Annotated in this window: 104 protein-coding genes, 3 pseudogenes and 2 riboswitches (1 of these 109 running past the window's edge); of the genes and pseudogenes, 32 read left to right on the plus strand and 75 right to left on the minus strand. The window is 37.1% G+C overall.

The window, feature by feature from the left end; all coding sequences use genetic code 11:
- Nucleotides 1-88: IS3 family transposase (locus tag PZE06_RS02385; protein WP_275791627.1), on the plus strand; the 88-nt coding region annotated here is incomplete at its 5' end.
- A gap of 64 nt (nucleotides 89-152) precedes the next feature.
- Here the strand turns inward: PZE06_RS02385 and PZE06_RS02390 are convergent.
- From PZE06_RS02390 to PZE06_RS02410, 5 genes are all read right to left on the minus strand, one after another.
- Nucleotides 153-2171, minus strand: a complete 2019-nt coding sequence (locus tag PZE06_RS02390) for an ABC transporter ATP-binding protein (protein ID WP_150913926.1) — start codon at nucleotides 2169-2171, stop codon at nucleotides 153-155.
- A gap of 80 nt (nucleotides 2172-2251) precedes the next feature.
- A complete protein-coding gene (locus PZE06_RS02395) occupies nucleotides 2252-3274 on the minus strand; it encodes an asparaginase (RefSeq protein ID WP_150913928.1) in 1023 nt (340 codons plus the stop codon).
- Between the two features lie 22 nt (nucleotides 3275-3296).
- On the minus strand, nucleotides 3297-4235 hold the full coding sequence (locus tag PZE06_RS02400; protein WP_150913930.1) for an ABC transporter permease: 939 nt from the start codon (nucleotides 4233-4235) through the stop codon (nucleotides 3297-3299).
- Nucleotide 4236: 1 nt separating this feature from the next.
- Complete coding sequence (locus PZE06_RS02405) at nucleotides 4237-5175, minus strand: ABC transporter permease (RefSeq protein ID WP_191963131.1); 939 nt, start codon at nucleotides 5173-5175, stop codon at nucleotides 4237-4239.
- A 118-nt stretch (nucleotides 5176-5293) separates the two neighbouring features.
- A complete protein-coding gene (locus PZE06_RS02410) occupies nucleotides 5294-6952 on the minus strand; it encodes a peptide ABC transporter substrate-binding protein (RefSeq protein WP_150913932.1) in 1659 nt (552 codons plus the stop codon).
- 483 nt (nucleotides 6953-7435) lie between these two features.
- On the opposite strand from PZE06_RS02410, the gene pepV reads away from it, so the two are divergent.
- Complete coding sequence (pepV, locus tag PZE06_RS02415; protein WP_150913934.1) at nucleotides 7436-8833, plus strand: dipeptidase PepV; 1398 nt, start codon at nucleotides 7436-7438, stop codon at nucleotides 8831-8833.
- 93 nt (nucleotides 8834-8926) lie between these two features.
- Here pepV and PZE06_RS02420 read toward each other — a convergent pair whose 3' ends face one another.
- Entirely contained in the window at nucleotides 8927-10993 is a 2067-nt protein-coding gene (locus PZE06_RS02420; RefSeq protein WP_150913936.1) for a sigma 54-interacting transcriptional regulator, read from the minus strand.
- 482 nt (nucleotides 10994-11475) lie between these two features.
- Nucleotides 11476-13017 carry a malate dehydrogenase (quinone) gene (mqo, locus tag PZE06_RS02425; RefSeq protein WP_150913938.1) on the minus strand — a complete coding sequence of 514 codons (1542 nt, stop codon included), beginning with the start codon at nucleotides 13015-13017 and terminating at the stop codon, nucleotides 11476-11478.
- Nucleotides 13018-13543: 526 nt separating this feature from the next.
- Between mqo and ahpC the strand changes: the two genes are divergently transcribed.
- The 4 genes and pseudogenes from ahpC (at nucleotide 13544) to PZE06_RS02445 (ending at nucleotide 17980) form a co-directional block, all read left to right on the plus strand.
- On the plus strand, nucleotides 13544-14107 hold the full coding sequence (gene ahpC, locus PZE06_RS02430; protein ID WP_150913939.1) for an alkyl hydroperoxide reductase subunit C: 564 nt from the start codon (nucleotides 13544-13546) through the stop codon (nucleotides 14105-14107).
- Between the two features lie 12 nt (nucleotides 14108-14119).
- Nucleotides 14120-15651: pseudogene (gene ahpF, locus PZE06_RS02435) on the plus strand (alkyl hydroperoxide reductase subunit F).
- A 541-nt stretch (nucleotides 15652-16192) separates the two neighbouring features.
- Nucleotides 16193-17080, plus strand: coding sequence for a helix-turn-helix domain-containing protein (locus tag PZE06_RS02440; RefSeq protein WP_150913941.1), 888 nt, complete (start codon nucleotides 16193-16195; stop codon nucleotides 17078-17080).
- Nucleotides 17081-17110: 30 nt separating this feature from the next.
- On the plus strand, nucleotides 17111-17980 hold the full coding sequence (locus tag PZE06_RS02445) for a helix-turn-helix domain-containing protein (RefSeq protein ID WP_225310591.1): 870 nt from the start codon (nucleotides 17111-17113) through the stop codon (nucleotides 17978-17980).
- 121 nt (nucleotides 17981-18101) lie between these two features.
- Here PZE06_RS02445 and PZE06_RS02450 read toward each other — a convergent pair whose 3' ends face one another.
- Nucleotides 18102-20243, minus strand: a complete 2142-nt coding sequence (locus tag PZE06_RS02450; protein WP_150913945.1) for a tetratricopeptide repeat protein — start codon at nucleotides 20241-20243, stop codon at nucleotides 18102-18104.
- A gap of 402 nt (nucleotides 20244-20645) precedes the next feature.
- Between PZE06_RS02450 and PZE06_RS02455 the strand changes: the two genes are divergently transcribed.
- From PZE06_RS02455 to PZE06_RS02485, 7 genes and pseudogenes are all read left to right on the plus strand, one after another.
- Nucleotides 20646-21236 carry a cell wall hydrolase gene (locus PZE06_RS02455; RefSeq protein ID WP_150913947.1) on the plus strand — a complete coding sequence of 197 codons (591 nt, stop codon included), beginning with the start codon at nucleotides 20646-20648 and terminating at the stop codon, nucleotides 21234-21236.
- 90 nt (nucleotides 21237-21326) lie between these two features.
- The gene (locus PZE06_RS02460) at nucleotides 21327-22115 is read left to right on the plus strand and encodes a nucleotidyl cyclase domain-containing protein (protein ID WP_150913949.1); all 789 of its coding nucleotides are present in this window, start codon (nucleotides 21327-21329) and stop codon (nucleotides 22113-22115) included.
- A pseudogene (locus PZE06_RS02465) lies at nucleotides 22112-22984 on the plus strand (glycosyltransferase family 2 protein); the annotation flags it as partial. The gene PZE06_RS02460 and the pseudogene PZE06_RS02465, both read left to right, overlap by 4 nt.
- Before the next feature lie 52 nt (nucleotides 22985-23036).
- Nucleotides 23037-23933 carry a PucR family transcriptional regulator gene (locus PZE06_RS02470; protein WP_191963132.1) on the plus strand — a complete coding sequence of 299 codons (897 nt, stop codon included), beginning with the start codon at nucleotides 23037-23039 and terminating at the stop codon, nucleotides 23931-23933.
- Nucleotides 23934-24342: 409 nt separating this feature from the next.
- Nucleotides 24343-24723, plus strand: coding sequence for a spore coat protein (locus PZE06_RS02475; RefSeq protein ID WP_150913954.1), 381 nt, complete (start codon nucleotides 24343-24345; stop codon nucleotides 24721-24723).
- A 141-nt stretch (nucleotides 24724-24864) separates the two neighbouring features.
- Nucleotides 24865-24910: riboswitch (PreQ1 riboswitch) on the plus strand.
- A 59-nt stretch (nucleotides 24911-24969) separates the two neighbouring features.
- Complete coding sequence (queF, locus tag PZE06_RS02480; protein ID WP_150913957.1) at nucleotides 24970-25470, plus strand: preQ(1) synthase; 501 nt, start codon at nucleotides 24970-24972, stop codon at nucleotides 25468-25470.
- A gap of 350 nt (nucleotides 25471-25820) precedes the next feature.
- Nucleotides 25821-26804, plus strand: a complete 984-nt coding sequence (locus PZE06_RS02485) for a nuclease-related domain-containing protein (RefSeq protein WP_150913959.1) — start codon at nucleotides 25821-25823, stop codon at nucleotides 26802-26804.
- Between the two features lie 236 nt (nucleotides 26805-27040).
- Here PZE06_RS02485 and nspC read toward each other — a convergent pair whose 3' ends face one another.
- Both nspC and PZE06_RS02495 read right to left on the minus strand, forming a co-directional pair.
- The gene (gene nspC, locus PZE06_RS02490; RefSeq protein ID WP_150913961.1) at nucleotides 27041-28168 is read right to left on the minus strand and encodes a carboxynorspermidine decarboxylase; all 1128 of its coding nucleotides are present in this window, start codon (nucleotides 28166-28168) and stop codon (nucleotides 27041-27043) included.
- 1 nt (nucleotide 28169) lies between these two features.
- Nucleotides 28170-29405: a saccharopine dehydrogenase family protein gene (locus PZE06_RS02495; RefSeq protein WP_150913963.1), complete on the minus strand. Its 1236-nt coding sequence runs from the start codon at nucleotides 29403-29405 to the stop codon at nucleotides 28170-28172.
- Between the two features lie 772 nt (nucleotides 29406-30177).
- Between PZE06_RS02495 and PZE06_RS02500 the strand changes: the two genes are divergently transcribed.
- A complete protein-coding gene (locus PZE06_RS02500) occupies nucleotides 30178-30381 on the plus strand; it encodes a DUF3896 family protein (protein WP_225310584.1) in 204 nt (67 codons plus the stop codon).
- 87 nt (nucleotides 30382-30468) lie between these two features.
- On the opposite strand, the gene PZE06_RS02505 is transcribed toward PZE06_RS02500, so the two are convergent.
- The 5 genes from PZE06_RS02505 to PZE06_RS02525 form a co-directional block, all read right to left on the minus strand.
- Complete coding sequence (locus tag PZE06_RS02505; protein ID WP_150913965.1) at nucleotides 30469-31446, minus strand: NAD(P)H-dependent flavin oxidoreductase; 978 nt, start codon at nucleotides 31444-31446, stop codon at nucleotides 30469-30471.
- A 19-nt stretch (nucleotides 31447-31465) separates the two neighbouring features.
- Nucleotides 31466-32293, minus strand: a complete 828-nt coding sequence (locus PZE06_RS02510) for an MBL fold metallo-hydrolase (protein ID WP_150913967.1) — start codon at nucleotides 32291-32293, stop codon at nucleotides 31466-31468.
- A 547-nt stretch (nucleotides 32294-32840) separates the two neighbouring features.
- Entirely contained in the window at nucleotides 32841-33035 is a 195-nt protein-coding gene (locus tag PZE06_RS02515; RefSeq protein WP_150913969.1) for a hypothetical protein, read from the minus strand.
- 316 nt (nucleotides 33036-33351) lie between these two features.
- The gene (locus tag PZE06_RS02520; protein WP_191963133.1) at nucleotides 33352-33528 is read right to left on the minus strand and encodes a hypothetical protein; all 177 of its coding nucleotides are present in this window, start codon (nucleotides 33526-33528) and stop codon (nucleotides 33352-33354) included.
- A gap of 161 nt (nucleotides 33529-33689) precedes the next feature.
- Entirely contained in the window at nucleotides 33690-33950 is a 261-nt protein-coding gene (locus tag PZE06_RS02525) for a hypothetical protein (RefSeq protein ID WP_150913971.1), read from the minus strand.
- Nucleotides 33951-34017: 67 nt separating this feature from the next.
- A riboswitch (SAM riboswitch) is annotated at nucleotides 34018-34122 on the minus strand.
- Nucleotides 34123-34283: 161 nt separating this feature from the next.
- Here PZE06_RS02525 and PZE06_RS02530 point away from each other — a divergent pair.
- A complete protein-coding gene (locus tag PZE06_RS02530; protein WP_150913973.1) occupies nucleotides 34284-35315 on the plus strand; it encodes a M14 family metallopeptidase in 1032 nt (343 codons plus the stop codon).
- A gap of 15 nt (nucleotides 35316-35330) precedes the next feature.
- On the opposite strand, the gene fdhD is transcribed toward PZE06_RS02530, so the two are convergent.
- From fdhD to PZE06_RS02560, 6 genes are read right to left on the minus strand one after another with little or no spacing between them, the layout of a single operon-like run.
- Nucleotides 35331-36170, minus strand: a complete 840-nt coding sequence (fdhD, locus tag PZE06_RS02535; RefSeq protein ID WP_150913975.1) for a formate dehydrogenase accessory sulfurtransferase FdhD — start codon at nucleotides 36168-36170, stop codon at nucleotides 35331-35333.
- A gap of 24 nt (nucleotides 36171-36194) precedes the next feature.
- Complete coding sequence (locus PZE06_RS02540; protein WP_191963134.1) at nucleotides 36195-36338, minus strand: hypothetical protein; 144 nt, start codon at nucleotides 36336-36338, stop codon at nucleotides 36195-36197.
- 18 nt (nucleotides 36339-36356) lie between these two features.
- A complete protein-coding gene (locus tag PZE06_RS02545; protein ID WP_150913977.1) occupies nucleotides 36357-36566 on the minus strand; it encodes a heavy-metal-associated domain-containing protein in 210 nt (69 codons plus the stop codon).
- 11 nt (nucleotides 36567-36577) lie between these two features.
- The gene (locus PZE06_RS02550) at nucleotides 36578-37078 is read right to left on the minus strand and encodes a helical membrane plugin domain-containing protein (protein WP_150913979.1); all 501 of its coding nucleotides are present in this window, start codon (nucleotides 37076-37078) and stop codon (nucleotides 36578-36580) included.
- The gene (gene fdhF / locus PZE06_RS02555; protein ID WP_150913981.1) at nucleotides 37053-40028 is read right to left on the minus strand and encodes a formate dehydrogenase subunit alpha; all 2976 of its coding nucleotides are present in this window, start codon (nucleotides 40026-40028) and stop codon (nucleotides 37053-37055) included. Before fdhF ends, PZE06_RS02550 begins: the two co-directional genes overlap by 26 nt.
- Nucleotides 40029-40031: 3 nt before the next feature.
- Nucleotides 40032-40865 (minus strand): formate/nitrite transporter family protein, encoded by an 834-nt coding sequence (locus PZE06_RS02560; protein WP_150913983.1) that lies wholly within the window; start codon nucleotides 40863-40865, stop codon nucleotides 40032-40034.
- A 151-nt stretch (nucleotides 40866-41016) separates the two neighbouring features.
- On the opposite strand from PZE06_RS02560, the gene PZE06_RS02565 reads away from it, so the two are divergent.
- A complete protein-coding gene (locus PZE06_RS02565) occupies nucleotides 41017-41238 on the plus strand; it encodes a hypothetical protein (RefSeq protein WP_150913985.1) in 222 nt (73 codons plus the stop codon).
- A 118-nt stretch (nucleotides 41239-41356) separates the two neighbouring features.
- On the opposite strand, the gene PZE06_RS02570 is transcribed toward PZE06_RS02565, so the two are convergent.
- The 3 genes from PZE06_RS02570 to PZE06_RS02580 form a co-directional block, all read right to left on the minus strand.
- Nucleotides 41357-42517: a cysteine desulfurase family protein gene (locus tag PZE06_RS02570; RefSeq protein WP_150913987.1), complete on the minus strand. Its 1161-nt coding sequence runs from the start codon at nucleotides 42515-42517 to the stop codon at nucleotides 41357-41359.
- A gap of 99 nt (nucleotides 42518-42616) precedes the next feature.
- Nucleotides 42617-43840: an MFS transporter gene (locus PZE06_RS02575; protein WP_150913989.1), complete on the minus strand. Its 1224-nt coding sequence runs from the start codon at nucleotides 43838-43840 to the stop codon at nucleotides 42617-42619.
- Nucleotides 43841-44243: 403 nt separating this feature from the next.
- Nucleotides 44244-45293 (minus strand): C40 family peptidase, encoded by a 1050-nt coding sequence (locus PZE06_RS02580; protein ID WP_150913991.1) that lies wholly within the window; start codon nucleotides 45291-45293, stop codon nucleotides 44244-44246.
- A gap of 293 nt (nucleotides 45294-45586) precedes the next feature.
- Here PZE06_RS02580 and PZE06_RS02585 point away from each other — a divergent pair.
- Nucleotides 45587-45801 (plus strand): annotated as a pseudogene (locus PZE06_RS02585) (cytochrome ubiquinol oxidase subunit I); the annotation flags it as partial.
- 67 nt (nucleotides 45802-45868) lie between these two features.
- On the opposite strand, the gene PZE06_RS02590 reads toward PZE06_RS02585, so the two are convergent.
- The 4 genes from PZE06_RS02590 to PZE06_RS02605 all read right to left on the minus strand — a co-directional run bounded on the left by PZE06_RS02590 (nucleotide 45869) and on the right by PZE06_RS02605 (nucleotide 49727).
- Nucleotides 45869-47602: a S8 family peptidase gene (locus PZE06_RS02590; protein WP_150913993.1), complete on the minus strand. Its 1734-nt coding sequence runs from the start codon at nucleotides 47600-47602 to the stop codon at nucleotides 45869-45871.
- 231 nt (nucleotides 47603-47833) lie between these two features.
- Nucleotides 47834-48337 carry a methyl-accepting chemotaxis protein gene (locus tag PZE06_RS02595; protein ID WP_191963135.1) on the minus strand — a complete coding sequence of 168 codons (504 nt, stop codon included), beginning with the start codon at nucleotides 48335-48337 and terminating at the stop codon, nucleotides 47834-47836.
- Between the two features lie 68 nt (nucleotides 48338-48405).
- Nucleotides 48406-49128, minus strand: a complete 723-nt coding sequence (locus tag PZE06_RS02600; protein WP_150913997.1) for a protoglobin domain-containing protein — start codon at nucleotides 49126-49128, stop codon at nucleotides 48406-48408.
- A 431-nt stretch (nucleotides 49129-49559) separates the two neighbouring features.
- Nucleotides 49560-49727 carry a Spo0E family sporulation regulatory protein-aspartic acid phosphatase gene (locus PZE06_RS02605; protein ID WP_225310585.1) on the minus strand — a complete coding sequence of 56 codons (168 nt, stop codon included), beginning with the start codon at nucleotides 49725-49727 and terminating at the stop codon, nucleotides 49560-49562.
- A 206-nt stretch (nucleotides 49728-49933) separates the two neighbouring features.
- Between PZE06_RS02605 and PZE06_RS02610 the strand changes: the two genes are divergently transcribed.
- Nucleotides 49934-50179 (plus strand): hypothetical protein, encoded by a 246-nt coding sequence (locus PZE06_RS02610; protein ID WP_150914001.1) that lies wholly within the window; start codon nucleotides 49934-49936, stop codon nucleotides 50177-50179.
- Between the two features lie 56 nt (nucleotides 50180-50235).
- Here PZE06_RS02610 and PZE06_RS02615 read toward each other — a convergent pair whose 3' ends face one another.
- Nucleotides 50236-50766, minus strand: coding sequence for a CBO0543 family protein (locus tag PZE06_RS02615; RefSeq protein WP_150914003.1), 531 nt, complete (start codon nucleotides 50764-50766; stop codon nucleotides 50236-50238).
- 108 nt (nucleotides 50767-50874) lie between these two features.
- Nucleotides 50875-51213 (minus strand): DnaJ family domain-containing protein, encoded by a 339-nt coding sequence (locus PZE06_RS02620; RefSeq protein ID WP_150914005.1) that lies wholly within the window; start codon nucleotides 51211-51213, stop codon nucleotides 50875-50877.
- 105 nt (nucleotides 51214-51318) lie between these two features.
- Between PZE06_RS02620 and PZE06_RS02625 the strand changes: the two genes are divergently transcribed.
- Nucleotides 51319-51969: an HD domain-containing protein gene (locus PZE06_RS02625; protein WP_150914007.1), complete on the plus strand. Its 651-nt coding sequence runs from the start codon at nucleotides 51319-51321 to the stop codon at nucleotides 51967-51969.
- Nucleotides 51970-51988: 19 nt separating this feature from the next.
- On the opposite strand, the gene PZE06_RS02630 is transcribed toward PZE06_RS02625, so the two are convergent.
- The 6 genes from PZE06_RS02630 to PZE06_RS02655 all read right to left on the minus strand — a co-directional run bounded on the left by PZE06_RS02630 (nucleotide 51989) and on the right by PZE06_RS02655 (nucleotide 56891).
- Nucleotides 51989-52504 carry a YfiT family bacillithiol transferase gene (locus tag PZE06_RS02630; protein ID WP_150914009.1) on the minus strand — a complete coding sequence of 172 codons (516 nt, stop codon included), beginning with the start codon at nucleotides 52502-52504 and terminating at the stop codon, nucleotides 51989-51991.
- Between the two features lie 147 nt (nucleotides 52505-52651).
- The gene (locus tag PZE06_RS02635) at nucleotides 52652-52834 is read right to left on the minus strand and encodes a hypothetical protein (protein WP_150914011.1); all 183 of its coding nucleotides are present in this window, start codon (nucleotides 52832-52834) and stop codon (nucleotides 52652-52654) included.
- A gap of 361 nt (nucleotides 52835-53195) precedes the next feature.
- Nucleotides 53196-53561 (minus strand): VOC family protein, encoded by a 366-nt coding sequence (locus PZE06_RS02640; RefSeq protein WP_225310586.1) that lies wholly within the window; start codon nucleotides 53559-53561, stop codon nucleotides 53196-53198.
- Between the two features lie 19 nt (nucleotides 53562-53580).
- Nucleotides 53581-55197, minus strand: coding sequence for an ABC1 kinase family protein (locus PZE06_RS02645; protein WP_150914015.1), 1617 nt, complete (start codon nucleotides 55195-55197; stop codon nucleotides 53581-53583).
- A gap of 206 nt (nucleotides 55198-55403) precedes the next feature.
- Nucleotides 55404-56318: a phosphotransferase gene (locus tag PZE06_RS02650; RefSeq protein WP_150914017.1), complete on the minus strand. Its 915-nt coding sequence runs from the start codon at nucleotides 56316-56318 to the stop codon at nucleotides 55404-55406.
- A 108-nt stretch (nucleotides 56319-56426) separates the two neighbouring features.
- Nucleotides 56427-56891 (minus strand): CBO0543 family protein, encoded by a 465-nt coding sequence (locus PZE06_RS02655; RefSeq protein ID WP_225310587.1) that lies wholly within the window; start codon nucleotides 56889-56891, stop codon nucleotides 56427-56429.
- A gap of 366 nt (nucleotides 56892-57257) precedes the next feature.
- Between PZE06_RS02655 and PZE06_RS02660 the strand changes: the two genes are divergently transcribed.
- From PZE06_RS02660 to PZE06_RS02670, 3 genes are all read left to right on the plus strand, one after another.
- Nucleotides 57258-58022 carry a DUF2087 domain-containing protein gene (locus PZE06_RS02660; RefSeq protein WP_150914020.1) on the plus strand — a complete coding sequence of 255 codons (765 nt, stop codon included), beginning with the start codon at nucleotides 57258-57260 and terminating at the stop codon, nucleotides 58020-58022.
- Between the two features lie 97 nt (nucleotides 58023-58119).
- Entirely contained in the window at nucleotides 58120-58305 is a 186-nt protein-coding gene (locus PZE06_RS02665; RefSeq protein WP_150914022.1) for a hypothetical protein, read from the plus strand.
- 195 nt (nucleotides 58306-58500) lie between these two features.
- Nucleotides 58501-59322: an STAS domain-containing protein gene (locus PZE06_RS02670; RefSeq protein ID WP_150914024.1), complete on the plus strand. Its 822-nt coding sequence runs from the start codon at nucleotides 58501-58503 to the stop codon at nucleotides 59320-59322.
- A gap of 63 nt (nucleotides 59323-59385) precedes the next feature.
- Here the strand turns inward: PZE06_RS02670 and PZE06_RS02675 are convergent, their stop codons facing one another.
- From PZE06_RS02675 to PZE06_RS02685, 3 genes are all read right to left on the minus strand, one after another.
- Nucleotides 59386-59910, minus strand: coding sequence for a hypothetical protein (locus PZE06_RS02675; RefSeq protein WP_150914026.1), 525 nt, complete (start codon nucleotides 59908-59910; stop codon nucleotides 59386-59388).
- Nucleotides 59911-60433: 523 nt separating this feature from the next.
- The gene (locus PZE06_RS02680) at nucleotides 60434-61267 is read right to left on the minus strand and encodes a TIGR03943 family putative permease subunit (protein WP_150914028.1); all 834 of its coding nucleotides are present in this window, start codon (nucleotides 61265-61267) and stop codon (nucleotides 60434-60436) included.
- 15 nt (nucleotides 61268-61282) lie between these two features.
- Nucleotides 61283-62281 carry a permease gene (locus tag PZE06_RS02685; protein ID WP_191963136.1) on the minus strand — a complete coding sequence of 333 codons (999 nt, stop codon included), beginning with the start codon at nucleotides 62279-62281 and terminating at the stop codon, nucleotides 61283-61285.
- 208 nt (nucleotides 62282-62489) lie between these two features.
- Between PZE06_RS02685 and PZE06_RS02690 the strand changes: the two genes are divergently transcribed.
- Complete coding sequence (locus tag PZE06_RS02690; protein ID WP_150914032.1) at nucleotides 62490-63620, plus strand: metal ABC transporter solute-binding protein, Zn/Mn family; 1131 nt, start codon at nucleotides 62490-62492, stop codon at nucleotides 63618-63620.
- Between the two features lie 819 nt (nucleotides 63621-64439).
- On the opposite strand, the gene PZE06_RS02695 is transcribed toward PZE06_RS02690, so the two are convergent.
- From PZE06_RS02695 to PZE06_RS02725, 7 genes are all read right to left on the minus strand, one after another.
- Nucleotides 64440-64844, minus strand: coding sequence for a DUF4279 domain-containing protein (locus tag PZE06_RS02695; RefSeq protein WP_150914034.1), 405 nt, complete (start codon nucleotides 64842-64844; stop codon nucleotides 64440-64442).
- A 227-nt stretch (nucleotides 64845-65071) separates the two neighbouring features.
- The gene (pabB, locus tag PZE06_RS02700; RefSeq protein ID WP_150914036.1) at nucleotides 65072-66823 is read right to left on the minus strand and encodes an aminodeoxychorismate synthase component I; all 1752 of its coding nucleotides are present in this window, start codon (nucleotides 66821-66823) and stop codon (nucleotides 65072-65074) included.
- Nucleotides 66816-67394, minus strand: a complete 579-nt coding sequence (locus PZE06_RS02705) for an anthranilate synthase component II (protein ID WP_150914038.1) — start codon at nucleotides 67392-67394, stop codon at nucleotides 66816-66818. Before PZE06_RS02705 ends, pabB begins: the two co-directional genes overlap by 8 nt.
- 79 nt (nucleotides 67395-67473) lie before the next feature.
- Entirely contained in the window at nucleotides 67474-68355 is an 882-nt protein-coding gene (locus PZE06_RS02710; RefSeq protein WP_150914040.1) for an NAD-dependent epimerase/dehydratase family protein, read from the minus strand.
- A gap of 340 nt (nucleotides 68356-68695) precedes the next feature.
- Nucleotides 68696-69403 (minus strand): GDSL-type esterase/lipase family protein, encoded by a 708-nt coding sequence (locus tag PZE06_RS02715; protein ID WP_150914042.1) that lies wholly within the window; start codon nucleotides 69401-69403, stop codon nucleotides 68696-68698.
- A 61-nt stretch (nucleotides 69404-69464) separates the two neighbouring features.
- Entirely contained in the window at nucleotides 69465-70487 is a 1023-nt protein-coding gene (locus tag PZE06_RS02720; protein ID WP_150914044.1) for an acyltransferase family protein, read from the minus strand.
- Between the two features lie 311 nt (nucleotides 70488-70798).
- Nucleotides 70799-71584 (minus strand): SDR family oxidoreductase, encoded by a 786-nt coding sequence (locus PZE06_RS02725; protein ID WP_150914046.1) that lies wholly within the window; start codon nucleotides 71582-71584, stop codon nucleotides 70799-70801.
- A gap of 301 nt (nucleotides 71585-71885) precedes the next feature.
- Here PZE06_RS02725 and cyoE point away from each other — a divergent pair, with 301 nt between their 5' ends.
- A complete protein-coding gene (gene cyoE, locus PZE06_RS02730) occupies nucleotides 71886-72809 on the plus strand; it encodes a heme o synthase (protein WP_150914048.1) in 924 nt (307 codons plus the stop codon).
- 44 nt (nucleotides 72810-72853) lie between these two features.
- On the opposite strand, the gene PZE06_RS02735 is transcribed toward cyoE, so the two are convergent.
- From PZE06_RS02735 to PZE06_RS02760, 6 genes are all read right to left on the minus strand, one after another.
- Nucleotides 72854-73384: a DinB family protein gene (locus tag PZE06_RS02735; RefSeq protein ID WP_150914050.1), complete on the minus strand. Its 531-nt coding sequence runs from the start codon at nucleotides 73382-73384 to the stop codon at nucleotides 72854-72856.
- A 214-nt stretch (nucleotides 73385-73598) separates the two neighbouring features.
- The gene (locus tag PZE06_RS02740) at nucleotides 73599-74030 is read right to left on the minus strand and encodes a VOC family protein (protein ID WP_150914052.1); all 432 of its coding nucleotides are present in this window, start codon (nucleotides 74028-74030) and stop codon (nucleotides 73599-73601) included.
- A gap of 44 nt (nucleotides 74031-74074) precedes the next feature.
- Complete coding sequence (locus tag PZE06_RS02745; RefSeq protein WP_150914054.1) at nucleotides 74075-77458, minus strand: hypothetical protein; 3384 nt, start codon at nucleotides 77456-77458, stop codon at nucleotides 74075-74077.
- A 512-nt stretch (nucleotides 77459-77970) separates the two neighbouring features.
- Nucleotides 77971-80265 (minus strand): RNA polymerase recycling motor HelD, encoded by a 2295-nt coding sequence (gene helD, locus PZE06_RS02750; protein WP_150914056.1) that lies wholly within the window; start codon nucleotides 80263-80265, stop codon nucleotides 77971-77973.
- Nucleotides 80266-80443: 178 nt separating this feature from the next.
- The gene (locus PZE06_RS02755) at nucleotides 80444-80887 is read right to left on the minus strand and encodes an SRPBCC family protein (protein WP_150914058.1); all 444 of its coding nucleotides are present in this window, start codon (nucleotides 80885-80887) and stop codon (nucleotides 80444-80446) included.
- A gap of 87 nt (nucleotides 80888-80974) precedes the next feature.
- Entirely contained in the window at nucleotides 80975-81208 is a 234-nt protein-coding gene (locus tag PZE06_RS02760; RefSeq protein ID WP_150914060.1) for a group-specific protein, read from the minus strand.
- Between the two features lie 147 nt (nucleotides 81209-81355).
- Between PZE06_RS02760 and PZE06_RS02765 the strand changes: the two genes are divergently transcribed.
- Nucleotides 81356-82405, plus strand: coding sequence for a M42 family metallopeptidase (locus PZE06_RS02765; RefSeq protein ID WP_150914062.1), 1050 nt, complete (start codon nucleotides 81356-81358; stop codon nucleotides 82403-82405).
- Nucleotides 82406-82875: 470 nt separating this feature from the next.
- Here PZE06_RS02765 and PZE06_RS02770 read toward each other — a convergent pair whose 3' ends face one another.
- The 3 genes from PZE06_RS02770 to PZE06_RS02780 all read right to left on the minus strand — a co-directional run bounded on the left by PZE06_RS02770 (nucleotide 82876) and on the right by PZE06_RS02780 (nucleotide 85872).
- Nucleotides 82876-83802 (minus strand): dipeptidase, encoded by a 927-nt coding sequence (locus tag PZE06_RS02770; protein ID WP_150914064.1) that lies wholly within the window; start codon nucleotides 83800-83802, stop codon nucleotides 82876-82878.
- Nucleotides 83803-83807: 5 nt separating this feature from the next.
- Complete coding sequence (dat, locus tag PZE06_RS02775) at nucleotides 83808-84653, minus strand: D-amino-acid transaminase (protein ID WP_095308667.1); 846 nt, start codon at nucleotides 84651-84653, stop codon at nucleotides 83808-83810.
- 238 nt (nucleotides 84654-84891) lie between these two features.
- Entirely contained in the window at nucleotides 84892-85872 is a 981-nt protein-coding gene (locus PZE06_RS02780) for a Gfo/Idh/MocA family protein (protein WP_170943541.1), read from the minus strand.
- A gap of 128 nt (nucleotides 85873-86000) precedes the next feature.
- Here PZE06_RS02780 and PZE06_RS02785 point away from each other — a divergent pair, with 128 nt between their 5' ends.
- Genes PZE06_RS02785 through PZE06_RS02795 form a run of 3 tightly spaced genes read left to right on the plus strand, consistent with a single transcriptional unit; the run spans nucleotide 86001 to nucleotide 88662 of the window.
- Nucleotides 86001-86924, plus strand: a complete 924-nt coding sequence (locus PZE06_RS02785) for a glycosyltransferase family protein (RefSeq protein ID WP_095308663.1) — start codon at nucleotides 86001-86003, stop codon at nucleotides 86922-86924.
- Nucleotides 86925-86941: 17 nt separating this feature from the next.
- Nucleotides 86942-87610, plus strand: coding sequence for an N-acetyltransferase (locus PZE06_RS02790; protein WP_150914066.1), 669 nt, complete (start codon nucleotides 86942-86944; stop codon nucleotides 87608-87610).
- 23 nt (nucleotides 87611-87633) lie between these two features.
- Nucleotides 87634-88662: a D-glucuronyl C5-epimerase family protein gene (locus PZE06_RS02795; protein ID WP_191963137.1), complete on the plus strand. Its 1029-nt coding sequence runs from the start codon at nucleotides 87634-87636 to the stop codon at nucleotides 88660-88662.
- A gap of 36 nt (nucleotides 88663-88698) precedes the next feature.
- Here the strand turns inward: PZE06_RS02795 and wecB are convergent, their stop codons facing one another.
- Complete coding sequence (gene wecB, locus PZE06_RS02800) at nucleotides 88699-89775, minus strand: non-hydrolyzing UDP-N-acetylglucosamine 2-epimerase (RefSeq protein WP_150914071.1); 1077 nt, start codon at nucleotides 89773-89775, stop codon at nucleotides 88699-88701.
- A gap of 131 nt (nucleotides 89776-89906) precedes the next feature.
- Here wecB and PZE06_RS02805 point away from each other — a divergent pair, with 131 nt between their 5' ends.
- Nucleotides 89907-91124: a glycosyltransferase gene (locus PZE06_RS02805; protein WP_225310588.1), complete on the plus strand. Its 1218-nt coding sequence runs from the start codon at nucleotides 89907-89909 to the stop codon at nucleotides 91122-91124.
- A 53-nt stretch (nucleotides 91125-91177) separates the two neighbouring features.
- Here the strand turns inward: PZE06_RS02805 and PZE06_RS02810 are convergent, their stop codons facing one another.
- From PZE06_RS02810 to PZE06_RS02855, 10 genes are all read right to left on the minus strand, one after another.
- Nucleotides 91178-91390 carry a hypothetical protein gene (locus tag PZE06_RS02810; RefSeq protein WP_150914075.1) on the minus strand — a complete coding sequence of 71 codons (213 nt, stop codon included), beginning with the start codon at nucleotides 91388-91390 and terminating at the stop codon, nucleotides 91178-91180.
- Nucleotides 91391-91405: 15 nt separating this feature from the next.
- On the minus strand, nucleotides 91406-91744 hold the full coding sequence (locus PZE06_RS02815; RefSeq protein ID WP_150914077.1) for a DUF2642 domain-containing protein: 339 nt from the start codon (nucleotides 91742-91744) through the stop codon (nucleotides 91406-91408).
- Between the two features lie 147 nt (nucleotides 91745-91891).
- Nucleotides 91892-92986 (minus strand): DegT/DnrJ/EryC1/StrS family aminotransferase, encoded by a 1095-nt coding sequence (locus tag PZE06_RS02820; RefSeq protein WP_150914079.1) that lies wholly within the window; start codon nucleotides 92984-92986, stop codon nucleotides 91892-91894.
- Nucleotides 92987-92999: 13 nt separating this feature from the next.
- Nucleotides 93000-94298: a nucleotide sugar dehydrogenase gene (locus PZE06_RS02825; RefSeq protein WP_150914081.1), complete on the minus strand. Its 1299-nt coding sequence runs from the start codon at nucleotides 94296-94298 to the stop codon at nucleotides 93000-93002.
- A 101-nt stretch (nucleotides 94299-94399) separates the two neighbouring features.
- A complete protein-coding gene (locus PZE06_RS02830) occupies nucleotides 94400-95404 on the minus strand; it encodes a glycosyltransferase family 4 protein (protein WP_150914083.1) in 1005 nt (334 codons plus the stop codon).
- A 46-nt stretch (nucleotides 95405-95450) separates the two neighbouring features.
- Nucleotides 95451-96668 (minus strand): glycosyltransferase, encoded by a 1218-nt coding sequence (locus PZE06_RS02835; RefSeq protein WP_150914085.1) that lies wholly within the window; start codon nucleotides 96666-96668, stop codon nucleotides 95451-95453.
- A 507-nt stretch (nucleotides 96669-97175) separates the two neighbouring features.
- Nucleotides 97176-97487 (minus strand): hypothetical protein, encoded by a 312-nt coding sequence (locus PZE06_RS02840; protein WP_150914087.1) that lies wholly within the window; start codon nucleotides 97485-97487, stop codon nucleotides 97176-97178.
- 709 nt (nucleotides 97488-98196) lie between these two features.
- Nucleotides 98197-98808 carry a pyridoxamine 5'-phosphate oxidase family protein gene (locus tag PZE06_RS02845; protein ID WP_150914089.1) on the minus strand — a complete coding sequence of 204 codons (612 nt, stop codon included), beginning with the start codon at nucleotides 98806-98808 and terminating at the stop codon, nucleotides 98197-98199.
- Nucleotides 98809-98832: 24 nt separating this feature from the next.
- Nucleotides 98833-99447 (minus strand): pyridoxamine 5'-phosphate oxidase family protein, encoded by a 615-nt coding sequence (locus PZE06_RS02850; RefSeq protein ID WP_150914090.1) that lies wholly within the window; start codon nucleotides 99445-99447, stop codon nucleotides 98833-98835.
- A gap of 20 nt (nucleotides 99448-99467) precedes the next feature.
- Nucleotides 99468-99953, minus strand: a complete 486-nt coding sequence (locus PZE06_RS02855; protein WP_150914092.1) for a tetratricopeptide repeat protein — start codon at nucleotides 99951-99953, stop codon at nucleotides 99468-99470.
- A gap of 171 nt (nucleotides 99954-100124) precedes the next feature.
- Between PZE06_RS02855 and PZE06_RS02860 the strand changes: the two genes are divergently transcribed.
- Nucleotides 100125-100580, plus strand: a complete 456-nt coding sequence (locus PZE06_RS02860) for a small multi-drug export protein (protein ID WP_150914094.1) — start codon at nucleotides 100125-100127, stop codon at nucleotides 100578-100580.
- Nucleotides 100581-100668: 88 nt separating this feature from the next.
- Here PZE06_RS02860 and sdaAA read toward each other — a convergent pair whose 3' ends face one another.
- The gene (gene sdaAA, locus PZE06_RS02865) at nucleotides 100669-101556 is read right to left on the minus strand and encodes an L-serine ammonia-lyase, iron-sulfur-dependent, subunit alpha (RefSeq protein ID WP_150914218.1); all 888 of its coding nucleotides are present in this window, start codon (nucleotides 101554-101556) and stop codon (nucleotides 100669-100671) included.
- A gap of 25 nt (nucleotides 101557-101581) precedes the next feature.
- Nucleotides 101582-102244, minus strand: coding sequence for an L-serine ammonia-lyase, iron-sulfur-dependent subunit beta (gene sdaAB, locus PZE06_RS02870; RefSeq protein ID WP_150914096.1), 663 nt, complete (start codon nucleotides 102242-102244; stop codon nucleotides 101582-101584).
- A gap of 291 nt (nucleotides 102245-102535) precedes the next feature.
- Here sdaAB and PZE06_RS02875 point away from each other — a divergent pair, with 291 nt between their 5' ends.
- Nucleotides 102536-104194: a glutamine--tRNA ligase/YqeY domain fusion protein gene (locus PZE06_RS02875; RefSeq protein WP_150914098.1), complete on the plus strand. Its 1659-nt coding sequence runs from the start codon at nucleotides 102536-102538 to the stop codon at nucleotides 104192-104194.
- Between the two features lie 208 nt (nucleotides 104195-104402).
- On the opposite strand, the gene PZE06_RS02880 is transcribed toward PZE06_RS02875, so the two are convergent.
- The 3 genes from PZE06_RS02880 to selB all read right to left on the minus strand — a co-directional run bounded on the left by PZE06_RS02880 (nucleotide 104403) and on the right by selB (nucleotide 109274).
- Nucleotides 104403-105959: a fatty acid--CoA ligase gene (locus PZE06_RS02880; protein ID WP_095308629.1), complete on the minus strand. Its 1557-nt coding sequence runs from the start codon at nucleotides 105957-105959 to the stop codon at nucleotides 104403-104405.
- Between the two features lie 108 nt (nucleotides 105960-106067).
- Nucleotides 106068-107213, minus strand: a complete 1146-nt coding sequence (locus PZE06_RS02885; RefSeq protein ID WP_150914100.1) for an acyl-CoA dehydrogenase family protein — start codon at nucleotides 107211-107213, stop codon at nucleotides 106068-106070.
- A gap of 183 nt (nucleotides 107214-107396) precedes the next feature.
- Nucleotides 107397-109274, minus strand: coding sequence for a selenocysteine-specific translation elongation factor (selB, locus tag PZE06_RS02890; protein ID WP_150914102.1), 1878 nt, complete (start codon nucleotides 109272-109274; stop codon nucleotides 107397-107399).
- Between the two features lie 162 nt (nucleotides 109275-109436).
- Here selB and PZE06_RS02895 point away from each other — a divergent pair, with 162 nt between their 5' ends.
- Nucleotides 109437-109757 (plus strand): DUF3889 domain-containing protein, encoded by a 321-nt coding sequence (locus tag PZE06_RS02895; RefSeq protein ID WP_150914104.1) that lies wholly within the window; start codon nucleotides 109437-109439, stop codon nucleotides 109755-109757.
- Between the two features lie 141 nt (nucleotides 109758-109898).
- Here the strand turns inward: PZE06_RS02895 and PZE06_RS02900 are convergent, their stop codons facing one another.
- From PZE06_RS02900 to PZE06_RS02915, 4 genes are all read right to left on the minus strand, one after another.
- On the minus strand, nucleotides 109899-110408 hold the full coding sequence (locus PZE06_RS02900; protein WP_150914106.1) for a P-loop NTPase family protein: 510 nt from the start codon (nucleotides 110406-110408) through the stop codon (nucleotides 109899-109901).
- The gene (locus tag PZE06_RS02905; RefSeq protein ID WP_150914108.1) at nucleotides 110405-111115 is read right to left on the minus strand and encodes a YwaF family protein; all 711 of its coding nucleotides are present in this window, start codon (nucleotides 111113-111115) and stop codon (nucleotides 110405-110407) included. Before PZE06_RS02905 ends, PZE06_RS02900 begins: the two co-directional genes overlap by 4 nt.
- A 147-nt stretch (nucleotides 111116-111262) precedes the next feature.
- On the minus strand, nucleotides 111263-114400 hold the full coding sequence (locus PZE06_RS02910; protein WP_150914110.1) for an AAA family ATPase: 3138 nt from the start codon (nucleotides 114398-114400) through the stop codon (nucleotides 111263-111265).
- Nucleotides 114397-115343, minus strand: the 3' portion of a protein-coding gene (locus PZE06_RS02915) for an exonuclease SbcCD subunit D (protein ID WP_150914221.1). 202 nt of this gene lie beyond the right edge of the window; 947 of the gene's 1149 nt are visible here — the last part of the coding sequence; its start codon lies beyond the right edge, outside the window; it ends in the stop codon at nucleotides 114397-114399. Before PZE06_RS02915 ends, PZE06_RS02910 begins: the two co-directional genes overlap by 4 nt.

The following is a 115343-nucleotide window of genomic DNA, read 5'->3' on the forward strand; positions in this document are numbered from 1 at the left end:
TATGGTTTACTATAACAATTATCGATATCAGTGGAATCTAAAAAAGATGACCCCTATCCAATATAGGAATCACCTTCTAGTTGCTTAAGCTCTTTTCTATAGTGTCCTTGACATAGGTGCCAGTTTAACTTTTGAGCTTTCTTTTTTTAATGTTAATGAAGATGACAAGCGACCCAGTGTTTAGGTCGTACTTCCCTCCATTCCGGTGTTGAACTTGCGCAAATCTCAGTAGCATGAGGGCAGCGAGTCCGGAATCTACAGCCACTTGGTGGATTGCTTGGACTTGGTAAATCTCCTTCAAGGATTATCCGTTCTCTCGTCCTCTCTTTGTCCGGATCAGGAACTGGAACAGCAGATAATAGCGCTTGAGTATATGGGTGAAGCGGTTCTGCGTAAAGAGTATCAGATTCCGCCAATTCTACTAAATTGCCAAGGTACATAACGCCAACTCGATCGCTGATATGTTTAATCATAGATAAGTCATGGGCAATAAAAAGATACGTAAGACCGCGCTCCTTTTGTAATTTTTTCATTAAGTTAACTACCTGCGCTTGGATCGATACGTCCAATGCACTAATCGGTTCATCAGCGATAATAAAATCTGGTTCTACAGCTAATGCTCTAGCGATACCAATTCTTTGACGCTGCCCTCCTGAAAATTCATGAGGATAACGAGTAGAATGATCTTTATTTAACCCTACTGTCTCTAACAGTTCAAAAACTTTTTGTTTTCTTTCTTCCTTTGTTTTAACCAGATCATGAATATCGATTCCTTCAGCAATAATATCTGCCACAGTTTTTCTTGGATTTAGAGAGGCATATGGATCTTGAAAAATCATCTGAACTTTTCGATTAAACTCCTTCATGTCAGTTCTATCTTTTTTCCCAAAAACTGAGTTATTTTGAAAAAGAACATCACCTGCAGTTGCTTCATAAAGCCTCATAATAGTTCTTCCTAGTGTAGATTTTCCGCAGCCAGATTCCCCAACGAGTCCCAATGTTTCTCCTTTATAGATCGCAAACGAGACGTCATCGACAGCTTTTAAAATATCATTCTTGCCTATTTTAAAATACTTTTTTAACTGGCGAACTTCCACTAATGTTTCTTTTGCTGCACCAGAAGTGGTCGTTTTATTTATTAAATCTGGTGAGGCTGATGTAAGGCGTCTTCTATTTAATTGTGCTGGCTTTTCGATTTTAGGAGCCTTCTTGTGAAGCAGCCATGTTGCAGCATAATGCGTTTCAGTTAACTTAAACATAGGCGGTTCACGTAAATAATCGATTTTTAAAGCAAATTCATTTCTTTCAGCAAAGGCATCCCCTTTTGGTGGATTTATTAAATCTGGTGGAGTTCCGGGAATGGCAATCAACTCCTCCTTCGATTCCATATTCGGCATGGAACCTAATAATCCCCATGTATAAGCATGCTGCGGATTATAAAATACTTCTTCAACCGTTCCCGTTTCGACAATCTTGCCTGCATACATGACTGCCACACGATCGGCAATATTTGCAACAACACCGAGATCATGAGTAATAATAATAATCGCTGTATTCATTTTTTCTTGAATTTCTCTCATTAAATCAAGAATTTGTGCTTGAATAGTGACATCCAAAGCTGTTGTAGGTTCATCGGCAATCAACACCTTCGGATTTGATGCTAAAGCGATGGCAATCACAACCCGTTGTCTCATTCCTCCAGAGAACTGATGGGGATATTGCTTTACCCTTGCTTCAGCATTTGGAATCCCTACAAGCTTTAACAATTCAATTGCTCTATGAAAAGCCTGTTCTTTATTTAGTTTTTGATGTGTTATAACACTTTCCATGATTTGTTTCCCAATCGTCATAGTAGGGTTTAAAGCGGTCATTGGATCTTGAAAAATCATCGCAATTTCAGAACCTCTGATCTTTTCCATTTGTTTTTCTGTGTAATTGATAATATTTGCACCATCAAATAAGATCTCCCCCTCTTCAATAATCGCTGAATTGCTAGGGAAAAGTTTCATAATACTTTTAGAAGTGACCGATTTCCCTGAGCCAGACTCTCCAACGATCGCTAATGTTTCCCCTTTCTTTAAGAATAAATTTACCCCTCTAACAGCTTGAACTTTTCCAGCATACGTTTTAAATGAAACATGAAGATTATTGACTTCAAGTAATGTATCCAATTTAATTCACTTCCTTTGCACCACTTGCTCTTATTTTCTAATAAGAATGTCTTTACCGACGTTTAGCATTTAGCTAATTCTTATATAACTGCCTTTTGATTTTTTTCAAGCTTAAAATCTGCCTCAATCCGACCGATTTTCTCTTTACGAGCATTTAAAACAGGTGTTTCTCTATATTGATCCAGCTTTTGATACAATGGTTCGTCACCGATGCCTAATTGCTTCAGCACCTCCATTGCGGCAACGCTTGCTGCTCGGCCATTACCATCCTCAATTTTTATCGCAATCCCCAATCCGCTTTCTACATCTCCGATACATTGAATCCCCTCTGCTCCTGCCTTTGCTACTAATCTATTCTTAAAAACGTTCATCAAATCTGTATCAAATCTATTTGTTCCACCAACCATTTCAGGATGTAGCATCATAGCATTGCGAATTCTCTCTAAATGAGTGGCCGTGTCCGTGAATTCCCAAGTAAGTGGAGCAGCTAAACGAGCAAAACCTAATGCAATATTCCTTAAAGGAAGACGATGGACGGGTACGCCGCATCCATCTACACTTATACCAATTTCGCTTTTTCGAACACTGCATACGTGTTCTATTACATCTAGTATTCGCTGTTGATGAGGGTGAGTTAGCTCACGATAACTTTGAACTTCTTCCTTCATATGAACAACTGCGGTTAACATTCCTGAGTGCTTTCCTGAACAATTGCTATATAGCGGCGTTAATGTACCGCCATCACGAATTAATTTGTTATAGCTTTCAATATCCCGTGGAATATGGCTACCGCATTGAAGTGCTTCCTCTGTCAATTGAATTCTCTCTAAAATACTTGTAACTCTTTCTCTATGAAATTCTTCTCCGCTATGTGAAGCGCAAATTAGAGAAAGATCCTTTTCTTCAAATTGATATGCGTCAGCAGCTCCTGTTTCCACAACGGGGACAGCTTGAAATGGTTTCATTGATGAGCGTGGGAATACAACTCTGAATGGATCTCCATAAGAATAGACGATTTCTCCGTTTATATTTACAACTGCAACATGAATTGCATGAGTACTTTCTAAATATTTGCCCCGATAAACTTTGATTGAATGATTCATGATAATCCCTCTTTTATTATGTTTATTTTCTCATTTTCGGATCTAAAGCATCTCTTAATCCGTCTGCTAGAATATTAAAAGCCACCATAATAGCCACAATCACGATAGCTGGATAGAGCATTAAATAAAAATGATTTCGCATTCCTTGAAAGCCATCATTGATTAGTACACCCAATGACGCTAGTGGCTCCTGCAAACCAAGGCCAATAAAACTTAAAAAAGCCTCCATAAAAATCGCCGATGGTATCGTGAACATCATGTTAATAACAATTAACCCCATTGTATTAGGAATAAGATGATGAAGAATTAGGCGCCGATTTGAAGAGCCAAGTGATTTAGAAGCTAACACAAACTCTTGGTTTTTTAATTTAAAAATTTGCGCCCTGACTAACCTCGCCATATTAACCCAGCCTGTAATGACCATAGCAAGAGTAATCGTCAAAATTCCTGGCTTCATTAGCATAATCAACAATATAACAATGATGAGATTAGGAATTCCAACCAATATTTCGATGAAACGCTGAAGAATGTTGTCAACTTTTCCCCCTTTTAACGCTGAAATGGCTCCAATCGTTACCCCAATTAATAAATCAAGAAATGCTGCTAATACAGCAATATATAAAGAAATTCTTGTTCCTTCCCAAATCCTCGTCCATTGATCACGTCCAAATTTGTCCGTCCCTAACCAATGCTCTCCGCTTGGTGGCTGGTAAGCTGCCCCGTAATCTGTTTCGTAATATTTATACTCGTTCATGACAGGGCCGAAAATCGCTAGCAATAAAATGAGTAGCAACACTATTAAACTGCATAGAGCGCCCTTATTTTTCTTAAGGCGATTCCAGCTGTCTCGCAATGCTGACATGGGAGGACGCTGTATTTTCTCACTCTGTTCGACCTTTCTCCCTGCAATTTCAAATAAGTCGTCTGTTAATTCTTCTAACACCGGCTCTGTATTTTTCATTTCACTCACTCCTTTGCCCTGATATACGAATTCTTGGATCGATTATTCCGTACAAGAGATCAATAATAAGCATAGTAAGGACAAAAAAAGCGCTGTAGAAAAGAGTTAAGCCCATAATTGTTGTATAGTCATTTACTTTAATTGAATCAACGAACAAACTTCCGATTCCTGGAACGCTAAATATATTCTCAATCACTAGTGAGCCTGTTAATAAGCTCACGACAATCGGCCCTAAAATGGTCACTAAAGGAATAAGCACGTTTCTAATTCCATGTTTATAAATGACTTTAAATTGAGAAACACCTTTTGCCTTTGCTGTTAACATATAATCTTGTTGTAATACTTCTAGCATTTCGTTCCTCGTAAACCTTGCTATTAAAGCAATGACCATTAGAGATAACGTAATGGTTGGCATAATTGAACTGGAGTAGGATTCCCAGAAAGCAACTGGGAGAAGTCCTAATTTTAAACCAACATAGTATTGTAGGAGGGCTGCAAAAACGAAGTTTGGAATCGAAACACCCAATACAGCAACTAACATTGTGGAAAAATCCCACATGGTATTATGTCTAAATGCAGCGATAATTCCTAAAATGATTCCAATCGTAAATCCTAAGATGACGGCTTGAACACCTAGAAGTGCCGACGGACCAATCCTCCCGATAATAAGCGAACTTACATCCTGTCCCTTAAAATAATAGGATTCTCCAAGATCTCCTTGAAAAAGTGTTTTCATGTAAAGAAAATATTGCTGTGATACAGGTTTATCGAGTCCATATCTAGCGTAAAATTCCAGCCGTTGTTCGTCAGACAAAGTAGACAATTTTTCCTCATCGAAGGGAGAACCTGGCATTTGCTTCATTAAGAAAAAGGTCGCAGTTGCGATAATAAATAACGTAATAACAATATTGACAAGTCTCATAAATAAATATTTATTCACATTTAACACCTCCAGCTTCTGAGGAATTGGTCATATAGAAGATTATTAATGCTCCCCGCATAAGGAGCTTTATCCAGCAAGGAGAGAAGGCCAATTCTCTCCTTGCTTCAGACGATCGCTATTCTTTCGTAGCCCACTTTAAATCGGGTGAAGCTCCATATGGATGTGTGACAATCCCCTTTACATTTTGTTTCTGTAGGAAAGAGAGACCGTCAAAATAAAGCGGACCTACCGAACCATCTTCGAGAATTAATTTTTCGGCATCCAGCAAATACTGAATCCGCACTTTCTCATCCGCTTCAGTTTTTGCTGCATTGACTAACTCATCATATTGAGAATTAATAAAATTTCCACGGAAGTCAGTGTTAGAAGGGGCTTCCCACAAATCCAAGTATGTCATCGCATCGTTAAAGTCGGCTCCCCAACGGTTGACAGCCATTTGATAATCACCGGCTCTCATTGTGTCAAGACGACCACTGTAAGGCTGTGTAACAAGATTAATATCGACTCCTAAATTCTTTTTATATTCACTTTGCAGGAAGGTACCTGTATCTTTTGAGACCGTATCATCTGCCGTAAGTAATTCGATTTGAGGAGTTGACCCTAATTCTTCAACACCCTTTGCCCAATACTCTTTCGCCTTTTCAATATCAGGCTTAATAACATCTCCTTGAAGTTCTCTGAATGATTGGCCATCAACGCCTGCCATTTCAACTGCAACTAATCCATAGGCTGGTTCAGAACCATTATTTAAAATGACATCTGTTAAAATTTGCGGGTCGTATGCTAACTGAAGCGCTTTACGAATATTATCATTGTTGAAAGGTTCCTTAGCTTCATTAAACTGAATGAAATATGTTCTAAATTCAGTTTCAGTTTGAAACTCTGGACTATCTTTGTACGTATCGACATCAGCAGAAGCTAAGTAAACCTTATCTAAATCACCGGCTTCGTATAAATTTAAAGCAGTACTTGTTTCTTTAATCACTTTCATACTTACTTTTTCAATCGCAACATTATCTTTGTCCCAGTATTCAGGATTCTTTTCCATTTCAACACCTTGTGCTTGGTTATAAGAAGTTAACACGTATGGACCATTGTATAAAATCGCATCATACGTTAAGGCAAACTTATCCCCTTTTTCTTCAACAAACTTCTCATTTAATGGAAAATAAGTAACAAATGCTGTCAAATCTACAAAAAAAGGTGTCGGTTGAACAAGTTCAACAATTAGTGTTTTCTCATCAACTACTTCAATCGAAACGGAGTCAGCCTCTGCTTCACCTGCTGCATATGCAGCTCCGCCTTTAATATAATCCGTTAAAATTGTTGCATAAGAACCTGCGGTGTCTGGATGCATTGCTCGAAGCCAAGAATATTTGAAATCATTGGCTGTAATCGGTTCTCCATTACTCCACTTAATTCCTTCTTTTAACTTAAAGGTGTAAGTCAATCCATCCTCTGACTTTTCATAGCTTTCCGCCATTGCTGGTTGCGGTTCATTATTTTCATCTAAGCGATAAAGTCCTTCCATTACATTGTTTAATATGCCGAAAGAAATCCCATCTGTTGTTTTCACTTGATTTAAATCAGGGATGTCATTATCTAAGCTTAATCTTAAAGTATTATCTGCTGAACGAGCTCCATCGTCATTTGTCGTACCTTCATTTGTTTGCTCTGAAGGTTCTGTAGAACTCCCACTAAAATTACATCCGCTTAACAAAACAACCGCAATAAAAAAAATCAGAACCAACCTTCCACGCCATTTTCTTCTCATTATCTCAACCTCCGTGTATTTTTTGACAATTAATTCAATTGCAAGTATTGTGCCATTTTTACAAAAATATTATTTTTTTGTAAAAAACGAATTGGTTTACCCGACCGATTTAATTCAATCAAAAACGCTTGCAACATAACTTTTTAGAAAGATGAACTTTATTTTGATTACAAATATTTCACTGAACAACTGGTTTCCTTTATAAAAGTTAAAAAGTTAGAAAATTCTATAAACATCCTAATTATATGGGTGTCCTATTTACCCTATTAATCTTTAACAATATGCGTAATTGGTTAGAATTAAAGCCAAACCGATTTAAATAGCGACATTTTTCTCCTATTCATTTTTTTCGAGGGATTATCTTTCCAGCTTCCGAAGATTCCACAATTATTCGCTCGACAGCACAGTGGAAGCTAAAAATTCTGTTGCTTTCAAGTTTTGGTATATATCTTGCATGCCTTATTCATTGAAGGAGGGATCTTTTTGAACTGGAATAAAGAAGTTGAAGAAAATAAAGAGCTGCTACTTAATGATTTATCAAAACTATTATCTATTAAAAGCATTAAAGATATTTCATCAAAATCGGATGCAGCTCCGATGGGAGAAAATATTAAGAAGGCGTTAGATTTCATGCTGCGAACGGCAGAAAAGGATGGATTTAGAACGAAAAATATCGATGGCTACGTAGGGTATGCCGAGATCGGACCTGAAAATGCTCTCCATTATATTGCTGTCCTCTGCCATCTTGATGTCGTCCCTGCAACGGGAAATTGGACTTCAGATCCATTTTTACCGAGTGTTCGAGAAGGAAGGCTATTTGCAAGAGGTGCTATCGATGATAAAGGGCCAACTATGGCAGCTTATTATGCCCTGAAAATAATTAAAGACAGTCAGTTAGCATTAAAGCATCGTGTTAGAATTATTTTTGGTACTGATGAGGAAAGCGGAATGTCATGTATGAAGAAGTATGTGAAAGTCGAACCGCCTGCATTAACCGGATTTGCCCCAGATGCTGAGTTCCCTCTTATTCACGCAGAGAAAGGACAAATCAATGTCATTTTGCGATTAAAGGCCGCAGCTCAGCCAATTGGAAAATATCAATTATGTTCTTTTTATTCCGGAGAGAAGGGCAATATGGTTCCAGATCATGCAGAGGCAATTATTGAAGGAGAACATTTACGCCAAGTAGCAGACGCCTTTTCTCTATATTGCCGACTAGAAAAAATAGAATCTACTATTGAACAGACTGAACAAATCCTGCAATTAATTGTAAAAGGGAAGTCAGCTCATGGGATGGAACCTGACAAAGGAATTAACGCGGCTACAAAGCTTGCTGTTTTTTTAGCAAGATTCCTTCCGGAACAACCATTTATTCGCTTTGTTTCAGAGCGGCTTGCGGATGATCCACTTGGGGAAAAGCTTGGTATTGCTTTTTGTGATCGTATCACAGGAACGCTTACTGTCAATGCTGGAATCTTTCGTTACAAAGCGATGAATGAAGCTACCCTATCCTTAAACATTCGCTGTCCAGTAGAAACACCTTATTTACGAACAATCGAAGGAATTACTGAAGCCATTAAAGAATATGGGTTGGAGATTGAAGAAGTGCGAGAGAAAAAACCCCATTATGTCAGTGAGGATGAACCAGTTATAAAAATACTTCAGGAAGCATACGAACAGGAAACTGGTGAACAAGCTAAACTTCTTACTACCGGCGGAGCTACTTACGCACGATTTATCGACAATGGGGTTGCATATGGAGCTGTTTTTCCTGGAAAAGAAAATACTGCTCATCAAATTGATGAATATATTGAGATCAATGATTTGTTTAAAGCAACTACCATTTATGCGAAAGCAATCTATCAATTAGCTAATATATAAGAACGCACAAGCGAACTCCCCAAAACTAACTAATATCTGGGTAAGTTCGCTTGTTAGCGATAATTAGCTTGCTTCAATTTTTTAAGTACTTGTTTATAGATGCATTTCAAATCCCTCAAGAAACATTTTGCCCTTATCTGTTATTCGACTTCCACCTCGTCCTCTTTGTGTCAAAGTCAAGCCTTTTTCATGTAAAAGCTTCAAACGATAACGTAATTGCTGTTCTGAAAACGAATAGCCACGTTCTAATAAATAATTAAGCAAGGAAAAACGGCCTGCCGAAATCACATGAGCCTGATTTAAATATTGCAAAATCATGACTGTCTCTTGAAAAAAACCTTTTTCTAATAAATCTTCTTTTAATTTTTCTAACTCCTTTCTTGGTTCCTCAACTTGAACAATATCTACATCGTTGATTGGGAGATCCTCTTTATAAACTTTATCTCCACTTATATGTGCTACATATTCAACAACATTGCGAAGCTCGCGAACATTCCCTGGCCAATAATAATCTTCACAATACCTTAATGCTTCCTTCGTAAAAACAAACGGTTCCCTTCCAAGTTTTTCTTGAAATTCTTTTGAAAATAAATTAATTAAAAGCGAAATATCTTTCTTCCTCTCCCGAAGAGGTAAGAGTTTCAATGGCAAAACATTAAGTCGATAATAAAGATCTTCGCGAAATGTTCCTTCTTCGATCAAATTTTTTAAATTTTTATTGGTTGCGGCTATCACTCTCACATCAAGAGGAATAATGGTATCACCACCGACTCTCATAATCTGCCTTTCTTGCAGAACTCTTAACAAACGGTTTTGAATAACAGGTGCAGCATCTCCTATTTCATCTAAAAAAATACTGCCAAGATGCGCTTGCTCGAACAAGCCAATATGACCCCTTTTACGTGCTCCAGTAAAAGATCCCGGTTCATAACCAAATAATTCACTTTCCATTAAACTCTCAGAAATGGCAGCGAAATTGACGCCGACGAACGGCTCATACCTCCTTGGAGAAGCCTTATGGATAGCCTGTGCTAGCACCTCTTTTCCTGTGCCTGTTTCACCTAATATTAGAATCGTTGAATCGCTTTTCGCAAGTCTCCCGGCAACCTTTAACATCTCTAAGACAGGGAGACTTGCTGTTTTTATATCATCAAAGCGGTATCTTGCCATACTATTTTTCTGCTTTGCCTTAAACCTAAAATCATGTTCGATCTTTTGATAATCCTTCGCTTCGCGGAAAATAATAAGGGTTGAATAGACTTGATCATCAACCATGATTCTCTTTTTCCTCATATAAAAGGTAATATCGTTGATCTCGACAAAATTTTCTTGTCCAACAGAAAGATTCTTTATTGCCTGATAATAACAAGACGGGATTATATTAATATTTTGCTTTTGAACTTGTGAAGATAATTTTAAATAATCGATTGCCGCCTTATTTAAAACTTCAATTTCATTTTCATTGTTATAAACCAATACAGCATCATCGATATTTTGGACGATGCTGTCAAGACTGCGCTGAAGAATGGTTGAACGGAAAATTTCGTTACTTAATTCTTTAGAAAAATGGATAACGGATTGCATAAACCTCGCTGATAAATGTGCCTTCGCAGAAAAAGGTGAGATTTGAAAAAAATTAAATATTTCAATTAACGTTGATATATCAATTAATCTGCTTCCAATATTAATCGTTTTTGATACAGTTTCAGGGACAAATTGCGGTTCTCCTGGCGTGATGGCAATCGCAATACTTGACTCAGGGCGTTTTTGCGGATAATACGGGATTAGATCGAGCTCAATTCCCGTTTCTTCTAGGATGCTGATCGTTTCTTCGGCTGACTGTCTCAGATCACTTACTAAATAGGCTTGCGTCCCTTTAGGTATTTCGAGGATTTCTCGTAAATTCGCATAATTAATTGTTCTTGTTGTAATAATATACGGAGTATTTTCATCTAAGTAAGGTTTTACCATCGTATAGACAATTGAACTTGAAACTAGCACTAATGAATTTCTTTTAATAATGGAAGCTTCTAATTGTTCCACAGTTACTCCTTCAAATTCAAAATGCTCCATTAAACCAATTTCATTTAATTGATTTAAGAGAGTATGTAATGTGTTTTTCATATAAGAAACAACAAGTATCCTTTTCTTCTCTGCCAAACAAATCACCCCGATCTTAACCAAGCATTCACGAAAATATAAACAACAGACTTATAAACGAGAAAGTATATATTTGTATTATAAAATGATCGTTTCTATCGGTCTATCACACTTTTTTGTCACCTACCAGGGGTGTTCAAAGTTATTTTTCCACCTCCTTCGTTTGAAGCTGCTTACATTATTTCTCGACATTTCCACCCTGTCGCGATCCAGGTGAGCTAGCCACTTCAAAACAATAATGATTAATATTTTTCTTCGCGGATGTATCAAAGCAGCTTTTTTATCCCCCCAGATCATAAGAAGGTGTCTATTCAATAAACGGTATTGCCATTACTGGATATGTATATTGAAAGGAAGGCTCTATAAATTATTGGGGTTAACAAATTGTACCAGATGATTTCAGCAGCGAATTCAATCAATTAAAAAGACAGGAAATTTATTATCTATTTCCTGTCTCTACCCATTCAAACTGATGATGGCCATTACACTTCTTGCAATTGCCGTTCTTCAATTGTTACTTTTATTTCTTGCGTTCCCTTCTTTTCCAATAAGCCAAGCGTTGCGGATGTAGACGTGTGTATCGCTTGCAACAATGCCCGATCCTCCACAAGTGACTTTCCATATGATGGAATCATTTCTTTAATTTTTTCGTTCCATTTATCTTTATAATCAGGAAAGCATTTATCAATAACCTCGAGCATAACATGAACTGCTGTCGAAGCACCTGGTGAGGCACCTAGCAATGCCGCAATCGAACCGTCTTCGGCGTTGATCACTTCTGTTCCAAATTGCAAAGTTCCTTTACCGCCTGCCTCGGTATCCTTAATTACTTGTACTCGCTGGCCAGCAACGATTAAGTCCCAATCCTCTGATTTGGCAGTTGGGATGAATTCACGAAGTTCTTCCATTCGCTGTTCCTTTGATAACAGTACCTGTTGAATTAAATACTTCGTTAATGGGATTTCTTTTACCCCTGCTGCAAGCATGGTCAGCAAATTATGGGTTTTGATTGAGGTGATTAAATCCAACATTGAACCTGTTTTAAGAAATTTCGGCGAAAACCCTGCAAACGGCCCAAACAATAATGATTTTTTATTGTTAATGAACCGCGTATCAAGATGAGGAACAGACATCGGTGGCGCTCCTACCTTTGCTTTGCCATAAACCTTTGCATGATGCCTTTCAACTACTTCCGGATTATTACAAACCATAAATAATCCGCTTACAGGAAAACCGCCAATATGCTTTCCTTCAGGAATACCTGATTTTTGTAGTAGGTGAAGGCTGCCTCCCCCACCACCGATAAAGACAAACTTTGCTGTATGCCTTTCTATCATGCCGTTTTCTTCATTTTTTACTTTTAATTCCCATCTCCCATCATCCGTACGATTAATATCTTTAACACTATGATTATAGTTAATCTGTACATTTTGTTTCTTTAAATGTTGAAACAGCATCCGAGTTAAAGCCCCAAAGTTTACGTCCGTACCTGAATCAATTTTTGTTGCTGCTATTGGGATATTTAATTCGCGTTCTTCCATAATGAGCGGTATCCATTCTTTTAACTTTTTTGGATCGTTGGAAAATTCCATTCCTTGAAAAAACGGATGGTTTGATAGCGCTTCAAAACGTTTTTGTAAAAAAGAAACATTTTCTTCGCCTTGCACAAGGCTCATATGGGGCAGCGCCCGAATGAAATCTTGTGGATTTTTGATCATGCCTTTCTCAACAAGGTATGACCAAAACTGCATAGAAACTCGAAACTGTTCATTAATATTAATCGCTTTGCTAATATCAATGGTTCCATCTGGCTTTTCAACTGTGTAGTTTAATTCACAAAGTGCAGCATGACCAGTCCCAGCATTATTCCACTCGTTAGAACTTTCCTCTCCAGCAGATGCAAGCTTTTCAAACACTGTAATGTTCCAATCTGGTGCTAATTCTTTTAAAATCGTTCCGAGCGTAGCACTCATAATTCCAGCACCAATTAAGATAATCTCTGTTCTTGTTTCCCCGTAGCTCATGTTTATCGGACTCCTATAATTCGCAGAATGATAAGCACAGTACTTAGACTTACCTCGACTCTGGATTAATTATTATTTAATGATAGTTTATCAGAATTTTTGATAGATTAAAATATTTATTTACTATAAGTATAAGTAAAACCTTATAATACTTGATAATTCATAAAAATTGAAGCCTGAAATTAAAGCGTTTACATTTTTCGCTTTGAAATTTTACAATTGCTTAATAAAAAGTGAGGATCGATTTATTTGCCTAGAAAAATATCAATCATTAAAAGCAATTTTTCTTGCGGAAGTATGATTCCTAATGAAAAAGTCGATAATGTTGATGTCTCTCTACCTTACAAATATTGAACGCAACAATTAGTCGTTATTTAAGGTTTACCCTAAACGGACTTTGCGTTTACCAAACTGTTCAAAACAGCAGCTTGTCTTTAGAGCGACTATAGCCAAATATACATTATGTAATGTCTGGTTATAATTCCTTTTATTAAATTTCAATACCATATGAGGAGGAAAATGAAGGATGTCATTAATCGGAAAAGAAGTATTACCATTCACAGCCCAAGCGTATCATAACGGAGATTTTATCACCGTTAGTGAAGAAAATTTCAAAGGAAAATGGAGTGTTGTTTGTTTTTATCCAGCAGATTTCACATTTGTTTGCCCAACTGAGCTTGAAGATCTGCAAAATGAATATGCTACATTAAAGGAGCTTGGAGTTGAAGTATACTCTGTTTCTACAGATACTCATTTCACACATAAAGCTTGGCATGATCATTCAGAAGCGATCGGCAAAATCGAGTACATCATGATTGGGGATCCGTCACAAAAAATCTCACGTAACTTTGAAGTTTTAGATGAAGAAGCAGGACTTGCTCAACGCGGTACTTTCATTATCGACCCAGACGGCATTGTGCAAACAGTGGAAATTAATGCTGACGGCATTGGACGCGATGCAAGTACACTTGTGAACAAAATTAAAGCGGCGCAATATGTGCGCAACAACCCAGGCGAGGTTTGCCCGGCAAAATGGCAAGAAGGCGGAGAAACACTGAAGCCAAGTCTTGATCTCGTAGGGAAAATTTAAGGAGTAATCCCTATGTTATTAGAAGCAGAAATTAAAGCACAATTAGCCCACTATCTTCAGATGATGGAGGGTGACATTCTTCTTAAAGTGAGTGCTGGAGACGACCAAGTCTCCCGCGATATGCTTGCTTTAGTCGATGAAGTATCATCAATGTCTTCCCACATTAAAGTAGAAAAGGCAACTTTAAACAGAACACCTAGCTTCAGTGTGAATCGCATCGGGGAGGATACAGGCATTACATTTGCCGGAGTTCCCCTTGGACATGAATTCACTTCATTCGTTCTCGCTCTTCTTCAAGTAAGTGGACGTGCTCCAAAAGTCGATCCGAAAGTCATCGAGCAAGTGCAGAAGATTAAAGGGGAGTATTACTTTGAATCCTATATAAGCTTGACTTGCCATAACTGTCCTGATGTTGTTCAGGCTCTTAACGTGATGAGCATTCTCCATCCTGGGATCAGTCATACTATGATTGACGGTGCTGCTTTTAAAGAAGAAGTAGAGAAAAAAGATATTATGGCTGTACCTACGGTATTCCTTAATGGAGAACCGTTTGGGAGCGGGCGTATGACCCTTGAAGAAATCCTGGCTAAAATAGGCAGTGGTCCAGATGCTTCAGAACTTGCTGATAAGGAACCATACGATGTCCTTGTCGTTGGAGGCGGACCTGCTGGTGCTAGTGCGGCTGTCTATGCAGCACGCAAAGGGATTCGTACGGGGATGGTCGCTGAGCGTTTCGGCGGTCAAATTATGGATACACTCGGAATTGAAAACTTCATTAGCGTTAAGTACACAGAGGGTCCGAAGCTTGCAGCAAGCCTTGAGGAGCATGTAAAACAGTATGAGAATATTGATGTGATGAACCTCCAGCGTGCAAAGCGTTTAGAGAAAAAGGATTTAGTTGAGATTGAACTTGAAAATGGCGCCGTGTTAAAAGGGAAAACGGTGATTCTTTCAACAGGAGCGCGCTGGCGTAATGTGGGTGTCCCAGGCGAATTAGAGTTCAAAAATAAAGGGGTAGCCTACTGTCCTCACTGTGATGGTCCATTATTCGAAGGAAAACGTGTAGCCGTTATCGGTGGTGGGAATTCTGGAATTGAAGCGGCCATTGATTTGGCTGGCATTGTGAAGCATGTCACGTGATTGAATTTGCGCCAGAACTAAAAGCAGACTCCGTCCTTCAAGAACGTTTAAGCAGTTTAGCAAACGTAACGGTGATCAAGAACGCTCAAACGACTGAAATTACAGGTACTGACAAAGTAAATGGGATTTCGTATAAGGAGCGGGCAACAGAAGAAATTCACCATATTGAATTAGAAGGAGTCTTCGTTCAAATTGGTCTTGTTCCAAATACAGAATGGTTGGCTGATACCGTTGAACGTACACGTATGGGTGAAATTGTTGTAGATAAGCATGGTGCTACAAACATTCCTGGCGTCTTTGCAGCAGGAGACTGTACCGATAGTACTTATAAACAAATCATCATTTCCATGGGTTCAGGTGCAACAGCCGCTTTAGGTGCCTTTGATTATTTAATTCGTAACTAATAGGATGAAGAGGACTAATGTCTCCCTTGATATTAAAAAGACCCTGTCTTAACGACAGGGTCACTTATAGAATGCTGGGCCTATTATTAATAAACATCCTTCCATTCTGCGATATTTTCTTGATCAAACTTAAATGGATCTCCAAGCATGATTTGCGTTCCTTCTCAAATCTTCTACAACCTCAAGAGAACCAAGCTTCAGATGCTCGCCCTGATGAACTGAACCTAGATTTCCCTTCATTGCTGTTTACAAGCAGGAAAGTAAATGAATTGAAATGATGTCAAAAGAAATAAAAAATATAGCAACAAGTGTCTACATAGTCAAGATTTTTTTAAAAGTAATCGAGTATTTGTTAAATCCAGATGCAAGTTAATGCGTTCTATCCACCATATTACTTAACAGGACTTTAAATATAGTACATTCTGCACTATTCTCTCTTTTCTTTCATGATTCCCCTTCCATAACTAGTACTATTTTAATATACTATGTGTAACATGATATAATACTGGAGGTTTACTAAGCTTGTGAAAGGAGAGATACGATGGAGTTTTTACCTTTTGGAGAATCTCTGAGAAATATACGCAAAAGAGCCGGTTTTAGTCAAAAGGAACTAGCTTCTGGCATATGCTCTCAGGCCCAAATTAGTAAAATTGAAAAAAATCTTGAAATTCCTTCAGCACTGATTTTAAATGAAATTTCTAAAAAACTCGGTGTTGATATGAACTACTTTTTTGAAATCCAACAATCGCATACGATTGAATTTATAAAAGAGTTCAAAAGTAAAGTGTGGAATTTAAAAAGACAAAAAAAATACGCAGAGCTGCAAAAACTAATCTTAAAAACAAAAAAACATCCCCTTTTTCAAGATGGAGAAAATCTAAAATTTCTAATTTGGCATGAAGCGATCTGTCTTCATTACGTACAAAATAAATCCTCCGAAGCGGTTGACCTATTAAAAAAAGGACTCCAAATTAACCCTTACGAAAAAGAAGAATTTTTTAAAGAGATTGATATACAGATTATCAATAGCCTGGCCGTTTTACAAAAAGAATTAAAGATGTTTGAAGAATCAGAAGCTAATTTCCAAAAAGCTTCTGAACTTCTAAAGCAAATTCCGCAGTTAACGGATAATACAATTGAGTTAAGAAGATTGTTCGGGTTATCACAGCTATATACAGATACCGATAGGTTTGAGGAATCTCTCACTGCTTGTATAGCTGGAATTAAGCTTTGTAATGAATTAGAGACCCTTTATTTATTAGGGCATTTCCAATATCAATTGGGAGAAAACTATGCTAAGCTTGGCAAAATATCTGAAGCGAAGAAAGCTTTTAATAAAGCATGTCTGATTTTCCAACTCCAAGACAACCCGTTTTATGTTAAGCTAGTTAAAGAAAATGAAGCTGAACTAATAGGGGAAAATCATTAGTTTTTTGAAGTAAGAGGTGTAGATTTGAAAATGTTTAGTCTTGGTCAAGCAATACGGGAACTTAGACAAAAAATGGGATTAAGCCAAAAAGAGCTGGCTTCTGGTATCTGTAATCAAGCCCAGATTTCAAATATTGAAAAAAATAATTATATCCCATCGGCAATGCTGCTAAATCAAATCTCCACTAAGTTAGGCGTGGATATGAATTATTTTTTTGAAATGCAAGAATCCTACAAAATTGAGTATATTAGCAATAGTAAGAAATATATTCGTCAACTCGTACGAAATAGAGATTATGAAAATTTATATTTCACAGTCCTTTCTGAAAAAAAGCATCCATACTATCAAGAGAAAGATAACTTACAATTTATTTTGTGGCATGAAGCCATTTGCATTCATTATGTGAAAAAAAATTCAAAGTTAGCCTTTGAGATGTTGGATGAGGCTCTGCACATAACCAATAACAAACGCTACTATACAGAACAAGAAATCGAAATTCTTAACAGTATTGCCGTAATCAAACGAGAAACTGGTTTCTTTGAAGAGTCCGAACAACTGTTTCGGGAAGCGCTAAAAAAACTGCGTGAAGTTCCTAAATTAACCAATCATTCAATTGAGCTTAAACTGCTATTTGGGTTAGCCCAATTGCTTACTGATATTGAGAATTTTAAAGAGTCATTACACTATTGTGAAAAGGGAATAAAGATTTGCAATCAGGCTGAAATTTTATCCATATTAGGTGAGTTCCTTTATCAACGCGGGGAAAACCTTGCAAGATTAGGAAATTGCGAAGAAGCTCGAAAATCATTTGAGCAATCAATCCATATATTCGAAATTCAAAATAATACTTTATTATTAGATTGCGTTAAAGAAAATCAGGCTGCACTACTAGGGGAATAAAAGTACAAGATTTCCTCCGAGAATGCAAAGGAGCTTTCCCTCGTGCTAATCGAAAGGCAATGGTCAAAAAGGATAGACAAAAGAGGTAGTAACTCCTCCATGTCTATCCTTTTTATTAGGACTATTCACTTTTCACAAAGCTTCCCGTATTCATCCATTCGAATTGACGATGTCTAATCTGATACAAAATCATCGGATCATAAAATTTTTCCGGATTCGATTTGAAGGTTTGCAATTCCTTTTCATACAGTTCTTTATCTTTCTCTAACTGCTCAACCGTATTTTGTAAATCGTTGATTGGATTGCTAAAAAACATGGAAATATCACGATCTAAAGAACGCTCAAAAATATCAAGTTGCTGCAAAAATCTTTTTGTAATCAATTTTGTTACTTCAGTGAAATCTTCATGTTCAATATGTTTTTTGTACTGTCCTGCTAAAAATCCTTTATTTTGGGATAAACCACCTAATAGTTTCCCTGCACTCTTTAGTAAAAATTGGGTTGGGCTAAACCGTAAAAAGAAATTCTCTTTTTCATAAGAGATGAAACTAGTCATCCGTTCCATGTCACGCTTCCAATCATTAAGGACTTGAAAATCACATTCCATCTGCAATCGTTCTTCCCCTAATAATTGGTTCAACCCGTCTGACATCTCATCCAAAAATTTCTTGCTTTCAATAAATTCTAATTCCGATTTCTTTACCCATCCTTGAAACTTCTTCTGGAACAATGGCTGTACTGTTTCGTATAAATATTGCTGAACTCGATCATTCATGGCCTCATTGATCTCAACATGTATGTTTTTGAAATCACTATTTTCAGTCACCAAGTCAGAGCAACTCTTTAAAATTTCTGGGATCTTTGACTCAATACTTTCTTTAATATCCTCTTTATTAAGCGCAAATGATTTCTTAATAACCTTGTTCTTTGCAAATTTCAAATCATCTAGCTGATGGACTGCCCCGTTTAATTTTGAGAGGATTTCCTTATGCCAATTAATATTGGTTTGAAGCTGCTTCTTCTGCTCTTCTTTCTTTTCTAATAAAAGATCCAACAACTTTCTAATTAATTGTAACAATACTTCATAACGTCCCACTTCGTTAAATTCTTGCAAAAACAATTTAACATCATCATCATTTTTGATTTTGATTGTTTCTCCATCCCATTTAAGGAGTTCGGACATATTAATCGCTTCATCCTCACCCCAATTAATAATATCAAATAAAAGCTGTATACTCTCTTCCATAGACCTTATTGAAACAGGTTCACGACTTATGAAAGCTTCTGCATTTTCAACTAATCTCCTATCCAACGTTGTTGGAAAATAATCATTCCATGCTAAGATCCCGCCATTTACTAGCGGAGCATCTTCTATCTCAACAACTCTTGCCCAATTTTTAAATAAATCTGGGATAAGATTTTCGATATCTTTAATTAAAAACTTACCATTTATTAAAGTAAAGAATACCTCACGGAAGAGCTTCTTCGTTTCCTGCCAGCGCTCCTCTTCACCGACTTCCATTTCGTTAAACATTTCGTTCAAACTTTGCACCCAATTTAAAAGCTTACCATCTTCCTCGTTTCTCTTCCATAAAGAGGAAAGTAATTGTTCAAAATGCGCTTGGCTAAATTCCTTTAAAAGCATTAAGCTTTCTTTAAAATATTCAGGTGGTAATTCTTTTGTATGCCCTTCTACTACATAGGACTTTAAGACTGAAAACCACTGAACTGACTTTAATCTTTTTCCTTCTTGAACAGCTAACTCAACTGCACTTTTCCAATCTTGATTTTCCTCATAAAATCTTCGTGCTGTTTCCGTTACTTTCGGATAATCTGGATTAATCGAAACGACCCATTTTATAATATGATCGGCCTTCTCTAAATTACCAAGTTTTGTATATAAGGAAAATAAGCGCAAACCTATTTCGGAATTTAAGACAAGAGACTCTGTCACAATCGATGTATAAAGCTTTTCACCTTCTGAATAATAGCCTAATTGAACGTATGCATCCGCCATATTCTTTTTCGCCCATGAGTTCAATTCGTTATTCACATATTCCCATTTATAAATTGCAGCCTCAAAATCCTTATAATGATAATAAAGCTCACCTTGTGCATAGCGGATATTCGATAGGTCTGCCTCATCTTTGCTCTGCTCGTCGGCAAAAAGCTCACCTAAAACTTCCACTGGATTCTCATATTTATCTTCACTCAGAAATTGCTCAAAATATTGTCTGTTTTTTAACATTTCTTCTAAACTCATAGCATCCTCCGAAGAATGTATTTTTAAAGCGAAGTCGATTACCATCGACGTTTTTTTACTATTCCTTACTCTACCATGATAATTTAGCAAAGGACTATATGAGAAAAGTAACAATCTTACGCCCCGCTTCTTAAAAGACTATGGGACGATCTGCTCTGTCTACAAAAAGTTAATTGCCAAAAGTACTTAGCATGGTACAGCCTTTACGGTTCTGGAACTTTCTACCTCCACTTTATAAATATTGGCTCCTTTATGACTATATGTCGGGTCATTTGTCATATTTCTATTGAAAATGAAACTTTTTTTATCAAATTAAGAACAAATGTCACTACTTTGTTCTTAAAAAAGGAGGACAGATTATGTTAAGGTTATTCCATTGCAAAATAACAAGGAGGTAGCAGCATGAATTCAATTATAAAAAGACTAGTAACAACAAGTGTTGCTACTATCGTATTTTTAACAATACACAGTGGCATCACTTTTGCAGAAGAGCAAGATGAAAACAAATTAGATATATTAAGCGAGGGACAATTGGACAATCAAAATGATTTTCCCTTTTCAGCTATAGAAAACCCTGATAAACTAATTAATGAAGGGATATTAAAAGAGACACCCGGATATGAGATTTCATCAAAAGAAAAAGACTTGCTGGCTCGTTTAGTTGAAGCTGAAGCGAAGGGTGAATCGTTTGCAGGAAAGGTTGCTGTCGCTACAGTTGTACTAAATCGAGTCGATTCAAATCAATTTCCGAACAGCATTACGAATGTCATTTATGAAAAGGTTGGCAATGCTTATGCTTTTTCTCCTGTTCAGAATGGAGAAATTAATAAACAAGCATCAGAAGAAGCGACTCAAGCGGTTGAAGAAGCATTAAAGAGCCCAGACCGTTTAAATAATGCGATCTATTTTTACAATCCAGAAATTGCAACAGATGATTGGATTCGTTCACGTCAAATTGTCAAAAAGATTGATAACCATGTTTTCGCAATCTAAATAGGTTTAAAAAAGGCGGTTCATCGGAAAGTTCTGAATCGACTAAAATGCTTTACTTCCAGAGGTCATTTCAAAAAACGAGGGTTAATCATGCATAGACTTACTAATCAAATTTTTGTCTACTTAGGATTTCTTGCTTCCATATTTTTAGGGATCTTTTTTTTAGAAACTGTCCCATTTTTTATCACAATGTTGATTGTGATGGCTGTAATGGGCGTGATTACAATGCTTGTGCGCACGATGTATTCCTTTGCCATCCTGATTACTTTTATCCTCATTATTGCTTTTTACAATGTGGGAATTTCTTGGTTTATGCAGTGGGATATGAAACAACAGGGAGTTAATATTGGCACGCAATCGCTATTCTCATTCGCGGCCTTGATGGCCTGGATGAGTGGTTATGCGATCCAAAAAAACCAAGAAACACTGATTTCACTAAATACCGAACTGGCTTTATTAAGAAAGTATGAAGAATATACAGGATTGCTCACTTTTAATGAATTTATTGAGCAAGCACAGATTCTTTTTACTGGAATGAAGCGAAGAAAGGAACATGGCTTTCTCGTTTATATTGGTATTAAAGAGAACACTCCTTTTAAACAAAGAATTTTAAAAGAAAAATTAACATCTGTGCTGCTGACCTCTATTCGCACAAAATTTGATTTGGTGGGCCAGCTCACCCCTGTAAAACTAATCCTTTTTTTAAACAATACAACTGAAGACGGAGTTGAAATTGTTATAAATCGAATTAAAGAAAATCTCCAACAAGAAAACCTTGAAGATGGGGAATTCAGCTTTACTGTAGAGGCTGTTGCAGATTTATGGGAAGTGGTCATCCAGCGTATTCAATTACGACAAACTGAGGAGGATGCACCATGACCATAACATTGACGATCATTTCTATTTGTTTCTGGGTACTATTAGCGTATTATTCGCTCTTAACAATTGCAGGAGTTGTTTTTCGTAGACAAAAGAAAACCTATGCACAGCTAGATCACTATCCAAGTGTTGCCGTTCTGATTCCTGCACATAATGAAGGAGTCGTTATCGCTGATACCTTATTTGCAATGACCAAAATTCAGTATCCAGGAGAACTAAAAATTTATCTTCTTAATGATAATTCAAAGGATGATACTGGTGAAATTGCCGACTACTATGCATCCAAATATAATCATATTTATCATATTCATGTACCTCCGCAGACACCGAGTGGAAAATCGCGTGTTTTAAATTATGGTTTAGAAGTAACGCAATCGGATTATATTTGCGTTTACGATGCGGATAATCAGCCTGAGCCTAAAGCACTGCTCATGCTCGTTGAAGCAGCTGAGGGAACTGCACATGCTGTAGGGGCAGTCGGCTACGTAAAAAATATCAATGAAAAAGCCAATATGCTGACAAGAATGATTTCCTTGGAATTCTCCGTCTTTCAATTGACAATGCAAGCTGGACGCTGGAAATTATTTCGGCTCGGTTCGCTAACAGGAACGAATATGCTTGTCAAACGCTCAGCTCTCCTTGAAGCTGGAGGTTATGATCCGAAGGCCCTGGCGGAAGATGCAGACTTGACCCTCTCCCTTACCGAAAAAGGAGGGCTGCTTCCTATTGTTCCCGAAGCGAAAACATGGGAGCAGGAACCAGAAACAATTCGTGTATGGATTAAGCAACGGACGCGCTGGATGCAAGGGAATTTATATTTAATTGATAGCCCTTTTTCAATTCTTCATGGTTTTTCTCATAAACATCTCTTCTTCCCTATGATATGATAGAATTGACTAGTTTTATATGAGGAGAATATTCATGTTAAAAAAGCTGCACGATTTATATGCTCGATCGATCTTATCCTCTACTACTCCTGACTTCCATGAATATGAGCATTATTACTGGTTTCATTCTGATATTGAAAGCAACTGGTTAGGAATTCCGAAAAATGAGCTTGCTCATAGAGAATTATCAATCTTAAAAACGTTGTATCATCTATATGATCCTAGTTTACGCCCGACTCTACAGCAAAGCTGGTATGATTTTTTATTTTCAAACGGAGAAATCCCCTATCAAACAAGCAATGAGCCGATACGATTGATCCATTTTAAAATGAAGAAAATGGATTGGGAAAAGGAAGATCTAGAATCTACCTTAAAAAACTTTTTTATTTCAAATATTTCCATCGTTTGGATAGATGAACTTGAAGGAGTGATTCTTGAAAAGCAAGGAGATCATAGTTTAACGAAAAGCAACTTGAGCTCGCTGCTTTCAAATTTAGAATCTGATCTATTTATCCAAATGTCCATTTACGTTGGCAAACAACACGAGGTCGATACTGCTCTTCCTAGCCATTTCTTAAAAGAACGAAAATGGTTCAAAGAAGGACTTCATGCTCTCCCGTCTGAACGAATTTTCAATTTTGAAAAAGTTTTTCCTTTTATCTTAGTTGAGCAAATGTCTCAAGAGCTCAAACAAAATCTTTTAGCGAATTTCACCCTTATCCATGAAGAGCGTGAGCTTTTAAAAACGATTCGGATCTTTATCGAGTCCAGCTTTAACGTTTCCCTCACAGCCAAAAAAATGTACATTCATCGCAATACTCTCCAATATCGAATTGAACGCTTTACGGAAAAAACAGGGATAAACTTAAAAGACTATCATCAAGTCTCAACAGTCTATTTTGCTTGTTTGCTCTTTGATCTAGATGAATAAGAAGTAAACACCGCCACGTTGCTTCCTTTTTTTACGTGGCGTTTTTTTGTTGTTGGATGTATTTAGTAAGATATTTATGAACATTATTCTAATGCATACGACTTGGACGCCTTTAGCTTGTATATTTTGGGAAGCAGATAAATGAAGATATAACTTTTTCATCGTTTTCGCTTGTTTTTATTATGTCTAAGTATTTCCTCCTTAAGCAGGCGAAATTACTTTTAACCTATGAATTATGAGTCTTTAACTTGATGTAATTAAATTTATTCATTAAAAAATAGCAAACGAGGGCAACAGTTTCCTTCTTTGAAGCATGGCTTTTCCCTAAAAATAGGTGTTTGAATTAATACAAACTCGTCACTCCTTTCATATTGTATTAGTGAATCATTAAACGAAAGGGGAATAAATCATGCATTGTAAACAACCATCTCAAGTATTACCCGCGATTGTACACCCAACTAAATGTTGCACAACACATTCTTTTAATAACGTTGTACAACCGCATATTCATCCATCTCACACAACACACGTAAATCATACTAATATTCAGAACCAACACTATTTTCCTCATACTCAATCTGCAGTAAATCAAGTAACTTCTACAAACATGAATATGGGACCAGGACCTAGTGTTGCTGGGGCATTCTCGCCTGCTCCAGGGCCAATGCTCGGACAAGTAGCGGGTGCCTATTCACCAGGATCAGCCCCTGGTCAAGTAGCAGGTGCATTTGCTCCAAACATGCCTGCTCCTGGATCACCAGGATTCCGTAAACCAGGATTTGGGCGTTAAAATTTGCTAAACCACTCCCAATCTAGAAGACCTCACCAAAAATTGGTGGGGTCTTCTGATTAAAGAGATACTTACAAACCATTCAGACTTGAAGATTGACGTATGCTCAACAGTTTTATAATATATGAAGTGGAATCATGACCATAAGAGGTTCATAGCGTCACCCTCTATAAAAAACTATGGATACATGATACTTTCCATGTCCATAATGGACATGGTTTTATTTTTTATTAGGAGGATTTTATGATGTCAGGTCGAAATAAGGAACAAGGTTTAGATGACTTAACGTTACTCGGAAATCAGCATACAAACTATTCATTTAATTATGCACCAGAGGTTTTAGAATCAGTAGATAATCTTCATTCCGAACGGGATTATTTCGTGAAATTCAACTGTCCTGAATTCACAAGTCTATGCCCTATCACATCACAGCCAGATTTTGCAACGATGTATATAAGCTATATTCCAGATAAAAAAATTGTCGAGAGCAAATCGTTAAAGCTTTATTTATTTAGCTTCAGGAACCATGGAGATTTTCATGAAGACTGCGTCAACATCATCATGAATGATTTAATTAACTTACTTGATCCTCGCTATATTGAGGTTTGGGGAAAATTCACGCCTCGTGGAGGAATTTCCATTGATCCATGGTGCAACTATGGAAAGCCTGGAACGAAATATGAGGAAATGGCTAACTTCCGTTTAATGAACCACGATTTATATCCGGAGAAAATTGATAATCGTTAATTTGCGAATGAGGTCTTGATCTATAATCAAGGCCTTTTTTAATCATTGGCTTTGTTAAACAACATGGCTCTTTAAACGATTTTGGGCTCATTTCATATTCAGGCATCTTTCAGTTGGTAATTTTTTAAAATTGAATTTAGTGGTTCGTAATAACTTGATATGGCTCCTCTGACTTTTGAGCATCATGCCGTCCCTCCATTAGACCATATTAAGAAATACTTTCACATAGTTCTAAATCGACGCTTTCTTTTTGTTTCAACATATCGGTATTAATGAAGCCAAACCGACTGATTGCCAATTTTATTCAGCAAGGCTTTATGTTAAAATACGTTTAAAAAGGAGTGAGAAGATTGTATGTAAAAGAACTTTCAAAACCGGTTAAAATAAGCGTCCTTGAAGTATTGTTAAAGAGACTTGTTGATCATCACCCGAAACAATCAGAAATTGAAAGAGATTTGACACTACTTGTAGCTGGCTACAAAGGGGAAAAAGCTGTATCCTATTATTTAAATTTTCTTCCTAAAAAAGACTATTATATTTTTCACTCATTACGGCTTCCAAATAATGGTCATTATTTTCAAATGGATTATTTACTCCTCACAACCCGCTTCGCCCTCATCCTCGAATGCAAAAATTTTTTCGGTACTCTCTTTTTCGATCAATCTTTCCATCAGTTAATCCGTACAGTCAACGACAAAGAAGAAGGCTTTCATGATCCTCTTTCTCAAGTAAAATGGCATCAGCACCAGCTTCAAAATTTATTCCACACTTGGCGCTGTCCTCTTCCCATCGAGTATTTCGTCGTCATTGGCAACCCTTCAACTATTGTTAAAACGAACCCTCAAAATAGACATGCTCTTACCAAAGTTGTTCATGGGCATCGATTGTTAAATAACATCCAAGAGATCGAACGAAAATTTCAGAAAGAAGTATACGATGTTAAAAAAATACGCAAATTATCGAAATTACTGGTGAAGCAACATACTCCCGAGACTTTTGATCCCATACAAAAATATGGATTGACTTACGAAGACATTTTGACCGGAGTAAAATGTCCAGAATGCGGACAAGTTGGCATGATTTATAATCATGGAAGCTGGAAGTGCCAGCAGTGTCAAATAAAAAAGAAAGATGCCCATGCAGAATCGCTAAAAGATTACGCATTACTTATTAGCCCTACGATTACAAATCAGGAATTTAGGCGTTTTTTCCACGTTACATGTCCTGATGTAGCCAACTATTTGCTAAAGAAGCTTCAACTGTCCCATTCAGGAGGTACAAAAAATCGTGTGTACTATTTGAACGAAGGTGAATTCTGGAAAAATCAGAATTAATTCCGGAATTTTTCCACTTAATTCCGGAAAAAACAGAGGTAATTCCGGAAAAATGACAACAATTCCGGAACTGTACCCTATAATTCCGGAAATCATCAAAAAGGACCACTCACAAAAGTGGTCCTAACTAAGATAATAGAAGAATTAACACGAAAAAATAGAGAAAGGTGAATTTGAGTACCCTCAAATTCACCTTTCTCTTTATTAGAGGCTATTTGTGTCCCAGCCTCTTCCAATTATGTTAATCTCATTTTAAAATCTTCATATCCAAACTTGTGTAAAACATGGCAATCACCATTTTTATCACGAATGGCAATAGAAGGCAATGCCATTCCATTAAAGGTCGTATTTTTAACCATTGAATAAATAGCCATGTCACCGAAAACAAGTCGGTCTCCAGCTTTTAAGGGCTCATCGAATGAATAATCGCCAATATTATCTCCAGATAGACATGTTGGCCCTCCGAGACGGTATGTGTAGGCTTTCTCGCCTGCCTCACCAGAACCAAGAAGCGGCGGACGATAAGGCATTTCTAACACATCAGGCATATGGCAAGATGCAGATGTATCCACAATAGCAATATCCATCCCGTTTTTCATCGTATCTAGTACGGTTGTAATTAAAAATCCAGCATTTAGCGCGACTGCCTCGCCTGGTTCAAGATACACTTTCAAGCCGTACTTTTCCTGCATCCTTTTAATACAATCCTCCAGCAATGGAATATCATAGTCATCACGAGTAATATGATGGCCCCCACCGAAATTAATCCATTCGAGCTGTGAAAGCCAAGGGCCAAACTTTTCTTCAACTGCATCAAGAGTTGTAGCCAGATCATCAGAATTTTGCTGACAAAGAGTATGAAAATGGAAACCGGAAACCCCTTCCAATTGCTCTGGACGAAAATGCTCTATTGTCACACCAAATCGAGAGCCGATCGCACAAGGATTATAAATATCATGACCCACTTGAGTAGAACACTCTGGATTTATGCGAAGGCCAATCTTCTTTCCAGCCTTTAACACTCTATCACGGTATTTTTCTATCTGTGAAAACGAGTTGAAAATAATATGGTCACAATAAGAAATAATCTCGTCTATCTCATCTTCTCGATATGCTGGGGAGAAGACATGGTTCTCCTTTCCCATCTCTTCATATCCGAGCTTCGCTTCATACAACCCACTTGCTGCAGTTCCACTTAAATACTGTCCAATAAGCGGATACATAGAATACATGGAAAATGCCTTTTGCGCGAGAATAATCTTCGCTCCAGTCCTTTCCATGACTCCTTTTAAAATTTGCAGGTTTTTTTCTAAAAGGGCTTCATCCACTACATAACTTGGTGTCGGTAATTGTTCAAAACGCATACTATCTGACTAGCTCCGGTTCTTTTGCAGTTTCATCCGTATCAACAAGCACTGGGTTGAAATCCTCTTGCCATGGAAGTCCCCATTTGTTTAATGCTTCCATAAATGGATCAGGATCAAATTCCTCAATATTATAAACACCAGGTTTATTCCATTTTCCAGTCATGATCATCATTGCTCCAATCATTGCAGGCACTCCTGTTGTGTAAGAAACTGCTTGAGAACCCACCTCTGCGTAACATGCTTCATGATCACAAACATTATAAACGTAATAGGTTTTCTCTTTGCCATCTTTTTTACCACGGAAAATACAGCCAATATTTGTTTTCCCTTTTGTACGAGGTCCAAGGGAAGCTGGATCAGGCAGGACAGCTTTTAAAAATTGTAACGGGATGATTTGTTTTCCCTCGAATTCAATTGGTTCAATGGAAGTCATTCCCACATTTTCAAGAGCCTTTAAATGGGTCAAATAACTTTGCCCAAATGTCATGAAAAAGCGAATACGCTTAAGTCCTGGGACATTTTTTGCGAGAGATTCAAGCTCTTCATGATAAAGTAAATACATATCCTTTTCACCAATCTCAGGGAAATCATAAACGCGCTTTATTTCCATCGGCTTTGTTTCAATCCATTCACCTTTTTCCCAATATCTGCCATTAGCTGAAACCTCGCGAATATTGATTTCAGGATTGAAGTTTGTAGCAAATGGATAACCGTGGTCCCCTGCATTACAGTCAAGAATATCAATATACTCTATTTCATCGAAATGGTGCTTTAACGCATGTGCAGTGAATACACCCGTTACCCCTGGATCAAAGCCGCTCCCTAGCAAAGCTGTAATGCCAGCTTTTTCGAAACGCTCTTTATAATCCCATTGCCATTTGTATTCAAATTTTGCTGTATCTTCAGGCTCATAGTTTGCTGTATCTAAATAATGGGTTTTTGTTGCAAGACAAGCATCCATAATCGTCAAATCCTGGTAAGGTAATGCTAAATTCATCACGATATCCGGTTTCACTTCTTCAATCAGAGCAATAAGGTCTTCAACATTATTGGCATCAACCTGTGCAGTTGTAATCTTTGTTTTACCACCATCTAATTTTGCCTTTAAATCGTCGCATTTTGATTTTGTTCGGCTCGCAATACAGATTTCTTCGAATACCTCACTGTTTTGCACACATTTATGGATAGCAACTGATGCCACTCCACCACAACCGATAATAAGAGCTTTTCCCATTTTTTCATTCCCCTTTTCCATAAGATTTTTGCTCACGGCCAAAGAACAAATAAAAAAGCAAGTGAAAGAACGCAAAGGCTTGCGTATCACTTGCTTGAGATATAAACATAAATATTTAAAAGCTGATTAAAGACATGAAAATAGTATGTATTTAACTGATCATGAATGGAGAGCTTTTAAAATATTTAAATATATCAATAGGTTCAGAGTCTATATAGCAAATAATTACTTTTACCACTCTTATTGACCGTTTCACAAGTTGATATGCATCCGCACACTGGTTGTAAAGTAACCAACTTATAAAATTTGAGCTTTTAACTCAATCAATAAGGCAACTAAGTTGCCAATCGGCATTTGACCCGGCGAACCGATGCCTTAACTTTTTCGAATAGAAAAAGTGGTCAAAATTATCTGCTTGGAAAGACTCTAATATTGACTATCTGCTTTCCATTAATAATTCATTCACTATATTAACAACAATCATCTAAAAATGCTAGAAAAAAATTAAAAAATGTTGAAATTAAATCTCACAACACTTCTTTAAGCTCCCCATTATTACTTCGCCTGCCCAATCACATTTTATGAAGATGTACTAATCAAAGGACACCATCAATGACTCAGAAAATAACTGAAATTCTGGTCATCGTCTTAAATATTGACGAGTAAAAATGTTTCACAAATTGTTAATACTTATTGTGATTGCTATCGATAGAATATCTATATACTAGATATAGAAAGCGCTTACTTCGTACTATGTCTTAAAGGGGTGTTTATGGTGAACTATCAGGAAATCAAACAAACATTGGTAGAAAAGAAGCATCACCTAGAGGATAAATTAAAGGATCCAAATTTACTAAGCGAACAAAAAGTTGAAATTCAAAATGCGATTGATAATTATGACTATATCATTGAATTAACTGAAATGAACCACTATAAACGAGGGACCCTCATTGAAGGGACGAGCAATAACGAATAATAGCTTAACTCGAAAAGTCTATAAATAACCACAAGAGGATTTGGACCTTCTCTAAAACTTGAGAGCTTGCGCAAGCAAGCTCTCTTTTTATTGCGCAAAATGATGACTCGACTTCCATAACTTCTCTTTTGCCATAACATACTCATTATGCAACTTCTCTATGAATTGAGCAGCAGTCGAAATTTCTTTAACCGCTCCAATCCCTTGACCACTTCCCCAAATATCTTTCCATGCCTTTGTCTTCGCATCACCAGCAAAATTCATTTTCGAGGGATCACTTTCCGGCAATGCATCTGGGTCCAAACCTGCCGCGCGAATCGAAGGAGCCAAATAATTGCCATGGACTCCTGTAAAGAGATTGCTGTAAACAATATCATCTGAATTACAGTCAACAATTGCCTGCTTATATTCTTCCGCTGCCCTCGCTTCTTTTGTTGCAATAAACGGCGAACCAATATAGGCAAAATCTGCACCCATCGCTTGAGCAGCAAGGATAGCGCTTCCATTAGCGATTGAGCCGGCTAATGCGAGAGGTCCCTCATACCATTCCCGAATCTCTTGTACTAATGCAAATGGACTTTTACTTCCTGCATGGCCGCCAGCACCAGCAGCTACTGCGATTAACCCATCAGCGCCTTTATCAATGGCTTTCCGGGCAAAATGATTATTAATAACATCATGAAAAACGATCCCACCATAGCTATGTGCAGCAACATTCACCTCTTCTCTTGCCCCAAGCGATGTAATAATAATGGGAACTTTATACTTCACACAAAGCTCCATGTCCTGTTCAAGACGACTATTGGATTTGTGCACAATTTGATTAATCGCAAACGGAGCTGCAGGCTTCTCTGGATGCTTCACATTATAAGCAGCCAGTTCCTCAGTAATTTCTGCAAGCCATTCGTCTAATTGGGATGCAGGTCGTGCATTGAGGGCAGGCATTGCACCGACAATTCCCGCCTTACATTGTTCGATTACAAGTTTCGGATTACTAATAATAAAAAGAGGTGAACCGATGACCGGAATACGCAAATTTCGAAGAATCGATGGAATCATAGACATTTTTCTCCCTCCAAAATATTTACTCCCATTTTTCTAAAGCATTTTCTCGTAAAATAGAACGGATGATATGAATGGAATCCCATTCTCCTGAAGAAAAAAAGGTAATTGGATATTTCTTGCTAAATAGCTCCGCTTGTATCTCAAATTCTGTTAACCCTTGTTTTCGTAAAGCTAACGTTTTGCCCTGTAACTCTTGCAAATAATGAAGTTTCTTTGTCAGCGCCCTGCGCCCATCTTTGACAAAACCTGCATGGCAGCAAAACATTTCATCAAAATCATATGTCAATACCGTTTCAATAGATTGAATCATAAGGGGAATGTTTTCTTCACGTAAAACAAGTTTTGTTTTCACAGTCACATATAAATCACCCGAAAATAATTGACCTGTTTCCCGATTTAAAAAAGACAGATGATCGCTCGTATGGCCAGGAGTGGCAATCACATCCCAAGTTGCAGTCCGAGATGAAAAAGTTTTAGACAATGGATGTGCATCATAGGGCTTTCTTTTTCCCCAAAAAAACTTGCGATACTTAGGATAATCTGCTTTTTTTGCACATTGTTCAATCGTCATCTCATTTTGATAGATTGGAAGCTTAAATGTCCTTTGTAAATAGGCTGCACCCCCTGTATGATCCTCGTGATAATGTGTGATTACAACTTGTTCAAGAGTAGATTCAGCAAAAAAAGGGATAAATTCATTGAGTAAAACTTGCGCACCTGTATCAATAAGAACTCCATCTAGTTCAAAACAATAAACATTCAAATGAACATTATGAAAAGAAACAAGTCCTTCGATATAACGGACATTACTCTTCTCACCCTTAACGGACCGTTTTTTTACAAGCAAATAACCACCACACCTTCAACTGTACCTACATGTAAGATAACACAAAATGAATGACTATTCATTATAAATTTTCAATTTATTCAAAACACTTTAAATTATATCGATATGCATCAATTGATCATAATTGATTATAGTAAGGATGCTATTGTGAGGAGGCATAAAGAGCGTTGTCTTTCATGATCATCGCAGGTACAAACGATGAAAGCTTTCACTAAACTTCGATACACTAATATCCAACAACAGTTTCTAAGCAATAAAAAAAAGAGCATCTTCATAATGCTCTCAGAGTGAAGACAAAGCTCAAAAATATTAGACGGCAGTTACCTTCAGGCTGATTGAAAACGTTTGTCTTTCGAGGCGCGAAGCCTTGGGAAGAGCGGAGTTACCATAGAAGGTAATGAGCACTGGACAAGGTGAAGCAACAAAGAAAGCGAGCGTTTGTCAACAGCCTGAGAGCATCTTCATAATGCTCTTCTCATTTTGCCCAATAATGAAAGTTCTCACTTTATGGATGAATAATCTAATTCTTTCATTAGCCATACAGAAGCTAATCTTTAATAAGATGACCTATTTTTTCTTCGATGTATTGAGTCTCTAAAAAGTCAAGCTTTAAAGCTAGATCAAGATAGATTGGACTATTTGGGCCGCTTTTGTGATATAGTTCGTTCTTTTTGGAGCGAAGAACACTTATCTCTTTAAGTAATTCCGTATTTTCAAACGGAACTAAATTCTGCTCTTTCATCTAAACTACACCCCGCTGAAAATTTAAATGCTTGCTTTAATAAATAGAAAAAACTGTTAAAATTTCGTTTTCCTAACTATCAAAGCATCACTGATAGTAACACAGTCCAACTAGCATGTAAATAATCAACTAATGGGTCAAAAAACTGAAAATAATTTCGAAATACTATATTATCGTCTATGAAACCTTCATATATATAGAAATGATATAAAATGTCTCTCTACTCACCGCAAAATATTCGTTATATTATAATAGCATTTCGACAAAAAATAAAAAAATTGTCAAATTACTGAACATTAAGTTAGTTAAAGCTTTTCTATTTTAGATTAACAGGTGTGCAGACTGCATATAATGATTCTACTGATGTAGAAATCTCAACCTTAATAACTTTAAATCCACTACTATTCGGGCCACTATTCTCTCTCTTCATGATCATTTGCTTTTCTTTCATAACTCGTTCCTTCCCTTCACATATTAATAGTACAGAAAGCAAAATAAAGATGAACTCCTCCAATAGAGAAGAGTTACCTTATTTCACACCGAAGATATTATATGCGACGAGTCGAAAAAAGTGATTCAATTCAAAAAGATCAAAAAATCTGATCTAAATAATTTCCATCGCCGTTCAAAATTGTGAGGCCTTGTTTTTGTAGTTCATTCCATATTTTTCGATCTAATGCATATGGCTCTTTTTTTTTGCAAAACTTTAATTTCATTCTCAGAAAGTTCCAGTTCATAATCATTGATGCCATTTCTCGCAGTCCAAAGATAATTCTCCAATTTCATGATCATGACCTTATAAGAATCATCCCATTCCAGCAATTGACGCTCAATTGTTTTCGATACATGAATTAAAAAATCCTCCTCATTAAAATATTTTGCCATGTAGTTTCTTGCCGCCCCACTAATATTCATACAATCCATCTCCTTTTACGGTCACAAAAAAACTCCTTTTGCATTGGATACAAAAGGAGTTCCTACCGTTTTATCATCCAAAGCCATCTGCTTTGCTGGTTGGAGCACCTTGCATACATACAGGTTGCTGTGACGTCTTAGAGCCAGTTCTCTCGGTCACTCTTGATAACGATTCAATTACTCTTATTATAGACAGAATAATTCACGAATTTCAATTATTTCTTCATTTATTTTTGTTTGAAATATATTCAATTGCAATGAAATATTTCTGTTCGAAGCGCTTAATCAAAAATTGCTACATGAAAATGTCATGCTTAAAGCAGAATAAAGAATATGAATACATTCAAAAAGCTGCTGCAAATAGAATGGCTAGTGATCGTGATTATTTTGTTTATTCCAGCCACCCCTTCTTCCAGCCGCACCCATGACATTAACACGAAAACGGTCTATACGTATGAAGCATTAACTGAAGACTTAAATAAACTTTCGGAGCTCTACCCAGACATGGTTACTTACAAAGCACTTGTCACCACTACTTATGGAAGAAAAGTATGGGCAATTAAATTAGGACATGGCAAACGGAACATTTTAATACATGGTGCTCATCACGCCAGAGAATGGATGACCAGTGCTCTATTAATGAAAATGCTTCATACGTATTTAACAGCATACGAAAGTAATCAAAACATAGATGGTTTTAGTCCAAATATCTTGAATCAAGTATCGATCTGGTTTGTCCCTATGGTGAATCCTGACGGAGTAACGTTGCAACAATTCGGACTCCATGCCTTTCCTACCAATATTCACTGGAGTCTAATAGAAATGAATGAAGGCTCAATTCATTTTATTCGTTGGAAAGCAAATATTCACGGAATTGATCTAAACCGCCAATATCCTGCCAATTGGGAAAATTTAAAAGGAGTTAATAGGAGACCTAACTACCAATTTTACAAGGGTAGAAGACCATTAGAGGCAGATGAAGTAAAAGCACTGGTTGAATTTACCCGTAACATTAAACCAGAAATTGCCGTGTCTTATCATTCATCTGGAAATATGATTTTTTGGGGCTATCATCAATGGGGTCTAACCCATACAACTAACTTTACCGATGATTATTATACAATTGCTGAAAAAGTTGCTGAGATAACAAATTACGAATTAGAGGAGCCCGCTTTTCACCAACAGGGTGGCGGCTTTACCGATTGGTTTGTACAAGAATTTGAAAAACCTGCTTTTACAGTAGAAATCGGCTCTTTAATTGAAGACAGTAGCTTACCGCTTATTGCCTTCCCGTCAATTTGGGAGCGCAATAAAGCCATCGGCCTGTTTCTCGCTGAAAAAGCGCTGCAAAAAACCAAAGAATAGCAACAAAAAGAGCATTTAAATGCTCTTTTTGTTTGGAAAAAATTCCTCTTTGTCAATATAATTAGAAATTAATACTCTCTCTGGAAATGTATAAACATTCAAAGATTGCCCCCTAATAAAGCCAATCGTCGTAATGCCTAACTGCTCCGCTAGCTCTATAGCTAATTCGGTTGGTGCTGACTTGGAAAGAATGATTTCACATCCAATTTTCGCAACCTTTATCAAAATTTCAGAAGAAACTCTGCCACTGAAGACCAAAATTTTATCGCGAATGGTAAGCTTATTTTTCATGCAGTGGCCATAGATTTTATCTAAAGCATTATGGCGGCCAATATCCATTCTCGTTAAAATAAACCCGTTTTGATCACAAAGTGCCGCATTATGAACTCCACCTGTTTGCTGAAAAACTTTCGCAGATTCTTCCATTTTAGCCATAAGGTGAAACACTTTTTCAATTGATAACTTTACTTGAAACTTGTTTACTCTCTTACTTGTTAACGCATCATGAGCAAAAACGAAGCTTTTTCTGCTCGCCCCACAACAAGAATTAATATAGCGTTTATTTTGCAGTTTTTCATAAAAAGGGTTTATTCGTTTTGTTTTAACATGAGCATAGCCTTCATTTTCTTGAATCCACAATTCATCAATATCTTCAAATTTTTTAATTATACCTTCCGAAGCAAGATAACCGATCGTTAATTCCTCCAAATTTTCTGGTGAACAAACTAAAGTAGCCCATTCTTTTCCATTTATTTTTATTGTTAACGGGTACTCTGTTACGATCGCCTCATCCTTAACAATAATTCCTCCATTTTGAAAGCGCAGTGTCTTACGCATGGTTGCGGTCGGCTTCATATCATCGTCCTTTCGTTCACCACTTTATTCCATTGGTTCATATAAATGAAATTTTCGATCCTGTTGACAAGCCTCGCAAACATGCAGATAACCTATTTCTATTTTGTCACTATCCTTTTCAGTAGGATTCCAAACTTCTTCCGTTCCACAGACTTCACAGACTCTCATTTCATATCCTCCCTCTCATTATTTTGAGACGCCAAAGCCAGAATCAATAATAGCTTGTTCAAAATCATGCAAGGAAGCAGCGTTCTCATCAAAGCTTATGATCACTTCCTGACTTCGGAAGCGAACTTCAGCTTCCCGAACGCCCCATACCTCATTTAAGGCTTGAAGTACCTTGTCTGCATCAGCTTGAGAGCTTACACCTTGCAGATTTAGCTTGCCTGTTTCCATTGTAGCCCCCCTCATTCATGCACTTTATTATTCTCCTGTTTAAACGCTTCACCCATTCCATGTAAAAATTCGGTAAGTGTTGTGAGTGACACCAACACCTCTTTCTCTCTTAAACTTGAAGCTAATTTAAACAAACCTTTCTGCTCTCCTGTCTGAACAACATCGAGCATACGTTCAAAGCCAAGATTTAATCCATTTAAAACGGCTTGCAGTTGCTCCGGATGAATTGAACCTGCAAACTGAATCGCTGCCATTCCATTTTTGATAATATTATGAACACCTGGTTGATTCGCTTGCTTCATAGCGATCGCTCCAATATCTTCGCTTTGTTCCAGCATTGACTTCGCTGCTTCTAGCACACCCATTTCATGCAAGCCCTTAATAATGTCAAGGGTCATCATTAATGCATCCTGATTTGCACTGATGGCTTGAAGCAAATTTGCGAGCGATTCCTTTTGCACCTCTTCAGGATTTGGACTGCTTTTGTTAATTTGCCTGATCGCTTTCGCCATACTTCTCCCCCTCTAATAATTCTGGTATTGGTGTAAAATCAAGCCTGCTCCATTTTTCCTCCACCTTTACGCTAAGTTGAGGAATACGATTACCAAAACGATGATTTACTTTCGGCAATGGCGGCTCGCCCTTTTCCTCTAACACATCCATTTTTACACCCATTTCCTTATAGTTTGGTGTATGTGTAATTTTATCGTGGTAGCTGCTCGTTAAGCGATTCACCGCCTCATAATCTTCACTGGAGTTCATTGTCAAATAAATTTCATTGCCCTTCACCCGATCCGTCACCATAACCCTTACCTTTACTTGTCCATAAGGTGAAGTTAAGCGAACTAATGAACCGTCCTCAATCCCCCTTTCCTGAGCCAATTCCGCTGACACATCAAGCCATGGATTCGGAACCTTATAGGTTAATCCTTCTGAACGGTACGTCATATTTCCTTCATGGAAATGCTCAAGCAGACGGCCATTATTTAAGTGAAGGTCATATTCTTTTCCTGCCATAAACGGAGGCGTCCACTCAACTGGATATAGTCTTGCCTTCCCGTCTGGAAAAAAGAAACGCTCTTCGTATAAAAGCGGAGTATCTGTTCCATCCTTTTTCACCGGCCAAACTAAGCTATTCCACCCTTCTAGCCGTTCATAGTTTACTCCAGCAAAGATAGGAGCCAACGATGCTGCTTCTGCCATAATTTCACCTGGGTCCTTATAATTCCAATTGGCCCCAAGGCGATTGGCAAGCTCTTGAAAAATAAGCCAATCCGGTTTTGAATCCCCAAGCGGCTCAAAAGCTTTATGAAAACGTTGAATTCTTCGTTCTGTATTTGTGAACGTGCCGTCCTTTTCAAGACTCGGCGCTGCTGGTAATACAACATCAGCAAATTGCGCTGTTTTGGAAAAAAAGACATCTTGGACAACGAAAAATGCTAACTTTTCAAATGCATCTTGGACGTGATTGGAATTCGAATCAACAATTGCCATATCTTCACCAAATAAGTACATTGCTTTTATTTTTCCATCTTGAATCCCTTCGACCATTTGATGATTATTCATCCCAGGTTTTTCTGGCAAGGACACGCCCCACGCTTTTTCGTAGCGTTCTCTGACGTCTTTATCCTGAACTGGTTCATAGCCAGGATACCAGGCTGGCATTGTACCAAAGTCACATGCGCCCTGAACATTGTTATGACCTCTTAACGGATATGCTCCTGTTCCTTCACGACCATAGTTTCCTGTTACGAGCAATAAATTTGAAATTGCTGTACTCCCATCCGATCCACCTAAATGCTGAGTAATCCCCATTGCCCATAAAATACAAACTGATTTTGCTTCATGAATCATCTCTGCAATTTGAATGATTTCTGCTTTAGATAAGCCTGTAATTTCCTCAGCATATTCCAATGTAAATTTTTCCAAAGAAGCTTTATATTTTTCAACATCATTGACGCGTGATTGTAAAAATTCTTTATCCTCCCAGCCTTGCTCAATCATATATTTCGTGACTGCGGAAAGCCAAACAAGATCTGTGCTCGGTTTCGGATGAATATGTAAATTTGCCCGTTCAGCCAGCTCGTGCTTTCGAATATCTGCCACAATGATTTTTTGACCGTGGAGCTTATGCGCTCTCTTTATTCTGGTCGCTAGCACTGGATGAGATTCAGCCGGATTCGCTCCGATAACGATGATTAGTTCCGACTTCTCAATGTCTCGCATTGTTCCAGAATCACCGCCAATACCAACCGTACGCATAAGTCCTGTTGTTGCAGGAGATTGACAATAGCGCGAACAATTATCAATATTATTTGTTCCCATAATAGAACGGGCAAATTTTTGAAAAATGTAATTTTCTTCGTTTGAACATTTCGAAGAAGCAATATATCCAATTGAATCTGGTCCATGTTCTTCTTTAATTTCCTTTAATTTCGTTGCAATAAGTCCAAGCGCTTCATCCCATGTCGCCTCAACAAACTCTTCTCCTTTGCGGATCAACGGCTTTGTTAACCGCTCTTCGCTATTAACGAAATCCCAGCCAAATTTCCCCTTTACACAAGTAGAGATACCATTAACTGGTGCATCTTCATGAGGTTCAATTTTTAAAATCTTTCGATCCTTCGTCCAAACCTCAAAGCTGCATCCAACTCCACAGTAAGTACAAACAGTCTTCGTTCGCTTAATCCTAGATTTACGCATCGCCGCTTCCACTTCGGAGATCGCAAAAATTTCATTATAACCTGGCTCCACCTCTTTCGTCATATCGATCATCGGCTCTAAAATCTTCGGTGGAATGGCGGTTAAAAAGCCTGCTTCTCCCAACATCGTTTTTTCCATTAGAGCATTACATGGACAAACTGTTACACAATGACCACATGATACACAGGAAGATTGGTCAATTGGGACATCGTTATCCCAAATCACACGAGGACTTTCCCGATTCCAATCAATTGTTAAAGTTTCATTCACTTGCAAATCTTGACAAGCCTCTACACAACGACCACATAAAATACATTGATCAGGTTCATAACGATAAAATGGATGTGAATTATCGGGTGGATATGGCTTCGGCTTAAACTCGTATTTTTGATGTTCAATTTCAAGGTACTCGGCTGTATTATGGACGACACAATTGCCATTATTGTTATCGCAAACGGTACAATATAGTTCATGATTCTTTAATATTCGACTCATCGCTTCGTATTGCGCATCTTTTACAATCTTCGATTGGCTATCCACGACCATTTCTGGTTCTGCCTTCTGAGTACATGCACGAACCATTTCACCATTTGCCTTTACGAAGCAAGTATCACAAGTTTGAATCGAACCTAAATTTGGATGGTAGCAAATACTTGGGATCAGATAATCTTGTGATTTGGCAACATCTAAGATTGTTTGTCCTTCCTTAGCAGGAAACTCCTTTCCATTGATTTGAATTGAAAATGTTTCGTTGTTCATCGTCTACCTCCTTGGTCTCTGCTTGCTTCTAATTTCCAGCAAATTACTGCCTTCCGCCACCGCTGGTTTTAATGTTTCAATGTAGGCAATCCAATACAACGTTCCGACAAAAATTCCACCGCCAATCGCATTGCCTATAAAGACAGGGACAAAATTCCCGATATACTCTGTCCAACTAAAGTATCCGGCAAAAATGGCTGCAGGGATGACAAACATATTAGCAACAACGTGTTGAAAGCCGATTGCCACAAACGCCATAATCGGGAACCAAATAGCTAATATCTTTCCGGCAATATCCTCAGCTCCATACGATAACCATACAGCAAGGCCAACAAGCCAATTACAGCCAATACCAGAGATTAAACTTGCCCAAAAACCCGATTCAACCTTTGCTTCAGCCATGGAAACCGTACTTGACAAATATGGTTCTACTCCAGTCAATCCAATAAGATGGCCAAAGAAAAAAGCAATAAAAATTGAGCCGAGAAAATTACTTATGGTGATCCAAAACCAATTATTAACCAGTTGCTGCAAGCGCACTTTTTTTGCTAAACACGAAATGGAAACAGCCATCATATTTCCTGTTAGCAACTCTCCACCTGCGATGATTAACAGAATCAAACCTACTGGGAAAACGGCCGCACCTATAAAGTTTTTTAACGTTCCCCATTCATCGGGCAAGCCTGCTACCACTCGAATATCTAGCAAATAACCTATCGCAATAAATGCACCGCCAAGAAACCCTAGAACAAGCATGTTTATAAGTGGCAGGTTTGCCTTTCGATTCCCTGCTTCAACAGCTAACTCAGCAATTCGCTGGGGCTGATGAAAACCCATCTCCACCGCCTCCTATTTTGAGATGAAATCTTTATTCATTCTCGTATATCGTTATTAGAATTTCATAAACGAGGAAAAAAATGCATGATGTTGAACAAAATAGGAAATGGATAATTTCAGAAGAAATTGCATGGAAGGAGATAATTTTAAGATGGATAAAGAACTGTTATTTCAACGAATTGAAAATATGATTATTTCATCCACCAAAAGCCCAAAATACATTTCTTTTTCAACGGTAAAAATGGCTGATTTATTTGGGGTAAAGCCAATAGAAATCGAACGCGAGGTGCAAAAGCTTGTTGAAGAAGGCCGCCTGAAAAAAGCACAGCTTAGCGAATTGCCTTCTTATGAGGTTTATATGCTGCCTTCCTAAATTAAAAAAGGGGAACAAAAGTAATCGCCGCTTTTGTTCCCTTTACATGAAGCATAGCTTCTAATTGTATGAATTAGGTGTACTGCCGTTATGGTATAATTTCACTAACTTTTCACCTTTAACCTTTTATGTTCTCTACTGTTAATGTCAATGACGATGACTTGTCCTTTTTAAGAACCATTTTGAGCGACTCCACCACTCTATTAATCTCCTCTTTTGTTGTTTCACGACCTAAACTGAAACGAACCGCTCCCATTCCCACTTTTTCTGTTACACCCATTTCTTTTAATACGGGAGAAAGCTCTATACTACCAGAATGACACGCTGACCCCGTTGATGCTGCCAAATAAGGAATTGCCCTTAAAAGCTCCGCTCCCACTACACCTACAAAACTAACGTTTAACGTATTTGGCAATCGTTCGGTTGGATGTCCATTTAGTTGAACATTTTCAGCGAATTCATTTTTCAATCTTTGCCACAAATAATCGGTCAGCTCTTTAATCATTACATTAGGGTTCTTTGCTAACTCACAGGCTTTTCCTAATGCAACAGCAAGCAATGTATTTTCAGTTCCTGCCCGCAAACCGTATTCATGACCTGCTCCATGAATCAGTGGTTCCAGTTTCACTCCGTCTTTTATATAAAGAGCGCCAATCCCTTTTGGCGCATACAGTTTATGGCCCGCAATCGTTAACATGTCCACCTTTAAATCCTCGACATTCACATTCACTTTACCAATTGACTGGGAGGCATCAGTATGAAAAAGGATTCCATGCTTAGAGGCGATTTCACCAATTTCCTTAATCGGTTGCAACGTTCCAGTTTCATTATTAGCATGCATAATGGAAATTAAAATCGTGTCCGTTGTAATAGCTTTTTCAACTTCCTCAAGCAAGACTCGTCCATCAGAATCGACGCCAACATAAGTGACTCTCGCCCCAAGTCGTTCAAGAAATCGACATGGATTTATGATGGCTGGATGCTCAATTTTTGTCGTAATAATATGATTTCTCTTACCAAGATTCTGAAAATATACTCCTTTAAGTGCAAGGTTATTCGCTTCGCTTCCACCACTGGTAAATATAATTTCATTCTCTCTTGCACCAATCAGATCTGCCACTTGCCTTCTTGCATTGTGCAGCAAATTCTGCACAGGTATACCTGCCCAATGTAAAGCAGATGGATTCCCAAAATAATCCGTTAATAGGGGCTTCATCACTTCAATAACCTCAGGAGCTAAAGGCGTGCTTGCATTAAAATCTAAGTATACCTTTTCCATTGTGAAAACCTCCTTTTTTGTAATTATAACAAAAAAGGAGCACAGCAAAACAAAGCTAGCTGCTTCATTTCGCCATGCTCCCTAATGGAAGCTGTGATCTTACGTAGGTTCAGTCAATGCTGGCTTCCCTATTTTCACTAATGTTTTATTTTTTCCTAATAAAATTGCGATTATGATGAGAAGCATACCTGTAGTAATAAGAAGGATTTCTATCTCAATTAAATCTGCCATTGGACCAAAAATGAGCATGCCCATTGGCATCATAGAAGTGGAGATCATGCCAAACACACCAAAAATCCTACCAAGATAATTTTCTTCAACTTTTTCTTGTATTAACACCATTGTTGGCGTGTTAAAAATCGGCATCGCTACACCGAAAATAGCCATGAAAAGTAAATAAAGTGAGAAGATCGGGACGATTCCAAGCGCAAACGTACAGATGCCCATCAACAGACTAGCAAAAGTCATTGTGTAAACTCTATTTTTAAAGCCGCCCCATGAAGCGATGATTCCTCCCCCAAGCATCATTCCGATTGAAAAGGCAATTTCAATCGCAGTTAATCGCCACACATCATCACCAAAGCTACGCACCACTTGTAATGGAGTCAAAAAAGCTGCAGGTGCCATCAACACGAAGAAAAACGCGAAAAATAAAAAGAAGATCTTTAAAAAACTCGTTTGCTTTATATATACTAAGCCTTCTTTCATATCGCTGAAGTAGCTCGTCGTTTGTTTGACTGCCGCCTTTGCATGAACAGGAATCGAAAAAAATGTGAGCAATGTAAAAATAGCTATTGCTGCTGTAATAACATCAATAAAGAAGATCATTTCAAGAGTCGTCCATGTTAATAATCCCGCACTGACAATAGGCGAGACAAACATAATGATCGCCTGAATACTACCGTTTATTCCATTAACTTTTGTAAGCTGTTCCTTAGGAACGATCTGTGGCAAGATGGCACCAACTGCTGGGGTTTGTACTCCCGTACCGAGCGCTCGAATTGCCGCCATTACAAAAAGAAGCCAAGTCGCTTCATAGCCCAATAAAAACACAAGCGCTAACACAAGGGTTGCAACCGCGATGGATGCATCAGCAGCAATAATCAGTATTTTACGATTAAAACGGTCAGCCCACACTCCAGCAAATGGCGATAAAATAAATGTCGGGATAAAACCGCAAATAATGTAAAGTGTCATCATCATTCCTGATTCAGTCGTTAACGTTATATACCACATAATTGCATATTGGACGAGCGAAGAGCCAAAAAGCGATATCGTTTGACTACTTAAAAATAAAATAATATCTTTTTTCCATTTTTCCATTCGATCACAACCTCTTCTTTCTACAAGGGACTTCTAACTCCAAATTCAAAAATGACTCAATCTTGAAAATTATAGCAGATTTCTTTGAAATAGAAACGGTATATTCATCTACAAAATTCAGCAATAAAAATAATCATCCATTTTGAACGGCTCATGATTATCGATAAGAGCCATCGCGAAAACCTTTTGTCCTTCCTTAATGGAGTTATAAGCTTCGTTCCGGACGTTTACTTTCCAGGGCTGACGGTGGTGAGCCCCCTCGGAGCAGTTGCTTTCTTGTGAGGTCTCACCTGTCCGTAAAAAAAAAACTGTAGGCAATGTCAAAAAGAAAAAAGCCTGGGGAAACTCGTACACCTACGAGTGTCCATACAGGCTGTGTTGCTTATTTGAAGCGACGATTTTTCTATTGAATCACCCTTTTTGAAAACAAATAATTCCTTGACCAGTAGCTATTTTGCATGACATTTTTTGTTATCGCAACACCGAGGGAAGTAGATGCATGAATCATGCTGCCGTCCCCCATGTAGATACCAACATGGGCAACTCTCCCATCACTGTAAGTGTCCCTCAATGTAAAGAACATTAAATCTCCTGCCTGAAGATTAGTAACTGTTGTACCTTTGCTTGCTTGATCTCTCGATACTCTTGGAATATCGATGCCAACTTGTTTAAAGACAAGTTGTGTATAGGATGAGCAATCAAATAATTTTGGTGCTTCCGCTAAAGTAGCACCATATTTGTAACCTGCACCGATGTATTGTTTAGCTGCTTCTAATAATTTTTGTCGTTGCGTGGCAACAGAAGTTCGATTATTATTCTTTACTGGTTCATTTTCTTTTACAGGTTCCATTTCTTTTAAAGAACCACTATTCGGAAGTTTTAATACTTGTCCATCTTTAATAATATTGGATGTTAGATTGTTTACGGCTTTTAATTCAGAAACTGTCGTATGGTGTAAGAGAGAAATGTTCCATAATGAATCACCTGAATGTACAACATATTGCTCAGCTGGTTTTTGTACCTGAATAGAGCCATTTGACTTGTTGAACGTAATATATGAATTAAATAACGCTCCACCTGCATGTAAGGAAATATAGGCTGTCTGATTAATCCAACGCGGAGCCTTAATATTGACATATTCATTTCCTTTCTTCGCTTGTGTTCCTCCCATTGTCGTGCGAATTGTAGTTGAACCATCTGTAACTTCATAGGTTAACGTTTTCTCATCAAACTTTATATAATTGTAACCGAGTATTTTCGCTAGTTGAACGAAAGGTAGATAATATACACCATCCATTTTAATTGGGTTAATCCCATTTACGATTTTGCCATTAATGGCAATACCGGCTGTCGGTACCTGTTCAACTTGTGCATTAGCAGTAATTGTTTCACCTATCGTGATCCCAAGAATAAACATTGCTAAGACTATCATTTTTAAAAATTGTTTTCCCATCTTTGCTCTCCTTTTTGAAGTTTTCTCTGATTAGCGGTTTCACAATTTTTAACATGTATCGTTAGAACTTATTTTTATTCTTGCTATTTCATCATTTTTAAAGACGATGAGAATTCGTAAGCCTTCTAATTTGCATGTAAAGGGTTTAGGAGAATCTGCACCGATTTTAAAAATGGTAAAATTTTGATTGCTCGTAGAAATAGAACTTGTCACGTATTTAACCAAAATTTACATATAGATACTGAATTTGAGAAGTAACATGGAGACAACATTTTTTGAGAGTAAAGACGAAGGTGGACGATTTATTGATTGCCCGTTCTTTATTTGGGACAACGATGGATTTCATATTATTTTTGCAACTATTTGGGTAGGATTACCGTTAATGATCTTGGTCGCTGAGCTTCATTATCATTATGTTGTGATGGAAAAACGTTGGACAAAATCATTTGCCGTTCTTCTCGGTGTCGGAATACCGACCGGAACCATCGCAGGTGTTCATCTCTTCTTATGATAGTCAGACTTGATGGAAGTGATCGAGTAATGCCGTATTGCGACAAAAGGAATGATGTAGTTTTTCATTTTTCTAATAAATAAGGATAAGCTCGATTCATCATCGCTGCCATTTGAGCTCGCGAGATTTTTCCTTCAGGGTTAAATTTAGATTGGGTTGTCCCATTTACAACACCCAATTCGTGTAATGCAACAATCGATTTTAACGCCCAATGGGTAGTTGGAACATCTTTAAATGGATTTTCAATAGTTGGTTGCGGAAGTTTCATGATCCGATCCAAAATGACCGCAAATTGTGCTCTTGTTAGTGAGCGATTAGGAGAAAACGTACGAAATGTTGTCCCCATCATAAGCTTATGTTGTGTGATAGTATCGATTTCAGCTTTTGCCCAATATCCATTGGGAACATCTGAAAATTGTCGAACAGATTCAGATTCCTTAGTAAGTTTAAGTGCGCGGACAATAATTACTGCACATTGCCCTCTTGTCAAAGTGATATCCGGAGAAAAGACATCTGTCTTCGTACCAACCATCCAACCAAGCTGATACATATTTAGTATATCTTTATTAGCCCAATGACCATATATATCTCGAAATAAAAACGGGGATTGAGCCAATCCGAAACCATACAATTGATCTCTTCCACTAACTCCAAGATCGATGGCTGATTTTTGTAATTTTCCTCTAATTTCATCCGTTGATAAGGAAGGATTTGCCTCTTTGATTAGAGCAATAATTCCCGTTACTATAGGTGCAGCCATGCTTGTTCCACTCATATAAACATAATCATTTTGTGGAAAAGCACTTAAGACCATCACACCTGGTGCAGTTAATTCAACTGCTGATCCAGTTGATGAAAAGATAGCTCGTTGATTATTCTCGTCTATTGCTCCGACTCCAATGACAGATTGATAGCGAGCAGGATAAGTAACTGTATCTTCGTCTCCTGCTTTCGTACCCGCGTTACCAACTGATGCCACGACCGTAATATTTTGAGAAACAGCTCGTTCAACGACATTTTGTAACAAAAAAGAAGGTTGGTCTATCCCTAGACTTAAATTAATAATGTCCATTTGATTTTCGATCGCCCAATCAATTGCTGATATGATGGACGATAAATACCCGATCCCTTCATGATTTAGTGCTTTTAACGCATAAATCTTTGAATCATAAGCAACGCCAATAATTCCCTTATCATTTTTCTTTGCTCCAATTATTCCGATAACATGAGTACCGTGTCCATTATCATCTTCAATAAAGTTTGTGTAATTCACAAATGATTTGCCACCGGCAATTAATATGTCTTCATGATTTTGACTAACCCCTGTATCGATAACAGCTATTTTAATCCCTTTTCCAGTAAAGTTACTTCCCCATGCACTTGGACTTATAACTTTATTATTAAACCACGGAACTTGTTCTACCGGATTGACCTCAACCACTTTATCACGTTCAATTAATGTAATCCTTGCATCTTTTTTCAATAATTCAGCATCAGCTTCTGTCAAAAAAGCAGTCACAATTGGCATTTGTTCTAATACATTAATCAATACTCCGTTATATTCGTTTAACACAATATTAATATCGTCCCATTTCTTAAAAAGAAGCAAATAGCGTGTTCGTGGTTGCTGTTCATCGGATAGATTTTCGTTAGACAACTGCTGATATGAACTTAGCTGTGGAACACGTTTCTGATCCTTATCGCTAGAGACACACCCATTTATAAGAAAAAGAGACGCTATCATAAGAACTGATTTATATCGAAAAATATTAGAAACTAACATGGCCAGGAACTTCATTATGCTCTTCACTCCAACCTGTTTTTATTTAGGATAAGTTTAGAGATTTTAAATATGTGTAAATCCTTCTTTTTTTTAAAAAATAAAAAAAGCTTGAACCATTTGCCTATGCAAAGATACAAGCTTTCACTTTTTGATTCTAATTGTTAGTCCATCCAACTTCTTTTTTATGCGAACGAATCGTTTTCTTAAAATAACTTTCCTACTGCCAATAAAATTGCGCCCTTCCAATTAGCGAACTTGAGCAACTCGATTGAGCTGTTCTGCTGATCCGGCAACATGTTCCGTTGCTTCGCCTATTTCTTCCATAACATGAACGAGTTCCTCCATCCTTTCATCCATCATTGCTAAATTACTTTCGTTTTCCCCAACTGAATTGCTTATTAATTGAAATGTTTCCGTTGTATTTTTAGAAGATTCAAACCCCCTTTGAACTGTTCCTTCCACCTTTGTTAGCATCTCCATTACTTTACCCGTGTAATTTTGCGAAGCTTTCACTAAATCTTGAATATCGCCAATCGAATTCTTCGTTTGCTCTGCCAGCTTTCGTACCTCTTGAGAAACAACTGCAAAACCTTTCCCATGTTCCCCAGCACGTGCTGCCTCTATTGCAGAATTCAAAGCTAACAAATTCGTTTGCTCAGCAATCGCATGAACGATTTCTACCACTTTACTGATTTTTTTCGAGGATTCTTCTAACTGAAGGACCGTTTCTCTCATTGAATGTGTGTCCATCTCCATATCCCTCATACTATCTAACAAAGTTGATAATAATGTTTGTCCTCCCCTTACCTCATCATGTATTATTTTCGCCTTTTTATAGCTATCTTCAACAAGCTGATTGACACCATGGCTATTTGAAATAAGCGTTTCACAGAAGCATTCGTTTGTTCGGAAACCGTAATTAGTCCATCACTAACTTCTAAAATACGTTTCTGAAGATCCTTTTGTCCCTCCAAAAAAACCCGCTGGAGTTTTTCATCATTCTCCTGATTATAGGCTTCAAGAACGAGTTGCTGTTCTAAACTTAACAGTTTTGTAACGGCTCCCCAAATCGCTTTAAAGTCCTTTCCTACTATGTTGTCGCTGATTAAATGAAATAACGCATGTTGCAAATTTTGAAAAGCCCCCATATACCAAGATGGATCAAGACCAATACGGTAATGAACCTTCGCAACTACAAGACGATTTTCTATAAACCTTTGATCGACTGTACCATCAAAAAGCTCTATTAAATGCTTTTTCAACGTAGTCCTTAATCTTTCAACACTACTATTTTGTTCTATAATGTTTTTTAAATCAGGGACTTGAAGAATAGTTTCATAAAATTCGTTGACAAGTCCATCAATATGCGTTTCAACTAACGGTTTTACATATGCGACAAAATACAAATCTTCTTTTGAGAGTTTAAGCATTTTGACTTTTTCAGTAACCATCGGATGTGAGACGATTATCCTCTCAGAAATAACTTCTTCATTTTGCCAATAATTCTTTCTCAATGCTTTTTCCTTTCGTTTTTTAAACAAAATCAATCTCCTCCAACTATATTCTCTCTTTATATCTATCTGTCTGTCCTATTCATCATACTACTTTTTTATTCAAATAACAGCAATAATTGATTCAAAAGAACTACTTTTTTACCCTTGACAAGATGTGTATAGTATTTAATAAATGATTCTCTTCACTACCAATGTATTTCAGCAATGATAAAAGACTTGAGAAAAACGGTTCTCTCATAAAATCATGCTTTGTTATACGTCCCTGTTTCTATGAAACTTGTAGAATAAAAAAATCTCTTACCGTTTCATGGAGTCGAAATAAAAAGGGTTGTGAAATTGTGAGGAACCAAAATTGAGCAAAGGCCTAAGATTCATAAACGTTTTACTGCAATGCGATAAAAAAAAGCTCCCTGCTGTCAAGAAATTCGACTGATAGAGACCTTTTCTAAAACATTTCATTATTTATTTTTATAACATTGATGCTTAAAGATTAGTTCATCCAGCCGCTGACTATACTTTAGCGTTTCTGAATTTAACAAGCCGTAATGATGCCCTGATACCATCATTTGTTCTCTTAACATTTCCATATCTTTGAATAAGTCTTCATTCTCTCTTTCTGGATTCACCGCGTTATCCTCCCAAACAACAGCCAACATAATGGAAATTATAGCCTATTTTAAAAAAAAAGAAATTATCTTGTTAAATAATGGAAGAAGTAAATAATAGAATAACGAATCCAGTTTTTAGTGGAAGCAGCACTAATTTGTATCGCTCCATTTCGCATAGTGTTGTATCACTAAGGGAACTCTAAAAAATGGAAAGGAATGAGTACATGAACAAGGATGACATTCAATCCGTATTTGAGCGATGTGCCCTTGGCCATATAGGAGAATCTTTTGCTTACAAGCTTTGGATACAAGGATTTGCCGATGAGCTAGAGGAAGAAGTACTAGAAGACTTTTTATTATGTTTTGATTATAAAGAGGACCCCAGCACGTTTGTTCATGAATTTTTATACCACTTTGCTACATTTACTGTCGTAAGGAAAAGTTTTATTGAAAGTATTGAGAATGGATAGAAGGTGGATGACTCGTCCAAAAAATAAGCTGGCGAGACATCCGAATACCATCAAAATTAGCGAAATACAGTTGCTGGAACATCGAAGAAATTCCACAATAATAAAATAAAACAGAAAGAAATTAGCCATGCAATTGGTGGTTTTTTATAATGGATCAAAAGTACTAAAAACATCACAATATTAAAAATGACAGACCACCATATATTCCAGCCATTGAAATGTTTTAAAAAATGTAATTGAATATCAATGACCTCATTAATTGAATAAAAGAGTACCCACCCTAAAAAATAAAAAAACTGTTTCACTTTGTTATGTTGTGGAAATTTGGCCAGATAAATAAGTACAGTTGCTGGGTACTTAATGTACATAATCAATAAAGAAATATGAGAATTTGTAAAACCGATGCTGCTGTCAAATTGTAAAGGAGTGTACTTCCACATTGGAAAGGAATCAGATAATAGGTATAAGTAAATAAAATCTCCCATTATGAAAAAAAGAATAGTCGAATAATATTTCTCCCAATTTTTCCAGTCTCCCCACTTCCATAAAGCTAACAGCCATACGAAAGCATAGATAATACTACTCATGTATTTACTCCTAATCCAATATTTATTATTTCCATTTTATAACATTTGATTAGAATTGTAAATATTTCCTATGTGAGAGACCTGTAACAGGTAGAAAGTTTTATAAGGTTACCATATTTTCTTTGCCTCTTCCAACTGTTCGTTATGAATCGTTGGTTTTTGCAAGAGCAGTGGACAAATTTTATTATATTCCTTGATTTTTTTGTTAATTTTCTTCAATTCATCAGCATTTTTACAAGATTGAATAAGTGCCGAAATTTCTTTTTGCAGCTTAAGCCACGGTGGTAAATAACCTGCATCCTTTGCTATTTTTTGAAAATGTTGAAAAGTATCCATCTTTAAATACTCTTTCGGAAGAGCTTTTCCTCTCCACTTTTCCTGGTAACGATCTTTCTCACCTGAACGTTCCAGTATATCACCAATCAAATCATTGTACTTCTTTTCCATTTTTGCTCCTCCTCTGTTTAACATCAATAAGATTAATAGCATTAATGAGAGTAGCATGTTATGCTTTTGTGGAAAGCAGACTGAACTATTTAGTAGGTGAACCATTTGGATAAAGAAAAAATCATCGAACGAACAAAAGAATATGTATATAGCGAACTTCATAATGAGGGGAGCGGACATGATTGGTATCATATCGTCCGAGTAACGAACCTTGCAAAAACCATTGCCTCTAAGGAGAGGGCAGATCTCTATATTTGTGAACTGGCTGCCCTTCTCCACGATATTGCTGATGAAAAATTAAACAGCAGCGAATCAGAGGCGCTGCAAAAAGTCAGGCACTGGATAAATTCTGTTGGAGTGGACAGAACTACAGCACAGCAAGTAATTTCCATTATTTCTACGATGTCCTTTAAAGGTGGGAATCAACCAGAAATGACAACCCTTGAAGAAAAAGTGGTTCAGGACGCCGATCGTTTAGACGCAATCGGAGCAATCGGAATCGCAAGAACCTTTGCCTATGCAGGCTCAAAAGGGGACCTTATCTATGATCCAGCACTCAAACCTCGAGAAACTATGACGAAAGAACAATATAGAAACGGGAAATCTACCGCAATCAATCATTTTTATGAAAAGCTTCTGAAACTAAAAGAAACGATGAATACAACCTATGGGAAACAACTTGCTGAAGAACGGCACCGTATCATGGAACGCTATTTGCAGGACTTTTTCAACGAATGGGAGAACGATTGTCCGTAGCAGATAACATTGTTCTTCATCAAGCTGTTCGTGTACAAACAGATGAAATATGGGCTAGATGATGTCTTCCATGCCATGAATACAGTGCTATATTCTGACTGATTGTCACAGCTCCTAGTTCTGGGTGGATAAACACTTTTTGAACATCTTCCATAGTGAGGCTGCGGAGTAAAATGACCATTCGATGATGAAGTGATTCTAGTAGTTTTATAGAAACAGCAACCGGCTCATTACTGTCAGCTAAATTTGCCCATTTATCTTGTTCGTATGGCTTAATCGTTGGCTTATCTTCAGTAATTGCTAATTTAAAACGAATATAAGCATTCAGATGACTATCGGCAAGATGATGAAAAACATGTCTGACTGTCCAGCCTCCTTTCCGATATGGAGTATTAAGTTCCTCTTCTGTTGCATTTACAGCAATTTCTCGTAAAAGCTGCGGCAGCATTTCGATATCATTAATCCAATTGTCAATCTGTTGTTCAGTTATGTCTTGGTTAAGATGAAATTTTCCAATTGGAAATTTTTCGTCCATGCAGATCCCTCCTTAGTATAAATTCAAATCTTCTCCCTCTTCCTCTTGCCTCTTTTTAAACAATAGGTTTAGTTTTTATGTCGCTTTAGATTGCTGACAACTAAAAAAACAAACAACAAATCGTTCGTCTTCTACTTATCTTGTCAACTAAATTCCCTTCAAAAAGACAACTATCATTAATAAGATTATTAAAGCAACTAAGAAAAACGGCCCTAGACCTGAACTAAAGACGATATAAACTTTTATATGCTTAATCGCCAATATGATCAATAATAAAACTAAGAAAAGACCAAGGAGCAGTACGATGGGCATATTTCTGTTTCTTCTCAATAGTCATTCAAGCCCCCTACTGATGCTTATTTTTTCGCATTGGACGTTGACCTCGCCTTAATAATCCTTATGAACAGAAGATCTTGTATTATTCATAAAAAAGCTTTAAGAGCCATGTTTAAAATAAAGAAGAACCTAAGTTCTTTCTTACAAGCATACTGAAAAAATCACTGCAATTACTCCAGACGATTGTACGGTATTTCTCCCTCAAATCATTCCCCTTTGTCATTACTTCAAACCGTCCTCCCCGCCCTCCCTTACTACCAAACAATTCTACCGCCATCTCGCATCCCAGCACTTAGCTTTATGCCATAAAAAATAGTGCATTCTTTTTTTCTAAATGTAAGATAAGGTCAGTTTTTCAATTTCCACACACCATGAGCATATTTCCATCTGGATCTTTGAAAACAAAAAACTGATTATGCTGGATGTCTGTTACAAGCTCAACATCATTCGCTTGCATAAATTCGTAAGCTCTAGCAATGTCGTCAGTAGCAAATTGGATCACTGGCGCATTTAATCTCGGAATCTGTCCATCCTCACTGCGCCACATTGGCATCGTGTCAAGAATTAGCCCTGCTCCGTCCATTTTGGCAACAAACAAATGCTCAAAAAAATCATCACCCTCTTCAATTGCTAAGATCTTGCTGTACCATTCTTTTGCTCGTTTTACATCGGATACTGGAATAAATACTAAATTAATTTTATTTTTTATTGGACTTTTCAAAACCATTCTCCTCCCACTTTCAACGTTTTACGTGCATAAATTTCAACCACTGTTTTTGCTTTAAGTAACTTCTTATGTAGATGAAAAAGGCTAGCGTAGAAATTCCTGCGGCAATAGATGTTATGAGCATATGGGCTGTGTAGATGCCCACACCAATACCAGCAAGACCTAGACACAGCAGCTGAAAAGCTTGCTTTTTAAAATTCTCGTACTGGGTAAATCGAAACGCTCTTCTTTGCTCTAATTCCTTTAATTCTTCTAATTTTTGAGGTGAATCTAAAAAATTGGTAACTGCATGATAGAAACTAAATATTGGACTTGAACGAATCCATTGCCAAACTAATGACCATGAGGAGTGACCATTTTTTCTTAACCATTTCACAAATACAGGCTTTGTTAGCTCAAGAACATCCTCCTCTTGCGCTAGTTGTGCGACAATCCCTTCAATCGTCATAAATGCCCGTCCTAAAAACACAAATCGAGTCGGAACTTGAATAGGTAGCTGTTGAATAAGAGCAGTTATTTCTAATTTTAAAGCAACAATATCAAGTTCAGAAAATTGCTTCGGTTGATACGATAGCATTTCTTCCAATAGCTTTTCAATCGTTTTCGATTCAGCTTCTCGAAGGATAAAGCCCAGTTCGGTCAAACATTGCACTGCCTTACGATAATCCTTTGCCAAGATGCTTTCGATAAGTCCTTGAAAGTAGCTAGCATCCTTATTAGTAATTTCTCCAATCATCCCAAAATCCAACAAAGCAATTTTACCTGTGTTCGTAATCAGGACATTCCCCGGATGTGGATCGGCATGAAAAATACCTGGTTCCAACCATTGTGGCAGAAATAACTCAATTAGCTTTTGTGAAAGTTCACGTCCATAAGCAACATCTCCCACTGATTTAGCCGCTTGAGTAATTTTTTCTCCTTCAATCCATTCCATGACAAGGATTTTCGATGTACTTAATTCTGGAAACAAAGAAGGAATTTGTACATAATCAAATGTCTCAAATCTTTTCTTAAAATAAATCTGTGTTTTCATTTCATGACGGTAATCTAATTCTCGTTCTATCACCTCCTTTAATTCTTGATAAAGAATATCAAAATCGATAAAGCCTTTCGGCAATGGTACAAGATGGTTAGCAAACCAAATAACAATTTTTAATGTACTGAAATCAGTGGTAATAATTGAATCGATATGGGGACGCTTGATTTTAATAGCAACCTCCCTGCCATCATTTAATAAGCCCTTATAGACTTCACCAATAGAGGCAGATGCGACCGCTTCTTTTTCAATCGTTTGAAATCCTGACTCGTATACAGAACCCCATTCATTTTTCAAAATTTTTTCGATGTCATTCCAACTAGATGGAGGAACATGATCAGTCAAATCCTCTATTTGTTTAATAAAAGAGGGAGGAAGGAAATCAGCACGCGTGCTTAAGATTTGCCCAATTTTTATTAGCAGTCCCTCTAGCTCAAATAAAGTTTTTCGAAACTTAATCCCACTTTCTTCCCAAAGCTTGTCCCACTCAGCCGGGCTCTTCTTTCGAATTCGAAACCAGGAAATTTTAAAAAATATTGTAAAAGCAAGAGACAGTATTTTCGACATTCTAACAACCTTATTTTTTGTGGCCATATGTTAACTCCATTGAAATTGATTAATTTAGCTCTTCACAAAAAAAGCTTTGACTCGACTAGTTCCATCCACTAGCAGCCATTGTTTAAAATCTATTAAAAAAACCCTTTTTACACTTTCTGACAAAGCATCCTCAGATAACTTTTTCCAATTTTTCTTTATTTAAATATCTACTGTTTACCTTCGACACTGTTAATCTCGTAACCTCATTTTTCCAATGCTAGATTTAATGAAAAGTAACAATCATCTATGAGGTCTCTGTCCTTTTGATCATAGGCATATAATAGAAGTAAGACGTATGAATATATCGCTTTGAAACGAGCCAATTTTTTTATTTCTTCTTCCCCGTCACCATACGCTTGAAAAAATACATCTCTGCTTTCTGATGGGAGATAACTATATGCAATAGACAAATCAATGGCTGGACTTCCAATATGTGTATCACCCCAGTCGAGAACAGCCGTAATTTTTCCTTCATCATCGACTAGCATATTGCGAAGGTGAAGATCCCCGTGGACAAGCACTTTCTTCTCGTCGACAAATGTATCCTCTACCGTTGTTATAAATTGTAGAAGGGAGCTGTATAACCCATCGCTTAAGCGATTTTCCGTTTTTAAGGAATTGATTCTTTCTATCAAAAGCGGTTTTCTTTTCTTAAGATCCAATCTTCCCAAATTATCATAAGGTATTTGTAGCTTTTCAGCATGTTGAAGCGGAAAGTTATGAAGCTTTCGTAAAAATTCCGCCAAGATTATTGTTGATTTCATTCTTTGCTCTCTTGTTAATTTTTCAGGAATCATTCCGCCAAGGTGTTCATACCCGCTAAATGCCCATGGAAAATCGGATTGTGTTTCCCCAATATATTGTGGTTTTGGAATTTCCAGTGGCAAGCTCGGAGCAATATTCGGCAAGAGGCGATTCTCTATTTTTATTAATTCCCCAGCTATCTCCCTGCGGGGAAATCGAAAAACATATCGATCATTAATTAAAAAAGCGGTATTATCAAACCCTTTTGCAAAAGTGGTCACTTTTAATATCGTTAAATTCGGGAATTGATTTTTAATCAAGAGCGCAGCTTCTTCAGCCGTCATAACCTTTTCAGGATTCCAAAATGCCGCCATTTGCCTCAGCCTTTCTCGTTTTTAAAAAACATTAAATTTTCAAAATTCATCAATATTTTCCTTCATCATATCAATCTTTTTTCATTTATCCTAGCCCTTTTTTATATTTTATTTCACCTTAAAAAACCAACGATAAAACAAGTGTGACGCATAATTCGTCAATCCGATCGTGAGAAAACTCCAATACCATCTCCATTTCACATATTTAATTAAATTCGTATATTTTTCCGCAAGAACTTCAATCCCCGTAAGCAGACCTGTGTAAAAGATATTATAAAATGCCCTGATCCAAAAAGGTTTCTTTTCTGGGTAATATAAATTAAAAAGTGCACAAAAGGCCGGATAAAAAAAATATTCATATGAAAAACTGGACTTATTGACTCTCTTGAAAAGTCTAACTGGATAAATTATGAAGCGATTTTCTACGACTAGTAAACCAAATAACCACGTCATACTTTGTTTAAAAAAGTAAGCTAACAGCGCTTGCCGCATTCGCTGTTTTGGCACAAAAATCAACAAAAGACCAGCTGTAAAAATCCAAATCGTATACAATATCATTTTATCTCTCTTCAATAAAGCCACCTCACTCAAATATTGATACATTTTTTAGCCAGAACTTGTTATAAGTCCATGATGATTTTTGCTCATTTCTTGCAATGGTCTGTAAGACCAAGGCTTCACAAGAAATGAGTTAAAGATCTTTTATCAACATTTCTTTTTAACAAGGCCTTCGCTAAATTTGAATATTTGACTGTCCACCACCGCCTATTCGTTGAATTTATTTGCAAGTTATATTTTGCACCAAAAAATAAGAAAAATTTATTTTTGTAAACAAAATTGTTTTAACCTTATTTTAAATAAAGAAAACAATTGACAATAAACAAACGTTTCTGTATTATGTCTATAATTAAATAAACAAATGAAAGAGTTGTTTACTAAATGGTTGATAACACATTATTTTGGTCAGTTGCCGTAGAGGATCTATCAAAAGGTTATATTTTCAATAAAGCTAGTGATGAATTTATTTGTCTCATTTGTAATGAAAAATTTGAAAACGGAATCATCTATCCAAGTTCATGTGAAGGTATCTACTTTGAAGCAAAAAAAGCGATTACTGAGCATATTCAAAGCGTTCATCATTCAATGTTTGCCTATTTATTAAGCTTGGGTAAGAGGCATACTGGTTTATCAGTTATTCAAAGAGATCTTCTTCATTACTTTTCTCAGGGCATTTCTGACAAAGAAATCGCCCAAAAGCTCGATTCGAGTACATCCACGATTCGAAATCATCGCTTTAAATTAAAAGAAAAAGAGAAGCAAGCGAAAGTTTTTCTAGCACTCATGAAATTGCTAGAAAATAATGAAGTGAAGGAAGAAAATTTTGTAACATTTCATAAGGGGGCAAAAATGGTGGATGAAAGATATGCTGTTACGGAAATAGAGCGTGAGAAAATATTAACCACTTATTTTAAAAACGGACTAGATGGACCTTTAGACACTTTTCCTAGTAAAGAAAAACGGAAATTAATTGTCCTCCAACAAATTTTAACTAAATTTGAAATAGGAAAAAAATATACTGAAAAAGAAATCAATGCAGTTCTTAAACCAATTTTTCATGACTATGTGACATTAAGAAGATACTTAATCGAGTATGGATTTATGGAACGTGCTCAAGATGGGACTACGTATTGGAGATGTACTTAAAATAGATGGAAAGGTTTCATCCTTCCTTTACCTATCCGGAGATCTTAAGTAAAACTTCTCCATTTTCAATAACTTCAGCTTGGAGGAGGTCTGAAGCATGGATCGATTTATTCTTTTAATGCTTGCGAGTATTTTAGCGGGGTTTGCCCTTCTAAGAGTACCTCTAGATGATACTTTTTTAGCAAGTTTAGCTCCTGTTACAACCATTATCGGCGTATTAGCTGTCGTTATCTTTGCGCTTGTTATTATATACAAAGGAGTCATGGCACTCGTTCGTAATTAGTTAATGAATGGGGTCAGTTATCAAAACTGATCCTTTTTTTATGTAAACGCTTATATTGAAATTTCTGTATAGAGGATGTTCACTCCACAAAAATAAACACTATATTTATAGTATTAATATTTAATTTATAAGTTTAATCACTTAAAATAGAGGGTAATAAACTTTAAGATTTTAGACGATAGCTGGAGGATTAAGATGGAATACAATTTTGAAAAGTCATACAACCTAAAAGAATTTATTGAACTTAACAGCAAGAAATTTGAAGATAAATTATTAACAGAGGCCGTAAATGTTAGGGATAAAATTAATGAGATTCTGGCTATTGGCAATATCGATCTTGTCAATAATGCACATAAGCTTGTCGTGTACATTATCGATGATGAAGAAGAGAAACTAACTCTTTTTGCAAAGCAAGAAGGAATAGCTTGGGCGACACATTCTATAGATTTAAACTTTAAACTTGAATGGGTTCAAGCAATTCGAAGGACATTGTGGAGATTTATTCAAATCTATTACAAAATGAGCAACAATACGAAGCTAAGCGATTTTTTTGATTTAGAACAACAAATAAATAATCGCGTCGATCAATTTTTAAATTCATTTTTTATCAGTTATTCTACATATAAAGATTCCTTGATTACAGCTCATAGAGAATTAGTTGAAAAACTATCAGTCCCAATCATCCCGATTACACCTGATGTTTGTATCCTCCCATTAATCGGCTCTATTGATTCTTTAAGAACATCCATTCTTGAAGATAAAGTACTGACAGAGATCGGTCAAGCACACATTCAAACGTTAATTATGGATCTTTCCGGCATTGCCGAAATCGAAAATGATATCATTGGGAATTTAATGAAGATAATTGATGGTGCGGCCTTGATGGGCTGTAATACAATTATCACTGGCCTTAGACCAGAAGTTGTAAGAAAAATTGTAAAGATTGGAGTCAAATTTGATTTCCATACGAAAACATTCGGCAGTCTTCAACAAGCATTAAAACAATTTATCAAATAACTCATTTTAAAGCTTTATGGAAGGCAGATAGCTTCTTATTACACCTTTTCAATAAACTTCTTCTCAAATTTCTTCATTTTGCACGTTCATGTTCTGAAACTCAACGATCGGATTGATACCGAAATAGTCTTCAATCTTAACTACGTTAACGTTATTCATTTCCGCTGCATCCATCGCAATTACCATCGTTCTTGGCGTTGCATCATCTGTACAGCCAGCTTCAGAGTCTACTTCTAAATACAAGCTTACCTCAGTTTTTTCTTCATTTAATGTTGCCAATTTGTACTGTAAAGGACAGCTACTTGACTCGATTATTCCAAGAAAGATAGCTGACTGTTGATTCCAATCAATCTCAGCAGGGTTATCGGTAAGGCGAAAATGTTCCCATAGCTTATCAAAATCCTCTTGATTGGTCACCTTATAAACTAAGATCCCCTTTTCTGATGATGAGTAAAAATTTACCGGAAATGACTTTTCAGTATGAATTAAATCACTTGCTACTGTTTGAGCACTTGTATTCCCACATCCTTGCAACATAGCAACGACAGTTACGAATATCATAAATACTAGAAATGGTTTATTTCGCATTCACGATCTCCCCCGCATAAATCAATTGTAAAAGAATATAAAATTCCCCTACCTATAATGACGATCGATCAAAGGGATAGTTTCATTTTTTTATATTACATTTCTGTATCTTTTGAATAATGTACGAATATGGACTTAGGTGATTTTTTGCTAATAAAAGAATATGACTACTTTTTACAAAACAAAAAAATTGAAAATGATGATAATCTTATTAAAAAGATGGACATTTCATTAGGGTTCATTTCGATTATTGCTATTTAAACCGCATCAATTTATGCAGCTACAAGGTGGATGATTTAGAAAGCATTCCATTTACCCGTGTCTTTGAGTAAAGGGGCAAATGGGGAACTATCCAAAAAACAAGCTGCGAACATATCGTCAAAACCATCGTAATCGTGAAAGAATAACTACTATTCTCTTTTGCTTTTCTCTCGTTACTTTATCCATCCTCTCTATTACGAAGTAATCTGCTCGTTTCATCTAATTAAAATTCAGAAGCTTTCACCGTATAACACTTATCAAGCTATACAATTTTAACAAGGACGGGATAAACATAGGGGTCAATTGGTTCATCGATAATACGCCAATCTGAAGCTTTAATAACTGGAAGCACTTGACCATGTATCGTCGTAACTTCGATAGTCCCTTCAAGTTCAACCCAACTGTCTTCCTTAAGCTCAGGCATTTGCTTGAACTCCGTTAATAACCCTAAAACACTTGCATCTGCAATGCAATGAGTGATGAGAAATCTTGCTAAAATAAATTGCTGCTTTTCTAATCCTTGCTCTTTATAGACGAAAGCACTTAATTTAATTTTGCGACCGGCAAACGCTTCTGGATTAGAAATCATCTCCCCGTGATAGGACGAATACATATCCGAAGACATATTGATCAACCCAGCTTGTTCAAGACTTGCTAACTTCCGATTATATTCCTCTTCGTTCATATAGTTTTCATTACTGATAACTTCATCATGGGTTTCCATAAGGCCAGCATGAGGAAGTATTGAACCTTTATTGACAGCAATTGAAGCGCCTAAGGTGGTTGGTGGCAATGCAAAACCCGTTACTAACGGAAATAGAATAATGGCATAATGAATAAATTTTATAGTTCCTCCATTATGAGAATGAGAACAAGCTGGAGAACAGTCAATGTGGATGTCATCTCTTCCCCAAATGCGAAACAATTGTATTAAAAATAGTAGAAAAAAGACCCATGAAGCAATTATGCTCATAATTTCATATTTCGGATTAATATAATTGGAGATCTCTCCAGTCAAATGGAGCTTCATAAAAAATAAAGCAAAGGCTGCTAATAAAGCAGCTTTTAGTAAATGTTGAAAACGAACTCGCACCACTTCTTTTCTCCCCCTTTACATCCCAATTAAGCTAACAAATATAAACACAACAGCCGTTATTATGGCGAGTAAAACAAATACAAACTTTGCGCGAAATACGCTTAATAACATAATTGTATTTTTTAAATCGATCATCGGACCGTATACTAAGAAAGCTAGTATTGAGGTCGGTGTAAATAAATTCATAAATGAAGCACCAATAAATGCATCAGCTTCCGAACAAAGTGATAAAAAATAAGCAAGCCCCATCATGACGATCGTTGAGCCTATTACCCCGTTGCCTAATAATAACAGTGATTGCGCAGGTACATAAGTTTGTACAAAAGCGGCAATAAACGCCCCTATAATCAAAAATTTCCCCATATCAAAAAACTCATCAATAGAATGGTTGATCATTCCTTCCAGGCGCTGTAAAAATGTTTGGTTATGATGATGTGCTGAATATGAACCTGGATGATTTATCGCATGTTTAAATTGGTTCGTTTTATAAAGTACACTTATAATGAAAGCGATCATAAGTGCTGCAAGAAAACCTACTCCCATTCGCAGCAATGCCATTTTTGCATCATTTCCAAATGCCATATAAGTTGATAAAACGACAATTGGATTAATAAGCGGACCCGTTAACATAAATCCTATTGCTACATAAATCGGAACCCCCTTTGCTACTAACCTCCTTATAATTGGCACGATCCCACATTCACAAGCAGGGAACAACGCACCAACAACACAGCCCATAAAGATCCCCAACCATCTAGTTTTTGGTATCCATTTTCGAATATGATCCTCCGAAATAAATATTTGAATAAAACCGGCAATGAACACTCCAATTAAGACAAAAGGAATGGCTTCTATTAATATGCTTAAAAAAATAGTATTTAACTGTTGAAACGAATTAGGAATATGATTTAATACTTGTTCACCAGCAAACTGACTGAACATCACAACATATACGACGATAACGAAAACTACTAATCCTGTAAGATCTAGTAAATATGAATGCAGCTTGACCATTTCCTTATTCATCTCCCACCACGAAAGTTCGCTTTTACTGGTTCTATCTTTCAAATCTAGTAATGCTGAAAAGGTATAGTCTAGTATATTTGCGACAACATCATTTATTACTAATATTTTTAAATAAAACGTAATTATTACTATTTACAATCCGTAATGATTACGATATTATCAATATCGAACTTATTTTTTGAAAAGAGGTACTTAAATGCAACGAAATTTCATAATAGCACTTATTTTTGTCGTATCTTTATTTTTCTATGGCTGTAGCAACGCCCAGAAAAACGATGGGACTGAACAAACAACAACTTTAGAGGACGAAACAAATAAATTGAGCATCTATACGACTCTTTATCCTCTTGAAGACTTCATTAAGAAAATAGGCGGAGATTATGTAGAAGTCGAAAGTATCATTCCAGCCGGCGCTGATGCTCATAGCTATGAACCAACGACTAAACAAATGACAAGTATAGCCGTTGCCGATGCGTTCATCTATAACGGCTTAAATATGGAACCTTTTGCAGAGAAAATTGCTACTTCCTTAAAAAACGAGAATGTAAAATTTGTTGAAGCTGCAAATGGTGTTGATGCGATTGCTCATGAAGACCAGCATCAACACGAAGTTGACGAACATGACCACGATGATGATGAGCACAGTCACGGAACTGAAGAACATGAGCATGAACATGGCGAAGATGAGCACGAACACGGTGCTGAAGAGCATGAGCATGAACATGATGATAAGCACGAACACAGTGCTGAAGAGCATGAGCATGAACATGGCGTTGATGAGCACGAACACAACCATGACCACGGTGGAATCGATCCTCACATCTGGTTAGATCCGACGCGTGCTGTCAAACTTGCGGAAAATATCAAAATCGCTCTAATTGAATTAAATCCTGATGCACAGGAATATTTTGAAAATAATTTTGTGGCGTTAGCTGATGAGTTAACAACACTAGATCAGCAGTTTAAAGATTTAGTAGAATCAAAGAATAATCCAGAAATCCTCGTATCACACGCTGCCTATGGCTATTGGGAGGAACGCTACGGGATCAAACAAATCGCAGTATCTGGCCTTACACCGGCAAATGAACCATCTCAACGCGAGCTTAAAAAGATTGCAGAGCTGGCACAGGAAAAGCAACTAAAATATATTCTCTTCGAACAGAATGTTACATCTAAGATCGCAGAAATTGTAAAAAATGAAATTGGTGCTACACCGCTTTATTTATACACAATGGAGTCCATTTCAGAAGACGAGAGGAATAATGGCGAGGATTATTTTAGCCTAATGAATAAAAATCTTTCTACATTAGAACAAGCGTTACAATAAAAATAAAATAGTACAAAGACAAGGGTTATTACTGCATTTGTATCGACTGTAGACAAACTCTCGAGCAAGTCAAGTTTGTCTGCAGTCTTTTTTGATTTAAAAATCTCACCAACAAAACATGGAAAACATACGTTAACTAGCGTACATTATGTTCAAAATGTACGCCTTTTTGGTGAAAATTTAACATCTTTTACAAATTAACTGAACAACTCCAAATATGTCCACTATCCATAATAATATATAAGCATTAGCGATCCTTTTACTTGAAAAGGGATGTGTAACCTAGATAGATGTGTTGGAGCTAAGATAGCCTCCTCTATATCCAATAAGTAATATGACCCTGCAAGGTTCAATAACAAGAACATATACTAGACATATCTAATATGTAAGAGCTTTATAAAATCAACAAATTTTTCATCTTTAGTCTTGGTAACATATGCTAAGTAAAAATCAAAACAATTAAGCCCTACTTTTCCTACGCTAAAGAACCAGCTTTGGACTTAATGTTAATTGTGTCACAATATCCATATTCTTTTCTCGTTTCCACAGTAGAAATTATGAATTCTACACAGAAAGCAATTGTTATACAGTAAACTTGTTGGAACTAACTATTTACATTTAGAGAGAATATAATAATAAAATCGATTGGGAAATAAAGGATATTCTTAGAAATGAAAAAACTCTGAAGAGCTTTCTCTCTAGATAGCACTCTGGGGACAAGTAGACAGGTTTCTTATCCTTTAATTATTTTTAATTGATATATAGGTTCTTGATTCATTTTACAAAAACATATTTATTGATTCAGGTACAAGCATATTTCTAAGTAAGTAAATATAAATCTATGTTTATCTCTGCTGAAATATAATTAATGAAACCTATTAAAGTTGACTCGAAATACATAGCAGGTACATTTTCTTCTTGAACCTTTATTGTGATCGATAACAAATAATCAAGGTTTAATTTTTTCTTTAAAAAAATTAATTCCTCACTTTTATTATGAAGTTTATATAAAATTTTTTTAATCTGTTCATTTATGTTTAAGGACTCTTCAAACCCAGAACTAATTGACCAACAAGTTTCCTTGCGTACTAAATTACGATTTTTTATCGGGTCGCCTTTATGATAAAATTCACAAGGGATCAATCCTAAAACATTTGAAACTGCCTCTTCTTGGAAGTCCTCTCCAATGATATTAAATTCTGCACAAATTTCTGTTCCAGCCATTTTATCAGAACCTCCTACTTAATATACTTACCAGTTGGAATTCTAGTTCCTTTTCGCTTTAAATAACTGCGATTAACTTTCTGAAAATTAAGTTCTATTTTGTTTTTTACCTTTTCATAGACCGCTAACATAGACCAGAAAATTGCATACGGATTTTCACCATCAGGATTATTTAACATCACTGGAGTATTTTGTACTTATACACGATGCCCTTGTCTTTGTCATGTTTAAACGAATTCTACTTCAACCCATTTTCTCAAGCTATTAATAAACCATATTTTGCGCGCAAACTTTAAATCATCTCTTGTAAGTATTCTTTCCTCGACTATCCCATTTGTTAATAAATGCTTTCGAAACGTTCCAGCGAGCAGTCCGCTCCCCACAGGAGGAGTCCAAAGCTTGTCCGCCAGTTCTACTACAATATTTCCATTTGTAAATTCTGTTATCTCTCCGCTTTCATTCCACAACAGAACATCAAAAACATGAGGAAACTTGTTTTGAAAATATTGATATAGAGCTCGATTGGTTGTTTTATGAAATAGAAAAGGGCTTGTACTATTTACTGGTTCATCGGCCAGAATCACCTGATGGGTTGTCTGAATCGCTGTACTAAAAGGATGAGATTCTATCGTTACTTCCCCGTTTTCACTTAAAAGAAGGCGTACTCTCCATTGTCCTTTATTTTTTTTAGTTGCCAACTTTAAGAGCCTTTTTTGCAAGTTTTCATCTGAAAAAGTATAGCCAAAATATGATGCCGAGTGGCGCAATCTTTGCAGATGCTCCGCAAGTAAGAAAAATTCTCCCTCTTCTAAAAGCATTGTTTCGAGCAACTGAAATTCTGTTCGTATTTCTTGAAGAATACTTGCTTTCGCAACCACTTCACCGTACTCACCTGTTGTCGTTGAATCCCACGTTATTCCCCCGCCAACGCCATATGTAGCCTTTTTTGTCTTTTCCTCAATCGAAATTGTTCGAATCGGAACGTTAAAAATTGCTTCCTTATCAGGTGTAATATAACCAATCGCTCCACAGTATACTTCCCGCGGTTCACTTTCTAACTCAGAGATTATCTCCATTGTTTTAATTTTGGGAGCTCCAGTAATTGAACCACAAGGAAAAAGAGCTTTAAAAACATCCGTAATGGATGTGTGCTCCGGAATCATTGATGTGATCGTGGAAGTCATTTGAAAAACAGTAGGATACGGCTCAATGTGAAATAGCTGCTCTACCTTTACTGTGCCTGGATCTGAGAGCATTCCTAAATCATTACGTAATAAATCGACAATCATGACATTTTCAGCTCGATCTTTTTCTGAATTTTGTAATGACTCTTTGTATTCTATATCTTCTTCATAAGTACGACCACGTTTAATCGTGCCCTTCATCGGCCTCGTCGTCATTTTATTGCCGCTTAAATGAAAAAATAATTCAGGTGACGCAGACAAAATGCGATGCTCACCTATGTTCAAATACGCACAATAGTTTGATGACTGTGCTTTTTTCAGCCGTTCAAAAAAAGCAAGATCATCCCCTTCAAATTCAGAATGAAGACGAAGGGTAAAATTAGTTTGATATGTGTCACCATCTTCTATATGCTTCTTTATCATTTCTAAAGCTGCATCATACTCATCTCTTTGAACAGAAGGCTGCCACGAAGTAATCTGATAAGATCCAGAACTATTTAATGATCGATGCTCGACATCGGCAAAAAGTCCAAACCATAGTAACGGCATTTTACCGTCTTCTCTTACTTTAAATGCTGGATCAAATGCTGGAGCACTTTCATATGTGAGAAATCCTGCTGCATAATATCCTTCCTCTACAGCTTCTTCAATTTTTTGTAAACTTGGAATGACTTCTTCAATTGTTTGAGCCATAATAATTTTTTCTGGGTTGCTAAAGGTATGAGGAGTAATATGACCTTTGGTTGACGCAAATTCAAAAGATAATAATGGTGACTTTCGATTTCTATCATTCATGATTGATATTCCCCAGTTTAGTAAAGTTTAGAAGCATTTTTAAGCCAGACTCAGTCAAAATTGATTCTGGATGAAATTGTACACCCTCAAGCGGGTAGTATTTATGACGTATAGCCATAATTTCTCCCGCTTCAGTTGCTGCGCTCATAACAAAACCTGTTGGAAGAGGACTCTCCACAATTAAAGAATGATATCGCGTCACAGGCAAGGGGGTTTGAACGCCACGAAACACCCCTTTTTCGTCATGCTCAATATAGGATACTTTCCCGTGCATAGGTAGGGCTGCTTTTTTTACGATCCCTCCAAAAGCATGTGCAATGATTTGATGTCCAAGACAGACGCCCAATATCGGGACTGACTTATACAATTGCTGTACCACTTGCAAACAAATCCCTGACTCCTGTGGAGTCCCTGGTCCTGGTGAAATAACGATGTGTGATGGTTTAAGACTCATCACTTCATTTAAAGTTATTTGATTATTACGGAAAACTTTCACATCAAAGCCACATTGACGTATATATTGAACTAAATTGTATGTAAAAGAATCATAGTTATCAATTACAAGTATCAAATTTCACTTTTCTCCATTTCACTAGTATAAAAACATTCCTATTATAGCGGATCACTCTTACTTCTGTGAAGACTAATGACTATCTCATCTCATTTATAACCGCTTCCACCAATGGTGGAAGCCATTCTTTTAAATTTGTAAACGAAAAACCTTTGTCCACAGCTTTTTTATTCGACATATACCACGATTCAGATATTGCATAAGGTGATAGCGTATTTTCCTCCCCATTGAACACAATGTTTGCCTTACTGCCTGTGTACACTTCAATTATTTTTATTAGTTCATTTAAAGAAATTTTTCCATTTGCAGTAGCATTGAATGGCCCTTCAACATCATTTTCCCCCGCCCATTGCAAAAAACAGGCAGCCTCTTCCGCATGAATATAAGACATTTCAGCTCCCAAATTAACAAATCCTATCGGCTTCCCATTCATCACATGTTCAATATGGAAATGCAAACGTCGTGTATAATCATCAATCCCCATGACAATAGGAAAACGAACAGCGACCACAGGAAATTTTGCATACTTAAAAAACACCGCTTCAGCCTGTCTTTTCCCCTCCCCATACGAAAAATCCGTGCTGTTTCCCATTTTTATTTCATAAGAATACGGATCAAAATCTGCTTCATGCTTTTCTCTTCCATCCATCGTATAAATCGATAAAGTTGAAGTGAACACTAGTTTGTTAATTTTCCCATTAAAAATTTCACAGAAGTCATATGCTTCATTTGGAGAAAAACAAATATTATCAAAAACAAGATCAAATGTGCGAGTTTTTACTTTCTCAGCAAATTGTTGTTTATTTTTCCGATCAACTGCAAGATGCTCAACTTTATTACCAAATGGATTTCCAGACTGTCCACGTGTAATAATCGTGACACGATGCCCATCTGCGATTAAAAGCTCCACTAATTTACGACCGAAAAAACGGGTTCCACCTAGGACAAGGACATTTTTCATTTTTTAAAATCCTCCTAAAAAGTAAGAATTTGAACATTCTCTAACTCATTTATCATGATCGCTCTGCTATACAGAAAATGACAATGTACATTAAAATTTATATTCAACAAACTGCGCTAACTTCCTGCTAAAAATAATGCCTTACTTAACACTATTATTGATAAAACGATTTTTGCTACATTTCATCTAAAAATCCTGGTTCACACGCCTTTCAGTAAGTATAATCCATAAAAAAATGGATTTTCTCTTATGAGTTTCATGAAATCGAAGAGAAAATAAGCCAAAAATTAACACGTGCATATTAAAAAAGCCTGCTAACAGAATAGTAGCAAGCTTCTTATCAATTCTCTTCCAAAGAAATTATTTTTTTAAAAACGCGCTTACTTAAAAGCTCATAGCCTTGTGCATTCAAATGTAATGAGTCACTAAATAATTGCTTTTCTTCATCATTCAAAAACAAATCTGCTGTTGGGACAAAGTAAGCTTGTTGGAAAGCTTGCGCTACCTTTCTCAATGATTGGTTCCAGCCTTCAATCGTTTCGAAAATTTCGGTTTCATTTTCATATTCAATGTACGGATGGTAAAGCCCTAAAACAATAATTGGAGCATGTCGATTATGCTGTCTTAAAAGAGTAATGATCTGATTAAAGCGGACTAAAAAAAGTTCCTTTCCTTTCGCCAGGTTTTCTTTTGGAAGTGGATTAAAGACATGTTGTGCGCTTTGGCGAAAATCATTTGTGCCAATGTAGAGAATGATATAATTTGCTTGATGGACTCTTCTTAATATCTTTCTTTGCTGTAATAGTTTTAATATGTCATTCGACGTAAATTTCGGTACACCATAGTTTTTCATTCGCACTGTCGGAGCTACAGTTTCCAATCTCTCCTTTACTCTGCCTACATAGCCTTTCTTCATAGGATCACCTGTTCCATGTGTGATCGAATCACCAAAGGCAACCATTTGCAAAGCACGACCAGCGGAAGAAGATGGAGTATAGATGGAAAATGCCATTGTCATAATGATCATAGAAATGAAATATTTTTTCATTGAAAAAGACTCCTAATAATTGCTTATTAAGAGTCTTCCCTAATCTTGTTCATAGCATGTATTACACTCTCCGTTGCTTGCTGCCTCCATCAACCGCATATTTTTTTGAAAAGTCAACCTTTAACTCGATTAATGGCTGAGCGATCTTACGAATCCATTTGCTCGACAAAATACCCGTTAGGACTAACGACAGCAATATTAACACAATAATTTGTTCTGATTCACTTAATACTTCTTCAAATTGACTGTTTCTAAAGTATTTCACAAAGAAGCCATGTAATAAATAAACATAGATTGAACCTGTTCCCCATTTTGTAAAGAAGTAACGACGGCGAGGCACTAAGGCTAAAAAGCTTAAAGTAGCAAGCAAGGCTACCGCATATACGCCAAGGCGAATGAAACCGCCATTAATGTCATATTCATTCACGACATCATAGGGCTTAGAACCGAATAACCATCTATATTCAAAAGTTGGGGCAATATAAACAACGAGAAAAATCGTTAATAAAACTCCAAATGATAAATAGCGAAATTTAATATGTTTAACCTTTTCAAAATGTTCCTTTTTCAAGTAATAGCCAAGAAGAAAGAAAGGAAAAAACACAAAAGTTCGTGATAAACTTAAAAAGTTGCTGATTTCATTAAAATAGCCCACAGCAATTCCTATAGCAACAGCGATGGACAAGGAAATAACTGGTGACCATTTGGCAAACGCAAACAGCATTACATTCCAGCAAAACAAGCTCATTAAAAACCATAGAGACCATTGAGGATCTAATGGATTCATTGCTGTGACACTTTGATCGATAAGAAAATAATAGTAGAACGAATAGATCGCTTGAAAAATTAAATACGGGATAATCAATTTTTTAGTGATTTTTTTGAGATAGCCCTTTTGATAAAAACCCTTTGCAAAGAAACCTGAAATAAGAATAAATGCCGGCATGTGAAATGTATATAGTGTCGTATATATCGAATAGATAAATTTGTCTTCGTGAATATAGGACTGGATTAAATGGCCAAATACAACAAAAAAGATAAGAAAAAACTTTGCATTATCGTAGTATGCTTCTCTATTTTTCATATTCAATCCTCCCAGTTGCTTTTATAGACTACCATACCCTATTTCTATACGTCTATAACATTCGAGAGGTTGTATTCTAGATTTGAACTTTTTAACAACACTGTAACATTCCTGTAATTCCCTAACATTCCTATTACATCATCCGCAAAAGTTTATTATTATAATATAACAATTTCCGACAGAATTTTTATGAAATGTCGATGAAAACTTGCCATACCAATATAGTTTACATAATAATATTATTGTATATTTTTGTCGTTGTTTATAGAAAAATGTCCACCTTCCTTAATAAATCACAAGGGCTTTTAAATTTAAAGTGCCTTTGTTAATCCTCCATCGACTATTAGCGCTTGACCGGTAATATATGTATTCGCATCTGAAGCCAAAAATACAACCGTTTTTGCAAATTCTTGCGGGTCGCCGTAGCGCCCCAATGGAATAGCTGCTTGTGCTGCATTTTGCAAGTCTTCAATGGTCATTTTTTTTCTTTCCGCCTGCTGTTGATCAATTTCAATAACCCGATCTGTAGCAAATTTTCCCGGTCCAAGAGTATTGATCAATATATTATCTTTCGCTAATTCTTGCGATAAGCTTTTTGCGAGACCGTTTACCCCTGCTCTTAATGTGTTTGATAATAATAATCTGTCTAATGGTTGTTTAATGGAAATCGAAGCAATATTGACAATTTTCCCTCCACCATTTTTTCTCATATATGGAAGTACTTCACGAATAGAACGAATATAGCTAAGCAATGTTAATTCAAATGCTTCCTGCCACGCCTGATCATCAAGATCGTCAAAATTTCCTGCACGCGGCCCTCCGCAATTGTTGACTAAAATATCGATCGTTCCAAATGCTGAAACCGTTTTTTCGACAAGTTCCTTTATATCCGTTAATTTCGTAATATCGCAAGGCTGTGCCTGCACTTCACCGCTTACTTCTCTCATTTCCCTCGCAACTGTTTGCAATGCTAACGCATCTCGACTTGTAATCATGACCCGTGCACCCTCACGAACAAATTCTTGAGCAATCGCTTTTCCGAGTCCTTTACTTGATGCTAAAACCAATACTGATTTCCCTTTTAATCCTAAATCCATTATGAATTCCCCCTCTTTTTCTTATTTTACACTCCTTTTCAACCAATTTTGAAGTAAAACGCTTACAAATTATTTTAATTATTTAGAATTATGCTCATCGCTTTAGTCTTAAAATATATGATTGCAACACGGCTTATGAGTCCGCTTTCCACATCGCTTTTCTCTAATTTCATGCATGGTACTTAATTTATTTTTAGAATGATGGTAAAATAGTATTGCTATCACAAGGTGATATAAATCACATGTCGTATCATTTCATTATGACAGTAATGGCGAAATATATTGTAAAGGACTACTTAAAGTGATAAATGAGAATCATAGTACACTGGCGATTCCAAAACGACCTTTGTCCAAAATTATTGCTGCCACTGTTAAGGCAGGTATTATTAAATCCAACTTAATTCCAATGTTTGCTGGTTTAACCCTCGCAATTTTTACGTATCAAAAAAATTTAGTTGAGGTCTACCCAAACGTTATTTATGCTTTTATCGGAACAACGCTCGTCATCGCTGCAGCTGGCGCCTTCAATAATCTTTATGATCGCGACATTGATGCGATTATGAAACGGACTCGAAATCGACCAACTGTTACAGGCGAGGTTTCACCTAGCACTGTTTTAGTGTTGAGCATCGTGATGTCGCTCTTAGGAATTAGCATCCTTGCATTGGCGACGCCATTAGCGGCTTTACTTGGCTTTCTCGGATTATTTTTTTATGTCGTACCGTATACGATGTGGTCAAAGCGAAAAACGATTTATAATACGGAAATTGGCAGTATTTCTGGTGCAATGCCTCCACTTATCGGTTGGGCAGCGATACATCCCGATATTACACATCCAGCAATCATCGGCCTTTTTGTTGTTACCGTTATTTGGCAAATGCCGCATTTCTATGCGATTGCTATTCGTAACCATGAAGAATACGAAGCAGCAAAGGTGCCAATGCTCCCGGTCGTAAAAGGAGTAAAAAGAACCTATACACAAACTAATATTTACCTATTTATTATGGTTGCGATGAGCTTTCTGTTTGGCACTTTAAGTCTTGGGCTAATGCTCGTTGCCTTGATCTTGAGTGTCGGTTGGCTTATTTTGAGTATTTATGGCTCAAAAAAAATGGATGCTAATAAATGGGCGAAATCAATGTTTATATATTCCCTCTTGCATATGACGATTCTTTTTTCAACTGTGATCATTTATTCATTAATGGGCATTTTCTTTTTTCAATAATTAAAACGGCGTTTAGTTTAATGGACTGAACGCCGTTTTCTATCCTATACTTTCTTATTCAAAACACCTAAGTATTCAATCCATGGTCCTACATCAAAGCGGTATCTTTCTGCCATCACTCTAACCATTTGAGCAATATGTGTCAGATCATGAACGACCCATGTAGAAATTAGTTCTCTCACCTTCACAACTCCAAACGCCGGATGAAAACCTTTTTTTTCTAAATGAATTTGCGGATTAACGAGATCTTTTAAACACTCAATGTTCCGAAGCCTGAGTTTTTGGAATTCCTCCAGCTTTTGTTGAATCGCAATTGTACTTTTTTCCTGCAAATGCCTATAGCGATCAAACGGAGGAAATGGCTTGTTCTCCCCTTCCTCCAGAATAAACGCTAAACGCACCATCCAATTGCTTTGCTCAGCTTCAATGAGATGGTCAACAATTTCTAAAATGTTCCAAGTATCCTTCCCTTCCTTGCAGTGTAGCCATTCTTCAGATATACCACAAAGGAAGAACTGCAATGTTTTAGGTGTCCTTTCTAATATTTCGATCGCTTCTTCCATCTTAAAATTCATCTTTACTTCCCCCTCACTCTCCGATACCTTACTATCTTCAGAAAAATCACTACTATTGCCGCTCATGATCGTTTCTAAAGGCTGTTTTAAACCATATCTTGATAGAACGACCTATGAATCATTTCGCGTACAACCTTAGGAGCACAAGTTTTGCTGAAGGGTTTTCTAATTCTACCGTAAAAACCCTGCACGTACACATGCAAGGATATCTTCATTATTCAATTATAAGCATGTCATTCTCATCAAACTGCCACATTTCTCCATAGGCTACTTCCCAATAATAACCATCAGGATCTGAAAAATATCCGCTATATCCACCCCATAAAACCTTTTCAGGCGGTTTCACAATTTTTCCACCTGCCGCTTCCGCCTTTTTCATTACTAAGTCCACTTCCTCTTTTGATTTTCCGTTATAAGCGATTGTTATCCCGGGAAAACCGCTTCCTTCAGGTGGATTATTAGCATTTATATCCTTCGCTAATTCCTCTAATGGATAGAGTGCCAATCTTGTTCCCCCGTTCTGAAAGAAAACAATCTCCGGTTCTTCATCTGATACAGACGTCTTAAAACCAAGTCCGTCACGGTAAAAAATGAGCGATTTTTTCAAATCTTTAACACCTAATGTAATCAAGTTTATTCGATTCATGGACAAGCCTCCTTTGATTCATATTACCACAATATTCAACCTATTTATTTCCAATGTATCCATAATTTTTTTACTCTTTCTTTTAATGTGAAAAGAAGCGTTTTCTCCCCGCTTGCTGCCTTTTGCTTATTCCACTCATTTATACTGGCAACAGCGATTAAAATCGAGCCTGCGATGAGCAAATATGCCCACCAAGGAAGATTCCCCCAAAAAGGACGTGTTTGCATGAAAACATTCAATAAAAGAACTCCAGTTCCAATAAAGAAAAATGATTTTATTTTGGCAAAAACACCTGCAACTATTGACGCTAATGATAAAGTCCCAAGAATAAGAGCATCATAGATTGTTGACGATTGTAAACCGTCCACTACGAGAAAAATAGAGACAACTAATAGAATCCCCCATTGCAGATTGGCTGTCACTCTTTCGTAACGGCCTTTCAAACAGAAACGCAAATAAATTGATAAAAGCACGAACGGCAAAACATATACTTCAGTTATTAGAAGCTCATGCACCGCAAGAGCGGAGACGAAAGAATAGTAAGGTTGTAGCAAAAATGCTCCACTTATAAAAATAGGAAGCCACTTATATTCGCTCGGAATTCGATTCCTCTGTAACCAGATCGTTAATGCAATCAAGGAACCTGGGAGTAATCTAGTCCAGAGAAATGGATGTTCAAAACTGTACATCGTTGCAAAATATAGAAGGGCAATAAGTGTATAAACATCAACAATAAGCACACCCTTCTTTTTATTCTCATAAAAAGCGGTAAAAAACCATCTGCCTGCAGCAAGAAAAACAAGGCCAAAAACAGCTATTGTGAGCATTTCACTCCATGCAGTAAACGGATAATAGACTAAATACTGTCTTACTCCTGCATAAATAAACAGTGTTGGAATAACAACAAGCATTTTCCACTTATATATATGAAAAAACACCATCATTCCTACTGCATATAAGATCATGATGATAAAAGTGAATGTATGAAACGGGTACATATTGAGAAAGACACCTATGCCAAGCAAGGAAAACGGTACTATATAATAAAAGATTCGTTGTTTATAAGCTTCATCAGAAAATTTCCATATAACCGCTATCGCCAAACTAGTTAAAATAAAGCCATACTTAAGCTCAATCGTTTCGAAATGTGCTAGTGCCCCTGTAAAAGCAGCATATATTGAAGTAAATGAGCCATATAAAAAGAACTTCTTTAACCATTCCCGCTGTGTAAGTATCGTACTAACTCCGTAAATCAGAGCAGCTACCCAAAAGCTCCACATGGAAGATTTCCCATGAATAAATAATGTAAGCAATAGAGCAGAGGGCATATACATATGAGCAACAAAAGCAAATGCACGGTACACATTCAAATCTCGAGCTTTTACTAGAATGGCAATGACAAAAAGAATCGCAGCTCCTGTAATAGCAAAGAGAATACCACTTTCCCAAATTTGATCAACCAATGTATAATAGCTCATTAAAATGACAAGCCCAATGACATACGGAATATATCGGTTCTTAGTAAAATGGTATAGCCATACGTACATTACAATTCCACCAACAAATAACAAGGTGTGAATCCATGACTCACTGCTAGAAACAACCGTTCCTGTCAAAAGTGCGAGGGTATAAAAAGCTTGAGCAGTGTAGCAATGATTTCGCTTTAAAGCTGGAATTTTAATGAAAAAGTATAAGCCTGTTACACCTAAACTTGCACATGCAAATTGGAGGGCGGGCCCTAACTGACTCATGATTACATGTGAACCTCCGATTAATTCCTCATACAGAGCCAACACAGCTAACCCAATAGAAATTGGCACAAGCCATTGTGCAGTTCGTTTCAGCTCCTCCCGAGTTTCCTTTACGATACTTATATAGGCGCAGATGCTAAACAAAAATAAAATGACAGCACTTTCCCACCATGCATACATGGATAAAGATGCATAGACAGCAACAAGCATGTAAGCCCAGCCGACATCTCGAGCAGGCTGCTTCATTAGTTCCAGCACTTTTACTTTCACATAAACCCCAAAACCTGCAAACATGACAAATCCTATTAAAGCAAGGATTAATACAAATGGTGTTAATTCAATAAATTGCTTAAAAAGGAGCACTCCTTCCACCAGCACAACGGACATAAACACTGCACTTAAATAGCGGAAAAGCAATTTTTGAGTAGCGTGACTTAAGTATAAAAAGTTGATGCTAATGGCGAAATAACTAAGAAGCAATGTTAACGACGGTTCTCCCCAATTAATCAAAATCGCCTCTAAACTGATATAAATGAAAGCAAGTCCTGACACGACAGCACTCGTGACCATAAAAATCTTCTTCCAAGGGTATTGCTGATCAAGCACAAACGGAATGAGCAAAAAAATGAAGCCGAGCAAACTATAGAGAACCGGACTAATTTGTACGAATACAGATGCCTGCACAAATTGAAAAACACCGTATACGAGCATGACACTAAAGACAAAATGAAATTCCTTGCGACCAGTTACATAAATCATTGATAAATAAACAGCAGCCGTCAACATTAAATTAAAACCTAAAAACATATTTGAATGATAAAGAACCAACATGAGGACTGTCGTTAAAATCAAATTTGCCTGGGCAAAGTTTACGAACTCCCGAATAAATAGCTTAGCCACATCTTTCTTTTTCACTTGATGGTATAAATATATTGTCAGAGCTTGAAACAGCATCATCCCAAGGAAAAAGATATCTTCACTGAAGTGTAATGCCGCAAAGAAATAGCCAGTGCCGACTGTCAACGTTATATATGTAAACCACACGAATAAACGTGACTTCATTCTCTTGGCAAAAAGAAAGTAAACCGGGAGAAGTAGGATACAGCTTATGAGTGCAAATAAATAGCTGCCCTCCCCATAAATAGATAAATAGCTTCCTAATAGTTGGAACCAAGCAATTGATAATAAAAAGATCGGTAAAAATAAACTTCCTAAGACGATAAATGCAAAACCTGTTTTATCAAGCTTAAGTACTTTCATTGCCAAATAAGCAATTCCATAGAACAAAAAGGAAATGAGCCCGATAGAACCGGCCTTTGTCGCGCTCGACATCGTCTCCCAATTACTTGTGGCCACATACAATCCACCAATTAACAGGAGGATCACTCCTATATTTAACAGCCACGTAATATTACGCTCTCTAATTTGTTCATCCGTTTTCTTTTCAAAAGCTTTTGAATGGTTAGGTTTCAACCTTTTCTCCACTTTTGGCTTTAACCGCTTTTCAGGTTTGGGCTGCGCCGCTTTTTTTTCAGTCTTATCAACTAAATCTAAATAGTACATTTCATGTGCTTTCACCACTTCATCATAAAAATAAGCAGAAATATAGTTGTTTTCTTTTAATTTCTCTAATTCTTCTTTGACAATTTGTTTCTTCAATTTTTCCGAAAGAGGCATCATACAAACTCCCCTGCCTTATATTTACTTTTTTAGTTGAATTTACTTATTGTGTAATTTTACACTATTTGAAGAAAAAATCAATATATTCTCTATAAAAAATACGACTAAAAACAAACCCGATGAAATCAAATTTGTCTACAGTCGTTTTTGATTTTAAATATTCACTAGAAGTTACGTATAGGTGATCGAAAAATAAGAACGAGAAATCTTATTACAGAAAGAAATCCATTAGAAATGAGTACAATTGATCAATTGGAACGTCAGGGTTATTTAGTAGGACCCAAACTAGTAATTGGAATGGAAGGTACTTGACTCTTAGGGATTTGCGGACAGGTAAGACTTCGCAAAGAAGCGATTGCTCCAAGGAGACTCACTGCCCGCTCACGGAAAGCAAGCGTCTAAAACGGTAATCATTACCCGCAATACTATCCAAAATCGTCTAAAGATACCGAGAAGTAGAACGCTCGATCCGATTGTCGACAAAGTAGTAAAGAAGAATCTCTACTTTTTTATGATTTATTGATTTCAACATAATCCAAGCAATCCTCCAACAAAGGACTCACGTTATTCATTGAAAAAAGATGAAGCTCATGCATGGCCCTTGTACACGCGGTATATAGAAGTCTTCGCTCGCTTTCCCTTTGATATTTTGCTGTGTCAAAAAGAAGCACGACATCAAATTCAATTCCCTTTGCTAAATAGCTTGGAATAATCAATATTCCCGTTTCGAAAGTAATAGTCCCTTTACTAACCAGATGAACCTGCACTTCGCTTTGTAGTCGTTTATAGACGTACATGCTTTCTTTTTCTGTTCTACAAATAATTGCAATTGTGTTAGATTTTGACTGTTCCTTTATCCGGTCCATGATTTTTTTCAATAATGCTATTTCACAGTTCACGATTGTTAATGTAGGTCTTTTTCCTTCACGATTAAAAGGTTCAATCTCTTTTCCATCCTTTAAAATATGCTTCGTAAATTCAACGATTTGTTTCGTGGAACGATAGCTTCTCGTAAGGGTTATGTTTTCTGTTTCAGCTCTTGCTTGTTCAGGTAAAAATGAATGCGCCTCATTCGTATGGAAATATATTCCCTGATTCATATCACCAAGAAGAGTCATCTTGCTAGACGGGAATAGTTCCTGTAAGTATGAGAATTGGAATGGAGTATAGTCTTGCGCTTCATCAATAAATACATGGCGAATAGCAGAACTAGAAAGACTTCCTTCTAACTTATCCTTTAAATAACAAAAAGGAGTTGCATCTTCGTACGGAATAACTTGTTCTTCTAATTTTTGAATGGTGTATGCTGATAGCTCTTTCCACTTTTTTTCGTGTGCATGGAAAAAGGCCTCATAAATTTTTACATAATCAATAAAGGCAAACTTTTTTACTTGAACGATAATCGGTTTAAAATATCGATTGACAATAATTTCCGAAAGGAGTCTCTCCTCAAGTTCAAAATCGTCAAAACTAACTTCTTTTCCCTTTTGTCGGTTTTGAATCTTATTAAATACCTCTAAAAAATCTTCCTTCTCCAGATACTGTGCTTCTTCTTTGACCCAATCTTTGCTCCGTTCCTGTTTCTTCTTATTCCTTAACTCTTTTAAAAGCCAATCTTTTAACATCTCAACTCGATTGCGAAGAGAGATTGCTGGATCATACAAATAAAATTGCTTCACAAGCTCTTCTGCCGTTATTAAAATTTCGTGTCTCAAGATAATGTTTTTAAATATAATTCCCTGTTTTCCGAGGGAGTGAATGTATGGATCAAGTTCCCGTTTAAAATCGATTCTTGATTTAAGACGGATGCTTTCGATTCTTACCCGATATTCTTCTGTTTCTTTGCTATTCAATAGGAATTCTAACTGAGAAAAGGAATCTTCAACAGCTAATCCTTTTCCAATTCGCCTAGCTAAATACTCATAAAAAGTGGTTTGTTGCATATTTTCTTCGCCGAGCTCAGGAAGCACTGTTGAAACATAGCTATTAAACAAAGGATTAGGCGAGAACAGGATAATGTTATTGGCTGTCAATGTCTGCCGATGACGATACAAGAGATAGGCAACCCGCTGCAATGCGGCTGATGTTTTTCCACTTCCTGCTACCCCTTGAACAATTAAATATTTGCTTTTCTCATTGCGAATAATTTGATTTTGTTCTTTTTGAATCGTAGCAACTATTGTCTTCATCTGCGAATCAGCATTTTTCCCAAGAACTTCCTGCAAAAGGCGGTCACCAATCGTCACACCGGTATCAAACATTCCGACAATTTTTGAATCGCGAATTATATACTGACGCTTTAATGTCATGTCTCCTTCAATCGTTCCAACAGGTGTATGATATTTTGCAGGACCTGGAGCATGATCATAATACAGACTAGATATTGGGGCACGCCAGTCATAAATAAGAAAGTGTTCTTCCTCGCTATCCATAAGCGAGGAGATTCCTAGATAAATCGCTTCACTTTCTACATCGCCTTTTTCGCGAAAGTCAACTCTTCCAAAATAAGGAGATTGCTTTAAGCGAGAAAGTGTGTCAATCCGCTTTTCAAGCTGCTGCTTGCTTCTTTCCCGTTCAGAAAGAAGTGTTGCTCGTTGCTTAATACTTGAAAATGTTTCTTCTATATCATCTTTTTCGTCCATATTTACCGTTACGTCTTCCCAAAAATTTTGCTTTATTTCATGAGCATCAGAACTGACTTTTTCTTTGTTTTGTGAAAGCTTGTCAATCGTAGTTTGAATTTCTGACACAATCCAATCAACCCGCTTCTGCTCTTGAACCTTTGCTAAATGCTCTTCACTCATGAAAATCACACTCCGCTTCTTTTTTGCTAAGTTCATTTCTTGACGTAACCTATATTTTGTGATAATGTTATTATAGGGTATATTGAAAAATAATAAAACACAAGAGAAATTACCGTCCTGATATTAGCGTACTCCTGCTAAAAATCAAGATGGTTTTATTTTGTATCATTCCCTTACATCAAAGATTGTATTGCAATATTTTCTCCGTTATTTCTTTTTTGAATTCATTTGTCATTTTCGGTGGATTTGATTTTAACATCGGCTTAATCAGCTTCGCCAGCGTTCCTGTTGCTTGTATATCTAAACTCACATTTATAAATGTTCGATTGCTCTTCAAACTTTTCATCTCAATACTCCCATGACCGTTGAATCCTTCATTCTTTCCTTCTACTTGAAATGTCATTCTTTTTGGAGCATGTTTGCTTAAAATCTCAACTTCAAACTCTAATTTCTTTTTAATAAATCCAAAATCAGTGGTAAATACCCAATTAGATTGGGTCATATTGACAATCTTATGACTTACATATCCTGGTACGAGTGGTCCCCAATGACTAAAATCCTCCATAAATGCCCACACCGATTCTAGTGGTGCATCAATAATCAAACTGTAAACTTTTGCCAAACATACCCTCTCCTCTGTTCTTCTTCAGAAAAAGATTCTTGTTATAAAGGGTATTCAGCAAGCTTTGTGAACATGACTTTATCGAGCTTATGTATTTTTTAGGACAATCATCAAACGCTTATTTCTTACTGTTTTTTCTTCCTCTGTTGCTAAGTCATATTTTTTTAATAGATGAAAGACGTCATTCAAAATATTCTGCGAATGTTCCTCGTTAAAAAACTGTTCAAATAAAGGCGTAAATTCCTCTGGTAAATAGGTTCTCTGTGCTTCATACTTACTTCTAACATCCTCCATGGAATGATCAAGCTTACATTCACTCATTCAATAACCTCCAGAATCGTTTTTCTTTCTTTCCTATTCTACCTATTTGAAAAAAAGGAATCAATCTACAACAAGGAATTGTCTTACTTTTTCCATATATTAGTGGTATGATGAAAAGGATACTGAAATATGAAAGGGGAAGCTCATATGTCCTATCCAGATACAAAGGAAACGATCGATCTAATAAAAAAACTTGTTACCATTCCAAGCCCGACAGGCAACACATTTGAAGTAATAACCTATGTAGAGAAATTTCTTCGTGAACTCCAAGTTGATACATATCGCAACCGAAAAGGCGGCTTAATTGCCACATTGCCAGGCACTGATTCTTCTAAACATCGAATGTTAACGGCTCATGTTGACACATTAGGAGCAATGGTAAAAGAAATTAAGCCGAGCGGACGGTTAAAAATCGATTTAATTGGCGGTTTTAAATATAACTCCATTGAAGGAGAGTATTGTCAAATTGAGACAAGTTCCGGTCGGAAATATAGCGGAACAATACTGATGCATCAAACCTCCGTCCACGTATACAAAGACGCTGGAAAAGCTGAACGCAATCAAGAGAATATGGAAGTGCGTATTGATGAGGTAGTCAAAAGTGCTGAAGATGTTCGAAAGCTTGGAATCGAAGTCGGAGATTTTGTTTCATTTTCGCCAAGAGTTGAAATCACGCCAAGCGGCTTTATCAAGTCGCGACATTTAGATGATAAAGCAAGTGTAGCGCTCCTCTTACAATTAATTAAACATTTAAAAACAAACGAGATCTCATTGCCTTATACAACCCATTTCCTTATCTCCAATAACGAAGAAATCGGTTATGGTGGGAACTCAAATATCACCCCAGAGACGGTCGAATATTTAGCGGTTGATATGGGCGCAATGGGTGACGGCCAATCTACAGATGAATATACCGTTTCAATTTGTGTAAAGGATGCGAGCGGGCCATATCACTACGGCCTTCGCAAGCATTTAGTCAAACTGGCTCAAGAAAATAATATTGAGTACAAGTTAGATATTTATCCTTATTACGGTTCTGATGCATCTGCAGCCATTCGATCTGGTCATGATATTGTGCACGGATTAATCGGTCCTGGAATCGACTCATCCCACGCATTTGAACGGACGCATCAATCAAGCATTGAAAATACAGGAAAGTTGCTGCACCACTACGTACTTTCAGAAATCAGCAGTTAAGCTTTTTAGTACACGATTGAATGATAGACAGCTCTCATATATCATAACGGCCTGTCTATCTATTTTTTCTGAAAAAAGTTCTAAATATCAGTGTTGGGTTATTGGCTCATTACGTAGAATCCCAAGACTTCTCACGAAGTGAGCCAGTTGTCGTTTGAGCAATACCAACGTTTACAAACGACTAACTAATGAATGAAGCAATAATCAAGTTTTGCAACGAGAAGACGCTGACTGCCTGATTAGAAAAAAGTTTAAAGGCTCCATAAATATACTTTTTTTCATTCTAAAGTGCCTTCATCCGTGCATATCGCTACAGAAACAATAAAGCATCTGGCTTTTCAAAAATGGAAACCGATCGTGCTAATTGTGTATGCCCTGATTTTTCGTCGAAAAACTAAAGAGCTAATCCATTTTAAAAGGATGAAAAGACACAAAAGGCTTGTGAAATTCCCACAAGCCCTTTATGTCTTTTATCTCGGTCGATTTCGTAGAAAATTTTCCGAGGCAAACCCTCTTACCTCTTCCTCAGAGTAGTATTTTAATAATTCTTTAATTAAATTTTGTGTCTCTCCTGCATGTGCTAATCCAGGTATTTTCCTGTCAATACCATCAAAATCGGAGCCTAAACCGATTTGTTTCACACCTCCAAGTTCACAGAGATGCTCAATATGTTTGATTAGATCGACTATCGTCGCTTGCCCATTTTTTTTAACAAATTCAGGATAGTAAACGACATGGATCATGCCACCCTTTTTCAGCAGTTCCTTAATTTGTGAATCAGTTAAGTTCCTTCCATGATCGCAAAGCCTTTTCGTATTAGAATGACTGGCAATCGGGTATTTAGCTATAGCCAAGACATCCCAAAAAGCTCTTTCACTTAAATGAGAGACGTCCGTCAATAATTGATGCTCATTATTAAAGTGCACAACTTTTTTTCCAAAATACGTTAATCCTGCTCCTCTTTGTTCACCTGCGCCATCTGCAGCAAGATTGGCATAATTCCATGTTAAGCCAACGGAACGGACACCGAGCTGATATAGTATACTTAGCTTAGTTAAGTCATTCCCGATGGCATCGACTCCCTCTAATGTAAGAAGAGCGCCGATTTCGCCATCCTTTAAATACTCAAGCTGTGACCATTCGGTAATATGTTTGATGTCTTTATTTTTAGCAAGGATTTCGACTTGAAACAGTCTTACTTGTTCAAGAAGGATATCAAATAAACTAGACGATTTCAAATCCGGATCAACGAATAGTGCGAATGCTTGAACTTTCACTTTTCCTTTACGTAATCGCTCTTTATTCGTATCGATGGTCGAATCCGTCTGAAAGGAAATCGCTCCACCTGCTTCCCATAGCTTTAATAAAGCATCACAATGCATGTCAATGATATTCAAGTTTGTCACTCCAAAGCTTTCTTCTTAAGCTCCTGATATTGCATATACAGCTTCTTTGTGATCTCTCCTGGAACACCTTTATCGATAGCTGTGCCATCAATTTTGACAATCGGAAGCACTTCAACGAGAGTACTGGTCATAAATACTTCATCCGCCTCCAAAAGCTCTTTCGGACTAAAATACTTTTCCTCAAAAGGGATATTTAGGTCCTCAGCTGCCTGGATTACTGCCATCCGCGTTATTCCCGCTAAAATATGATCGCTTAGTGGAGTCGTGATAACTACTCCATCTTTGACCATATATATATTGGAGCTAGTGCCTTCAGAAATAAAACCATTTCTTACCAATATTGCTTCAAAACAACCTGCTTCCTGAGCTGCCTGCTTCGCTAAAATATTGGGTAATAGATTAAGTGACTTTATGTAGCATTTCGCCCATCTTTCATCATCATGGGTTATAGCTTGAACGCCATTCACACGAAATCCATCAGCCAGAGGCTCTATATCCTTTAATGTCATTGAAATCGAGACGGGTGCATCAGGAAACGGATGGTTTCTTGCTGCGATTCCTCTCGTAACCTGTAAATAAACTTTTCCATCCTGCAATTCTGCTTTCTCAATCCCCGTAAGAATCAGAGTACGAAAATCCTCAAGTGTTTCGTTAACTGGCAATTTTATTGCTTCACAACTTTGTAAAAGTCTTTGCAAATGTTCCTCGAGCATAAAGGGTTGCCCATTGTAACATTGGATCACCTCATATACTCCATCCCCGAACTGATGTCCTCTTTCTTCAATCGGAATGACAAGTTCATCTAATTGAACGAATTTTCCGTTAATATAACCTAAATCCATCGTGATCTCACCTTTCCTTATGTACTTTAAATTCCTACTACTAAAATACGCCTTTTTCTGAAAATATGCTATAAAGATTTTTGCTTTCTCCATTTATTCTTTTTGAAAAATTTTTCGTAAAATCTCAATGCTTGTCCATACCAAACTTTAACTCTTGCATAGAATATAGTACTCACAACCCATCTACTCCTTTTGAAAGGAAGCACTCCGAATCGTGCTTCCTTTTTTTCATGCTTGTTCAGCATTCATCAGATGCTAGCTCATTATAATTTGACGATAAAAGTTTAATGTTATCACTTATATTAGAACAAATTTTTAGTACATTTATTCCGTCTTCTCCTGTCACAAATGGCGTTCTATCCGTATCAACTGAGTGAATGAAATCGTAAAGCTGACTCTTCAATGGATTAAAATGCGGAATTTCAATTGTTTCCAATAACATCTGCGGAATTTTCACATTGTCATTTTGAATAGAAAAATAGGTTGTTTGATTAACTTCTATTTTATTTTTCAAAAGATCGACCTTAAATATTGCCTTTTCCGTAAAGATTCTAATCGTGCGAATTTTTTCCTGCGATTTATAGCTCGCTGTTAATTGCGCAACTGTTCCGTTATTGAAAAGCATACTTACAATTGCATGCTTTGGCATCTGTTCTGACGTTTTGCCGATTGTATTGAAGTGAATTATCTCAGAGCTTAATAATTCTTTTAAAATGTAAATATCATGAATCATTAAATCGAAGACAACGTCAACATGCTGCATTCTTAGATCAAAGGGTTGCATTCGATGGATGTCTATTGCTATAATTTTTTCATCTTTGAGTCGATCTTTCAAAAGGTGAATAAGGGGATTGTACAACTCAATATGCCCCACTTGCACTTTTATTCCCGCTGTTTCTGCTTTTATTAGAAGGTTCTTTGCTTCTTCAAGCTGACTAGCCATCGGCTTTTCAAGGAGAATATGAACGCCATGGTTGATACAAACAAGCGCTACCTCATAGTGATACTTTGTTGGAACTGCAATACTAACCGCGTCAACATTTCTTAAAAATTCATTCAAATCTTTGAAGTACTTTACCCCGTATTTGCTGGCGATCTCGCTCGCTCTATGTTCATTCACATCGTAAATACCAACTACTTCACAACGATCAGATATTTCAAGATAATTTTTCAAATGATTTTCTCCCATTTTCCCAGTACCTATAACGCCCACTTTCATTCTCAACATCCTCCCAGATTAATTGATTACTATAATGTATGCTCAGAATTTTGGATAACTTGTACGTTTGCTAAGGAAAATAATATTTTGGGAGATTATTCAATAAAATTTTGAGAGGACGAAACCAAATGGTTAAATTGCTTTACATTACCAATGACACCTCCAAACTGATCGTAAAGAATTTCTTATATTTAGAAAAAGCCTTAGGCGAGTTAACGACTCTCAAAATATGGCGGCAATCTGGTTCCATTGAGACCATTATGAAGAAATTACAATTTCAGCCTGACTTCATTCTCATTCAAAATGACATCGGCAATCAATTATCCCCATTTATTCAAGGTCTTTCAAAAATCTCCATTCCTAGTGGATTAATCATTAACGATGTTTATCGCTTTCAGGAACCTCGACGCCTGTACATTAAAAAAAACAATATCCGCTTTATTTTTTCCATCATTCGTAAACAATTTTTAGAAATTTATCCCGAATTTGCAAACCGTCTTAGATGGTTTCCTCACTTTGTAGAAACGGACATTTATCGAGATTATCAGCTTCCTAAAGATATCGATCTTCTTTTAATGGGTTCAACTGATGACATATACCCACTTCGTCAAAAAATCGTCAAAGCTTACGAGCAGGATCGCCATTTTGTTTACCATCCGCATCCAGGTTATGGGGATATAACCACTAAGGAGAAAAATGGATATTTTATTGGAGAAAAGTATGCCCGAGAGTTAAATCGAGCAAAAATCTTCTTCACTAGCCCTTCCATATATCTTTATCCAGTCATGAAATATTTTGAAGCACTAGCTTGTAAAACATTATTATTAGCACCTACTTTTGAGGAGCTGGAGGCGCTCGGATTCAAACCAGGAATACATTTTGTCGCAATTAACGAAGTGAATTTTAAAGAGCAGGCAACTTATTATTTGAATCACGACAAGGAGCGAAACAAAATTACAATGACAGGCCATGAGTTCGTTCAGCAAAATCATTCATTAAAAATTCGGGCAAAGCAACTAGTCTCAGAAATTAAAAAAATTATCGAAACTTAAAAAAGGAGGAGCAAATAATGTCAACAAAGCCATCAGTTGGAAAGCATGTCGTCATTGAAGATAATGTTACATTTGGAAATAATGTGGTAATTGGTCATAATACCGTTATCTTAAAAGGAACAAGAATCGGAAATAATGTTGAAATTGGAGCAAATTGTGTTATTGGAATTATTCCAGGAGGCAATAACCGCATGCGGCAACAAGCGCTCCACTCTCATTCACTTTTGATTGGAGATCATACAAAACTAGGGAATATGGTATCTATTTATTTGAATACGAGCATTGCTGAAAATGTATTCATAGGTGATCATGCCAGTATTAGGGAAAATGTCACAATCGGAAAAGGGACCGTTATCGGTAGAAATGCAATCGTTGAACTAAATACAAGAATCGGAGAGAATTGCACGATACAAACATTGTCATATATAACGGGGGACACGATTTTAGAAGATGATGTCTTCATTGGTCCTTGTGTATCAATGGCAAACGATAAATATATGGGAGCAAAGGATTATGTATTAAAAGGACCACATCTAAAAAAGGGGGTTAAAATTGGAAATAACGCTACCATTCTCCCTGCTGTCACGATTGGCACAGGTACCATTGTCGGTGGCGGCTCTGTTGTCACGAAGGATATTGGCGAACATCTTGTCGTCGCTGGCGTACCAGCAAGAGAGCTTCGATAATCAATATGAGGGGGATTTTAGCGATGAACACTGAACATATAAAAGATATAAAGATTGTCATGCATGACCAGTACGAAGGCGAAGGTAAACTGATAGGGAATGATTATTACATCCCCTATTCTCTCATTGAAAAGGCTTACTTAACAGTGCATCAGTTTATTACAAAAGAAAACGTGCTAAAAATCGATATTACAAAAACAAGATTATTTGAGATGCTTAAATACGACCATCGAGGGAATTATTTACATTATGACAAAAACAAGGTTGAAAATTGGAATGTAAAAATGGATGTTAATGGTATTCCGCAAACGATTTATCCGTTTGGCACTTATTATAACCCAGCAACAATCGGTTTTTTTGGTTTACAGCATTATAGCATCTATTTAAGCAATAAAAATGAAGATAACAAACAGAAATTTTTGAAGGCAGCCGATTGGTTTCTACAAAACCAAGACAATTCTGGTGGCTGGAATTATTCATTCGATTTCCATTATTATCCATCCAGACTTAAAAAACTAAAAGGTCCCTGGTATTCCGCTATTGGAATGGGGGTAGCTTTGTCGGTTTTATCGAGAGCGGCATACGTCATGAATGATAAAAAATATCTCATAAGTGCATTGAAAGCAAAGAAAATCTTCGAAACCCCTTCTAGAGCAAATGGAATTCTTGCTACTTTTGAGGGGAAATACTCTTTTTATGAAGAATGTCCTACTAACCCACCTAGTTATATTTTAAATGGTTTTATGTATTCTTTGCTTGGCCTCTATGATCTCTATATATCTACTGGTGACCGCTCTGTTAATAAGCTGTATCAAAACGGGATAGTTACTTTAAAAAGAATGTTACCTTTATATGACCTTGGCAATCGAACTGCCTATGATCTGACTCACTATACAACAGAAGGTGGCTATCCTAATGTTGCAAAATGGGGCTATCACATCACCCATATATATCAATTAAATGCCCTTAATTCAATTGAAAATGATAAGAAAATGGCTGAGACACTTTTAAGATGGAAGGATTATTTAATCGGCAAGATCAAATATGTATAACCGACCCCATCTTCATCATGGAGTCAAGCCTTGTTGTTAATTATGAAAGGAGTTAAGAATAATTTCCACAATTCTCTTAGCTGTTTGACCGTCACCAAAAAGCTGAATGTGCTTTCCAGGGACTAGCAACTTCTTTGCAGCTTCCATTATCTTTGCAGAGTCCCTTCCAACGACACAATTCCAGCCAGCAGTCACCGTTTCCGTCCACTCTGTTTCATCCCTTAATGTAATGCATGGGGTTTTAAGAAGATAAGCTTCTTTCTGTAAACCACCCGAATCTGTTAAAACTCCTTTTGCATTATAAACGAGCGCTAACATATCAAAATAATTTAACGGCTCAATCACATGAAGCTGAGGATACTCCTCTTCCGTTATCTTACAGTTCGCGAGCATCTTCTTTGTTCTCGGATGAATAGGGAGAAGCACCTTTTCACCAATACTATTTAATGCATTCAATAATTCCATCAATTGCTGACAATTTTCTGTATTTTCCGCACGATGAATGGTTGCAACAAAATATCTATCTTTCTCAAGCCCGAGCGTCTTTTGAATGGATGAATGCTCCAAAGCAATCGGTAAAAAAAAGTTGACCGTATCACAGATAATATCGCCAGTCTGATAAACTCCTTCTGTCATGCTCTCCTGCTTTAAATGCTCTACAGCAGCAACAGTTGGACAAAATAATAAAGTTGATAGATGATCCGTCAAGATACGGTTTTGTTCTTCCGGCATTTTCTTATTAAAGCTGCGCAACCCTGCTTCTACGTGAGCAACAGGGATAAGCAGCTTCGCAGCAGCTAATGCGCCTGCCAGTGTAGAATTGGTATCACCATATACCAATACCATATCTGGTTGTTCTTTGATCATGATCCGCTCGAGTTCAATTAACATTTTCCCAGTTTGTTTGCCATGGGAATGAGATCCAACAGCTAAATGATAATGCGGCTTTGGGATTTGTAACTGTTCAAAGAAAATATCCGACATCGAAGAATCATAATGCTGCCCAGTATGAACCATAATTTCTTGGACTTTATCATCCTTAACAAATTCCTTTGATAACATACAAGCTTTGATAAACTGCGGTCTTGCACCAACAATGGTTACTATTTTCATAGACATCAGCTCCTTTAAAAATTTTTCATACTAAAGTATGGATCGATGGAAATGAAGAAACGATCTCTATTGCATGATCATATGAATAAAAGACAGAGCTTGATTGTGTGCATATTCTATATTTGGTGGTGATGGACTTGAAAAAGGTTTGTATATTAGTTGCTGAACATCCGTTTTTAGATTCACGAGTTTTTCGTAAAGAAGCAAAATCATTACAAGAAGCCGGTTATGATGTAACGATGATTGTTCCAAGAAAAAAAGGTTATTTATTTGATATTAACGGGCAGCCCTTTACAAACAAATTCCTTGAACAAACATTTACTTATGAAGGAATAAAGATCGTTACGTATAGTTTCGAAAACTCTCGTTCTTATCTCAATAAAGTATTAGCTGAGGAGAGCACTTGGGAAAAGGAGGCATTTCCCAATCCAATCACAACACTTGCAATGGAGCAAGATGCAGATATTTACCATGCCCATGAATATTTATCATTATTTGCCGGGATTGGAATCAAGCGTTTAATGAAAAAAACAAAAGGAAAAGATGTTAAGCTTATTTATGACAGTCATGAATTAGTGCCAGACCCGTTGGATAACCGCTATTCTGAGCCTGCAAAGAAAAAATTGAAAGAAAAGCTTTTTATCATGCTAAAAGAAGTTGATCATGTTATTACTGTTTCTGACTCTATTAAAAACTGGTATCATAGGGAGATTCCTAGCTTGCCTGTTGAAGTCGTTTATAACGCACCTCCATTGGCAGCGGCTCCTGCTAAAAAAACAGCCAAAAACAGCTTTACAATCTGCTATGAAGGCAGTATTGAAGCACAGAAAGGAAATTTCAAAAAGATCATTGGCATTTCTGAAATTTGTACTCGTGTCATGAAAAACTTTCAATTTCGCGTGATCGGCGGTCCAAGGTACGGTGAGACGATCCATATTCCGAAATATTTAAAGAATACAATCCAAATGACAGGTTGGGTCGAGTATCAAGATATTCAAAAGCAAATGGCAGATGTTGATATCGGCTGGATTGATTTTGATGATTTAGCAAATTCATTAAATCGTTCCTATGCCTTACCAAATAAATTTTTTAGCTATTTAAATAACGGTGTTCCCGTGTTGGTCAATAAAGCTCCTGAAATGGAACGACTCGTTAAACAGCATAAATGTGGTCATGTTGTTGAAAAAATGCATGCAACTGCAAAAGATTTTGCAAATGCTATCATTTATCTCCACAAGCAAAAAACATTACTGAAGGAAATGAGCGAAAATTCTAGAATAATTATGGAAAAGAGTTATAGCTGGGAACATATGCAAAAAAGATTGCTAGCCGTTTATGAAAACCTTTAAGAATTGAGTAAGAAAACCTGCATATTTGGCTATGCAGGTTTCTATATGATTAATTATGCAGCTGTAGCTGGAATCCTGACGAAGACAATAGCGGAGAGTGGAATGGCCGTAGTCACACTCGGAGTATAGCTAGTTGTTTCAACTACAAGAGCTAATTCTCCAGATACTGAGGAGAGTACACCTTCAACGAGTCGATCAGTTAGTCCAATTTCCACTCTCGTACCAACACGTCTTGCTAATTCTGCAGCGAAAAATGCCTGGAACATCGTATCACTCCTTTCTTACATTTCTGTAACTGATTGAATTTGTGAAAGTGGAATCAAGACAAGGGAGCCGTCACTCTCTACCATAACAACATAATCTCTCTGAACGGCAATAAGCGTTCCTGTGATTGGTTCAAGCGGGGTAGAAATCGTTACTTGATCATTTAACAGATTCATTAAGAAAGCACGCAATGTTTGGCGATTTTTATTAGGGAAAAGTGAGGAACCAATGTTTCCTAAAACCCCATCAAGATTACCTGTTAAATCACCTGTATTGGAACCGACACTAACATTAACTGTTTGTGAAAGTAATTGAAGATTACCTAAAAGCATTTGACGAAGAATATCATTATTCAATTACATTTCCTCCTTTCTGTCTATCATGAGTGCTTTTTGTTGCTCCCATTAATATGATACGAAAACTATTTATTTTGGTATCCGCATTTACAACTATTTTCAAGAGTTTGTACATTTTCCGCTCTAGTCTATCATCGGGCATTCGTCTCAGCTTAGAAAGCTCTTGATGCTAGCAATAACCTCCATTTGATTTTCAATCGTTAAAAAGGGACAGATCGGCAGTGCTAATATTTTAGTTGCCACTTTTTCAGCAATTGGAAAATCACCTTCTTCGTAATCAAGATCATAAAATGCTTCCTGTAAATGAAGCGGAATCGGATAATAAATCGCGGTCGCAATACCGTTCTTCTCTAAATGTTCTGCAAGTGCATCTCGTTCATCAAATTCAAAGCAGTACTGGTGAAAAGTATGTTCCCTCGTTTCAATTACAGGTGGTGTTCTCAAGTATTGCTGTAAAGAATTCGTATAGCGTTTTGCCACTTCCTTGCGCTTATGCAAAAAAAGATCCAAATGCTTTAATTTCAAAAGTAAAACGGCAGCCTGAATTTCATCGAGACGACTGTTCATTCCAATATTAGTGTGGATATACTTTTGTCTGCTGCCATGATTCCTTAGTGAAAGAATCTTTTCGTATAGCTTTCTATCATTTGTAACGATCATGCCCCCATCCCCGTATGCACCTAGGTTTTTGGAGGGAAAAAAGGATAAGCAGCCAATATCACCGAGGGCGCCTACCCTCTTCCCATTGTATTCCGTACCGATCGCTTGGCAGGCATCCTCAATAATTTTCAGTTCAAATTCATCAGCGATTTCTTGAATTTCGTCCATTTTTGCTGCTCGTCCAAATAAATGCACTACGATAATTGCTTTCGTTTTGGAAGTGACTTTTTCCCGAATTTTCGTTGGATCAATATTATACGTTTCCTCTTCAATATCGACAAAGACCGGTCTCGCTCCGACTTGAGCAACTGTTTCTGCCGTTGCAAAAAAGGTGAATGGGGTCGTGATTACTTCATCGCCAACTCCAATATTGAGTGCCTTCAACGCCAAGTAAAGGGCGTCAGTACCATTGCCAACCCCTAATGCATAGGAACAATTTACGTAGGAAGCAATTTGCTTCTCTAACTCCTTCCCCTTTTCTCCTAAAATATAATGGCCACTTTCAAGCACTTCATTAATAGATTTTAAGATTGGTTCACGCAAAATGTTCATTTCTGCCTTTAAATCTACCATTGGAATCATCTAACTACCTCCTTTATTCGATCCCAATTCCGAGATACTTCATTCCAAGATTTGAGATTTTCTCTTTATTCAATACATTTCTGCCATCAAGAACAACTTTACAACGACTAAATATAGCAAAATCCAGCGCTTCATACTGTTGATGAAATGCTTGCATAATCACACCGTCTATTTTCTTTACGCTCTCATCTGCAAAAGATAATGGCGTTACCGCAAATTTCGCAATTTCTTCCTTCGTAAATTGCGGATCATGGACAAACACATTTGCTCCTTTTTGCGCCAATTGTTCCATTAGCAGAAGTGTTGTTGACTTCGTAACTTCCTTAACGTTTTCACGAAATGATAACCCTAAAATAAGAATATTTTTTCCTGTTAATATGCCAAGTTCCTGTTCAAGTTTGCCAATTCCATAGTGTGACATAGAGTCATTGATCTCTCGAGCTAATGTCGTCAACCCTTTTTCCAGCCCTTTATTAATGAAGAAAAATGGATAAACGGGGATACAATGTCCTCCCACGCCAATGCCTGGTTTATGCAAATGGGAAAATGGCTGACTATTGCTAGCTTCTACAACCTCATTAATCATGACACCTTTCTCGCTAGCGAATTTTGCCAACTCATTCACTAACGCAATGTTGACATCACGATAGACGCATTCAGCCACCTTAGAAAATTCAGCCGTTTCTAAAGATGAAACAGACATCGTCTCACATTTAAGCGCCCTTCGATAGAAGAAAGCAGTTCTTTCCAAGCCTTCCTCGTTAATAGCACCAATAACTTTTGGATAACTTGCCAAGTCTTCAACAATTCGATTTGAGTACACTCTTTCTGGACTATATGCTAGATCAAAATCCTCTCCAGCTACTAAGCCGGAAAGTTCTTCAATCTTTTTTCCAAAGCGATTTCTCGTATCCCCTACGGGCACTGTTGTTTCGAAAATGAGCAATGATCCTTTTTGAATGCCTTTGCCAATTTCATTTACAGCTAAGTCCATATAGCGATAATCGGTTTCATCGTTATCATCAATTAATACGGGAACAATGACGATGATAACATCTGCATTGTTCACAGCTTCCACTGTTTTATAAGTTGCTCTTAAACGTTTATTCTGATGGTTTTTTTTTACAAGTTCTTCAAGTCCTGGCTCGTTTTTTACATGCGAAGTTCCCTCGTTAACTAACGAAACGACATGAGGGTTGATATCTGCACCTATCACATCAAATCCGTTTTCAGCTATAACAGCTGCCAATGCTAGTCCTATTTTTCCCAGCCCAATCACTGCTACTTGTTTGTCTTCTTTTCCCCTTTCCATAGCACAACCTCTCTTCTTATATTCAGCTTTCCTTTTACCGTATGAAAAGAATGCGCAAATCGTATGGACGATTGTGGCGAAAAATAAAAATAAACTATTTCTCACAATAATTTTTGATAAATATGAATATATTGCTTTGCTACCGCTTCTTGGCTATGATTCTGTTCTACATATTGCCTTCCCTTTACTCCTAGCTCTTTCCATTTATGAGGACTTGTCATTAAATCCTTTAGTACTTTTTTTATATTTCCTGGATCAGCATTGATAATCGGGAGCCCTGATGGATATTTCTTCATAACATCTCTTCTTAAATAGCAAATAACCGGTTTCCCAAACGCCATTGCCTCAGTACTCACATAACCGTAAGCACCAATTCGCAATTGATCAATTACGATATCTGCTTGCGCCAGTAATTCCTTCGTTTGCTCATACGTCATTCCTTCGATGAGCTGAAAATGGAAATGATAACCTTCACGCTTTAATTGATTTACTGCCTTTACGATATGGTCTGTTCCTTTCAGATCACGCCTTGTTGGTGCATGAACAACGAGTGGTGCCTGTTTTGCCTCTGGATAAGCGGGTTGGATTTGATTAACATCTAATGTATGAGGAATGACATGGATTTCCTTATAATATGGTTGGATATAAGCATATAATTCATAATCTTGAACAATTGCGTGGTCGATATAGTTGGAGAGGGTATCGAGGTTTTGACGAATTTTTTTTTCTGTCCATTCTGGTTTTACTCGAATATACGGATTCATTTTTCTCGCAATTGAAAAAATCCGGACGTCAGAACCATGATGATGCATAACCATTTTTTTGCCGGCCTTTTTGATTTGCTCCAGATCCCTTTTATCTGGAAAAAAGCTTTCTCCAAAATGAAAATGGAAAATGTCATATTCTTTTATTGCTTGCTCGAGAAATGTAGATAGCTTTTGTTCTCTATCGTTAATCGATAACTGTTCTAAATTCAAGCACATATCCGGTTGAAATTGGTAGCGATTACTAGTGAAATGGCATGCAGTTGCCTTTATGCCTTGCTTTTGTAAAGCATGGCATAAATCAATCATGGGTGAGCCATATGGTATGTGTAAAACTTTCATTATTCTTGCATCTCCTTCACATTTCAGTTTAGAGTTTAGTTAAGTGCTAGTTTGTCACTTGCTCATAAAAGTTATATAAGCGCTGTTCCATCTTTTCCCAACAATAGATTTCTTCCATTACTCTTCTTGCGTTTTCACTCATGGTCTTTAATAAATGATCGTTTTTACTTAACATTCGTATCACGTTCGCATATTCTTCCGCTGTAACAGATTCTTTAGAAACAGCAATCCCACATTGATGCTTCTCAATAAAAGTTTTCATGTCAACACAGTTGTTTACTAAAACGGGGACCCCGCTATTTAAATAACTAAAAAACTTATTCGGCATCGCATATTGATTATTTAAGGAATGTGTTAAATTTAAATCAATCCAGCCTAAATGAGCAGATTTCATTTCGGATGGGATTTGTACATAGTTGATCCATTCTTTTATCTCAAAATGCTCTTTAAGGCGTGGTGGTACGAACAATTTTTTCTCATTTGCCCTCGCTCCACCAATGATTTTAAAACGGATATCGACCGTCGTTTTCAGCGCATCGACGATACCAATTATTTTCCTCCAATTCCCCCTTGTTTGACTAATAAAGCCTTCATGAATGATTGTCAAGGGGCGGCGAGACCAATTTTTCGCCGTAAAATCATCTGTTAAAGGGGGAGAATTATAAATAACTTCGATCGCCAAGCTCGGTTCTATTTGCATATACCATGATTTTATTGATTCTGAAACAGTAATCACGCCATCGACTTCTTTTAACATCTTTTTTAACATTTGATCCATCACAATTCTCGTTCTTTGATTCATCACTTCAAGAGGATCAGGAAATAGCTCATGGCTATCATAAATTAATGTTACTAAGCGTCCAGTTTTTTTTAGCGTACGTTTAATTCCGATGCCTGCATAAAAAGATAGAAATTCATGTGCATGATAAATATCGGCATTTTCCTTAATGCCTAATGTTGTCAACTCATTCTGAAAACCCTCATTATCACGCCCAGATGTTACATCGTCATAATATTGATAAATTTGTGGGTTGCTTAGTCGTTCCGTGTAGGGAACAATCTTGATCCCTTCATAATAGAAGCTTGTAGAAGCAACAGTGTTTTTCAGCTTCTCGCCACTAATATCAAAAAGATAGCCATTTACCTTCGGAACGATCATTGTTACATCATATCCTTTTTTTTGTAAGCTCTTAGCTTCCTTTTCAAAGATCCTTACATCTAAAAAAGAATGTTCCGTAACAAGAAAACAAACCTTTTGTTTCATTTTCTTATCCCCTTTTTCTGACAATTAATCTTCCATTTTATAAAAATATATCTCATGTATTTTATGAAGGTAGAGACAAACTGTGCCACCTCTTTTTTCATTGGTTTTTTTATTCAATATGGTTGATAAAAGGGCTTGCTTATATTGTGTATAAACTTGATTTAGCACAACTTTTCATGAGTAACGGGAATAGCGTCTTTTAATGAGGGTGTTCAAGGAGAAAAATATCCCTTGCAAATGGTTGATACGAAAAAAAGGCTCATATCATCATGCATTTAAAACCCTGCTTTTCCTCTTGAGGTTCCAGCGCACAGGCTATAAAGCAAAGCTATGGATGCAATCATTGCTAAAAAGGGGGCTCAAAACAAAATTGAGGGCCTGACAGCGGGCTAGTTAAATCATCAACTTAAATATAGGGATCGATTGAAAGAAATTTCTTTAAATGAGGGAGGGAAGGAAAACGTTAGAAAGTTGAATTAAGTGCTTTTTTGTCGCTTTCACTTCCGGTTATTCATTTGGATGATATTCCTGTAAAAACTGAACGAGCTCTTGCTCACTACCTGTTTTCAAAACGATATTTGTCATATCAAAAACAATAAAAATAGGTGTCCTATCCAATTGCAAAAATGGATAAGATTGATCTGCTTCTTCCAATGAATCGAGTTTAAGTACAGTTTTCACATTTTTAATATTATAGTTGTCTTTCCATTCAAAGCTTCCGATCTCTGTTTCAGCTTCATCTACGATCAATAAAGAATAATGGTTCTCATCACTAGAAAGCAACGGATGTTGCGGTTCTTTTTTTAATGTTTCCAGCACATGCTGCTAAAGATACAAATAGGGAAAGGACAAGGATATGTTTTAGCAAATAATTCCACCTCCTAAGTCATTATAGCGAAATTTTAACTAAATATTCTGTTTTTTATATTCAAAATATATCGTTTAGCTTATCCTTGAGCCCTGAACAATCATAACTTTGATACATCTAATCCCCCCTGTCTTTATCAACAAACTATGAGCGGAGTCTGCTTTTTCTTATTCTTAAACTCCGTCTTGAAAATTAAGTTTTTGCTCAGAGCTTAGCACCTGAATACAAAAAACCTTCCAATAAAAAAGGAAGGTGCTACATCCATTTCTTATTTTCAATACCGTCGAGAACTGCACAATCATTGTGAATGTACATGTAAACACGTCTCTTCAATGCTTAGGCTACTGGCCATCAATAATCAGATCACTTAAGTCGATTTTCCTTCGGCCATGTCTTCAAGAATGGTACAAAACATAATGCTCCGAGCACCTTTAAAAGAATATTCCCGATGATTGAGTCGTCTATTGTTATCCCAAGGAGTAGAGACCCGAACAGTAACAACAACAAATAAAATAAAGTCCTCACGATTAATCCCCATTTACTTTTAATAAGCTTTTCGAATAATGGTACTGCTTTCGAAAGCATGCCTTCCTTTAAAAGATTGACTGGTCATAAAAAAGATGTTTCCCATCATTGAAGCTGGGAGCCTTCAATTTGACTTTATAATCTCGTTCTATATCCTACCTCAAGTCTTTGTTCGATCTCTTCAATGGATGAAATTTTTGTATGAGCAAATAATATTTGCGCGGCAGAAGGCATTGCTTCTTTATTTAACCATGTCTCAGGCTCCCACAATTGAGAACGTTTAAATGCTTTAGCACAATGAATAAAGCATTCCTCAACTTCAACTCGAATGGCAACGATTGGTGCTTTCCCTCTTGCAGATAGCTTTGCCAAAACTTCTTCGTTTTTAATAATGGCAGCTTTCCCATTAACTCTTAACGTTTCTCCGAGTCCTGGTATAAAGAAAAGAAGTCCTACTCTAGGATTTTTCAAAATATTTCTTAACGTATCCATGCGCTTGTTTCCTGGTCGCTCAGGAATTATTAAGCAATGTTCATTTTCTATGTAAATAAATCCTGGTTTATCTCCCCGTGGTGAGACATCGCAAAATCCATTTTCATCTGCAGTGGCAATCATTAAAAAAGGAGACTTCGCTATAAAATTTTTACAGTGCTCATCCAGTTCAGCTATCACCTTTCTCTTTACCAATTCACTCGGAACACCAATCAGTTCTCGCAACTCTTCTTCTGTTGTAATCGTATCTCTCAAGCTTCATCCCCCTAGTCTCTTCTTCTACTTCAGTTTGACCTTTCGAGCTTTCATTGCCTTGACCTTGAAATAATCCCCTCCCTTTCGTATTTCATCATCTGTACCCCAGCTTATATCTTTGGCTATTGCTATGAATTTAGGGATGTGCTTAGAGCAATGAATATATGCTTCCTCTACTTCTATAAATACCCAACGCTCAAGCCGCAAACCTTCATAACTGATAAGTTCACGTGCCAGCCCTTCCCGTACCTTCATACTCAACTGTTCATTTTCAATGATTTCAGCTTTTCCATTTATATGTAAACCAACGCCTCTTTCAAAATCAATAAATAATAAGCCAATATGGGGATTTTCCAAAATGTTTCCAAGACTCGCCATTACCCCATTGCCTCGATATTCCGGGAAACACAAAATTTTGTCTTCTACGACTCTCACAAAGCCCTGCTCCCCAGCCCGAAACGAAGAGTCACATTCACCATTTCCATCGGCAGTTGAAATAAAGACCATATTTTGCAAGGAAATAAACTGCTTCATTTCTTCATTTAAAAAGTTGATCACTTGATGCTCATAAAATGCTTCAGCCCTTCTTTTTGTAGCGTACCGCTGCTGCAACAAGTGCTCACCATTTGAACCAACCATATCGATTCTCCTCTAATTTCTTATTTCCATACTTCGTTTAACTTGTCTGCATAAAACTGGATCGCTTTCTTATAACCTACTATATTTGGATCATCGGATGTGTTCACAAGACAATTTAGCAACTCCGTCATCGCCTTTTCATGTTCATTGAGATTATATAGAGTCATAGAATAAAAAACCCTTAATGCCTGATTTTGTGGAAACTGCTCTATTCCTTTCTCCAGTACTGTTTTTGAGCAAGAATAGTTTCCTAAAGTTCGATATGTACTTCCTAGGCCTAAGTAAGCATCCTCTAAATCATCACCCGCTAATCCAAGCTTTATCGCTGCCTCATAATATCCAACCGCTTCCTCTTCTTTTCCAAAGTTATCGCAGCTCCAGGCACACTGATAAAGAATTTGTGGGTCATCAGGAAATTCCTTTCCTAATTTAGTCATCACTAGATAACATTCCTCATACCGACCATTTTTTCTTAGTTCTAATGCTTTCTTTAATTCATCATTCATTTTATATCCCTACCTTTATACTATTTTACCGCAATATTAGACGAAATACGACATGCCCTTGATCAATCAAATATAGATATTTTCGATTCATCCTCATCCATTTTTACAAATTCTTTCTAGCTTAATATTCGTACCAATTGTTATAATAATTTGGAAAAGGAGGTTTGTTGATTGTTCATTGAATACATACTCATCTTTATTGCCGCTGCAACACCTTGGTTAGAAATCGCCCTCGTTATTCCACTCGGGATAATCCGAGGTTTATCCCCCTTCTGGGTTATGGTCTCCGGATTTGCAGGAAACCTCAGTACAGTTATTCTTCTCATTATTGGATTTGAAAAGGTGAAGACCTGGCTTGCAAAGCGAAAAGAAAAAAAAGGGGAAACAGAAAACGAACGCTCCAAACGAAGCGAACGCGCCCATAAAATTTGGAATAAGTATGGTCTTCCAGGGCTAACGCTGCTAGGTCCTATCCTAATTGGGATTCACATTGCTATTTTTATCGGGATGTCACTCGGCGCAAAGAAAAATTGGACGATGCTTTGGTCAACGATTAGCTTAGTCGTTTGGACATTGACATTTGGCATTTTAACCATGCTTGGCTTTGATTTTTTTGTGAGAAATTAATGGAACAAGAAAAGGAACGCCCTGCTTGATAAGAGCTGAGAGCAAAATGCCGTTATTAAATGACCTTTTTGACTCAGCTTTTTTAACATTAAGATTGCATTTGCTTTTGGCGTCCGAATATTTCCGCCTCTAGTCGCTTTCCCGTTGGAGTCGCAGCTAAGCCTCCCTTTGCGGTTTCACGAAGTGCTGTTGGCATCGTTTGGCCAATGAGATACATCGAATGAATGACTTCATCGCAAGGAATACGGCTCTTAATTCCAGCCAACGCCATATCTGCTGCCGTAATGGCATTAGAAGCACCCATCGCATTTCTTTTTACACAAGGAACTTCAACAAGTCCAGCAACTGGATCACATACTAAGCCGAGCATGTTTTTTAATGTTATTGCCATTGCTTCCGCACATTGACTTGGTGTACCTCCTGCCATTTCAACTATAGCTGCTGCAGCCATACCGCTAGCAGAGCCAACTTCGGCTTGACAGCCACCTGCCGCACCGGAAATGGATGCATTATTAGCTACAACAAAGCCAAAGGCAGCAGCAGTAAATAAGTACTCAATCATCTCCATACGTGTTGGATTTAATTTTTCCTTCACTGCAAATAAAGTTCCAGGCACTACTCCAGCAGAGCCTGCCGTTGGTGTTGCACAAATGACCCCCATTGCCGCATTCACTTCATTTGTAGCCATCGCTTTGCTGACAGCATCTAATAAAATATCTCCGCCTAAAGACTTCCCGCTTTTTATATAATTTTGTAGAAGAACAGAGTCCCCACCTGTTAAACCTGAAACAGATGTCACCCCTTTAAGACCTCTTTCAACTGCTTGCTCCATTACGACTAAATTATGTTCCATTTTTGCAATAATTTCTTCACGAGTTAGACCGGTTATTTCCATTTCCTGTTCGATCATCACTTCTGCTATTTTCACTTGTTTTTTTTCTGCAAGTTCTACTAGTTCAGCCACATTTCTAAACATCATTTTGCTCCAATCCCTTCAAAGCTTATTCCACCATTTGAATGATTTGCGTGACGTTTGGCAAACCCTCAATTTCTTTCAGGACCTCAGCGGGAATTTTCTGATCCACCTCGATCACCATCATCGCCATTTTCCCTTTTTCTTTACGGGAAACTTCCATATGGCTAATATTGATTTCATTTTGTGCCATTACCGTCGTAACAGCTGAAACAACGCCAAATTGATCATTATGAACGACCAAAATTGCTGGATTTTCGCCTGAAAGCTTAAGCTGAAATGAATTAAGCTCGGTGATTTCAATCGTTCCTCCACCAATGGAAATACCAACTACCTCTAATTCTTTTTGCTCATCATAAAGTTTAATGCGCACTGTGTTCGGATGATCTGTTACCGTTCTTTCGACAACGAACTCAACCTCCATATTTGCTTTCTTTGCTAATTGAAGGGAAGTCGGAATTCGCTCATCAAATGTATCAAAGTCAAGAAGTCCTCCCACAATCGCTACATCTGTGCCATGTCCCTTATACGTCTCTGCAAAAGAACCATAGAGATGAATGACTGCTTTTTGCGGTTGGTAGCCGAATAATGTCCTTGCTACTCGGCCAATTCGTGCTGCTCCTGCTGTATGTGAACTTGAAGGGCCAATCATAACTGGACCGATTATGTCGAATGCAGATCTATACTTCATAACATATGCTCCTTTTAAATTCAAAATATGAAAGAAAAACTCAACAACATCATACCACAATATTCATTGTTTTCCCGTAATTTTTCCCCTATTTTCATAGTAATAACAATTCATGTAAGGGATAAATAGGGAAGTTCCTTCCTCTCTTGGTAAAAGATATAGCGTTCAAAACGTTTCTCTCATAGGAGCATCCGTCCTTTTCGGGCGTGTGCCTTGCAACCATTGTGATTTTTCATAGTCCTATTGTATAATAGGACAATAACTATAGATAATTGGAAAGGCTGATAAAGATTGGAAAATTCTTCAAATTTTATTAAGAGCATTATGAAGGAGGATTTAGAAGCTGGTAAGCACGACAAAATCGTGACTCGTTTTCCTCCTGAGCCAAATGGCTATTTACATATTGGACACGCAAAATCAATCGTTATCAACTTTGGACTTGCCGATGATTTTAACGGTCAAACAAATTTACGCTTTGACGATACAAATCCGTTAAAAGAGGATCAAGAATATGTCGATTCTATTAAAGAGGATGTTAAATGGCTCGGCTATGATTGGGATGAACTACGATTTGCCTCAGACTATTTTGAGGAAATGTACAATAAAGCTGTTTTACTTATTAAAAAAGGCAAAGCATATGTTGATGATTTAAGTGCTGATGAAATCCGTGAGTATCGTGGAACTTTAACAGAACCAGGAAAAGACAGCCCTTACCGCAGTCGCTCTATTGAAGAAAACCTCGACCTATTTGAACGAATGCGAAAAGGTGAGTTCAAGAATGGCGAAAAAGTGCTTAGAGCAAAAATTGACATGGCTTCTCCTAATATTAACTTACGTGACCCTGTCATCTATCGAATTGCCCATGCAACTCATCATAATACTGGTGATAAATGGTGCATTTATCCAATGTACGCTTTTGCCCATCCGTTGGAGGACGCGATCGAGGGTGTAACCCATTCCCTTTGTACCGTTGAATTTGAAGATCAACGCCCATTCTATGATTGGGTCATTGCTGAATGTGAAACAGAAAATACACCTCGCCAAATTGAGTTTGGGCGTTTAAATATTACAAACACGGTTATGAGCAAGCGCAAACTAAAGCAACTTGTCGATGAAAAATTTGTTGACGGCTGGGACGACCCGCGAATGCCAACGATTTCTGGGTTGCGTCGGAGAGGATTTACTCCTGAAGCCATTCGTGAATTCGTTAAAGAAACAGGCGTTTCCAAGGGCTCAGGTTTTGTTGATTCTGCAATGCTCGATCATTATGTGCGAGAAGACTTGAAACTTAAAGCCCCTCGTACGATGGGTATTCTTCGTCCATTAAAAGTCGTGATCACCAATTATCCGGAAGATAAGGTTGAAATGCTGGAAGCGGAGAACAACCCTGAAAATGAAGAGATGGGAACTCGACAAATTCCATTTTCACGTGAAATCTATATAGAGCAAGAAGATTTCATGGAAGAGCCACCAAAAAAATATTTCCGCCTATTCCCTGGCAACGAAGTCCGCTTAAAACACGCTTATTTCATCAAATGTGAGGATGTTATAAAAGATGTAAATGGCCAAATCGTTGAAATCCATTGTACGTATGATCCAGAGACTAAAAGTGGAACGGGTTTTACTGGGCGAAAAGTTAAAGGGACGTTGCATTGGGTCGATGCAAAGCATGCTATTCCGGCGGAATTCCGTCTTTATGAGCCTCTTATTTTAGATGAGGAATCAAATGGAGAAGACGATGAAACTAAAACATTTTTGGACTATGTCAATCCTAATTCATTACAAATTATCCAAGGTTTTGTTGAACCTAATATGAAGGACGTTAAACCACAGGATAAATTCCAATTCTTCCGCCACGGCTATTTCAATGTTGATCCGAAGTATTCAACAGCTGAAAAACCTGTATTTAACTTAATCGTTTCCTTAAAAAGCTCCTTTAAATTAAAATGATGTAAAAAACCGTTTGGATTGGTCCAAACGGTTTTTTAATCTTTTGATCGATGTTAGCGCTCACACTTTTAAATGGTGATTTTCCCATTCTCCTGCTTTCTTTTACTAAAACTTTTCAAAATGGCCTGTTTTAGCTTACACGGCTGTCTCATCCTCATTTAGAAGCCATTTACACGATAATTTCTGAGGAGCTCACACTCTTTTATTCCTAAGCAAACCAATCTTCGAGTTGTTTTCGTAAAACAAATTTTTGAATTTTCCCACTCGCATTTCGTGGCAGCACCTCACAGAAAATATATTTTCGTGGTCGTTTGTAATTTGCGAGTAATTCGCTATTTTTACAGTATTCGTCCAACTCTTCCTCCGTTAATGATAAATCTTTTTTTACGATGAAAGCTGTAACTGATTCTCCCCACCTGTCATCTGGTTGCCCAATAACAGCGACGTCAAGTACACCTTCGTGCCCATATAAGCAATCCTCTACCTCACGTGGGTAAATATTTTCACCTCCTGAAATAATCATGTCGTCCACCCGATCCTTTACATAAAGATAGCCTTCCTCATCAAGATAGCCGATGTCGCCAGAATGATACCAACCTTTATATAAAGCCCTTTCTGTTGCTTCATCTCGATTAAAATAACCGCTCATCATACATGGTCCTTTAACGATAATTTCTCCTGTTTCTCCTGCTGGTACGATATCATCTGGTTCAGATGGTCCAGTTTCATTAGGCTTCACAATTCGAATTTCGTGATTTAAACATACTTGACCTGCCGAACCTGCTTTTCTAATTTGATCGGTCTCAGATAAAAACGTGATCGCAGGACCCATTTCCGTCATTCCGTACGCTTGAATAAGTTGAATGCCTAATTTTTCTTGACATGCAAACACAAGACTCGGAGCCATTGGAGCAGCTCCATACAACCCCGTTGTTAAACTCGAAAGATTATACTCGCTTAAGTTCTCTTGCAGAAGCATGTTCCACATTGTTGGTGCCGCAAAAAACTTCGTAATTTTCTCTTGTTCAATTAATCGAAGCACCTCTTTTGGTGTAAAATGATGGAGGATTACGTTCTTCCCACCAACATGAACTCTCGGTAGCAAGGCACAATGCAGTTCTGCACAATGGAACATTGGTGCTGTTACAAGTCCAACATCATCTGACATAACCTTAGTTGACGAAATCACAATTAAGCTTTGCTCGACCATATCGCGGTGTTTATGTATGACACCCTTTGGTCTTCCAGTCGTACCACTTGTATACATAATGGCATATATATCATTTTCATCAATATGTTCGTCTTTTGCATAATATGATGGTGCCGAGGCAAGTTTATCTCTATAATTGGCAGCATAAGATGGGGTATCTTCATCTATATACCAAAATCCTGTCTTTTCAAAGCGGTGATGGATCGGTTCAATTCCGGAAGACAGCATTTTTTCAAAGAGGACAATTTTTGGCTGTGCATCATGAATAATATAAGCTAATTCTTCAGACGTTAAGCGAAAATTAATCGGGTTGAAGACAGCGCCAATTTTTGCACAAGCAAAAAAGGTAGTTGCTAATTCCTCCGTATTAAATAAATAAGTAGACACTCTGTCCCCTTTTCTCACTCCTTCATGCAGGAGAGCGTTTGCAAGTTTGTTTACCTCCTCGCTCCATTCTAGATAGGTTAATCGAATATTCTTTCTCACATCATAAAGTGCTTCTTTGTTTGGGTACTTAGCAACGGTTAAATCAAATATGCGTCCAATCGTTGTCATCTTCCTACCTCCCTTTTATCAAAAGCCTCTTTCTTTCGTTAATTCGGATATACTCGATTGTTGATCTAGTTGTTGACGGTACATGCAAATGCAAGGAAATTTCAAACGTTATAATCCCAAATTTTTTGCGATAATTGATTTCATGATTTCATTCGTTCCAGCGTATATACTTGCCACAGGAGTATCGCGATAACGTCTTGCAATCTCATATTCTTCCATATACCCGTAACCGCCATGAAGCTGCAAACATTCAGTTGCTATTTTTCTCGCATTCTCAGTGAGCTTCCACTTCGCCATCGATACCTTCGTAACGACATCTTCTCCCTGCATATGCTCGTGAATAAGCTGATCGAGAAAGGTTCTACCCATTTCAATATCTGTCGCCATTTCCGCAACCTTAAATTGAGTGTTTTGAAATTTACTAATCGGTTTCCCAAATGCTTCACGGCTTTTGATATAGTTCAATGTGAGCTCAAGCATTTTTTCCGAAGCAGCTTGTGCAGCAATCGCTACTAGTAATCTTTCCTGTTGTAGCTTTTCCATTAAGTATAAAAAGCCTTTCCCTTCCTCACCGAGAAGATTTTCTTTCGGCACTAAGCAATCTTCAAATATTAATTCTGCTGTATCCTGACAGTGCATTCCGACTTTGTTCAACTTTCTACCACGGGAAAATCCCGGGGTTCCTCTCTCTACCACTAAAAGGCTAATCCCTTTATGTTTCGGGCTTGCATTCACATCCGTTTTACAGGCAACAATGATTAAATCGGCATGAATTCCATTTGTGATAAATGTTTTTTGTCCATTCAATACGTAAACATCTCCATCAAGCTTTGCTGTCGTTTCAATGCTCGCTAGATCTGAACCAGCCCCTGGCTCAGTCATAGCAATTGCAGTTATCATCTCACCTGACACACATTTCGGAAGCCAACGTTGTTTCTGCTCTTCAGTCCCATATGAAGTGATATAAGGAATAACAATATCACTATGAAGTCCGATACCGACTAATCCTGAACCGACCTTTTCTAATTCTTCATTGATGATTACCGAGAATCCCCAATCCACTTCGCTGCCGCCATATTTCTCCTCCACCCCTGGACAAAGATAGCCTTGAGAACCCATCTTCCGCCAAAAATCTCTTGGAATTTCTCGTTCTTCTTCCCATTTTTGATAATATGGATATGCCTCTTTTTCTAGAAACTTTCTTAATGCTTTACGAAAAATCTCATGTTCTTCTTGTAAAAATAAATGTTGCATACGCTCCTCCTTTTTAATAGTTTGGGAAAACACTCACTTTCATATTAAAGTATTTTTGTTATTTTTTAAATACTTTAATAATTATGAAAATTTAATAAATAAACTCTCCTCAATAAATGGAGAAAGGTGAATATGAGGACTCAAAGTCATCTTTCTCCATTGTTTAAATTTATGCTACCTGCCTCACTTCCAAACTCTTTTATTTTCCTTTCTTACGGTGAACCCCATACGATCTAAAGTCTCTAGAAATGGAATCATATATTTTCGCGTTAATTCAAGAATGTCTTTTGCTTCACCAACCTCAAATTCTATTTCAGTATTTTCCTTTAATTTTGCTACTGCCTCATTAAAAATTTCCCCATGCCAATAAAACTGACCATCTAAAGAAACAATTTTTGTTGTGTCTTCTAAAAATTTCCGCAAATCAACGGCTACATTTTCCGGAATTCCTGCTTCCTTCAAATAGTCTGAAAAGTAATGAACCTTCATCCGATCGGATTTCAACTTAGCCATCATGTTTTCAATACGTACCCGCCAATTATTGGGAACATGTGGTTCAAATTCATGTAATGATATAAATTGCTCTTTTCGTTTAAAGACATTTTTATTGATGGCTTCTTCAATGACATAATCTAACAGCCCTTGCGGATATTGCTTTCCTAAATGATGAGTTAGTTCCCCCTTATTTATCCCTTGCTTCATTGGAAAATCAGTATGATAATCACGCATGCGATCGTATAATTCTTCTTCAATCAACTCACAAAGCACCTTTAACGTATACTCTTTTCCATTATATAAAATGAAATCACCGCTTTGCAGTTCTTCTTTTACAATCACTTCATCAAGCGATGTATGCGTCATTAATTCGATCATTGTTAAGCTCTTTGCTTCCATTAATGCGGTGACCATTCTTTCCCCTGGTGTCCCAACTTTTTTTTGTTCTAATGCAGCTATTGTCCGCTCTCCAAAACGATATTTCTGTCCTTGCGGATCGATGACCCATCCGCCGCCAATTGTTTCCTGAGGACTTGGTCTTCTTAAAATAAAGCGGTCACCTCGCTTCGCCACAATCTCCTCATCTAACCGAATTTGACAAAGAATTTCACCGTTCTCAGCTTTCAATTCATTGCGATCAAAAAACACAATCCGTCCCATCACTTCCGCTGTTCCAATATGACATTTAATCGGCATTCGCTGTTTCACCATATAATCTAAATCCTCTACAACTTGAATGGCAACGTCAATCGTTCTTGTTACATTAAAATGTTCAGAAGAGACAACTACATCTCCACGCTCAATTTCTTCTTTGGAAATGCCCGCTAAATTAATTGCTGCACGCTGGCCTGCAAAGGCTTCTTTTGCCGGTCGATGATGAACCTGTATTTGCCTTGCCTTTACTTCAAGACCTTTCGGCATAATCATCAAGCTTTGCCCTTCCTCAATTCTTCCCTCATAAACCGTTCCTCTTACAACAGTACCTTGACCTTTAACAGTAAATACTTGATCAATAGGTAAGCGAAACGCACCCCTAATATCACGCATTTCCTGTTCTTTCAAAGTATTAATAATCATCACTTTCAGTTCATCAATTCCGTAATTGGTAAGGCTATCAACCAATAGCATTGGCACTTGTTCAAAAACTGTCCCTTTTAGCTCTTCTTTAATATCTTCTTTCACAAGGTCTATAAATTCTTTCTCCACCCGATCAATTTTGGAAATGACAACCAGCCCATTTCGAATCCCTAAAAAACCCAGAATGTCCAAATGTTCTCTAGTTTGCGGCATGACCCCTTCGTCAGCAGCGACGACAAGGACGACCAAATCAATCCCAGCCACTCCAGCAATCATCTGGCGAATAAAACGCTCGTGTCCCGGTACATCTACGACCGAGATTTGTATTTCATTATCTTCATATAATGGAGCAAATCCTAACTCTATCGAAATTTGCCGTTCCTTTTCTTCTTTTAGGCGATCTGTATCAACGTTTGTTAAAGCCTTTGTTAACGTTGTCTTTCCATGATCTATATGCCCGGCCATTCCAATCGTAAAATATCTTTTCATCCCGTGTTCCCTTCCTTTAATGTATCTTCATTAACTGTAGCTTGAATTAAATCTACTTTCAAGGATGAAGATCACAGTTTTAAAAATCGATTTTTTCTCCTCTTTATGAATAGTGTTGAAAAAACATGAAAAACTAAAGAAAAAAAAGGAGAGTAATAATAGATGAAAAAAATACTCATTAGTTTGATTCTTTTTTCCGCCAGCTTTGCCTTCATTACAAACGATACTTCCTTTGTTGAAGCGGAAGAAAAATATGCAAAATGGGGGCAGCTGGCAGTAAGCAAGACGAAGGAAAAGTATCCGAATGCAGAAATAAAAGATTATAAACATATCGGTCGTGTTCAAGGTACAAACACAACAGTCGAAAAGTTTAAGCTATGGCTAAAGGAGAATGACAAAGAATTGGGACTCCTAGTCAATATAGAATTTGATAAAGAAACAGAGCGTGTTATTGAGATTTCATTTAAAGAAATAGAAAAATAACTTTTATTTTTTCAAATTAGGCAGATGGCAGCCACCTCCACAACAAAATTTCGCTTTTAAAGACTAAGATAAAATGAATTTTTGCTAACTTCATTATCTGTAAAAAGGCAAATCGGCTTTTTTTCCATTTGCTTTTTTACTTTAAGCCAATTCCCTTAAAAAAGCTTCAATTTCCCGCTGATTTCGCAAAATAAACACTTTTTTTGTTTCTTTAAATCTTTCACAGCGCTCAGCCATAATCTTTTTTCTGCTGGCATAAGTTGTTAAAATAAACTTGATAAATGGCCAATCAAGTTTCTCCTCACAGCCGCTCGTCATATCACTGCGAGTTTTTCGGTGGTTTTGGATTCTTCTTTTGACAACTCGGTAAAGACATACTAAAAGCGGTTTTTCTATGTAAACGATCGCATCCGCATGAGGGAATCGCAGTTCAAAAGTACCACTGTAATTTCCTTCTATAATCCATTCAGATTGCTGCACAATTTCTTCTTGAGCCCTGCGAAATTCTTCTTGACTAGCTTCAATCCACCCAGGCTTCCAATATAAAGTATCTAAATGATGAACGGGAATATTTAAAATGGAACCCATTTTTTTAGCTAGGGTTGATTTCCCTGCCCCCGCTGAAACTCCCATTACAATAATTTTCCTCATTTTCTCTCTCCTCTCCCTATCCATGGTAAATATAATAAAAAAAATAAGACAAGTGCAATACATTCTAGCACAAGAATATAAAAAGGATACGGTCCTAAAAAATCAAGTAAGGAAGGATTTTCTGGCTTATGCGCCAAAAACATATAATTTCCTTCAGTTGCAATATTAGCAATAAAAGCGATTACTGCGACAGCGTTTAAAAAGGCAAACGATTGCCACATGCCTCGTTTTGTCACCACATACCCATTAACAAAAACAAAAAATAACCCTACCCAAATAATAAGTATATGAGTGATAAAAAATTGGAAAAAACGGAAATGGGGAAAGCCAACAAATAGTTCAGGTGTCACCAGCGCTTGCATTGCTCCAGCGAGACCAAGAAAGTAAACAAATTGAAAAACAAGCTTAGAATTGGATAATAAAAGGATTAAACAAAGGAGCAAACTAATCGAACAAAGATGAAGCGGCAATGCAAAAGCAATATTCCATTGTCCCCCGACATAGAGCCAAACATGATAAAGAGTTTCAAATAGAAAAAGAGAAACAAACAATATTGTTTTAAAGACTTTTTCATATTTTTTAAGTGTCGTATGCAACATCACAATCAGAATAGAACCGAAAATAAATAAAAATAGCATAATTAAATGCGAAAAAGAAAATAATTGAAAGGGGAAAAGCTCATAATCATGTCCAAAAAAATGTGGCAAATCTTTCACCCCGCAAATAATCAATACTTGTATTATACTGGATCATAGCAATAATGATACATATCAATCAAATATCCCATTTGACATACTTCCCCTTATGATGAAAAAACTACACCATCGATCGATAGTGTAGTCAGTGCTTTATTTCTAATTTAAAAAGTAAAAATCGGTTGTACTGCCCGTTTGCGTCGCAGTAACCTCCAGTCTTGCATCTATGCGCTCGCGGAGCTCTGGCACATGGGAAATGATTCCTACAAGTCTTCCGCTGCTTTGTATATCAATAAGCGCTTCAACGGCCTGATCGAGCGATTCTGGATCTAATGTGCCAAATCCTTCATCAATAAACATCGTTTCTAGCGATACGCCTCCCGCGTAATTCTGAACAACATCTGCAAGCCCTAATGCCAGTGAGAGAGCAGCCTTAAAGCTTTCCCCACCAGATAGCGTTTTAACATGTCTTTCTTGCCCTGTATATTGATCAAATACAAGTAATTCCAAACCACTTTGGACATTCCCTTTCGCTCGCTCTTTTTTTCGTAGCATTTGATAACGTCCACTTGTCATTTTTAGTAAACGGCTATTCGCCTCTCGCAAAATGTCATCAAGAAAAGCTGCTAGTACATACCGTTCAAATGTAATTTTCGCAGCATTTTGTCCACGGGTGATATCATACAGTTCCCCTACTAAATTGTATCGCTTTTCTAATTCCTTCATCTCAGCATTAATTCGCACAATTAAATCGTGAATTTGCTCATTTTCGTTCCTTTTAATAAAAAGATTCGTATATTGGGTATTCAACTCTGCTATTATTTCCTGAACTTCTTGAACTTTTTGCTGTAATTCTTGTAAATTAGGCTTATCTATATGACGCAACATTTCTTCCAATTCCTGATAACGATCTGAAACGGAACGAAACTCTTCATAATAATGACGAATTTCCTTTTCAAGCAGAGCAATTTCCTCAGTTGAACGTTTAGCATGCTCGAATTGCTTATAGTCTTTAAAGCCTTGCTCTTTTAATTGCTTTATAAACGCTGCCCTTTCTGCATTCAATTCTGTTTCCTTTTCTTTTGCATGTTTTTGTACTGTCTCAAAAGCACTTTGTGCTGAAAAATATTTCTCTTTTGTCTCTTGAAAATGTCTCTGTGCCGTTTCAAATTGCTGAAGAAGAGTTTCTTGTGTACGTACAGCCTCCAGCCACTTCCTTTCAAATGCTTGCGTTGATCGAAGCTCCTCAGGAATTCTTGACATTAATCCATTTAAATGTGTATTTTTTTCCGTAAAACGGATTGCAGCATCATTGACCTGTCCTTTAAGATCAGAAATTTTCTTTTCAAGAAGATTCTTTTTCTCTTCCAATTCTACGATTTCTGCTGAAATTTGTTTATATTGCTTTTCCCGTTCAATCAACTGCCGATATTCTTGCTGTAAAATACGCTTTCTATCTAATAATTCATGGGTGTAAGCCTCTAACTTAACTTCTGTAAAATCCGCTCGCAGCTTTAGTAAATCTTGATAAATTCCTTCCAGTAATTCTGAACCTGTTTTCATTCTGGATTGCTGTTCGAAAAAGATTGATTCTAATTGTAACCTCTCTTGTTCTAAAACAGTAACCTGCTCCTTTGCGGCTTTCAGATCATTCTCATCAGGAATGAACTCGGCATGTTGAGATGCTAGCTGTGGATGCTCTGTTGAGCCGCATACAGGACACGCTTCACCCCTATGAAGCTGACTCGCTAAAGCAACAGCTTGACCGTGGAGCCACTTGTCTTCAAGCTCGTGAACTAATGCTTTCGCATCCTCGAGGCGCGCTTGTGCCTTAGCGAGTATTTTATGACTTTCATCTAAACTCATCGCGTTTTCTTTATTTTTTTGTACCTGCTGCTCATACTTTGTTGCCAATGCTATTTCCTGCTCCAGCTTATCAAAATTTCGCCTATTTTCAAGAATTTGAACATCAACTTTCTCGATTGAAATCTTTTCCTCAAGCAGCTTGCCTAATGCCTTTTCCGTTAAACGAAAGGTTTCCTCTACCTGCTGTTGCTGTTCAAATAGCTTCTCTCTATTTTGCTGCAATTGCGTAACTTCTTTTTGTAATAGCGCAAAAGAAGTCACTTCATCTTTCATCTGTTGAAGAGAGTGAATTTCCTCTTGCACTTTTTTTCTTTTATCTTCTTTTGCTAATTCATTCTTCCAAATTTCTTCTTTTTTTTGTAAAAGTGCATGCAAATCTTCTAAATTTTTCGTTCGAAGCTTCACGTTTTCAATGAGCGTATCGCGCTCCTTTTTTAGGCGATGGCATAATTCATCCTGTTTTGCTAAAAGAGCAGCTTTATTTGCCTGAACAATTTCTTTTTCCTTTCTTACAAACATCTCTTTATTGTTTTCGAGCATTTTTATTCTGAGAGCTAACTGATCCCTTGTCTCCATTTGCTTGACGATATTTTCTGCTTCATATAATTTTTGCGTAAAAAGCTCTTTATCCGTTTCTTTCTGCTTTACTTCATTTTTAATGCTTTCTAAGTGCTCACCCATTTTTTCAATTTCTGCTTCGAGTAACGGAAGTATATGAACATCCTGATCACTGCCAGCTTCTAAATGAAGCTGAAGTTCTTCATGATAAATAGCCTTAATTTTACGAATTAAAAGTGCTCGTTCTTCTTGTTGTTTTTCAACGGTTCTCTTTATTTCCGTTGCTTCTTGCTTCAGTTTTTCCTCAATTCGTTTATACATTTCCGTATGGAATAAACGCTGAAGAATCGCTTCCTTCTCTTTACTATCTGATGTTAACAGCTTGCGAAATTCGCCTTGTGGAATCATTAAAATTTGCCTGAACTGGTTACTATCAATCAGCATGATCTCTTTTATTTTCTCATCCACATCTCGCACGTTCGCAGCAACAAGCTGTTGTTGTCCGGTCTCATCAAAAATATATAATTCAGCACTCGCTCCAACAGTTCTATAGCCATCCCCGCGCTCCTTTTTCTTTTCCTGTTGTGGAGAACGTTTAACAAAAAATTGCTTCCCTCGTAAACTAAACTTCAAGGCGACTTCTGTATGTAGATCATCACGGGCAAATTGACTTCTTAGTTCTGAGCCGTTGCGATCCTCCCCACTTGCTTTTCCATATATCGCATAACTAATACCGTCAAAAATCGTCGTTTTCCCAGAACCTGTTTTTCCGGAAATAACAAACATCGTTCGATTTCCTAGTTCACTAAAATCGATCGTTTCTCTCCCGGCATAAGGACCAAAGGCTTGCATCATTAACGTAATCGGTCTCATTTTACGCCCTCCTCGCTCAGCACTTTGTCAATCACATCAGCCATCACTTGCTTTTTTTCAGGTGTGAAATCGGCTGTTGTCATCTCTTGATAAAATTGTGTAAATAGCTCAAGTTCGGATTTCTTTTCTTCGCCTTGCACCGTCATCTTCTGTTCACTCTTTTTCAAATCAGCTAATGCAATTTTACGCTCCAAATGAAGAACATTTGGGTAAACTTGGCGGAGTTTGTTAATCGGATCAAGCAAAGCTCCTTCATCATGCAGTGTAATTTTCAAATAATCATCTAACTTCTGTTTTCCATAAAAGCTCGGATCTAAAAGCTCTTCTAAATGCCCTTCAAGCTCACGCATATCTTTCTTTGGAGCAAGTGAATGATAGCGGATCTGGAATGTACCATTCTCATTCATTTCAACTATTTGAACAGATTTTTTTTGCTTCGCCTCTGAGAAAGAATATTTTAATAGTGAACCAGAATAGAAGATTTTATCATGCTTAATAGCATCCGGACTATGAAGATGCCCTAAAGCCGTGTAAGAAAATGGGACAAATAACTCTTGACCAACGCAGCCAGAGCCACCCACAGAAAGAGTCCGTTCAGATTCCGAAGTACTTCCGCCCAAGACAAAGGCATGTCCAACAAAAACGTTTGGTTCATTTATATTTAATGTTTTTTCTATTGTTCCAATCATCGCTTTCATGGCATCTTGATGGGAATGGATGCTATCATCATCTAGCAGATGCCTGATCATCCCTGGTTCTGCATAAGGAACTAAATAAAAATTAACCCCATTTAAATGAATGGGCTGAAATGTTTTTTGGATCTTACCAGTTAAATAAAAGTGGCTGTTTCGATACCACGAGCTTCCAAATGATAGTCTTTCAGCACTATCATGATTACCAGCAATCGCAATGATCGGTGTGTTAAGTTCCACATTGATTTTAA

This window comes from Robertmurraya sp. DFI.2.37, from assembly GCF_029211245.1.
Classification (GTDB): Bacteria; Bacillota; Bacilli; order Bacillales; family Cytobacillaceae; genus Robertmurraya; species Robertmurraya methanolica_A.

What these genes read in the sequence shown, in the direction of transcription:
- PZE06_RS02395 (WP_150913928.1), bottom strand. Translation starts at nt 3,274, where the DNA reads ATGAATCATTCAATCAAAGTTTATCGGGGCAAATATTTAGAAAGTACT.
- PZE06_RS02400 (WP_150913930.1), bottom strand. Translation starts at nt 4,235, where the DNA reads ATGAAAAATACAGAGCCGGTGTTAGAAGAATTAACAGACGACTTATTT.
- PZE06_RS02410 (WP_150913932.1), bottom strand. Translation starts at nt 6,952, where the DNA reads ATGAGAAGAAAATGGCGTGGAAGGTTGGTTCTGATTTTTTTTATTGCG.
- mqo (WP_150913938.1), bottom strand. Translation starts at nt 13,017, where the DNA reads ATGAGCTACGGGGAAACAAGAACAGAGATTATCTTAATTGGTGCTGGA.
- ahpC (WP_150913939.1), top strand. Translation starts at nt 13,544, where the DNA reads ATGTCATTAATCGGAAAAGAAGTATTACCATTCACAGCCCAAGCGTAT.
- PZE06_RS02440 (WP_150913941.1), top strand. Translation starts at nt 16,193, where the DNA reads ATGGAGTTTTTACCTTTTGGAGAATCTCTGAGAAATATACGCAAAAGA.
- PZE06_RS02445 (WP_225310591.1), top strand. Translation starts at nt 17,111, where the DNA reads ATGTTTAGTCTTGGTCAAGCAATACGGGAACTTAGACAAAAAATGGGA.
- PZE06_RS02450 (WP_150913945.1), bottom strand. Translation starts at nt 20,243, where the DNA reads ATGAGTTTAGAAGAAATGTTAAAAAACAGACAATATTTTGAGCAATTT.
- PZE06_RS02455 (WP_150913947.1), top strand. Translation starts at nt 20,646, where the DNA reads ATGAATTCAATTATAAAAAGACTAGTAACAACAAGTGTTGCTACTATC.
- PZE06_RS02460 (WP_150913949.1), top strand. Translation starts at nt 21,327, where the DNA reads ATGCATAGACTTACTAATCAAATTTTTGTCTACTTAGGATTTCTTGCT.
- PZE06_RS02470 (WP_191963132.1), top strand. Translation starts at nt 23,037, where the DNA reads ATGTTAAAAAAGCTGCACGATTTATATGCTCGATCGATCTTATCCTCT.
- PZE06_RS02475 (WP_150913954.1), top strand. Translation starts at nt 24,343, where the DNA reads ATGCATTGTAAACAACCATCTCAAGTATTACCCGCGATTGTACACCCA.
- queF (WP_150913957.1), top strand. Translation starts at nt 24,970, where the DNA reads ATGTCAGGTCGAAATAAGGAACAAGGTTTAGATGACTTAACGTTACTC.
- nspC (WP_150913961.1), bottom strand. Translation starts at nt 28,168, where the DNA reads ATGCGTTTTGAACAATTACCGACACCAAGTTATGTAGTGGATGAAGCC.
- PZE06_RS02495 (WP_150913963.1), bottom strand. Translation starts at nt 29,405, where the DNA reads ATGGGAAAAGCTCTTATTATCGGTTGTGGTGGAGTGGCATCAGTTGCT.
- PZE06_RS02500 (WP_225310584.1), top strand. Translation starts at nt 30,178, where the DNA reads ATGGTGAACTATCAGGAAATCAAACAAACATTGGTAGAAAAGAAGCAT.
- PZE06_RS02505 (WP_150913965.1), bottom strand. Translation starts at nt 31,446, where the DNA reads ATGTCTATGATTCCATCGATTCTTCGAAATTTGCGTATTCCGGTCATC.
- PZE06_RS02515 (WP_150913969.1), bottom strand. Translation starts at nt 33,035, where the DNA reads ATGAAAGAGCAGAATTTAGTTCCGTTTGAAAATACGGAATTACTTAAA.
- PZE06_RS02525 (WP_150913971.1), bottom strand. Translation starts at nt 33,950, where the DNA reads ATGAATATTAGTGGGGCGGCAAGAAACTACATGGCAAAATATTTTAAT.
- PZE06_RS02530 (WP_150913973.1), top strand. Translation starts at nt 34,284, where the DNA reads ATGAATACATTCAAAAAGCTGCTGCAAATAGAATGGCTAGTGATCGTG.
- fdhD (WP_150913975.1), bottom strand. Translation starts at nt 36,170, where the DNA reads ATGAAGCCGACCGCAACCATGCGTAAGACACTGCGCTTTCAAAATGGA.
- PZE06_RS02540 (WP_191963134.1), bottom strand. Translation starts at nt 36,338, where the DNA reads ATGAGAGTCTGTGAAGTCTGTGGAACGGAAGAAGTTTGGAATCCTACT.
- PZE06_RS02545 (WP_150913977.1), bottom strand. Translation starts at nt 36,566, where the DNA reads ATGGAAACAGGCAAGCTAAATCTGCAAGGTGTAAGCTCTCAAGCTGAT.
- PZE06_RS02550 (WP_150913979.1), bottom strand. Translation starts at nt 37,078, where the DNA reads ATGGCGAAAGCGATCAGGCAAATTAACAAAAGCAGTCCAAATCCTGAA.
- fdhF (WP_150913981.1), bottom strand. Translation starts at nt 40,028, where the DNA reads ATGAACAACGAAACATTTTCAATTCAAATCAATGGAAAGGAGTTTCCT.
- PZE06_RS02560 (WP_150913983.1), bottom strand. Translation starts at nt 40,865, where the DNA reads ATGGGTTTTCATCAGCCCCAGCGAATTGCTGAGTTAGCTGTTGAAGCA.
- PZE06_RS02565 (WP_150913985.1), top strand. Translation starts at nt 41,017, where the DNA reads ATGGATAAAGAACTGTTATTTCAACGAATTGAAAATATGATTATTTCA.
- PZE06_RS02570 (WP_150913987.1), bottom strand. Translation starts at nt 42,517, where the DNA reads ATGGAAAAGGTATACTTAGATTTTAATGCAAGCACGCCTTTAGCTCCT.
- PZE06_RS02575 (WP_150913989.1), bottom strand. Translation starts at nt 43,840, where the DNA reads ATGGAAAAATGGAAAAAAGATATTATTTTATTTTTAAGTAGTCAAACG.
- PZE06_RS02580 (WP_150913991.1), bottom strand. Translation starts at nt 45,293, where the DNA reads ATGGGAAAACAATTTTTAAAAATGATAGTCTTAGCAATGTTTATTCTT.
- PZE06_RS02590 (WP_150913993.1), bottom strand. Translation starts at nt 47,602, where the DNA reads ATGAAGTTCCTGGCCATGTTAGTTTCTAATATTTTTCGATATAAATCA.
- PZE06_RS02595 (WP_191963135.1), bottom strand. Translation starts at nt 48,337, where the DNA reads ATGGACACACATTCAATGAGAGAAACGGTCCTTCAGTTAGAAGAATCC.
- PZE06_RS02610 (WP_150914001.1), top strand. Translation starts at nt 49,934, where the DNA reads ATGAACAAGGATGACATTCAATCCGTATTTGAGCGATGTGCCCTTGGC.
- PZE06_RS02615 (WP_150914003.1), bottom strand. Translation starts at nt 50,766, where the DNA reads ATGAGTAGTATTATCTATGCTTTCGTATGGCTGTTAGCTTTATGGAAG.
- PZE06_RS02620 (WP_150914005.1), bottom strand. Translation starts at nt 51,213, where the DNA reads ATGGAAAAGAAGTACAATGATTTGATTGGTGATATACTGGAACGTTCA.
- PZE06_RS02630 (WP_150914009.1), bottom strand. Translation starts at nt 52,504, where the DNA reads ATGGACGAAAAATTTCCAATTGGAAAATTTCATCTTAACCAAGACATA.
- PZE06_RS02645 (WP_150914015.1), bottom strand. Translation starts at nt 55,197, where the DNA reads ATGGCCACAAAAAATAAGGTTGTTAGAATGTCGAAAATACTGTCTCTT.
- PZE06_RS02650 (WP_150914017.1), bottom strand. Translation starts at nt 56,318, where the DNA reads ATGGCGGCATTTTGGAATCCTGAAAAGGTTATGACGGCTGAAGAAGCT.
- PZE06_RS02660 (WP_150914020.1), top strand. Translation starts at nt 57,258, where the DNA reads ATGGTTGATAACACATTATTTTGGTCAGTTGCCGTAGAGGATCTATCA.
- PZE06_RS02665 (WP_150914022.1), top strand. Translation starts at nt 58,120, where the DNA reads ATGGATCGATTTATTCTTTTAATGCTTGCGAGTATTTTAGCGGGGTTT.
- PZE06_RS02670 (WP_150914024.1), top strand. Translation starts at nt 58,501, where the DNA reads ATGGAATACAATTTTGAAAAGTCATACAACCTAAAAGAATTTATTGAA.
- PZE06_RS02675 (WP_150914026.1), bottom strand. Translation starts at nt 59,910, where the DNA reads ATGCGAAATAAACCATTTCTAGTATTTATGATATTCGTAACTGTCGTT.
- PZE06_RS02685 (WP_191963136.1), bottom strand. Translation starts at nt 62,281, where the DNA reads ATGGTCAAGCTGCATTCATATTTACTAGATCTTACAGGATTAGTAGTT.
- PZE06_RS02690 (WP_150914032.1), top strand. Translation starts at nt 62,490, where the DNA reads ATGCAACGAAATTTCATAATAGCACTTATTTTTGTCGTATCTTTATTT.
- PZE06_RS02695 (WP_150914034.1), bottom strand. Translation starts at nt 64,844, where the DNA reads ATGGCTGGAACAGAAATTTGTGCAGAATTTAATATCATTGGAGAGGAC.
- pabB (WP_150914036.1), bottom strand. Translation starts at nt 66,823, where the DNA reads ATGAATGATAGAAATCGAAAGTCACCATTATTATCTTTTGAATTTGCG.
- PZE06_RS02710 (WP_150914040.1), bottom strand. Translation starts at nt 68,355, where the DNA reads ATGAAAAATGTCCTTGTCCTAGGTGGAACCCGTTTTTTCGGTCGTAAA.
- PZE06_RS02715 (WP_150914042.1), bottom strand. Translation starts at nt 69,403, where the DNA reads ATGAAAAAATATTTCATTTCTATGATCATTATGACAATGGCATTTTCC.
- PZE06_RS02720 (WP_150914044.1), bottom strand. Translation starts at nt 70,487, where the DNA reads ATGAAAAATAGAGAAGCATACTACGATAATGCAAAGTTTTTTCTTATC.
- PZE06_RS02725 (WP_150914046.1), bottom strand. Translation starts at nt 71,584, where the DNA reads ATGGATTTAGGATTAAAAGGGAAATCAGTATTGGTTTTAGCATCAAGT.
- PZE06_RS02735 (WP_150914050.1), bottom strand. Translation starts at nt 73,384, where the DNA reads ATGAATTTTAAGATGGAAGAAGCGATCGAAATATTAGAAAGGACACCT.
- PZE06_RS02740 (WP_150914052.1), bottom strand. Translation starts at nt 74,030, where the DNA reads ATGAATCGAATAAACTTGATTACATTAGGTGTTAAAGATTTGAAAAAA.
- PZE06_RS02745 (WP_150914054.1), bottom strand. Translation starts at nt 77,458, where the DNA reads ATGCCTCTTTCGGAAAAATTGAAGAAACAAATTGTCAAAGAAGAATTA.
- helD (WP_150914056.1), bottom strand. Translation starts at nt 80,265, where the DNA reads ATGAGTGAAGAGCATTTAGCAAAGGTTCAAGAGCAGAAGCGGGTTGAT.
- PZE06_RS02760 (WP_150914060.1), bottom strand. Translation starts at nt 81,208, where the DNA reads ATGAGTGAATGTAAGCTTGATCATTCCATGGAGGATGTTAGAAGTAAG.
- PZE06_RS02765 (WP_150914062.1), top strand. Translation starts at nt 81,356, where the DNA reads ATGTCCTATCCAGATACAAAGGAAACGATCGATCTAATAAAAAAACTT.
- dat (WP_095308667.1), bottom strand. Translation starts at nt 84,653, where the DNA reads ATGGATTTAGGTTATATTAACGGAAAATTCGTTCAATTAGATGAACTT.
- PZE06_RS02780 (WP_170943541.1), bottom strand. Translation starts at nt 85,872, where the DNA reads ATGAAAGTGGGCGTTATAGGTACTGGGAAAATGGGAGAAAATCATTTG.
- PZE06_RS02785 (WP_095308663.1), top strand. Translation starts at nt 86,001, where the DNA reads ATGGTTAAATTGCTTTACATTACCAATGACACCTCCAAACTGATCGTA.
- PZE06_RS02790 (WP_150914066.1), top strand. Translation starts at nt 86,942, where the DNA reads ATGTCAACAAAGCCATCAGTTGGAAAGCATGTCGTCATTGAAGATAAT.
- PZE06_RS02795 (WP_191963137.1), top strand. Translation starts at nt 87,634, where the DNA reads ATGAACACTGAACATATAAAAGATATAAAGATTGTCATGCATGACCAG.
- wecB (WP_150914071.1), bottom strand. Translation starts at nt 89,775, where the DNA reads ATGAAAATAGTAACCATTGTTGGTGCAAGACCGCAGTTTATCAAAGCT.
- PZE06_RS02805 (WP_225310588.1), top strand. Translation starts at nt 89,907, where the DNA reads ATGGACTTGAAAAAGGTTTGTATATTAGTTGCTGAACATCCGTTTTTA.
- PZE06_RS02810 (WP_150914075.1), bottom strand. Translation starts at nt 91,390, where the DNA reads ATGTTCCAGGCATTTTTCGCTGCAGAATTAGCAAGACGTGTTGGTACG.
- PZE06_RS02820 (WP_150914079.1), bottom strand. Translation starts at nt 92,986, where the DNA reads ATGATTCCAATGGTAGATTTAAAGGCAGAAATGAACATTTTGCGTGAA.
- PZE06_RS02825 (WP_150914081.1), bottom strand. Translation starts at nt 94,298, where the DNA reads ATGGAAAGGGGAAAAGAAGACAAACAAGTAGCAGTGATTGGGCTGGGA.
- PZE06_RS02830 (WP_150914083.1), bottom strand. Translation starts at nt 95,404, where the DNA reads ATGAAAGTTTTACACATACCATATGGCTCACCCATGATTGATTTATGC.
- PZE06_RS02835 (WP_150914085.1), bottom strand. Translation starts at nt 96,668, where the DNA reads ATGAAACAAAAGGTTTGTTTTCTTGTTACGGAACATTCTTTTTTAGAT.
- PZE06_RS02850 (WP_150914090.1), bottom strand. Translation starts at nt 99,447, where the DNA reads ATGGTTGGTTCAAATGGTGAGCACTTGTTGCAGCAGCGGTACGCTACA.
- PZE06_RS02855 (WP_150914092.1), bottom strand. Translation starts at nt 99,953, where the DNA reads ATGAATGATGAATTAAAGAAAGCATTAGAACTAAGAAAAAATGGTCGG.
- sdaAA (WP_150914218.1), bottom strand. Translation starts at nt 101,556, where the DNA reads ATGTTTAGAAATGTGGCTGAACTAGTAGAACTTGCAGAAAAAAAACAA.
- sdaAB (WP_150914096.1), bottom strand. Translation starts at nt 102,244, where the DNA reads ATGAAGTATAGATCTGCATTCGACATAATCGGTCCAGTTATGATTGGC.
- PZE06_RS02880 (WP_095308629.1), bottom strand. Translation starts at nt 105,959, where the DNA reads ATGACAACGATTGGACGCATATTTGATTTAACCGTTGCTAAGTACCCA.
- PZE06_RS02885 (WP_150914100.1), bottom strand. Translation starts at nt 107,213, where the DNA reads ATGCAACATTTATTTTTACAAGAAGAACATGAGATTTTTCGTAAAGCA.
- selB (WP_150914102.1), bottom strand. Translation starts at nt 109,274, where the DNA reads ATGAAAAGATATTTTACGATTGGAATGGCCGGGCATATAGATCATGGA.
- PZE06_RS02895 (WP_150914104.1), top strand. Translation starts at nt 109,437, where the DNA reads ATGAAAAAAATACTCATTAGTTTGATTCTTTTTTCCGCCAGCTTTGCC.
- PZE06_RS02900 (WP_150914106.1), bottom strand. Translation starts at nt 110,408, where the DNA reads ATGAGGAAAATTATTGTAATGGGAGTTTCAGCGGGGGCAGGGAAATCA.
- PZE06_RS02910 (WP_150914110.1), bottom strand. Translation starts at nt 114,400, where the DNA reads ATGAGACCGATTACGTTAATGATGCAAGCCTTTGGTCCTTATGCCGGG.